Annotated in this window: 126 protein-coding genes and 1 riboswitch (2 of these 127 cut by a window edge); of the genes, 110 read left to right on the top strand and 16 right to left on the bottom strand. The window is 35.9% G+C overall.

Going from position 1 to position 115,343, the window contains the following annotated elements; translation table 11 throughout:
* From NYQ66_RS17300 to fabI, 11 genes are all read left to right on the top strand, one after another.
* On the top strand, positions 1–1,891 hold the 3' portion of the coding sequence (locus NYQ66_RS17300) for a sigma 54-interacting transcriptional regulator (protein WP_259871279.1). 161 nt of this gene lie to the left of the window's left edge; 1,891 of the gene's 2,052 nt are visible here — the last part of the coding sequence; the start codon falls outside the window, past its left edge; the stop codon is at positions 1,889–1,891.
* A 141-nt stretch (positions 1,892–2,032) separates the two neighbouring features.
* Positions 2,033–3,130 (top strand): branched-chain amino acid dehydrogenase, encoded by a 1,098-nt coding sequence (bcd, locus tag NYQ66_RS17295; protein WP_259871277.1) that lies wholly within the window; start codon positions 2,033–2,035, stop codon positions 3,128–3,130.
* A 23-nt stretch (positions 3,131–3,153) separates the two neighbouring features.
* Complete coding sequence (buk, locus tag NYQ66_RS17290) at positions 3,154–4,239, top strand: butyrate kinase (protein ID WP_259871276.1); 1,086 nt, start codon at positions 3,154–3,156, stop codon at positions 4,237–4,239.
* Positions 4,240–4,251: 12 nt separating this feature from the next.
* On the top strand, positions 4,252–5,679 hold the full coding sequence (gene lpdA, locus NYQ66_RS17285; protein WP_259871275.1) for a dihydrolipoyl dehydrogenase: 1,428 nt from the start codon (positions 4,252–4,254) through the stop codon (positions 5,677–5,679).
* Positions 5,672–6,691: a thiamine pyrophosphate-dependent dehydrogenase E1 component subunit alpha gene (locus tag NYQ66_RS17280; RefSeq protein ID WP_259871274.1), complete on the top strand. Its 1,020-nt coding sequence runs from the start codon at positions 5,672–5,674 to the stop codon at positions 6,689–6,691. The genes lpdA and NYQ66_RS17280 overlap by 8 nt, the downstream gene beginning before the upstream one ends.
* A 12-nt stretch (positions 6,692–6,703) precedes the next feature.
* Positions 6,704–7,687, top strand: coding sequence for an alpha-ketoacid dehydrogenase subunit beta (locus NYQ66_RS17275; RefSeq protein ID WP_259871273.1), 984 nt, complete (start codon positions 6,704–6,706; stop codon positions 7,685–7,687).
* Between the two features lie 23 nt (positions 7,688–7,710).
* Positions 7,711–9,000, top strand: a complete 1,290-nt coding sequence (locus NYQ66_RS17270; protein ID WP_259871272.1) for a dihydrolipoamide acetyltransferase family protein — start codon at positions 7,711–7,713, stop codon at positions 8,998–9,000.
* Between the two features lie 244 nt (positions 9,001–9,244).
* Positions 9,245–9,961 carry a YebC/PmpR family DNA-binding transcriptional regulator gene (locus NYQ66_RS17265; protein WP_259871270.1) on the top strand — a complete coding sequence of 239 codons (717 nt, stop codon included), beginning with the start codon at positions 9,245–9,247 and terminating at the stop codon, positions 9,959–9,961.
* Positions 9,962–10,125: 164 nt separating this feature from the next.
* Entirely contained in the window at positions 10,126–10,617 is a 492-nt protein-coding gene (locus tag NYQ66_RS17260) for a YajQ family cyclic di-GMP-binding protein (RefSeq protein WP_259871269.1), read from the top strand.
* A 277-nt stretch (positions 10,618–10,894) separates the two neighbouring features.
* A complete protein-coding gene (locus NYQ66_RS17255) occupies positions 10,895–13,783 on the top strand; it encodes a glycosyl hydrolase 115 family protein (protein WP_259871267.1) in 2,889 nt (962 codons plus the stop codon).
* A 243-nt stretch (positions 13,784–14,026) separates the two neighbouring features.
* Positions 14,027–14,806: an enoyl-ACP reductase FabI gene (gene fabI / locus NYQ66_RS17250; RefSeq protein ID WP_272479896.1), complete on the top strand. Its 780-nt coding sequence runs from the start codon at positions 14,027–14,029 to the stop codon at positions 14,804–14,806.
* An 82-nt stretch (positions 14,807–14,888) separates the two neighbouring features.
* Here the strand turns inward: fabI and NYQ66_RS17245 are convergent, their stop codons facing one another.
* From NYQ66_RS17245 to NYQ66_RS17230, 4 genes are all read right to left on the bottom strand, one after another.
* Complete coding sequence (locus tag NYQ66_RS17245; protein ID WP_272479895.1) at positions 14,889–15,089, bottom strand: YjcZ family sporulation protein; 201 nt, start codon at positions 15,087–15,089, stop codon at positions 14,889–14,891.
* A gap of 111 nt (positions 15,090–15,200) precedes the next feature.
* Complete coding sequence (locus NYQ66_RS17240) at positions 15,201–15,761, bottom strand: TetR/AcrR family transcriptional regulator (protein ID WP_259871266.1); 561 nt, start codon at positions 15,759–15,761, stop codon at positions 15,201–15,203.
* 24 nt (positions 15,762–15,785) lie between these two features.
* Positions 15,786–16,490 carry an MBL fold metallo-hydrolase gene (locus tag NYQ66_RS17235; RefSeq protein ID WP_259871264.1) on the bottom strand — a complete coding sequence of 235 codons (705 nt, stop codon included), beginning with the start codon at positions 16,488–16,490 and terminating at the stop codon, positions 15,786–15,788.
* Between the two features lie 143 nt (positions 16,491–16,633).
* Positions 16,634–17,596, bottom strand: coding sequence for a D-2-hydroxyacid dehydrogenase (locus NYQ66_RS17230; RefSeq protein ID WP_259871262.1), 963 nt, complete (start codon positions 17,594–17,596; stop codon positions 16,634–16,636).
* Positions 17,597–18,207: 611 nt separating this feature from the next.
* Here NYQ66_RS17230 and NYQ66_RS17225 point away from each other — a divergent pair.
* The 5 genes from NYQ66_RS17225 (at position 18,208) to NYQ66_RS17205 (ending at position 21,970) form a co-directional block, all read left to right on the top strand.
* Positions 18,208–18,819: an SAM-dependent methyltransferase gene (locus tag NYQ66_RS17225; RefSeq protein ID WP_259871260.1), complete on the top strand. Its 612-nt coding sequence runs from the start codon at positions 18,208–18,210 to the stop codon at positions 18,817–18,819.
* 27 nt (positions 18,820–18,846) lie between these two features.
* The gene (locus tag NYQ66_RS17220; RefSeq protein ID WP_259871258.1) at positions 18,847–19,464 is read left to right on the top strand and encodes a transporter; all 618 of its coding nucleotides are present in this window, start codon (positions 18,847–18,849) and stop codon (positions 19,462–19,464) included.
* A 153-nt stretch (positions 19,465–19,617) separates the two neighbouring features.
* Positions 19,618–20,049 (top strand): hypothetical protein, encoded by a 432-nt coding sequence (locus NYQ66_RS17215; protein WP_259871256.1) that lies wholly within the window; start codon positions 19,618–19,620, stop codon positions 20,047–20,049.
* 132 nt (positions 20,050–20,181) lie between these two features.
* Positions 20,182–20,643, top strand: a complete 462-nt coding sequence (locus tag NYQ66_RS17210) for a YwnF family protein (protein WP_259871254.1) — start codon at positions 20,182–20,184, stop codon at positions 20,641–20,643.
* A 154-nt stretch (positions 20,644–20,797) separates the two neighbouring features.
* Positions 20,798–21,970, top strand: a complete 1,173-nt coding sequence (locus NYQ66_RS17205; RefSeq protein ID WP_259871252.1) for a TraB/GumN family protein — start codon at positions 20,798–20,800, stop codon at positions 21,968–21,970.
* A 79-nt stretch (positions 21,971–22,049) separates the two neighbouring features.
* On the opposite strand, the gene NYQ66_RS17200 is transcribed toward NYQ66_RS17205, so the two are convergent.
* The gene (locus NYQ66_RS17200) at positions 22,050–22,937 is read right to left on the bottom strand and encodes a polysaccharide deacetylase family protein (RefSeq protein ID WP_259871251.1); all 888 of its coding nucleotides are present in this window, start codon (positions 22,935–22,937) and stop codon (positions 22,050–22,052) included.
* A 195-nt stretch (positions 22,938–23,132) separates the two neighbouring features.
* Between NYQ66_RS17200 and NYQ66_RS17195 the strand changes: the two genes are divergently transcribed.
* The 6 genes from NYQ66_RS17195 to NYQ66_RS17170 all read left to right on the top strand — a co-directional run bounded on the left by NYQ66_RS17195 (position 23,133) and on the right by NYQ66_RS17170 (position 28,888).
* Positions 23,133–23,363 carry an excisionase family DNA-binding protein gene (locus NYQ66_RS17195; RefSeq protein WP_259871250.1) on the top strand — a complete coding sequence of 77 codons (231 nt, stop codon included), beginning with the start codon at positions 23,133–23,135 and terminating at the stop codon, positions 23,361–23,363.
* A 27-nt stretch (positions 23,364–23,390) separates the two neighbouring features.
* On the top strand, positions 23,391–24,290 hold the full coding sequence (locus tag NYQ66_RS17190) for an RluA family pseudouridine synthase (protein WP_259871249.1): 900 nt from the start codon (positions 23,391–23,393) through the stop codon (positions 24,288–24,290).
* A 159-nt stretch (positions 24,291–24,449) separates the two neighbouring features.
* Positions 24,450–24,743, top strand: coding sequence for a hypothetical protein (locus tag NYQ66_RS17185; RefSeq protein WP_259871247.1), 294 nt, complete (start codon positions 24,450–24,452; stop codon positions 24,741–24,743).
* A 260-nt stretch (positions 24,744–25,003) separates the two neighbouring features.
* Positions 25,004–25,999: a BMP family ABC transporter substrate-binding protein gene (locus NYQ66_RS17180; protein ID WP_259871245.1), complete on the top strand. Its 996-nt coding sequence runs from the start codon at positions 25,004–25,006 to the stop codon at positions 25,997–25,999.
* A gap of 18 nt (positions 26,000–26,017) precedes the next feature.
* Complete coding sequence (locus tag NYQ66_RS17175) at positions 26,018–27,805, top strand: ATP-binding protein (protein ID WP_259871244.1); 1,788 nt, start codon at positions 26,018–26,020, stop codon at positions 27,803–27,805.
* 228 nt (positions 27,806–28,033) lie between these two features.
* Positions 28,034–28,888: an SAM hydrolase/SAM-dependent halogenase family protein gene (locus NYQ66_RS17170; RefSeq protein WP_259871242.1), complete on the top strand. Its 855-nt coding sequence runs from the start codon at positions 28,034–28,036 to the stop codon at positions 28,886–28,888.
* 63 nt (positions 28,889–28,951) lie between these two features.
* Here the strand turns inward: NYQ66_RS17170 and NYQ66_RS17165 are convergent, their stop codons facing one another.
* The gene (locus NYQ66_RS17165) at positions 28,952–29,128 is read right to left on the bottom strand and encodes a hypothetical protein (protein ID WP_259871240.1); all 177 of its coding nucleotides are present in this window, start codon (positions 29,126–29,128) and stop codon (positions 28,952–28,954) included.
* Positions 29,129–29,260: 132 nt separating this feature from the next.
* Here NYQ66_RS17165 and NYQ66_RS17160 point away from each other — a divergent pair, with 132 nt between their 5' ends.
* The 6 genes from NYQ66_RS17160 (at position 29,261) to NYQ66_RS17135 (ending at position 31,979) form a co-directional block, all read left to right on the top strand.
* Positions 29,261–29,398, top strand: a complete 138-nt coding sequence (locus tag NYQ66_RS17160; RefSeq protein ID WP_259871531.1) for a hypothetical protein — start codon at positions 29,261–29,263, stop codon at positions 29,396–29,398.
* A 15-nt stretch (positions 29,399–29,413) separates the two neighbouring features.
* On the top strand, positions 29,414–29,596 hold the full coding sequence (locus NYQ66_RS17155) for a hypothetical protein (RefSeq protein WP_259871239.1): 183 nt from the start codon (positions 29,414–29,416) through the stop codon (positions 29,594–29,596).
* Positions 29,577–29,825, top strand: coding sequence for a hypothetical protein (locus NYQ66_RS17150; RefSeq protein WP_259871238.1), 249 nt, complete (start codon positions 29,577–29,579; stop codon positions 29,823–29,825). The genes NYQ66_RS17155 and NYQ66_RS17150 overlap by 20 nt, the downstream gene beginning before the upstream one ends.
* A gap of 107 nt (positions 29,826–29,932) precedes the next feature.
* Entirely contained in the window at positions 29,933–30,364 is a 432-nt protein-coding gene (locus NYQ66_RS17145; RefSeq protein WP_272479893.1) for a BrxA/BrxB family bacilliredoxin, read from the top strand.
* Between the two features lie 79 nt (positions 30,365–30,443).
* Positions 30,444–31,403 (top strand): aromatic acid exporter family protein, encoded by a 960-nt coding sequence (locus NYQ66_RS17140; RefSeq protein WP_259871237.1) that lies wholly within the window; start codon positions 30,444–30,446, stop codon positions 31,401–31,403.
* A 72-nt stretch (positions 31,404–31,475) separates the two neighbouring features.
* Positions 31,476–31,979 (top strand): L,D-transpeptidase, encoded by a 504-nt coding sequence (locus NYQ66_RS17135; RefSeq protein WP_259871236.1) that lies wholly within the window; start codon positions 31,476–31,478, stop codon positions 31,977–31,979.
* A gap of 56 nt (positions 31,980–32,035) precedes the next feature.
* On the opposite strand, the gene prli42 is transcribed toward NYQ66_RS17135, so the two are convergent.
* Positions 32,036–32,137: a stressosome-associated protein Prli42 gene (gene prli42 / locus NYQ66_RS17130; RefSeq protein ID WP_259871234.1), complete on the bottom strand. Its 102-nt coding sequence runs from the start codon at positions 32,135–32,137 to the stop codon at positions 32,036–32,038.
* Positions 32,138–32,278: 141 nt separating this feature from the next.
* On the opposite strand from prli42, the gene NYQ66_RS17125 reads away from it, so the two are divergent.
* From NYQ66_RS17125 to NYQ66_RS17100, 6 genes are all read left to right on the top strand, one after another.
* Positions 32,279–33,925 carry an acyl-CoA mutase large subunit family protein gene (locus NYQ66_RS17125; protein ID WP_259871233.1) on the top strand — a complete coding sequence of 549 codons (1,647 nt, stop codon included), beginning with the start codon at positions 32,279–32,281 and terminating at the stop codon, positions 33,923–33,925.
* A 1-nt stretch (position 33,926) separates the two neighbouring features.
* Positions 33,927–34,361: a cobalamin B12-binding domain-containing protein gene (locus tag NYQ66_RS17120; protein ID WP_259871231.1), complete on the top strand. Its 435-nt coding sequence runs from the start codon at positions 33,927–33,929 to the stop codon at positions 34,359–34,361.
* A gap of 40 nt (positions 34,362–34,401) precedes the next feature.
* Positions 34,402–35,520: a M20/M25/M40 family metallo-hydrolase gene (locus NYQ66_RS17115; protein WP_259871230.1), complete on the top strand. Its 1,119-nt coding sequence runs from the start codon at positions 34,402–34,404 to the stop codon at positions 35,518–35,520.
* A gap of 133 nt (positions 35,521–35,653) precedes the next feature.
* Positions 35,654–36,883: a DNA polymerase IV gene (locus tag NYQ66_RS17110; protein WP_259871229.1), complete on the top strand. Its 1,230-nt coding sequence runs from the start codon at positions 35,654–35,656 to the stop codon at positions 36,881–36,883.
* Positions 36,884–37,394: 511 nt separating this feature from the next.
* Positions 37,395–38,648 carry an aminopeptidase gene (locus tag NYQ66_RS17105; protein ID WP_259871228.1) on the top strand — a complete coding sequence of 418 codons (1,254 nt, stop codon included), beginning with the start codon at positions 37,395–37,397 and terminating at the stop codon, positions 38,646–38,648.
* 205 nt (positions 38,649–38,853) lie between these two features.
* Positions 38,854–39,345, top strand: a complete 492-nt coding sequence (locus NYQ66_RS17100) for a hypothetical protein (protein WP_259871227.1) — start codon at positions 38,854–38,856, stop codon at positions 39,343–39,345.
* 209 nt (positions 39,346–39,554) lie between these two features.
* On the opposite strand, the gene rnz is transcribed toward NYQ66_RS17100, so the two are convergent.
* Positions 39,555–40,493 carry a ribonuclease Z gene (rnz, locus tag NYQ66_RS17095; protein ID WP_259871226.1) on the bottom strand — a complete coding sequence of 313 codons (939 nt, stop codon included), beginning with the start codon at positions 40,491–40,493 and terminating at the stop codon, positions 39,555–39,557.
* 37 nt (positions 40,494–40,530) lie between these two features.
* On the bottom strand, positions 40,531–41,283 hold the full coding sequence (locus NYQ66_RS17090; RefSeq protein ID WP_259871225.1) for a glycerophosphodiester phosphodiesterase: 753 nt from the start codon (positions 41,281–41,283) through the stop codon (positions 40,531–40,533).
* Between the two features lie 293 nt (positions 41,284–41,576).
* Here NYQ66_RS17090 and NYQ66_RS17085 point away from each other — a divergent pair, with 293 nt between their 5' ends.
* From NYQ66_RS17085 to NYQ66_RS17075, 3 genes are all read left to right on the top strand, one after another.
* Complete coding sequence (locus tag NYQ66_RS17085) at positions 41,577–42,377, top strand: SDR family NAD(P)-dependent oxidoreductase (protein WP_259871224.1); 801 nt, start codon at positions 41,577–41,579, stop codon at positions 42,375–42,377.
* Between the two features lie 92 nt (positions 42,378–42,469).
* The gene (locus NYQ66_RS17080; RefSeq protein ID WP_259871223.1) at positions 42,470–42,802 is read left to right on the top strand and encodes an iron-sulfur cluster biosynthesis family protein; all 333 of its coding nucleotides are present in this window, start codon (positions 42,470–42,472) and stop codon (positions 42,800–42,802) included.
* Positions 42,799–43,032 (top strand): YqkE family protein, encoded by a 234-nt coding sequence (locus NYQ66_RS17075; RefSeq protein ID WP_259871221.1) that lies wholly within the window; start codon positions 42,799–42,801, stop codon positions 43,030–43,032. The genes NYQ66_RS17080 and NYQ66_RS17075 overlap by 4 nt, the downstream gene beginning before the upstream one ends.
* A gap of 636 nt (positions 43,033–43,668) precedes the next feature.
* On the opposite strand, the gene NYQ66_RS17070 is transcribed toward NYQ66_RS17075, so the two are convergent.
* Entirely contained in the window at positions 43,669–44,589 is a 921-nt protein-coding gene (locus NYQ66_RS17070) for an aldo/keto reductase (protein WP_259871220.1), read from the bottom strand.
* 126 nt (positions 44,590–44,715) lie between these two features.
* Between NYQ66_RS17070 and NYQ66_RS17065 the strand changes: the two genes are divergently transcribed.
* The 35 genes from NYQ66_RS17065 (at position 44,716) to NYQ66_RS16895 (ending at position 75,968) form a co-directional block, all read left to right on the top strand.
* Positions 44,716–45,261, top strand: a complete 546-nt coding sequence (locus NYQ66_RS17065; RefSeq protein ID WP_259871219.1) for an NUDIX hydrolase — start codon at positions 44,716–44,718, stop codon at positions 45,259–45,261.
* 1 nt (position 45,262) lies between these two features.
* Complete coding sequence (locus tag NYQ66_RS17060; protein WP_259871217.1) at positions 45,263–46,441, top strand: endonuclease Q family protein; 1,179 nt, start codon at positions 45,263–45,265, stop codon at positions 46,439–46,441.
* An 88-nt stretch (positions 46,442–46,529) separates the two neighbouring features.
* On the top strand, positions 46,530–47,168 hold the full coding sequence (gene spoIIM, locus NYQ66_RS17055; RefSeq protein ID WP_259871216.1) for a stage II sporulation protein M: 639 nt from the start codon (positions 46,530–46,532) through the stop codon (positions 47,166–47,168).
* Between the two features lie 123 nt (positions 47,169–47,291).
* Positions 47,292–47,750, top strand: coding sequence for a ferric iron uptake transcriptional regulator (gene fur / locus NYQ66_RS17050; protein WP_259871215.1), 459 nt, complete (start codon positions 47,292–47,294; stop codon positions 47,748–47,750).
* A gap of 183 nt (positions 47,751–47,933) precedes the next feature.
* Entirely contained in the window at positions 47,934–48,152 is a 219-nt protein-coding gene (locus tag NYQ66_RS17045) for a YqzK family protein (RefSeq protein WP_259871213.1), read from the top strand.
* A gap of 5 nt (positions 48,153–48,157) precedes the next feature.
* Positions 48,158–49,045, top strand: coding sequence for a site-specific tyrosine recombinase XerD (xerD, locus tag NYQ66_RS17040; protein WP_407652112.1), 888 nt, complete (start codon positions 48,158–48,160; stop codon positions 49,043–49,045).
* A 156-nt stretch (positions 49,046–49,201) separates the two neighbouring features.
* Positions 49,202–50,377, top strand: coding sequence for a phosphopentomutase (gene deoB / locus NYQ66_RS17035; protein WP_259871210.1), 1,176 nt, complete (start codon positions 49,202–49,204; stop codon positions 50,375–50,377).
* An 11-nt stretch (positions 50,378–50,388) separates the two neighbouring features.
* Positions 50,389–51,210, top strand: coding sequence for a purine-nucleoside phosphorylase (locus tag NYQ66_RS17030; protein ID WP_259871209.1), 822 nt, complete (start codon positions 50,389–50,391; stop codon positions 51,208–51,210).
* A 34-nt stretch (positions 51,211–51,244) separates the two neighbouring features.
* Positions 51,245–52,546 carry a pyrimidine-nucleoside phosphorylase gene (locus NYQ66_RS17025; RefSeq protein ID WP_259871207.1) on the top strand — a complete coding sequence of 434 codons (1,302 nt, stop codon included), beginning with the start codon at positions 51,245–51,247 and terminating at the stop codon, positions 52,544–52,546.
* 167 nt (positions 52,547–52,713) lie between these two features.
* Entirely contained in the window at positions 52,714–53,898 is a 1,185-nt protein-coding gene (locus NYQ66_RS17020; RefSeq protein WP_259871205.1) for a D-alanyl-D-alanine carboxypeptidase family protein, read from the top strand.
* A 105-nt stretch (positions 53,899–54,003) separates the two neighbouring features.
* Complete coding sequence (spoIIAA, locus tag NYQ66_RS17015; RefSeq protein WP_259871203.1) at positions 54,004–54,357, top strand: anti-sigma F factor antagonist; 354 nt, start codon at positions 54,004–54,006, stop codon at positions 54,355–54,357.
* A complete protein-coding gene (gene spoIIAB, locus NYQ66_RS17010) occupies positions 54,354–54,794 on the top strand; it encodes an anti-sigma F factor (RefSeq protein ID WP_259871201.1) in 441 nt (146 codons plus the stop codon). Before spoIIAA ends, spoIIAB begins: the two co-directional genes overlap by 4 nt.
* A 10-nt stretch (positions 54,795–54,804) precedes the next feature.
* Positions 54,805–55,560, top strand: coding sequence for an RNA polymerase sporulation sigma factor SigF (gene sigF, locus NYQ66_RS17005; protein WP_259871199.1), 756 nt, complete (start codon positions 54,805–54,807; stop codon positions 55,558–55,560).
* Positions 55,561–56,305: 745 nt separating this feature from the next.
* A complete protein-coding gene (locus NYQ66_RS17000; protein WP_259871197.1) occupies positions 56,306–56,929 on the top strand; it encodes a stage V sporulation protein AA in 624 nt (207 codons plus the stop codon).
* Positions 56,910–57,326, top strand: coding sequence for a stage V sporulation protein AB (locus NYQ66_RS16995; RefSeq protein WP_259871195.1), 417 nt, complete (start codon positions 56,910–56,912; stop codon positions 57,324–57,326). Before NYQ66_RS17000 ends, NYQ66_RS16995 begins: the two co-directional genes overlap by 20 nt.
* A gap of 45 nt (positions 57,327–57,371) precedes the next feature.
* On the top strand, positions 57,372–57,938 hold the full coding sequence (locus NYQ66_RS16990) for a stage V sporulation protein AE (RefSeq protein WP_259871193.1): 567 nt from the start codon (positions 57,372–57,374) through the stop codon (positions 57,936–57,938).
* Positions 57,935–59,404, top strand: coding sequence for a spore germination protein (locus NYQ66_RS16985; protein ID WP_259871192.1), 1,470 nt, complete (start codon positions 57,935–57,937; stop codon positions 59,402–59,404). Before NYQ66_RS16990 ends, NYQ66_RS16985 begins: the two co-directional genes overlap by 4 nt.
* A 185-nt stretch (positions 59,405–59,589) precedes the next feature.
* Positions 59,590–60,891 carry a diaminopimelate decarboxylase gene (gene lysA / locus NYQ66_RS16980; protein WP_259871190.1) on the top strand — a complete coding sequence of 434 codons (1,302 nt, stop codon included), beginning with the start codon at positions 59,590–59,592 and terminating at the stop codon, positions 60,889–60,891.
* 54 nt (positions 60,892–60,945) lie between these two features.
* On the top strand, positions 60,946–61,380 hold the full coding sequence (locus NYQ66_RS16975) for a peptidylprolyl isomerase (protein WP_259871189.1): 435 nt from the start codon (positions 60,946–60,948) through the stop codon (positions 61,378–61,380).
* 224 nt (positions 61,381–61,604) lie between these two features.
* Positions 61,605–62,048, top strand: a complete 444-nt coding sequence (locus tag NYQ66_RS16970) for a site-2 protease family protein (RefSeq protein WP_259871188.1) — start codon at positions 61,605–61,607, stop codon at positions 62,046–62,048.
* Positions 62,049–62,415: 367 nt separating this feature from the next.
* Positions 62,416–62,763 (top strand): GNAT family N-acetyltransferase, encoded by a 348-nt coding sequence (locus tag NYQ66_RS16965; protein WP_259871187.1) that lies wholly within the window; start codon positions 62,416–62,418, stop codon positions 62,761–62,763.
* Positions 62,764–63,039: 276 nt separating this feature from the next.
* Positions 63,040–63,786, top strand: coding sequence for a segregation/condensation protein A (locus tag NYQ66_RS16960; protein ID WP_259871186.1), 747 nt, complete (start codon positions 63,040–63,042; stop codon positions 63,784–63,786).
* On the top strand, positions 63,777–64,358 hold the full coding sequence (gene scpB / locus NYQ66_RS16955; protein ID WP_259871185.1) for an SMC-Scp complex subunit ScpB: 582 nt from the start codon (positions 63,777–63,779) through the stop codon (positions 64,356–64,358). The genes NYQ66_RS16960 and scpB overlap by 10 nt, the downstream gene beginning before the upstream one ends.
* Before the next feature lie 83 nt (positions 64,359–64,441).
* Positions 64,442–65,326, top strand: a complete 885-nt coding sequence (locus NYQ66_RS16950) for a superoxide dismutase (protein WP_259871184.1) — start codon at positions 64,442–64,444, stop codon at positions 65,324–65,326.
* 137 nt (positions 65,327–65,463) lie between these two features.
* Positions 65,464–66,576 (top strand): D-alanyl-D-alanine carboxypeptidase family protein, encoded by a 1,113-nt coding sequence (locus NYQ66_RS16945; protein WP_311202027.1) that lies wholly within the window; start codon positions 65,464–65,466, stop codon positions 66,574–66,576.
* Entirely contained in the window at positions 66,577–67,167 is a 591-nt protein-coding gene (locus tag NYQ66_RS16940; RefSeq protein ID WP_259871183.1) for a nucleoside recognition domain-containing protein, read from the top strand.
* Positions 67,164–67,697 (top strand): spore maturation protein, encoded by a 534-nt coding sequence (locus NYQ66_RS16935; protein WP_259871182.1) that lies wholly within the window; start codon positions 67,164–67,166, stop codon positions 67,695–67,697. Before NYQ66_RS16940 ends, NYQ66_RS16935 begins: the two co-directional genes overlap by 4 nt.
* 146 nt (positions 67,698–67,843) lie before the next feature.
* The gene (locus NYQ66_RS16930) at positions 67,844–68,572 is read left to right on the top strand and encodes a pseudouridine synthase (RefSeq protein ID WP_259871180.1); all 729 of its coding nucleotides are present in this window, start codon (positions 67,844–67,846) and stop codon (positions 68,570–68,572) included.
* Between the two features lie 68 nt (positions 68,573–68,640).
* Positions 68,641–69,213, top strand: a complete 573-nt coding sequence (gene resA / locus NYQ66_RS16925) for a thiol-disulfide oxidoreductase ResA (protein WP_259871178.1) — start codon at positions 68,641–68,643, stop codon at positions 69,211–69,213.
* Positions 69,214–69,243: 30 nt separating this feature from the next.
* A complete protein-coding gene (resB, locus tag NYQ66_RS16920; protein ID WP_272479892.1) occupies positions 69,244–70,884 on the top strand; it encodes a cytochrome c biogenesis protein ResB in 1,641 nt (546 codons plus the stop codon).
* 34 nt (positions 70,885–70,918) lie between these two features.
* On the top strand, positions 70,919–72,109 hold the full coding sequence (ccsB, locus tag NYQ66_RS16915) for a c-type cytochrome biogenesis protein CcsB (RefSeq protein ID WP_259871175.1): 1,191 nt from the start codon (positions 70,919–70,921) through the stop codon (positions 72,107–72,109).
* A 23-nt stretch (positions 72,110–72,132) separates the two neighbouring features.
* On the top strand, positions 72,133–72,849 hold the full coding sequence (locus NYQ66_RS16910; RefSeq protein WP_259871172.1) for a response regulator transcription factor: 717 nt from the start codon (positions 72,133–72,135) through the stop codon (positions 72,847–72,849).
* Positions 72,849–74,615, top strand: a complete 1,767-nt coding sequence (locus tag NYQ66_RS16905) for an ATP-binding protein (protein ID WP_259871170.1) — start codon at positions 72,849–72,851, stop codon at positions 74,613–74,615. The genes NYQ66_RS16910 and NYQ66_RS16905 overlap by 1 nt, the downstream gene beginning before the upstream one ends.
* A gap of 78 nt (positions 74,616–74,693) precedes the next feature.
* Positions 74,694–74,876: riboswitch (cobalamin riboswitch) on the top strand.
* A gap of 178 nt (positions 74,877–75,054) precedes the next feature.
* Positions 75,055–75,444 (top strand): DUF4430 domain-containing protein, encoded by a 390-nt coding sequence (locus tag NYQ66_RS16900; RefSeq protein WP_259871168.1) that lies wholly within the window; start codon positions 75,055–75,057, stop codon positions 75,442–75,444.
* Between the two features lie 5 nt (positions 75,445–75,449).
* Entirely contained in the window at positions 75,450–75,968 is a 519-nt protein-coding gene (locus NYQ66_RS16895) for an ECF transporter S component (protein ID WP_259871166.1), read from the top strand.
* A 173-nt stretch (positions 75,969–76,141) separates the two neighbouring features.
* Here NYQ66_RS16895 and NYQ66_RS16890 read toward each other — a convergent pair whose 3' ends face one another.
* On the bottom strand, positions 76,142–76,696 hold the full coding sequence (locus NYQ66_RS16890; protein WP_259871164.1) for a GNAT family N-acetyltransferase: 555 nt from the start codon (positions 76,694–76,696) through the stop codon (positions 76,142–76,144).
* A 784-nt stretch (positions 76,697–77,480) separates the two neighbouring features.
* Between NYQ66_RS16890 and sigX the strand changes: the two genes are divergently transcribed.
* From sigX to NYQ66_RS16875, 3 genes are all read left to right on the top strand, one after another.
* Positions 77,481–78,050 (top strand): RNA polymerase sigma factor SigX, encoded by a 570-nt coding sequence (sigX, locus tag NYQ66_RS16885; RefSeq protein WP_259871160.1) that lies wholly within the window; start codon positions 77,481–77,483, stop codon positions 78,048–78,050.
* A complete protein-coding gene (locus NYQ66_RS16880; protein WP_259871156.1) occupies positions 78,019–79,269 on the top strand; it encodes a hypothetical protein in 1,251 nt (416 codons plus the stop codon). Before sigX ends, NYQ66_RS16880 begins: the two co-directional genes overlap by 32 nt.
* Before the next feature lie 181 nt (positions 79,270–79,450).
* A complete protein-coding gene (locus NYQ66_RS16875; protein ID WP_259871154.1) occupies positions 79,451–79,918 on the top strand; it encodes a helix-turn-helix transcriptional regulator in 468 nt (155 codons plus the stop codon).
* Between the two features lie 18 nt (positions 79,919–79,936).
* Here NYQ66_RS16875 and NYQ66_RS16870 read toward each other — a convergent pair whose 3' ends face one another.
* A complete protein-coding gene (locus tag NYQ66_RS16870; RefSeq protein WP_259871152.1) occupies positions 79,937–80,185 on the bottom strand; it encodes a ferredoxin in 249 nt (82 codons plus the stop codon).
* A gap of 140 nt (positions 80,186–80,325) precedes the next feature.
* Between NYQ66_RS16870 and NYQ66_RS16865 the strand changes: the two genes are divergently transcribed.
* From NYQ66_RS16865 to NYQ66_RS16855, 3 genes are all read left to right on the top strand, one after another.
* Positions 80,326–81,384 carry a helix-turn-helix domain-containing protein gene (locus tag NYQ66_RS16865; protein WP_259871150.1) on the top strand — a complete coding sequence of 353 codons (1,059 nt, stop codon included), beginning with the start codon at positions 80,326–80,328 and terminating at the stop codon, positions 81,382–81,384.
* 1 nt (position 81,385) lies between these two features.
* Positions 81,386–82,933, top strand: a complete 1,548-nt coding sequence (locus tag NYQ66_RS16860; protein WP_259871148.1) for a RecQ family ATP-dependent DNA helicase — start codon at positions 81,386–81,388, stop codon at positions 82,931–82,933.
* A 164-nt stretch (positions 82,934–83,097) separates the two neighbouring features.
* On the top strand, positions 83,098–83,703 hold the full coding sequence (locus NYQ66_RS16855) for a LysM peptidoglycan-binding domain-containing protein (protein WP_259871146.1): 606 nt from the start codon (positions 83,098–83,100) through the stop codon (positions 83,701–83,703).
* 17 nt (positions 83,704–83,720) lie between these two features.
* On the opposite strand, the gene NYQ66_RS16850 is transcribed toward NYQ66_RS16855, so the two are convergent.
* The 3 genes from NYQ66_RS16850 to NYQ66_RS16840 are packed head-to-tail and all read right to left on the bottom strand — an operon-like array spanning position 83,721 to position 84,799.
* Positions 83,721–84,290 carry a manganese catalase family protein gene (locus NYQ66_RS16850; protein WP_259871143.1) on the bottom strand — a complete coding sequence of 190 codons (570 nt, stop codon included), beginning with the start codon at positions 84,288–84,290 and terminating at the stop codon, positions 83,721–83,723.
* Positions 84,291–84,305: 15 nt separating this feature from the next.
* Positions 84,306–84,575 carry a spore coat protein CotJB gene (locus NYQ66_RS16845; protein ID WP_259871140.1) on the bottom strand — a complete coding sequence of 90 codons (270 nt, stop codon included), beginning with the start codon at positions 84,573–84,575 and terminating at the stop codon, positions 84,306–84,308.
* Entirely contained in the window at positions 84,572–84,799 is a 228-nt protein-coding gene (locus NYQ66_RS16840) for a spore coat associated protein CotJA (RefSeq protein ID WP_259871139.1), read from the bottom strand. The genes NYQ66_RS16845 and NYQ66_RS16840 overlap by 4 nt, the downstream gene beginning before the upstream one ends.
* A gap of 177 nt (positions 84,800–84,976) precedes the next feature.
* Between NYQ66_RS16840 and NYQ66_RS16835 the strand changes: the two genes are divergently transcribed.
* The 4 genes from NYQ66_RS16835 (at position 84,977) to NYQ66_RS16820 (ending at position 89,371) form a co-directional block, all read left to right on the top strand.
* The gene (locus NYQ66_RS16835) at positions 84,977–85,609 is read left to right on the top strand and encodes a CBS domain-containing protein (protein WP_259871138.1); all 633 of its coding nucleotides are present in this window, start codon (positions 84,977–84,979) and stop codon (positions 85,607–85,609) included.
* Positions 85,610–86,059: 450 nt separating this feature from the next.
* Positions 86,060–86,638, top strand: a complete 579-nt coding sequence (locus tag NYQ66_RS16830) for a genetic competence negative regulator (protein ID WP_259871136.1) — start codon at positions 86,060–86,062, stop codon at positions 86,636–86,638.
* Between the two features lie 277 nt (positions 86,639–86,915).
* Entirely contained in the window at positions 86,916–88,196 is a 1,281-nt protein-coding gene (locus tag NYQ66_RS16825) for a Glu/Leu/Phe/Val family dehydrogenase (RefSeq protein ID WP_259871134.1), read from the top strand.
* Between the two features lie 200 nt (positions 88,197–88,396).
* Positions 88,397–89,371 carry a YpdA family putative bacillithiol disulfide reductase gene (locus NYQ66_RS16820; protein WP_259871133.1) on the top strand — a complete coding sequence of 325 codons (975 nt, stop codon included), beginning with the start codon at positions 88,397–88,399 and terminating at the stop codon, positions 89,369–89,371.
* Positions 89,372–89,426: 55 nt separating this feature from the next.
* Here NYQ66_RS16820 and NYQ66_RS16815 read toward each other — a convergent pair whose 3' ends face one another.
* Complete coding sequence (locus tag NYQ66_RS16815; RefSeq protein ID WP_259871132.1) at positions 89,427–90,398, bottom strand: asparaginase; 972 nt, start codon at positions 90,396–90,398, stop codon at positions 89,427–89,429.
* 85 nt (positions 90,399–90,483) lie between these two features.
* On the opposite strand from NYQ66_RS16815, the gene prsW reads away from it, so the two are divergent.
* The 28 genes from prsW to NYQ66_RS16680 all read left to right on the top strand — a co-directional run.
* Positions 90,484–91,179, top strand: coding sequence for a glutamic-type intramembrane protease PrsW (gene prsW, locus NYQ66_RS16810; RefSeq protein ID WP_259871131.1), 696 nt, complete (start codon positions 90,484–90,486; stop codon positions 91,177–91,179).
* Between the two features lie 251 nt (positions 91,180–91,430).
* Positions 91,431–92,321, top strand: coding sequence for a spore cortex-lytic enzyme (gene sleB, locus NYQ66_RS16805; RefSeq protein WP_259871130.1), 891 nt, complete (start codon positions 91,431–91,433; stop codon positions 92,319–92,321).
* 15 nt (positions 92,322–92,336) lie between these two features.
* A complete protein-coding gene (gene ypeB / locus NYQ66_RS16800) occupies positions 92,337–93,668 on the top strand; it encodes a germination protein YpeB (protein ID WP_259871129.1) in 1,332 nt (443 codons plus the stop codon).
* A gap of 145 nt (positions 93,669–93,813) precedes the next feature.
* Positions 93,814–94,473, top strand: a complete 660-nt coding sequence (locus NYQ66_RS16795) for a flagellar brake protein (RefSeq protein WP_259871125.1) — start codon at positions 93,814–93,816, stop codon at positions 94,471–94,473.
* A 55-nt stretch (positions 94,474–94,528) separates the two neighbouring features.
* Positions 94,529–94,723: a DUF5359 family protein gene (locus tag NYQ66_RS21585; protein WP_407652109.1), complete on the top strand. Its 195-nt coding sequence runs from the start codon at positions 94,529–94,531 to the stop codon at positions 94,721–94,723.
* Between the two features lie 49 nt (positions 94,724–94,772).
* Entirely contained in the window at positions 94,773–95,459 is a 687-nt protein-coding gene (cmk, locus tag NYQ66_RS16790; RefSeq protein ID WP_259871123.1) for a (d)CMP kinase, read from the top strand.
* Positions 95,456–96,037: a lysophospholipid acyltransferase family protein gene (locus NYQ66_RS16785; RefSeq protein WP_259871120.1), complete on the top strand. Its 582-nt coding sequence runs from the start codon at positions 95,456–95,458 to the stop codon at positions 96,035–96,037. The genes cmk and NYQ66_RS16785 overlap by 4 nt, the downstream gene beginning before the upstream one ends.
* A 97-nt stretch (positions 96,038–96,134) precedes the next feature.
* Positions 96,135–97,274 (top strand): 30S ribosomal protein S1, encoded by a 1,140-nt coding sequence (rpsA, locus tag NYQ66_RS16780; RefSeq protein ID WP_259871118.1) that lies wholly within the window; start codon positions 96,135–96,137, stop codon positions 97,272–97,274.
* A gap of 693 nt (positions 97,275–97,967) precedes the next feature.
* Positions 97,968–98,573 (top strand): YphA family membrane protein, encoded by a 606-nt coding sequence (locus NYQ66_RS16775; protein WP_259871117.1) that lies wholly within the window; start codon positions 97,968–97,970, stop codon positions 98,571–98,573.
* Positions 98,566–99,459, top strand: coding sequence for a YIEGIA family protein (locus tag NYQ66_RS16770; protein ID WP_259871115.1), 894 nt, complete (start codon positions 98,566–98,568; stop codon positions 99,457–99,459). The genes NYQ66_RS16775 and NYQ66_RS16770 overlap by 8 nt, the downstream gene beginning before the upstream one ends.
* Complete coding sequence (locus tag NYQ66_RS16765; protein WP_259871112.1) at positions 99,459–99,644, top strand: capping complex subunit for YIEGIA; 186 nt, start codon at positions 99,459–99,461, stop codon at positions 99,642–99,644. The genes NYQ66_RS16770 and NYQ66_RS16765 overlap by 1 nt, the downstream gene beginning before the upstream one ends.
* Before the next feature lie 205 nt (positions 99,645–99,849).
* Complete coding sequence (gene der / locus NYQ66_RS16760) at positions 99,850–101,160, top strand: ribosome biogenesis GTPase Der (protein WP_259871109.1); 1,311 nt, start codon at positions 99,850–99,852, stop codon at positions 101,158–101,160.
* A 22-nt stretch (positions 101,161–101,182) separates the two neighbouring features.
* Positions 101,183–102,223, top strand: coding sequence for an NAD(P)H-dependent glycerol-3-phosphate dehydrogenase (locus tag NYQ66_RS16755; RefSeq protein ID WP_259871106.1), 1,041 nt, complete (start codon positions 101,183–101,185; stop codon positions 102,221–102,223).
* A gap of 58 nt (positions 102,224–102,281) precedes the next feature.
* Positions 102,282–102,542 carry a stage VI sporulation protein F gene (locus tag NYQ66_RS16750; protein WP_259871103.1) on the top strand — a complete coding sequence of 87 codons (261 nt, stop codon included), beginning with the start codon at positions 102,282–102,284 and terminating at the stop codon, positions 102,540–102,542.
* 354 nt (positions 102,543–102,896) lie between these two features.
* Entirely contained in the window at positions 102,897–103,094 is a 198-nt protein-coding gene (locus NYQ66_RS16745; protein WP_259871098.1) for a DUF2768 domain-containing protein, read from the top strand.
* A gap of 10 nt (positions 103,095–103,104) precedes the next feature.
* Complete coding sequence (locus NYQ66_RS16740) at positions 103,105–103,824, top strand: hypothetical protein (RefSeq protein WP_259871096.1); 720 nt, start codon at positions 103,105–103,107, stop codon at positions 103,822–103,824.
* A gap of 230 nt (positions 103,825–104,054) precedes the next feature.
* The gene (spoIVA, locus tag NYQ66_RS16735) at positions 104,055–105,533 is read left to right on the top strand and encodes a stage IV sporulation protein A (protein WP_259871094.1); all 1,479 of its coding nucleotides are present in this window, start codon (positions 104,055–104,057) and stop codon (positions 105,531–105,533) included.
* A gap of 373 nt (positions 105,534–105,906) precedes the next feature.
* On the top strand, positions 105,907–106,179 hold the full coding sequence (locus NYQ66_RS16730; protein ID WP_259871092.1) for an HU family DNA-binding protein: 273 nt from the start codon (positions 105,907–105,909) through the stop codon (positions 106,177–106,179).
* Between the two features lie 336 nt (positions 106,180–106,515).
* Positions 106,516–107,319 carry a heptaprenyl diphosphate synthase component 1 gene (locus NYQ66_RS16725; protein ID WP_259871091.1) on the top strand — a complete coding sequence of 268 codons (804 nt, stop codon included), beginning with the start codon at positions 106,516–106,518 and terminating at the stop codon, positions 107,317–107,319.
* Positions 107,320–107,322: 3 nt separating this feature from the next.
* Entirely contained in the window at positions 107,323–108,033 is a 711-nt protein-coding gene (locus NYQ66_RS16720; protein ID WP_259871090.1) for a demethylmenaquinone methyltransferase, read from the top strand.
* A gap of 24 nt (positions 108,034–108,057) precedes the next feature.
* On the top strand, positions 108,058–109,032 hold the full coding sequence (gene hepT / locus NYQ66_RS16715; RefSeq protein WP_259871089.1) for a heptaprenyl diphosphate synthase component II: 975 nt from the start codon (positions 108,058–108,060) through the stop codon (positions 109,030–109,032).
* A 136-nt stretch (positions 109,033–109,168) separates the two neighbouring features.
* Complete coding sequence (gene ndk, locus NYQ66_RS16710; RefSeq protein WP_259871088.1) at positions 109,169–109,615, top strand: nucleoside-diphosphate kinase; 447 nt, start codon at positions 109,169–109,171, stop codon at positions 109,613–109,615.
* A gap of 171 nt (positions 109,616–109,786) precedes the next feature.
* Positions 109,787–110,560: a CheR family methyltransferase gene (locus tag NYQ66_RS16705; RefSeq protein ID WP_259871087.1), complete on the top strand. Its 774-nt coding sequence runs from the start codon at positions 109,787–109,789 to the stop codon at positions 110,558–110,560.
* A 582-nt stretch (positions 110,561–111,142) separates the two neighbouring features.
* On the top strand, positions 111,143–112,309 hold the full coding sequence (gene aroC, locus NYQ66_RS16700) for a chorismate synthase (protein ID WP_259871086.1): 1,167 nt from the start codon (positions 111,143–111,145) through the stop codon (positions 112,307–112,309).
* Positions 112,309–113,388, top strand: coding sequence for a 3-dehydroquinate synthase (gene aroB / locus NYQ66_RS16695; RefSeq protein ID WP_259871084.1), 1,080 nt, complete (start codon positions 112,309–112,311; stop codon positions 113,386–113,388). The genes aroC and aroB overlap by 1 nt, the downstream gene beginning before the upstream one ends.
* Positions 113,385–113,750, top strand: a complete 366-nt coding sequence (gene aroH, locus NYQ66_RS16690) for a chorismate mutase (protein ID WP_259871082.1) — start codon at positions 113,385–113,387, stop codon at positions 113,748–113,750. The genes aroB and aroH overlap by 4 nt, the downstream gene beginning before the upstream one ends.
* A 34-nt stretch (positions 113,751–113,784) precedes the next feature.
* Entirely contained in the window at positions 113,785–114,891 is a 1,107-nt protein-coding gene (hisC, locus tag NYQ66_RS16685) for a histidinol-phosphate transaminase (RefSeq protein ID WP_259871079.1), read from the top strand.
* On the top strand, positions 114,888–115,343 hold the beginning of the coding sequence (locus tag NYQ66_RS16680; protein ID WP_259871076.1) for a prephenate dehydrogenase. Its footprint extends 645 nt past the window's final position; the window shows 456 of its 1,101 coding nt (coding positions 1–456); its start codon is at positions 114,888–114,890; its stop codon lies off the right edge, out of view. The genes hisC and NYQ66_RS16680 overlap by 4 nt, the downstream gene beginning before the upstream one ends.

Here is a 115,343-nt window from a genome sequence, read left to right as displayed (position 1 = left end):
ATGGGGTGTATGGCTTAATCGGGACATACATATTATATTGGATACAACAGATGATCAATCTATAAATAAAGAGTTAAAAAAGTTAAAGCAGGAAAGTACTGTCTATTTATCTAAACAAGTAGTAAATGTAATCGTTGAAATGTTAGAAGATAAATCAAAGGAACAGTCTAAAAGTGATTGGAACTTGATATTGGATAGCCTACCTGAGGGAATGGTTGTTGTAGATGCTCACGAAACGGTTACATTTATGAATAAGAAAGCAGAACGCATGATCGGGATAGAAAAAAATAAAATGATCGAACAACCGATTCAGAAAACGATACAGCAAACAAGGTTACCTCAGGTGTTAAGAACAAGAAAGCAAGAGAGTAATCAAAAAATGACATTAGAGAATGGGAAAAAGACAATCACGACTACTATCCCAATCATTGATGGGGAACATAAATTAAAGGGAGCTTTATCAGTCATCAGAGAGCTTCATGATGTAGTTGAATTAGCAGATCAGGTTTCAGGGTTAAAGGAAGTAAAAAAAATATTGGATGCAATATTTTATTCGTCAGATGAAGCGATTAGTGTGGTAGATGAAAATGGTGTAGGAATTATGGTTAATCCTGCCTATACGCGTTTAACTGGTTTGAACTCAAAAGAGATTATCGGTAAGCCTGCATCTGTTGATATTTATGAAGGAACGAGTATGCATCTTCAAGTGTTAAAAACAAGAAGGCCAGTTAAAGGCGTAAAGATGAAGGTCGGTCCAATGAAAAAAGATGTCCTTGTAAATGTGGCGCCGATTATTGTAGATGGAAAGATTAAAGGAAGCGTTGCAATTCTACAAGATGTATCTCAAATCCAAGGTTTGACAGGTGACTTAAGACGTGCAAGGCAGATTATAAGAAATTTAGAAGGAAAATTTACCTTTGATGACATCATTGGTACATCTAATGAGATGAAATTGGCCCTAGAACAAGCAAGGGTCGGTGCAAAAAACCCTTCAACAGTATTATTGCGTGGAGAATCGGGGGCTGGTAAGGAACTATTTGCATACGCCATTCATAACGAAAGTGATCGAAGACATAATAAATTTATACATGTTAATTGTGTAACTGCAGATGAAAAAATACTGGAGCGAGAACTATTTGGTTATGAAAATGAGGATCCCTCCATCGACTATTTTTACGAAACAGGATATTTTGAGAAAGCAAACAAAGGTAGTATTTTCTTAGACGAAATAGGCCTGCTATCTATAGAAATGCAAGCCAAACTCCTTCACGTATTAAAACAAGATGAAATAACAAGGGTTGGCGGGTTGAAGCCAGTTCGTATCGATATTCGAATAATAACTGCTACCAGTATAAACCTTGAAAAAGCTATTATGAATGGGGAATTTTTAGAAGAATTGTATTATCGTTTAAATCGTTTACCTATATTTATTCCGCCATTAAGGGAGAGATTTATCGATCTAGAAGAGCTAGTTCAAGACATTACCTTAAACACAAATGAGAAATACGGTAGGATCGTTCAAACAATCGATAAAGATGTATATGACTTTTTAAAACAATACCATTGGCCTGGTAATGTTAGAGAACTAGAAAATGTAATTGCTCGTGCAATGATTGGTATGAATAAAGAAGAGAAAAGAATGCAACGTAAACATATTTCACCTTTCATTAACGATACTAATCAACCAAGTTTTCCTAAACAATTCAAAAATATATGGAATGGCCAGACATTACAGCAATCAATTGATATACATGAAGAAAAAGTAATTAGAGAAGCACTCGAAACACATGGTTATAATAAGACAAAAACTGCACAAGCCCTAGGAGTCTCTATTCGAAATCTATATTATAAAATGGACAAGTATAATATTGCAAAAGGTAGTGTGCAATAATTTGCATAGGTGTAACCGTGGTTGCATACCTATAACAATATATAGGGCGACAGGATACGAGATTATTAGAAGAACAACGTAATAAATGGAGAAGTTGTAAAACCAAATAGATGAACAACAAAGACGCAGGAGGCAATAATGATGGAGATTTTTCACTATATGGAAACATATGATTACGAGCAATTAGTATTTTGTCAAGATAAACATTCTGGGTTGAAGGCAATCATAGCGATCCATGATACTACACTAGGTCCGGCTCTCGGTGGCACGCGTATGTGGACCTATCAGTCAGAAGAAGAAGCTATTGAAGATGCATTGCGCTTAGCTAAAGGAATGACATATAAAAATGCAGCAGCAGGTTTAAACCTTGGTGGAGGGAAAACAGTTATTATTGGTGACCCTAAAAAAGATAAGAATGAGTCGATGTTTCGTGCGTTCGGTCGCTACATCCAGGGGTTAAACGGTAGATATATCACTGCTGAAGATGTTGGTACCACTGTAAATGACATGGATATTATCCACGAAGAGACAGATTATGTTACAGGTATTTCACCTGAGTTTGGTTCATCAGGAAATCCATCACCAGTAACCGCTTATGGTGTGTACAAAGGAATCAAAGCGGCGGCTAAGGAAATGTTTGGTAATGATTTATTAGAAGGGAAGACAATTGCCGTTCAAGGTGTAGGAAGTGTTGCATACACGCTTTGCGAATATCTGCATCAAGAAGGTGCGCATTTAATAGTTACTGACATTAATAAAGACGCAGTAAATCGAGCGGTGGAAGCTTTTCGAGCGAAGGCCGTTGACCCAAATGACATCTATAGCGTCGACTGTGATATATATGCACCTTGTGCACTCGGGGCAACGTTGAATGATGATACCATTCCGCAGTTAAAAGCAAAAATAGTAGCAGGAGCTGCCAATAATCAATTAAAAGAAAAGAAACATGGTGATTTGCTTCATGAAAAAGGCATACTTTACGCACCTGATTTTGTCATCAATGCTGGTGGGGTCATTAATATAGCTGATGAATTGATAGGATACAACCAAGAACGTGCATTAAAACGTGTAGAAACGATTTATGACAATCTGTCTCGTGTATTTGAGATTGCTACGCGTGATAATATACCGACTTACGTTGCAGCTGATCGAATGGCAGAGGAACGTATTGAAAGTGTTAAACAATCAAGAAGCCAATTCTTGTTAAACAATAAACATATCTTATCCAATAGGATGTAAGTCAACTTGGAGGTGTTATTCGGTTGCAAAAGAAACATCGTATATTAGTAATCAATCCAGGGTCAGGGTCTACTAAAATTGGTGTATTTGATAATGAACACTGTATTCTTGAAAAAATAATTTGGCATCATTCCGAAGATCTTACACCATTTTCGAGAGTAATGGAACAAACGCAATATAGAAAGACAGTTATACTGCAAGAATTGGACCAACAAGGGATTAACCTATCAAATTTTGATGCTATATGTGGCCGAGGTGGTTTACTTCGCCCAATCGAAGGCGGCACATACCTTGTAAATGACTTCATGCTACAAGACTTAAAGATGGGTTTTAATGGAGAACATCCTTCCAATTTAGGTGGCATTCTAGCATACGAAATAGCATCTGATTTAAACATTCCATCTTACATCGTTGACCCTGTAGTGGTGGATGAATTACACGCCCTTGCTCGAATTTCAGGATTTCGTGATATACCTAGAAAAAGCATTTTTCATGCGTTAAATCATAAATCTGTTGCACGTCATGCAGCAAAAGAATTGGATAAAACTTATGAACAAGTCAATCTAATTGTTGCCCACTTGGGTGGCGGTATTACGGTTGGTGCACATAGACATGGAAAAGTAATTGATGTTAATAACGGACTTGATGGGGATGGACCATTTTCGCCAGAAAGAGCTGGAACTGTTCCGGCTGGTGATCTAATTATTCAATGTTTTTCCGGAAATAACTCCAGAGATGAAATGATACAAAAAATAGTTGGGCAAGGTGGACTAATGTCTCACCTAGGAACGAAAGATATGTCTGAGATCGAAAGAAGAATAGAACAAGGCGATCAAAATGCGCTTGTGATTTATCAAGCCATGGCATATCAAGTCTCTAAAGAGATTGGTGCAATGAGTACTGTGTTAGAAGGACAAGTAGATGGGATTGTTTTAACGGGAGAGATTACTTTAAGTAAAAAAATCATTGAAATGATTAGTGACCGAATAAATTGGATAGCCGATGTGTTTACTTATCCTGGTGAAAATGAATTATTAGCTTTGAACCTTGGCACATTACGGGTATTAAAAAATGAAGAAATGGCAAAAAACTATGCTGATTTTGGGTAAGGGGGAACTAAAGTGGCTCATGAATATGATCTTGTAATCGTTGGTGGTGGGACAGGTGGTTACGTTGCGGCTATACGAGCATCCCAATTGGGATTAAAAACCGCCATAGTAGAGAATGAGAAATTAGGAGGAACATGTTTACATAAAGGTTGTATTCCATCTAAGGCATTACTACGAAGTGCTGAAGTGTACAGACAATCGAAACAAGCAAGTGATTATGGTGTTGAAATAGAGAAAACTGTACTACATTTTAACAAAGTCCAAGAACGTAAAAACAAAATAGTCGAAAAGCTACATCAAGGTGTATTGGGACTAATTAAAAAAGGAAAGATTGATGTTTATCAAGGTTATGGCCGAATCCTAGGACCCTCTATTTTCTCACCAACTGCTGGTACAGTATCTGTTGAACTAGAAGATGGCAGTGAAAATGAAATGCTTATACCAAAGAATGTATTGATCGCAACAGGCTCAAAACCCCGTGTGTTTGATGGCTTAGATGTGGATGGTACATCTATTTTAACTTCCGATCATGCACTTGAATTAGAAGAGTTACCAAAATCAATGATCATTATTGGTGGAGGTGTTATTGGAGTAGAATGGGCATCTTTATTAGCAGATTTTGATGTAGAGGTTACACTTGTCGAGTATGCAGAGCGAATACTACCAACAGAGGACCAAGAAATCTCTAAAGAAATGACAAGGCATTTGAAGAAAAAAGGAATCACTATCCTTACGAGCGCAATGCTACAGATAGATTCTATTGATAAAATGTCTGATCATGTGGAAATTGATATTGAGAAGAATGGTGAAACAGTAACGCTAAAGGCGGAGAAAATGTTGCTTTCGGTTGGACGTATAGCGAATACGGAATCACTAGGATTGGATAATACAGAAATCATTATTAATAATCAGGGCTATATTGATGTAAACAATTATTATCAAACGAAAGAATCGCATATTTATGCTATTGGGGATGTTATTGGTGGACTTCAGTTAGCACATGTTGCATCTCGTGAAGGTGTAATAGCGGTGGAACATATGGCAGAACAAAAGCCTGAACCCCTAAATTACAACCAGATTCCATCAGCAATCTATTCTCATCCAGAGATTGCCAGTATTGGATTAACAGAGCAGCAAGCAAAGGAAAATGGCTTTTCTGTTAAGACTGGAAAAACTACCTTTAAAGCAATAGGAAAGGCATTGGTGTATGGGGAAGACGCAGGTTTTGTAAAGGTTATAGCCGATAAGGATACCAATGATCTGTTAGGCATTCATATGATTGGTCCACATGTAACAGATATGATTTCAGAAGCTGGTCTGGCAATGGTTCTGGATGCTACACCGTGGGAGATCACACAAACTATTCATCCGCACCCATCATTATCAGAAGCTATTGGAGAAGCTGCATTAGCAGTAGAGGGGAGGAAAATACATGGTTAAAGTGGATAGGAAGAAAAAGGTGATTGAACAAAGGCATGAACAACTAGGGTTAAACGATGAACAAGTGTTAGACATGTATCGAAATATGCTGTTGGCAAGAAGAATTGATGAAAGAATGTATCTATTAAATAGGGCAGGGAAAATTCCATTCGTGGTTTCCTGTCAAGGGCAAGAACCAGGTCAAGTTGGTGCAGCATTTGCGCTTGATAAGGAGAAAGACTACGCGCTTCCTTATTACCGTGATTTAGGAGTTGTACTGACATTTGGAATGACAACAAAGGATCTATTCTTACAGGCTTTTGCAAAAGCAGAGGATCCTAACTCAGGTGGCAGGCAAATGCCTGGTCATTTCGGACAAAAGAAGAACAGAATCGTTACAGGTTCATCTCCGGTTACAACGCAAGTTCCTCACGCAGTAGGCATTGCGCTTGGTGCAAAAATGGAGAAAAAAGATTTTGTTAGTTTTGTAACTTTCGGCGAGGGTTCATCTAACCAAGGAGATTTTCATGAAGGGGCAAATTTTGCCGCAGTCCACAAATTACCGGTTATTTTTATGGTGGAAAATAACCAATACGCCATTTCAGTCCCATTAAGCAAACAGGTTGCTTGTGAGAAAATATCTGATCGAGCAATTGGGTACGGTATGCCTGGTATAACAGTTGATGGAAATGACCCGCTAGCAGTGTATGAAGCTGTTAAAGATGCAGTGACAAATGCACGTAACGGTCACGGACCGACGTTAATTGAGGTGGTTTCCTATCGTTTACTAGCACATTCTAGTGATGATGATGACCGTAGCTATCGATCGAAAGAGGAAGTTGACGAAGCGAAAGAAAAAGATGGAATTATTACATTCGCAACGTATTTAAGGGAGACAAATGTCTTAACAGAAGAGATAGAAGTGAAATTAAATGATGAGATTAAATCATTAATAGATGATGCTACAGATTATGCAGAAAAAGCGCCATATGCCGATGCAAAATCCATTTATAAACATGTGTATGCAGAGTAGGGAGGGGAAAACATGCCAGTTAAATCATATATTCAAGCCATCACGTTAGCATTACGTGAAGAAATGGAACGTGATGAAAAAGTTTTTGTATTAGGGGAAGATGTTGGTGTCCGTGGAGGAGTATTTCGTGCAACAGAAGGACTGTATGAACAATTTGGATCAGAAAGAGTATTGGATACACCTCTTGCAGAGTCAGCAATAGCAGGTGTAGGTATTGGTGCAGCGATGTACGGAATGAGGCCTATTGCGGAGATGCAGTTTGCTGATTTCATTATGCCTGCAGTCAACCAAATTATCTCTGAGGCTGCAAAGATTAGATACAGATCAAATAATGATTGGAGCTGTCCCATTACTATTCGTGCACCTTATGGTGGGGGTGTTCACGGTGCCTTATACCATTCTCAATCGATTGAATCCGTGTTCGCTAACCAACCCGGATTGAAAATCGTCATGCCGTCTACACCTTATGATGTAAAGGGACTTCTAAAGTCTGCGATCAGAGATGAAGACCCGGTGTTGTTTTTGGAGCATAAGCGTGCTTACCGCTTAATAAAAGGGGAAGTACCCGATGAGGATTATACTTTGCCAATCGGTAAAGCGGACGTTAAGCGTGAAGGTTCAGATATTACCGTTATTACATATGGATTATGTGTGCATTTTGCACTTCAAGCAGCAGATAAATTGGAGGCAGAAGGTATTGATGCACATATTCTAGATTTGCGTACGGTATATCCCCTAGACAAGGAAGCAATTATCGAAGCCGCATCTAAAACAGGCAAAGTTCTGTTAATTACAGAAGATAATCTAGAAGGAAGTATTATTGGAGAAGTAGCCGCAATTATAAGTGAACATTGTCTGTTTGACTTAGATGCGCCTATCAAACGACTTGCTGGGCCAGATGTACCATCAATGCCATACGCGCCTCCACTGGAAAAAGAATTTATGGTGAATCCAGATAAAGTAGAAAAAGCAATGAGAGATCTAGCTGAATTTTAAGAGGTGAAAAGGAGGGACAACCCTTGGCTTTAAATAAAATTACAATGCCACAATTAGGTGAGAGTGTAACAGAAGGAACAATTAGTAATTGGCTTGTGGCAGAGGGAGATCACGTCAATAAATATGATCCTATTGCAGAAGTGTTAACAGATAAAGTGAATGCAGAAGTACCATCATCTTTTTCAGGCATTATAAAGACGCTTTCTGCTAAAGAAGGAGAAACACTCGAAGTCGGCGCATTAATGTGTTATATCGAAACGGAACAAAGTGACACCCCAGAGCAAACATCTTCTACGTCTATTACTGAAAATCAGTCCATTGACAATATGGAAGAAGAGGATAATTCGATGAAAACTAGATATTCTCCAGCAGTTTTAAAGTTAGCACAAGAAAATACAATTGACTTAACACAAGTGAATGGGACAGGTCGTGGTGGAAGAATAACGCGCAAAGATATAGAAAAGGTAATAAGCAATGGTGGCACAACAAAGGTTGAACAAGTTGATCCTACTCCGGACACCAACCTAATAAATGCAATTGAAGAAGAGAAAACGAATAAAGAATTGGCCTATCATCCTCCTGCACCAGAACCACAAATAGTGCAAACCGAAACCGGTGACAAAGAAATTCCTGTTACTGGACTTAGAAGAACGATTGCTAATAATATGGTTCGCTCAACAACAGAAATTCCGCATGCATGGATGATGATTGAAGTTGATGTTACAAACCTTGTTAAATATCGTAATTCGGAGAAAACACGTTTTAAAGAGAATGAGGGATATAATCTTTCTTATTTTGCGTTCTTTTTAAATGCAGTCGCAAAGGCATTAAAGAAGTTTCCGCAATTAAATAGTTCTTGGGCAGGTAATAAAATTATTCAACGTAAAGATATTAACTTATCCATTGCGGTAGCTAGAGATGATGAACTTTTTGTTCCAGTAATTAAAAATGTAGATGAAAAGAGCATTAAAGGGATTGCAAAAGAGATCGATGTCCTTGCTAAAAAGGCAAGAAACGGAAACCTTACAACACAAGATATGCAGGGTGGGACATTTACTGTGAACAATACAGGCTCATTTGGGTCCGTGCAGTCCATGGGTGTCATCAACTATCCGCAGGCTGCGATTCTACAGGTTGAGTCAATTGTTAAACGTCCAGTCATCATTAATGATATGTTTGCGGCAAGGGATATGGTTAATCTATGTTTATCACTCGACCACCGTGTTCTAGATGGCGTAATCTGTGGACAGTTTATGTCTCATATAAAAGGCATCTTAGAAAATATTTCGAGTGATACAACGCCAATTTATTAAATCTGGGGGTAACCCCCGGATTTTTTTGTTTCACTTTGAAATTAAATAATCATGAATAATTGTTCTAAATGTCAACTAGGCAACTGAATGACTAGCTTATTAGAATTAGATTTCACAATGTCTTCTATAATTATCACTACTAATTTTTAAAATTACGGTATAATAGAAGGTGGTTTTATAGAAGTAGCAGTATCAGAACCGAAAAAAATATTAGAATTTTGATGGAAAGAGAGAGTGGGACTACATGGGTCGTAAATGGAACAATATTAAAGAAAAGAAAGCTGCAAAAGATAAAAACACGAGTCGTATTTATGCGAAATTCGGACGTGAAATTTACGTTGCTGCGAAACAAGGGGAACCAGATCCAGAATTAAATACAACATTAAAGTTTGTATTAGAACGAGCAAAAACATATAGTGTTCCAAAATCTATCATAGATCGTGCTATCGAAAAAGCAAAAGGTGGAACAGAAGAAAACTATGACGAGCTTCGTTATGAAGGCTTTGGTCCAAATGGATCGATGATTATCGTTGATACATTAACGAATAACGTTAATCGTACAGCCGCAGAAGTCCGTGCTGCTTTTAATAAAAATGGTGGGAATATGGGTGTTAACGGCTCAGTAGCTTACATGTTTGATAGTACTGCAGTTATTGGATTTGAAGGAAAAACCGAAGATGAAGTGTTAGAATTTCTAATGGAAGCGGACCTCGATGCACGAGATATCGTGGAAGAAGACAATTCTATCATTATTTATGCGGAACCGGATCAATTCCATGCGATTCAAGAAGCCTGTAGAGAAGCAGGAGTGACTGATTTCACCGTAGCCGAACTTACGATGCTTGCACAAACGGATGTTAACCTTGATTCAGAAACAGAGGAACAATTTGATAAGCTAATCGATGCACTAGAAGATTTGGAAGACGTGCAGCAAGTGTATCATAATGTAGAAATGAGCTAAATTAAAAATGTGTCAGTAATTGGCAAACATATATGATCATATATGTTTGCCAATTTGATTAGGTGAAGAGTTTTAGTTTACTGACCTTATAGGTCATTTAGTTGAAGCGGTAAACAGATTTCAACTATAATATTTACATATTGAATAAAATGGAGGAATAGTTGATGGCAAAAGATAGTTCGTTTGATATTGTGTCTGAAGTTAATCTATCAGAGGTAACAAATGCTGTAACAATGGCGATGAAGGAAATTAAAACGCGATATGATTTTAAGGGTAGCAAAAGTAATATTACAGTAGAAGACGGAGAACTTGTTTTAATTTCTGATGATGAGTTTAAATTAGACCAACTAAAGGATGTTTTAATTGGTAAGTTAATTAAACGTGATGTATCATCAAAAAGTTTGGATTATGGAAAGATTGAAAATGCTTTTGGTGGCACTGTTCGTCAACGTGCGAAGCTAGTTCAGGGAATTGATAAAGACCAAGCGAAGAAAATTAATAAGATTATCAAAGATTCAGGTCTGAAAGTGAAAAGTCAAATCCAAGACGATCAGGTTCGTGTGAGTGGGAAGAACCGAGACGATTTGCAACAAGTCATCGCAGCGATAAAAGCGGCAGACTTACCAATTGATGTACAATTTATTAATTATCGTTAACATGTAATGAAAAAACGTTCATTTTACTTGTATAACTATAGAAGATACTTAGTAAAATGAACATATTTTGTTATAAGGGTTGTTTTATCACTTCTATCCATTATAATGAAAGCGGTTTTATTTTAGGGGAAGAACACTACATGTTTTCAACTGACTATTCCAACAAAAGTAGAAAAACTGCAAATTTAAAATCGCACAGAAAAAACTAGTGCTAATGTATGTAGCCTCTAATGAAGTTCAGATAGAGTTGGAAAGTATAAAGTAGAAAGGGATTTTTATGGAATTTATTATTAATCAAGAGATATTAGGACAGGGGTCATTATTTTATCAGGAAGAAGATGCGTTTAGTGGTGTGAATAAGATTGCTAAAAAGGTTATGCACGATGTGGAGTTAGTTTTTGGTGATGCGCCACAAGCAACGATGGACAGAACGAAGCTAGGGAAGACTGCAGTGTTGTATGGAACAGTCGGTCATAGCCCAATGCTTCAGGAGCTTGAAGAGAAAAAACTAGTAGATTTATCTGAAGTTACAGGTAAGAGAGAAGTTTTTCTATTTAAAGTGGTAGACCGACCATTTGAAGGTGTTGAAAAAGCACTTGTAATCGCGGGAAGTGATAAACGTGGTACAATCTATGGTTTATTTCATCTATCAGAGCTTATGGGTGTTTCTCCACTAGTAGATTGGGCTGATGTAAAACCAAAACGTAAAGCTTCTCTATCTCTAAGTGGAGACTTAACATATGTATCGAAAGAGCCATCTGTTCGCTATCGTGGTTTCTTCATCAATGATGAATGGCCAGCCTTTGGTAACTGGACGATGAAGCGATTTGGTGGCTTTAATGCAGAAATGTATGAGCATATTTTTGAGCTATTGCTAAGAATGAAAGGAAATTACATGTGGCCCGCAATGTGGTCAGCACGATTTTTTGATGAGGGGCCTGGCTTAGCCAATGCTGAATTGGCAGATGAATATGGCGTGGTAATGGGGGCATCTCACCATGAGCCTGCTTTGCGTTATGGAGAGGAATACAAATACCTACGTGGTAAAGATTCTAAGTATGGAGATGCTTGGAATTTCGTTTCGAATAGAGAAGGAATTACAAAGTTCTGGGAAGACGGTTTAAAGCGTGGTGGTAAATTTGAGAACGTCATCACAGTTGGTATGCGTGGTGAACAAGATACATCCATTATGGGGAAAGAATCTACCTTAGCTGATAACATTGAATATCTACGAGATGTGATCCAGACACAAAACAAGTTAATCGAGGAAAATGTAAACCCTAACCTTTCAGAAGTTCCTAGAATGCTAGCGCTTTACAAAGAGGTGGAACCATTCTTTTATGGGGACGAAAATACACCAGGGTTAATGAATTCGGAAGAGCTTGAAGATGTCATTTTGATGTTATGTGATGATAACCATGGTAACTTACGTACATTACCTACAGAAGAAATGCGTAGTCATTCAGGTGGTTATGGTATGTATTATCATTTTGATTACCATGGTGGACCAGTATCGTACGAATGGATTAACAGTTCTTACCTTCCAAAAGTTTGGGAGCAGATGACGATGGCTTACGATTTTGGTGTTCGTGATCTATGGATTGTAAATGTTGGTGATGTTGCTACACAGGAGTTCCCATTATCTTACTTTATGGATTTGGCTTACGACTTTGATAAATGGGGTACAAATGCGATTAATTCAACTGAACTCTATACGAGACAATGGATGGAAAGACAGTTTGATGGTGTATTCACTGAGGAAGATAAAGAGAAAGTATTTGAATTACTCACAGGTTACACAAAGATTGCACATAAACGCAGACCTGAGGCAATGCATGCAAATGTGTACCATCCGGTAAATTATAAGGAAACGGATCATACATTAGAGCAAATTGATTACCTATTAAATATTGCAGAAGAATTATATGAAAAAGTTGATAAAGAGGATTTTTCCACTTATTTCTCACTCGTTTATTATCCTGCAGTAGGAAACCTTAACTTACAGAAAATGTGGTTACTTACGACAAAAAATCATTATGATGCGAAATTGCGTAAAATGGAAGCAAACAAATTGTCAGAGCAGATTAAAGGTTGCTTCAAGAAGGACCGTGAACTGGTAGAACAGTTTCATACTATAGATGATGGTAAATGGTTTGGAATGGGGCTTTCTGAGCATATCGGATTTATTCATTGGAATGAAGAAGAAGCGCAGTATCCGATACTGATGAATGTTCTACCTGCGAATAAACCAAGAATGGTAGTCACGATAGATGGCACAGAACGGTTTTGCGAGGGTCCTGAATGGCATGACAATAAACTTTATCTAAATGACTTCTTACAACCAGATATTGAAGAAGCATCTTTTACTATCTCTAGTGTAAGTGATTTAGATGCAGAGTATGAAATTACCTGTGAAACTAAATGGTTAACTTGTTCGAAGACTAGCGGAAGCCTTGATGGTAAGGAAAAAACAAAAGAAGATATTGATGTGAAGATTGATCGAAGTGCAATGAATGGTGAGACTGAAGGACGTATTGTTGTCAAAATGTCAATCGGAACTTGTGAAATCATTGTAAATGCAACGAATGAGGATTTTAGTGAATATCCTAAGATGACCTTTGTTGATACAAATGGTTACATTTCTATTGAGGCTGAACATTTTTCTCAGCGTAAAGATACAACAAATCAGCAGGGTGATATAAATAGATTTAAAGTACTTGAAGGATATGGAAAAACACGATCTGCAGTTAAGGCATTTCCTACAACATCGTATTATACTGCCGGTGATGACGCACCTTATCTGGAATATCAATTCGTAGTACAGGAAGCTGGGAACTATGAGTTAGAATTCTATATGCAACCTTCCAATCCAGTAGCGAAGGATAATACCATTTACTGTGGAATCCAAGTCAATACGGATGACATTAATATTGAAAATGTACTTCCTGAAGGATACCGTGTAGGTGGCGATGATTGGGCAGAAGGTGTACTGGATAACATCCACAAGCACGTTAGTAAGATTAATTGTAAAGAAGGATTAAATACCTTAAGAATCCATGCAGTGAGCCCAGGTTTTGTATTAGAAAAGCTAGTCATCTATCCTGATGGAAAGAAACCTGCAAATAGCTATCTTGGACCGACGGAAACCTATTTTGTAGGGAAATAGGTTAAAAGAAATAGATTAACAATAAAATAATTAATGAAAGTAAGTCCCACTTATCAACTTAGAAAGTGGGACTTACTATTTAGATGATTTATTATCCTAGGAAGGTATTGCTACACGTAAGGTAGAGAAGGATTTGACTATCTTTGTAAAATAAGTTAAATTACATGAAAGTTAATGAAGATTAACAAAGTGGAGTACGTTTATTTAAATCTTAGGAAAAGATGTTAAAAGATGGAGGAAATTATGGAAGATATTTTAAAAGTAAAAGATAAAGTTTTTGTCATTATGGGAGTAGCAAATGAAAGAAGTCTTGCATGGGGAGTTGCGCAATCACTTTACAAAGCAGGTGCACGATTAATATTTACATATCGAAAAGAACGTTCTTTAAGTAAATTAAACAAGTTGTTAGAGGACCATGGTTACCAAGCTGAACTTGTAGTGCAGTGTGATGTCAATGATGATGAGAGCATTAAACATGCATTTAATGAAATTAAAGAAAATGCCGGAACAATAAATGGAGTGGTTCATTCTATTGCTTTCGCGCATGGAGAGGATTTGAAAGGGGATTTTGTTGAGACAACAAGAGAAGGTTATGCTTTTGCACAAGATTCTAGTGCTTACTCTTTAATTGCAGTTACAAGAGAGGCTAGAGCATGTATGGTAGATGGTGGGTCTATTGTAACCATGAGCGCACTGGGTGCAGAGCGTGCACTTGATGGTTATAAGGTAATGGGTGTAGCAAAAGCTGCTCTAGAATCAGCTGTCAGGTATTTGGCTTTAGACTTAGGCGACGTGAACATAAGGGTAAATGCTATTTCAGCGGGTCCGATCCGAACCCTAGCGGCCAAGGGTATTCCATCATTTAATCAAATGTTACACGACATTGAGAAGAAGGCTCCATTAAAAAGAAATGTAACGCAAGAAGAGGTCGGGGATATGACATTATCATTGTTAAGTCCTATTTCTCGAGGGGTAACAGGGGAAGTCATACATGTGGATTCAGGTTACCATATTGTAGGCTAATCTGTATATGTAGAAATAAACAATGAAGAGGAAACCCTATAATCGGGTTTCCTCTTTCTATTTAAAAGAGATAAATTGTATATTAGTTATAAAAAGATGCACCTACAATGATTAGCAAGATAAATAGAACAACGATTAGCGCGAAACCACCACCGGCACCATATCCAGTAGCACCATAACCAGCACCAGCACCGTAGCCATAACCAGCACCAGCACCGTAGCCATAACCAGCGCCATTAGCAGGATAACCATTACCATAACCATATCCTCCGAAGAAACTCACTTAAACAACACCCCCTTAATTTCTTTCTACTTTACTTTATGAGAGTGAACTTAATTCGTTCAGGACAAATGACTAATGTATCTAATATTAGGCTTTTAGCGCTATTCATTTTTATCGTTTCATACCTTTCAAATATGTTGTCATTATATAATCGAAACTATGGTTAAGTTTAATTGGAATACCAAACCCATTTGCTTTTTCTAGGGAGGAGAATCCGTGAAGAAGGCTTCTTAATCCTCTAACAACGTGTAACTCTTCTTCTTTTGTGAAATTGTAATGTTTGATTGTTTGAACTGCAAGTTGCACAATTTTATTGGCTGCTTCATAAATCTCTTTGTCTTGAGCATTCGGTGCAGCAAGCGTAGATTCATATAACCCAGGATGATTTCTCGCAAAATTTAAATAACCCTTGCTAAGTGCAATTACTCTCTCGTCACCACTAATACCTTCCATATTAGCCTTCATGCTACTATAAAGCTGTTGTATACCTACTAGTGCCATTTCTGTTTTCAACGCGGATAGACTACTTATGTGGTTATAAAGAGACGGGGGCTTAATATTCAATTTCTTTGCAATTGTTGCCATAGTGACTTTTTCTATACCTTCGTCATCTGCAATATTAATTGCTGCTTCTAATACTTTTTGTTTAGATAGACCAATTCTAGGTGACATGATTTAGTAAACCTCCTCGGTGTGTTATTGAGTTAATTTATGTTCTGCACGCAATATTGCTTGCTCCATTAATGTTTCTGGTTCTAGTATAACAGGCCCGTGTCCTACAAATAATTTGGTAGGATTATATGCCAATAGCTTTTGGGCGCTTTCAATCGCTTTTTCTTTATTCCATGTTGCTAAAGCAGGGAAGGGGAAACTCCATTGTAAGTCACCAGATACTGCTAATGCTCCTTTTGTTTGGAAGGCATCACCTGCAATAACACAGTTATTTCGTACATCTAAAAAAGACATTGAACCTGGTGTATGTCCTGGAGTTGCTATAGCAAGTAACGATCCGATTTGATCTCCATCTTTGACCCATACATCCGCTTTCGTTTTGACATTTTTGGGTACCCCTCCACGAATTGGTGTTTCAGGTTCGGAAGGAAATAAGGAACGATCACCAGCTAACAGGTGAGAATCACGTTCAGAAATGTAGACAGTTAGTTCTGGGAGATGTTCTTTTAGTTTGTCTAAGGAGCCTACATGATCTTCATGGCCATGTGTTAATAAAATTTTTGTAATGGGCTTCCCAAGTAATTTAGCTACTTTTTGTATTCGTTTTGCGCTGAAGGGTAAAGCTGCATCAATTAGGGTTAACTCATGTTCTTCTTCAACCAAATAACAATTTACAGGAAAAAAATGTTCAAAAAAACTCACCTTTGTTACTGTTTTATAAGCACTCAATTATCGATCACCTCATTATAATTTATAAAACTAACACCATTAGTTTAACAATAACTAATGGTATTAGTTTTGGCAAGTGCTATTTTTACTTTAATCCTTAAAATGCCAAAAAAAAGCCGGGATTAATTCACCCGACCAATTCCTTAATATCCTCTTTTATAATCAACTAAGTTTACTGATGGCGTATGACCATTCAAATATTGTAATAAATTCGGTATTAAGATATCATCAACAACTCTTTGATGATAGTATTCTGTTGAACCCGCCGTGTGAGGAGTTATGATAACATTATCCATATTCCAGAGAGGACTCTCATATGGCAATGGTTCTTGTTCAAACACATCACAGCCGGCACCAGCGATTTGCTTTTCTTGTAGTGCCTTTATAAGAGCAGGCTCATCAACTAATTGTCCGCGGCCAATATTAATAAAAAAGCTAGAATCTTTCATCTTATTAAACGCTTCTTCACCAAAAATGTGGTACGTTTGGTCAGTTAACGGTAAAGTAACTACCACATAATCACATTTTGGTAATAAATCATGCAGTTCATCCATGGTTGCTATTTCATCAAAATAACTAGCAGGTTTTTTAGCGTTTCTTATACCAATAACATGCATCCCAAATGCTTTAGCGATCTTGGCAGTTTCTGTTCCGATTGCACCTACGCCAAGAATGCCAATTGTTTTATTATGTAGTTCTAGTTTTAAACTTTCGTGCTTCCATACTCGCTCTGACATGTTTTGAACATATGCATGGATTTTTCTTGTGAGTGAAAGCATCATTGCAAAAATTGTTTCGGATATCGGAAAGGCATGCACACCATTTGCGCTTGTTAACAAGATATCATGCTTAGCAAAACTGTCAATTGGATAGCTATCCACTCCAGCACTCCAACTTTGAATCCACTTAAGCTTAGTACCATTCTGTAAGCATGACTCGGCAATTTGTTTATTCCAACCAGCGATGACCTCTGCATCTTGGATATGCTTCTCCCAAACAGTACTATCTTTTCCTGTGTAAACATTCCAATCAGGAATTATATTTTTGATCTTACTAATTAGCTCTTGATCCAGTTCTTCCGCTATGATCATACTCCGTCTTTCCATCCAAATCACCTCTGCACTTTAGTATAGTTATATTTTAACACGTCTGTTTACCTAATGTTTCCTCTTAAGCATTTAAAATAGAGAAAAAGTATATAGCTTTGAAGATTTACCAGGAATACTTATACCTTTGAGATGAGAGTCAGGATGGTTGTTATTGCAGATTAATATATAAACTACGCAGTAACTTCCTTACGGTATTTATGGGATGAGTGCTAGAACGACGCTGCGGAAAAACACTCGCTTTCCGTGGGGAACGCTTCAGCCTCCTCACTCGCAAAGAACGCTCACTGCGGGTCTTCAGACTGTTCCTTTCCCACAGGAGTCTCGTGTTTTTCCTCCGCTATGTTTGGCTTTCTATTATCGTGAGAAGTAAGTTGGTTATGAGTTGCGATGTTAATGTACTGAATACAATGGCAAAGAAATGCTTAACTCTTTCTAAAAAAGCACAAGTTCAAATTTTACTAAAAGCAGTTACTCGAGGAGCGGGTGGGTTAGATATGTCGGATTTTATATCAAATATGAAGAAAAACTAGAGGAAAAGAGCGGCTTAAAGGGATAAATGGTATGATTACTATGTAACACATTCTTTAATGTTATGAAAAGGTGAAATTATGTTAGAACGAAACTATGACAAATACCTCCATATAGAAACCAGTAAATATAGTGAAACGTTTGATCATTCAAATGTTCATTATCATCGGTATGAACCAACTCCGTACAGTGCATTACAAGTATTATTTGAGCATCATAAAATAGTAAGCAGTGATCGGATCGTTGATTTTGGCTGTGGAAAAGGGCGTTTGATTTTTTTTATTCATTATTTCTATCAGGCAACTGTTATCGGAATTGAGATGAATCAATCGTTCTACGAATCCGCTAGGAATAATTCTCTGAGCTATATCCGTCAAAATCAACTAGTAAAGCATGATAATATACATTTGTATCATTGTTTAGCGGAGGGCTATCAAATAAACGAAAATGATAACAAATTTTATTTTTTTAATCCATTTACAGTTCAAATCTTCATGCGTATTATTAATAATATTCTTAGGTCTGTAGAAAAAAATCCTAGAGAGATTGAACTGATTATTTATTATGGGTCTGATGATTATGTTTATTTTTTAAATTATCAAACTACATTCTCACTAAAGCAAGAGATAGCTGTACCAATATTAGTTGATTCTAATCCGTATGAACGTTTTTTAGTTTATCGACTAGGATAATAGTAAGTGTAATGAAGGGGTCATAATATGCAAAAGATAGCGAAAAGCGTATATGAGGCAATTATGATACTGTTAGTAATGGTTACAATTATTACACTTTGGACAGATCACAATTACAATTCGACCATTAATTGGGTTGTTTGGGCATTCTTCTTCCTTGATTTTGTCGTACGATTGGTGAAGTCAAAGCATAGGTGGGAGTTTGTTAAAAAGAATCCGTTTTTAGTTATTGCCATTATACCTTTTGATCAATTTTTCCAGATAGCTAGAATTGTTCGTGTGTTCTATTTGTTTAGATTAAAGACGATAACAAAATACTATGTAATGCCTTATATGAATAAACTATCGTATGTTTCAACAACTTTGATTGGTATTACTTTATTCTCTTTGTTATTAGTGGAAGCATCTATTCTGTTACATGTAGAAAGTGCAATTGATACTTATTATAGTGCTTTATATGTTGTATTTTCTCATTTATTATTTTTCGGTCACCAAATAATTGATATTCAAAACACAATCTCCATCTGGTTGTTAACTGTTACAACGATTGTAGGAATTGTTATGCAAGGTCTAGCGTTACAATGGCTGTTTTCGATTGGAGATAGATATGTAACGCGTATAAAGGAGCAAAATAAGTCAACGTGATTTCATATGATATTTTTCAATAAACCTTTTGATCTTATCTCAGATCAGAGGTTTTTTTGGTTCATTCTCAGGATAGAATAGAAGATAGCCTAAACAATCTCATAATACCCATCACATACAAACGAAGAATTTGCACATTAGAAAGGTGATCTTGTGAAACTGATTGATGAACTAATCCAAGCATTAATTGAACTTGTCCATGATTATAATGTTGGCTTGATCGATCAAATTGAACTCCAATTAAAGTTACAATATTTAATTTCTAGGATAGATAAAATCGAGATAAACTATAATGTGAAGCCTTTTAAGCAACTAGTAAACAGAAAACATACAATTACATTAGATCAATTACTTTACAAAGCAAAATATCGCGCTGTTCAATCGATATTAGTACTTAAAAATGTACGAACGAAAAATGCTTTATCCCATCAGTTATCTGTTCTCATTGGGAAAAACTTATATTTTGAATCACTTTATCGAACATTGGAGAGTTGTTATTACGCGTATATAAATATGAATCATTTAGATGAATTTTCTAAAGAAGTTGAACTATTTAAATATAAGGATGGCCGATCACTTCTCTGAAATAGTTCTGAATTTTTGATTTAACCCATTTAGAGGAGCTATAATAAATGTATAACTAAATGAACGTTGTAATTAATCATCAAGTTTGGATTATCAGTTTGATCAAATCATTTCGGAAGGGTGATACTTCTTATGAACGATTTCCATCAAGTTGTTAATAAATTGCCGAAGAGCGCACAAGTTGAATTAGAAAGTATCCAAAAGCTAATTGGTCCAATTATGAAGGTCCGAACGAGATATATCATGTTCTCTGTGCCAATGATTACTCTTTCTCTATTTCAATTATCAGTACTACTGTTTTATGGGGGCATGAACCAAGAATTGTTGTGGACTTCCGTTTTTTATGCTCTTCTAGCAGCAATAGGGTTTGCGTTGCTTAAGGAAGGGAAGCAGAAAAAACTAGAAATGCAGCAAATGACAAATGATTATATGATAGATCGAGTGAATAAAAGTCAGTTTGTTTCAGAACATAACAAAAAAGAATACGTCGAACTGATTCAACAACAACCGTTCCTAGCGATAAATAATTTCATTCGCTTTTTGACTGAAGAAGACAAAATAAGAAGAACTAGCGGTAATTGGTTTAAGAGATGAATTGAAATCAGCCTCCCCTTTAACTAAGAGGCTGATTTTTTTCAATATAAAAGAAACAATGTATGTTGCTGTAGTAAAAAAATGATATGATATGTTTAGTCTTATTTTTATGCTTGAAGAAAAATGAATGATACCAGTAAAAGGACGGTAGTATATGACGGAAGAGAACATTACCAGAATCGTAATTGGAGAGAAAGAATATATTTTAATAGGAACGGCACACATATCAAAACAGAGTGCTGAGCAAGTAAAACAAGTAATAGAAGCAGAAAAACCTGATTCTGTTTGTGTGGAATTGGATGAGCAGCGGTATCAATCGATAAAAGATGGTAGTCGTTGGAAGGAAATGGATATATTTAAGGTGATTAAAGAAAAAAAAGCATCGCTCTTATTAATGAACCTTGTCGTGTCTTCTTTTCAAAAAAGGATGGCAAAGCAATTAGACATTACCCCTGGACAAGAAATGATTCAAGGGATAGACTCTGCCAATGAGATTGGGGCGGAGTTGGTATTAGCTGATAGAAATATACAAATCACATTCTCAAGAATCTGGCACCAAGTAGGGTTTTCTGGGAAAGCGAAGCTAATGATGAGTGTTGTGTACAGTATTTTTAGTAATGAAAGTATAACAGAAGAAGAACTAGAAAAAATGAAAACGCAAGACATGTTAAGCTCTATGTTAAATGAGTTAACAGAATCATTCCCTAAATTAAAGGGGCCATTAATAGACGAACGTGATCAATACTTAGCACAGAAAATTAAGCATGCTCCAGGAGAAAAAGTTGTTGCTGTCTTAGGTGCAGCCCATGTTCCTGGAATTAAAGAAGAAATCCATAAAGAACAGGATTTAGGTAAATTAACAAGGATTCCTCCGAAGTCTAAAGCACCAAAGATAATCGCTTGGGCTATCCCTATCCTTATTTTATCTATTATTGCTTATACATTTTATACAAATCCATCCAGTGGCATTCAACAAGCACTTAGTTGGTTACTTTGGAATGGTACCTTATCAGCGATTGGAACAGCAATTGCATTGGGACATCCTCTAGCGATTCTAACTGCCTTTATTGCTGCACCAATTACTTCTTTAAATCCGCTACTTGCAGCAGGATGGTTCGCTGGAATTGTTCAAGCGTTTATACGTCGCCCAAACGTTGGCGATTTCGAGACAATCTCTGAAGATGTAACGAGCGTAAAAGGTTTTTGGAATAATAAGGTCACAAGGATTTTACTTGTCGTTGTCTTAGCTAATCTAGGTAGTTCCCTAGGGACATTTATTGGCGGAGCAGATGTCATTCGTTTATTTATAGATAATATTTTCGGGTAACACTTCCCTCAAGAAATGGAAGCTGAGGAAGTGGCTGAGCCTTTAGCTTAAAAAGAGCAATCATTTGATTGCTCTTTTCCTATTCTATGATCGGATATTCTTCAAGTTTAACAAAATGGAATCCTTTCTTTTGCAATAATGGAACTGCCATTTTTACACCTTCAGCGGTTCCGGAGTCTGGTTGATTCATATGCATAATAGCGATTGATCCAGGTTGTGCTTGTAATAAGGATTGTTTTACTTGATTAGCAGAATAGGTTGCACCTGCATCACCATTAATATCAAAATTAACTACTTCCATACCAAGTGATTGAAGTAGACTAACAGAAACCTCATCATAATGTGCAGTTCCTGACCGGAAATATCTGGATTTAATCCCTGTCAATTGATAGATGGTTTGGTAGTTTTCCATTACCTCTGCTATCACTTCCTGAGGCGAACTTGTTCCATTTATTCCATAGGCTTGTTGTCCATTCACGCTAAGTGGTTTATGGTGTGTACCATGATTTTCAATCTGAAATTGATCGTTCGAAGCTATTTGTATAAATTCATCTTTGTTATGATCAATCCAACGTTTGTTAAAAAATAAAGTGGCAGAAATATCATGTGCAATTAAGAAATCAATGAGATCCTGATCGATACCGTTACCTGTTTCGGAACCACACGCGTCAAAGGTTAAGGCAATTACTCTGTCATCTGTATCAAGTCGTTGCTTGACCCCATCAACAGATAATCCCCATTGTTTTGGGGGCTTCACGTATTCCTTTGTAATTTTTCCTGCATGAAATAGCAGTTGTTGGTAAGTTATTGCTTGGACAAATTTCATATGTTGGTCTATCGATTTTTCATGAGGAGCGTGCGTTGCATGAGTCACGTATGTTGCGGAAAAAGCTTGCTTTTCTTTAGGGAGCATCATCGAAATTAAAATAAAACAGATCACCAAGATTAATCCAATTAGTTTCTTCAAAATGAACATCCTTTTATTTTCTTTTTAGGTATATTATAAAGGAAAAGAGATTGATAGCATACTAGCTTTAAAGTTGTTATTTGTGATTAGCTTATTCTAATTAAAAATATAGCCATGCATAGTAATTGACCAAATATAACGTATAATGTGTATGATAAGACAAGTAATCTTAAAAGATAAAGGAATGAACGATGAATGTATCTAACCGTAAAAGAAACAGCTGAATATCTAGATATGGATGAACAGTACATACAAAAGTTAATTTTGACTAAACGAATACGGGCATTGTTTGATGGAGAACAATATCTTATAAACAAAGAACAGTTCAATACACATAAAGAGCAAGTGGAGAAATATCGAGAGTTAATTCAACAAATTTTAAATGAACCAATTCCTGAAGATATAGATGTAAAGGATGAAGATTGAACATTGAACATAGATAGGAGACTGAACATGAAAAAAAAGTTCACCAATACAAAGCAACCAACAAATACACTGGAATATAGCGTGCAAAACGAGTCAGAACTACTCCCCTTCTTACTAGAGGTACTTTCGAGTAAAAGCCGAAATAAAGTGAAGTCTATGTTAACGAGAGGACAAGTTTCAGTTGAAGATAAAACCATCACAGCCCACAATTACAAACTTTTACCCGGATTTACCGTTTCCATTCAAAAAAATAAGGCTGCCAAAATAACAGATTTTACAGGACTCACCATTCTCTATGAGGATCAAGATGTAATTGTTATTGACAAGCAAGCAGGGTTACTGACCGTTGCAACTGATAAAGAAAAAGAAATGACAGCATACAGACAACTGATGGATTATGTTCGTCAAAAACAGCCGAAAAATAGAATATTTATTGTCCATCGTCTTGACCGTGATACTTCAGGGGTCATGATGTTTGCCAAGAATGAAAAAGTAAAACAATTATTGCAAAATGCATGGAAAGAAAAAGTGAAAGACCGTATTTATATAGCTTTAGTGGAAGGAGCAATCACAAAGCAGGAGGGAACGATTAACTCTTGGTTGAAACAAAGTAAAACACTAAAGATGCTTTCAAGTAATAAACCAAATGGGGGACAACAAGCTGTAACACGTTATAAAGTGCTGCAATCCAATAAAAGTCGAACACTACTTGAAGTCCAATTAGAGACTGGTCGAAAGAATCAGATTCGTGTACACATGGAATCAATCGGTCATCCAATTGTAGGTGATAAGAAATACGGAGCAAAGGAAAATGATATCGGTAGACTTGGACTTCATGCCAAAGTATTATCATTTGAACACCCAACAACTGGAAAGACATTACAATTTGAATCAAAAGTACCCAAAGCATTTCTAAAGCCTTTTTAATAAAGGCTTTTTTGTTATCCTCACAGTTGATACATACTACGCATTAACTATCCTATCCGCTCCACAAGTGCAATTGATTCCTTTCCAAACAAAAAAGACTAGGAGAGATCTCGTCGCAGGAACCATTGTCGTTCATGTAAGAAGAGCAAAAAGTGGCAAATGTACTGCTTTAACAAGGAGATTGAAAATAGTAGGATTTCAACAGAAGATATAGATATAAATGAAAATGCTCTACGATTATTTGATCATAAAGATTGGAAGCTGATATATACATATGTGCACCGTTTTTTACATGTTTCAGGGATGGAGCGAAACAAACTAACAAATCAAGTTGCATCTCTTTTACTTTCTAAGTTGGATATAAATGTTCAACAATTGAATACTAGACAAGAGGAAGACCTGCTACTATCTTTATACCTGAATCTTAAAGAGGAGTGGGACTTTGAACTATAAGTCATTTTTCACAAAGCAAAAAGCCCTAATACTGTGCTGTTTTGCTTTTTTTTTTGCATGGATGGAAGTTTAACAAAGATAGTAATCATTTCAAAATTTTGCGTATTGCTACAATCTAATCTTTTACATATTAATGCAATATGAATCCTTCGTATTGCGATACAATGTCGAAAATAGTAGAATTTTGATGTTTTTTATATAATTTTAATAGATTTTTAGGTATAATCGTAGAAGGAAATTTATTGTAAAGGAGAATTAGAATGCAGCAATCTAAACAACTGAGAACAATCTTACTATTTGCAACGATTGTTGTTTCATTTTTGATTGTGTTGATCGCTTTAAAATCACAAGAGATAATGAATACATTTAATATAGGTGCTCAAGAAAAAGATAAAGTTGTCGTTTTAACATCAGATGTGGTAAACGACCAAAGTTGGGGCGGTTTAGCGTACAAAGGTAAAATAATGATGGAAGAACAATTTCCTATTAATGTTCAATTTACGAGCGACCTCGACACGGATGAAAAAATGGAACAGGCCTTAGAGAAAGTCTTAAAAAACGAACCAGATGTGATTATTGGACATGGTCGTGAGTTTTCCCCTCTCTTTACAAAATTTTCACCAAACTATGCAGATACCCAGTTTGTAACAATTCATGGTGATGCTGTTCATGATAATCAATCAGTCTATACATTTGATCAGAATGAAATCGAATATATTGCTGGTATCATGGCTGCTTTAAAGACAAACTCGAATAAGGTAGGGTTAATTGATGTAGATGAAGCTAGAAGTAAAAATCAAGGGTTTGAAAAAGGATTACTATATTATAATTCGAAAATTGAATTCTACTATGAATATGTTGGAAGTAGAGATGATGGTATCAAGGCTACGCAGATTCTGAAAGATATGATTGATGATGGTGTAGATGTTATCTATTCTAAAGGTAATGCTTATAACCAAGCTGTTATCAATTATGCAAAAGAAAGAGATGTTTACGTTATAGGTTATTTAGAAGATCAATCTTATATGGCAGAAAATATCGTTCTTACCAGTGTTTTAAATGATGTACCACAGGCTTATATAGCAATCCTGCAAGATTACTATAGTACGTCTGGGATCCCTTCTGGAAAAGTCATGTTACATGAAGAAGATGGTGTATACAAATTGGCTCCATATGGACCGATGTTTACCGAAGACGAATTAATTTATATAGAATCAGAGATTGATCGTGTGAATAGAGAAAGATTATCATTTTAGATTAAAGGAGAACTTGTTATGAAGTACACATTACAAAAGTTATCGTTTCGCAACAAGATCTTAACAATTCTCCTATTCATTACGGTATTATTTAGTATTTTTGCACTAATTCTCGTTCACTCCATAGGAAAAGTGAGTGATGTAACATCGGAAATAAAAGATGACAACATTCCTGAAATCGTGTGGTTAACCTATTGGGAAAAAGAATTAGATATAAAAGAATACATGGTAACTAGTTACATGCGAAATGATTTTCAGAATGGATTTATGGAAGTTTACGAAAAGAATGAATTAGAGAGTAATAAAGAAATGGTAGAAAAGTATGGAGAAGTTCCTGAATCGGTAGAAAGGTTCGAAAGAGATATTAACCTATTAGACTTTACTATATTAGGTAAGGTTCAAGGCATGCTGAAATTTGATAACATTGCAACAACTAAAAAAGTTATTGATGAAGAATATATTCCAAAACTTCAATCTTTAAGAGAAGATATAATTGATAGTAAACAATTCGAATACGTTCTTTTAGAAGAAAATACGAATAGATTTCCTCAAATCATTGAACAATCTTTATGGTACCTTTTCATTTTATTAATAGGTGCAATTATTTTATCGATAGTCACTTCATATCGAATCAGTTCGAGTTTAACGAAACCACTTGATCAGATGGTTAATAAGGTAAATACAATAGCAAATGGTCACTATGGGTTAACTTTGAAACAAACCAAGCAAATAGAACTACAACATTTAACTAAATCTATTAATACGATGTCAGTGAGTTTAGAAGAGTCCTTTAATAAAATATGGACCGATAAACTAAAAACAGAACAAATTCTTAATTCTTTACCGGTCGGAATTATAACATTTGAAGCCAATAATGAGTACTACGTAAATAGTTCAGCTAGAAACTTACTTCAACTTAATACTCCAGACTTTGATTTAGATCAGGTTGGAACTGAAAAAGAAAATAAAGAATTTTGGAATATACTAAAAGACGGTGTGATTTGTCATAATAAAAAAATTGATTATGTTAGGAATGGAACGGTTTATCACTTCATGGTTTCTCAAACGAAAATGAATAACCTTGAAAATGTGAAAATCGGACAAATTTTCTATTTTATAGATATAACAGAATTGGAAATAATAACAAAGCGAATGCATCAATCGGAGAAATTAGCATTAGTTGGAGAAATGGCAGCTGTTTCAGCTCACGAAATTCGTAATCCTTTATCTGTTATTTATGGGTTTATTTCATTAATGAATAAATCGTTACTAGATGAAGATAGAAACAAGTTTCATATCCCATTACTGATGAAGGAAATTGAACGATTGAACGCTATTGTGGAAGAAATGCTGTTGATGGCAAAGCCAAGTCCTCCTGATATAAGTAGTGTAGAAGTAAGCAGGGTTATAGATGAAATTTTACCTTTGATAAATAATTCATCACGAATTAGATTTGAAGTGAAGGTTGACTCAGCTTCCGTTTTAGCGGACGCCAAGCAGATGAAACAGGTGTTGCTTAACTTATTACGTAACAGTGTTGATGCGATAAAAGATGAAGGTGAAATTTCGGTTACTTCTATCATCAAAGGTGATCGATACCAATTATATATAAAAGATAACGGTAAAGGTATACCAGATTATATCCAAGCTAAAATGTTTGAGCCATTCTCAAGCTCCAAGAATAATGGGACAGGTTTAGGTCTTAATATTGTGCAAAGAATTATGGAAGCCCATAACGGTTCAATTGAGTTGGTAACAACATCGAGCGAAGGTACAGAATTTTTAATCGAGCTTCCATTGGAGTAATAGGTAATAGTTACCCCTTAGTTCATATCCTATTTATTAAGGGTATGAACTTTTTTATGAGTAAAAGGCAATGCAGGGATTTAAGTTTATCCAATCGAAATAATACTAATAATATTCTGTGAAATAAATATATTAATGGATGAATGTTGGTGGTCTTGCATACAATTATTACTTACAGAGGAAAACGTTTTGAAAGTAAGAGAAGTTCATGAAGAAGGGAGTTTATGGATGACTAACGCATTAGTTTTGCAATCAGACTTTGGAGTGAGTGATGGTGCTGTGAATGCAATGAAAGGTGTTGCTTACTCCGTTGAAAACACAATTTCAATATTTGATTTAACACATGATATACCTGTTTTTAATGTGTGGGAGGCGTCCTATCGACTAATTCAGACAGTCAATTATTGGCCTAAAGAAACAGTATTTGTATCTGTTGTGGACCCGGGTGTAGGTACGGATCGGGAGAGTGTTGTTGTTAAGACGTTATCTGATCAATATATTGTAACGCCAAATAATGGAACATTAACACATATTGCGAAAGAAATTGGGATAAAAGAGATACGTGAAATTGATGAAGAAGTAAATCGATTACCTCATTCAGGTGCTTCGCATACGTTCCACGGACGGGATATATACGCATACACTGGCGCTAGACTTGTGGCTGGTGTTATAGAATTTAAACAAGTAGGACCAAACTTGCCTATTAGTTCTATAAAAATGTTACCTATTATACAAGCCGGTGTGCAGGACGATACATTAATCGGTATGGTTGATATCTTGGATATTCGATTCGGAAACCTTTGGACTAACCTGAGTCGCAAAGATCTTGAGGGGATGGATATTCGTTATGGTGATATGCTATCCATCGTAATCAAAAGAGAGAACAAAGTCGTTTACGAGGGTACGATGCTATATGGGCGATCATTCGCAGATAGTAACGTTGGCCATCCGCTTGTGTATGTTAATTCGCTAGATAATCTGGGTGTAGCGTTAAATCAGGAATCATTTGCAAATAAATATCGAATAGAATCTGGTGTGGATTGGAAAATTATAATAAAAAAAGTGAATACAAACATGAAGTAGGCGTTATTTTAGATATAAAGTAGTTCATTTAAGGCAGTAACGATCAATAAAGCATTTCAAGCTTTATTGATCGCTCGTATTCCAAGTTTTGCCCTCCACGTTATGTTCGACAATTTCTTTCTCGAATTCCGTTAGACTGTGATTCGCTTCTGATTCTTTTAAATTAATCTCCTCATCCATTACCTGATTCAATTCATCTATAGTATGCGTTAATTCATTATTTTTCTTTTTAACATTCATGACTTGACCCCTCCTGTTTTTCCTATTCTTTACTGTTATTTTTTAAATATGAGTAAGTTAACGTAACATTTTTTACCTTGTCTATAGAAGATTTTTCTTCACAAACTATAAACAAGAAAGGAGATGGAATACGTGCGTAAAAGAAAAGGACAGAAACACGCAGCACTAACGAATAATAAAACTCCAAAAGAAAGCATACCAGATACTGACATTCTTTTTAATCGTAGTAATCATAATAGACCTAAGGATGGCCCAGGTTCTAAAGGATAATCGGAGGGTTAGCTAATGAATAAGGATTCCTATTTTTTAAATAAGAAAAAGGCGTCTAACGGTGATGTGCTCCGTATTGAACATCAGATTACTTATCCTGGACAAGAGGAATTTAATCTGCGAAATGTTTCATTTTCACTAGGAGAAAATAAGTATTTTACAACAAATATGGAGGAAAATGATTCAAATGAAGCGTGAACACAGAAAAAAGTCTAATAAGAAAAAACAACACGCTTTTTCAGAAGAATTATCAGATGGTGGAGAAAGAAATAACCAAATAAAAAGAAATCAAAATCAAATTGTGGTGGACTTTAAAAGCAGTTGGAACAACAACTGCTTTTTTACATTACATAAAAAAGAAGGTAGCGCAAAACGTGTCGATAAACATACTGGTCGCGCGATTTTTGCGGTTGCCCGGGAAATATAAAAAATAAATCGCAATCATTGTTCAAAATTGAAAGTACTTGATAAAATTGGTACTATGGGTTTAGAAGGAAATCAAGCGCATGGATACTTAAAATAGGAGTGATTAGAATGGATTTTAATCTTTTTATGAATGACGTAGTAAATAGTGCACGTAAAGATATTCAAGAGGCTGGTTATAAAGAATTGACGACACCTGAAGAAGTGGATCAAGCATTCGCTGAAAAAGGAACAACACTTGTAATGATTAATTCAACATGTGGATGTGCAGGAGGAGTAGCTCGTCCTGCAGCTGCCAATGCAATTCATTTTGATAAAAGACCAGATCATTTAGTCACCGTCTTTGCTGGACAAGACAGAGAAGCGACAGAGAGAGCGAGAGGGTATTTCGAAGGTTATCCACCATCTTCTCCTTCTTTCGCATTATTAAAAGATGGAAAAATCGTGACAATGGTAGAACGCCATGATATTGAAGGATTTGGACCAGTGGATGTAGTAAATCGATTGCAAAATATATTTAATGAACATTGTGCAGAAGTTTAAAAGAAATGATCCCTTGTTTTCACTATGTAGCAAGGGATTTTTTTATATAAAATTTTCGCGTGATAAGGAGTAGTCATAAGTGAGAATTGGTTACAGAACGATAAAAACGGCTATTGGAACACCACTGGCAATTTGGTTAGCTGAATTATTACAGTTAGATCATTCTGTTTCAGCGGGAATCATAACACTGTTATGCATTCAACCCACACGAAAGCGTTCGTTTCAGAGTTCATGGCATCGGTTTGGCGCTTGTTTATTAGCGATGTTATTCTCTACAATTATCTTTGAACTCATAGGTTATCAACCGTTATCGATTGGTATATTACTTTTATTATTTATCCCAACTACCGTAAAGCTTCATTTATCACCAGGCATTGTCACGAGTTCCGTTATTTTGCTTCATTTCTACACTGCAGAGCAGGTGACACTGCATTTATTCATAAATGAGTTATTAATCATTACGATTGGGATTGGAATTGCATTACTACTAAATCTATATATGCCTAGTCTTGAAACGAACCTAAAACAAATGCAAGAACAAGTAGAAAAAAACTTCAGCATCATACTTAGAGAAATTGCTATTTACTTGCGCGAAGGCAAACAAACCTGGACAGGTAAAGAAATAACAGAAACCGAGAACCTGTTAGATAAAGCGGAAAGAACGGTGGTACGTGATTTGGAGAATCATTTATTGCGAGATCGGCACCCTTTTTATGATTACTTTATCATGAGAAAAAAGCAATTTGATTTGCTTAAACGAATGCTACCATTGGTGAGTCAAATGTCAGGCTTATATGAGCAGTCCTACAAAATGGCAAATCTGTTTGAGGAATTAGCAGATGCAATTCATCCAGGAAACACTGCGATTATTCATCTTAAAACTGTCCGATCGTTAAAACAAGCATTTGAGGAAGACGACTTGCCGAAAACAAGGCAAGAATTTGAGACACGTGCTAATTTATTTCGACTATTACATGAAATAGAGCAATATTTAATATTAAAAAAGAATAGTACCCCTCGATACAAATTGAGGGTTTAATTTGCAGAAAACTAAATGAAAATAGCTCTTTCTGGAGAAGCTAATTAAAAAGCTTAATTTGGAGGAGTTTTAATGAAATTTATTTCGATTATGATCGTGCTATTTCTTTCTCCATTATGGCCATTAGGCGAAAATCCAGCTCCCAATGCACCTTTTTTAATTGTAAAAAAGCAAACAAATCAGATAGCATATGTGGATGACCGTGAAATTCAAAACGTGTATCGTGTAGCCACTGGTGCAACCAATGAACTGACCCCTAATGGTCTTCATACCATTACCGTAAAAGCGAAGGAACCGTATTATCGCAAGAAAAATATCCCTGGTGGTTCGCCAGACAATCCTTTAGGTTCGCGGTGGATTGGATTCGATGCAGAAGATACGGATGGTAGAATATATGGTGTCCATGGAACAAACAAACCAGAGTCAATTGGCGCTAATGTTTCAGCAGGATGTATCCGAATGATGAATGAGAACGTAGAAGTTTTATTTGATCGAATACCAATAGGCACAAAAATTCTTATCACAGAGTCTGAAGAGGATTTTACAACTATAGCAAAGCAATATAATGCGATGTAATAAAAAAGACTGTATATTATGTTAGATAATATACAGTCTTTTGTTTGTTTTTAATGTTAGAGAAAAGCAGCTAAACCAGCAGTAAAAGTTGATAATATCATTGCAATAATCATTATATAAACGATAACTTTAATTCTTTTTTGACGTTTTGTTGCCATCTGATAATCCTCCTTCAGTAAAGCACTTTACTACTTGTATTTTACCTAAAAAAGTTGAAATGGACAAGTCAAATAAAAAAATTCTAAGATATGGCACGTGTGAATAGAATAAGATAAAGAGGATAGTAAGGAGGAATTATTTTGAATGAGATAGAGAATAAACGTCATCAAATAGATTATTCGGGCGGAGACGAATTTCAAAAAAAACCTTACTTTACACCTTCAAATATCCCAATAAGAAACTGTTATCACCCTAACATAAAGGATCAAGCATTTTATAAAAAAATAGGTTTTCCAGGGAGTTATCCATACACAAGAGGGATTTACGATTCTATGTATCGAAGTAAATTATGGTCCATTAGACAATATGCAGGATTTGGCTCCGCTAGTCAAACAAATGAAAGATTTCAGTACTTGCTAAGTGAAGGTCAAGATGCTCTATCTGTAGCATTTGATTTACCTACCCAACTTGGACTAGATTCAGACCATCCATTAGCAAAAGGTGAAGTTGGAAAAGTAGGGGTATCGATTGACTCCCTTTACGACATGGAACTTTTATTTAAAGACATCCCGCTTGATCAGATGCGTACATCAATGACGATAAATGCTCCTGCAATTATCTTATATTGTATGTATATAGCGATCGCTGAAAAGCGGAAAACACCACTCCAATCTATAGCAGGTACGATTCAAAATGACATTTTAAAAGAGTATATTGCCCGTGGCACCTATATTTATCCCCCGAAAGACTCCACTCGTCTAACCATTGATTTAATCATTTATGCACAAAAACATACACCAAAAATACATCCAATTAGTATTTCTGGCTACCATATTCGAGAGGCAGGAGCAAACGCTGTCCAGGAATTAGCATATACCTTTGCGAATGCAATCACCTATTTGGACGAAGCGATAAAGCATGGAGTATCCATTGATAGCATTGCACCGAGGGTATCTTTTTTCTTTAGTTCTGATACTAATTTCTTTGAAGAGATTGCTAAGTTTAGAGCTGCGAGAAGAATTTGGGCAAATCTGGTAAAAGAACGCTATGTTCCGAATGATCCGAAAAGTTGCCAGTTACGTTTTCACACGCAGACAGCAGGATCAACATTAACGGAACAAGAGCCTGAAAACAATATAATTAGAGTGACGTTGCAAGCATTAGCTGCAGTTCTAGGTGGTACCCAAAGTCTCCACACGAATGCATTGGATGAAGCGGAGGCTTTACCAAATGAAACTACAGCTAGAATTGCTTTAAGGACACAACAAATCATTGCATTTGAATCTGGGGTTAGTGATACCACTGACCCATTAGGTGGATCGTATTTTATAGAAGATCTAACAGACGAAATGGAAGAGCTTGTAACAAGTAAAGTAAGCGAAATACTTGAAATGGGTGGCGCCATACGTGCAGTAGAAAATGGATATTACCAACGCGAAATCCAACAAGCTGCATATCAAACACACAAAAAAATGGAAGCGCGTGAAAAAATAGTAGTAGGTGCTAATAAATCTAACCAAAAAAACGCTTCTCTTTTTTCCACTATTTCTTATGGGAAACAAAATGAACAACAGGATAACTATCAGATAGATACATTATATGCTATTAAAAAAAGAAGAAATGAGATAAAAGTTTTGAAAAGTCTGAGAGAATTAAGAGAGGCTGCTACTGAAGAAATAAATGTAGTCCCCTATGTACTACAAGCGGTTAAATCCTATTGTACTGTTGGTGAAATTAGTGATGTATTTCGAGAAGTTTTTGGAGAATATACAGGAGAGCTTGAATAAAATGTCTTCCATTCGTATTTTGATTGGTAAAGTTGGCTTAGATGGACATAATCGTGGCGCGCTAGTACTTGCAGAGGCTTTAAGAGAGAATGAGATGGAAGTAATATATTCAGGCTTACGTCAAACTCCTGAGCAAATAGTGAAAAAAGCAATAGCGCATAACGTTCATATTATTGGCCTATCGAGTATGGCAGGTGCTCATCGGCACATATTTCCTCAAGTGTTAGAAGAACTTAAAATGCGTGGAATAACAAATGTACCTGTGATTGGTGGCGGTATTATTCCAGCGTGTGATCTTTCTTTTTTATTCGATCAAGGAGTATCAAGAATCTTTACTCGCTCTGATTCGATAGACGAGATTGTGAAAGGGATTCAATCCATTGTAATTACGTGTCAAAAGGACAGAAAGATTGACAGGAAGGAAACGATTCGCTAACGTACTAATTAATTGCGAAATAATTGGAGGTAGCATTACCATGGTAAATAAAGATAGACTAGTGGATGAATTTATCGAGTTAGTAAAAATTGACTCGGAAACAACAGAAGAAGCTGCGATTGCTAAGGTACTTAAAAAGAAATTTTCAGACTTAGGACTTGAAGTAGTAGAAGATGATAGTATGTCTAAGACTGGTCATGGAGCAGGGAACTTAGTATGTACGTTAAAAGGGGCATCATCAGATAAAGACACCATATACTTTACCTCTCATATGGATACAGTCGTACCTGGGAAGAATATTAAGCCGACGATTAAAGACGGTTATATTGTTACGGATGGAACCACTATTCTTGGAGCAGATGATAAAGCAGGATTGGCGGCTATGCTTGAAGCCATTCGCATTTTAAAAGAGCAAGATATTGCACATGGAGATGTTCAATTTATTATTACTGCTGGTGAAGAGTCAGGTTTAGTTGGAGCTAAAGAGCTTGATATGAGCCTTGTCAAAGCAAAATTTGGCTATGCCGTTGATAGTGATGGCCAAGTGGGAGACATTATCGTAGCAGCTCCTACACAAGCTAAAATAAATGCTTTAATAAAAGGAAAAACGGCACATGCGGGAGTTGCACCTGAAAAGGGTATATCAGCCATTACACTTGCTGCAAAATCAATTGCAAAGATGCCGCTTGGAAGAATTGATGAGGAAACCACAGCGAACATTGGCCGATTTGAAGGCGGATCAAAAACGAATATTGTATGTGATCATGTAGAGATTTTAGCGGAAGCAAGGTCACTTGTAACGGAAAAAATGGAAGCGCAAGTGGAGAAAATGAAAAAAGCTTTTGAAGAAACTGCTGCACAAATGGGTGGAAGTGTTGATGTGGATGTTAAAATTATGTACCCAGGATATAAAAGGGAAGCAGGTGACCATGTCGTAGAAATCGCCAGAAAAGCAGCATCAACAATAGGGAGAGAAAGTACACTACGACAAAGTGGTGGTGGAAGTGATGCGAACGTTATTTCTGGACACGGTATCCCAACAGTTAATTTAGCGGTAGGTTATGAGGATATTCATACTACGAATGAACGTATGCCTGTTTCAGAACTTGTGAAAATCACAGAATTAATTACGGCTATCATAAAAGAAGTAGCAAAATAGTAGTCAGAGCCAATCTATTGATAGATTGGTTCTTTTTTATCAAATCTAATAAATCTGTGATGTAATTAGATGTATGATATAATAAGCCCGAATAATAACCATTATATCAAGGGTTGACTGCGAGTGATGATAAATGGCTTACCGAATAATATTTCATGTTGATATGAATAGTTTTTATGCTTCCGTGGAAGCTGCATACAATCCCAATCTGAAAGGGAAACCTATAGCAATCGCTGGTAACCCGGAAGAAAGAAAAGGGATTATCGTAACAAGTAGCTATGAAGCAAGGGCAAAAGGGGTAAAAACCACAATGCCTCTTTGGGAAGCAAGAAAACTTTGTCCTGACTTAATTGTGATGAGACCAAATTTTAACCGATATCGGATTGCATCAAAAGAAATGTTCAAGATATTATCCGAGGTTACACCTTATGTACAACCTGTATCTATTGATGAAGGGTACATGGATATAACTGACTGTGAGCAAAAAGGTTCACCCATTGCAATTGCTCAAGCACTGCAACAAAAAATAGCCACACAGCTTGATCTACCATGTAGCATAGGGATCGCTCCGAATAAATTTTTAGCTAAAATGGCATCCGATATGAAAAAGCCAATGGGAATTACCGTTCTAAGAAAACGAGATCTTCCTGTAAAGCTATGGCCATTACCGATTGAAGAGATGTATGGTATTGGTAAGAAAACAGCCGAGAAGCTTAATCAAATTGAGATCTTTACCATAAAAGATTTGGCGCATGCTGATCCACCTACATTAAAAAGGTTGTTAGGTATTAATGGTGAGCGTCTACAAAACCGTGCAAATGGAATAGATCCAAGTCCCGTTGATCCTGAAGCCGTTCATGATTTTAAAAGTATCGGGAGCTCTGAAACATTACCCCAAGACACTACAGATGAAAATGAAATTCGTAAGTTATTTCGGCATCTAGCTAGGAATGTGGCTAGACGTTTAAAAAGGAAACAAGCAGTAGGAAGAAATATTCAAATTATGATCCGATTTCACAATAGAAAAACAATAACGAGAAGTATGAAATTGCCCGAATTCATCGAGGACGAAGAAGAAATATTTGGTGCGGGTTATGCATTATTTGAACAACACTGGAATGGTGACCCAGTGAGATTACTAGGTATTACTATCCAAGACATTGCGGAGAAGAAGGAGATTGCGCAGCAATTAGATTTGTTTACGTATGAAGTGGATGCAAGTAAGGAAAAGCTTTATAAAGCAATTGACCAACTAACCGACAAGTTTGGGAAAAATCCTTTTATTAAGTTAAATAACCCGATCGATGATGATGAGCCTCGAACAAGCTTCCAGAAGGATTTTTTGGATGATTACAGGGATTAATTCCTTTCTATATACTAGAGAAGAAAAAGAAAACGCTCAACTTTTACAAATAACGAGTTCGGTTGAGAGGGAGAAAATTGTAATTAGTAGTACGAAAATAATTAATTTGCTAATTGAGTTAATTAACAAATTAAATATCAAGGAGATTAGCAGACCCACCATAGGTCTGTTTTTTCTTATTTCTCTGATAAATCCTTACCATATAGTGATACAATTAACTGAGAATGTAAAGGACCGATCTTAAACTAGCTAATAGTTTGTATATGTTTTTCAAAAAACATATACAAGATCTAGGTACAACCAGCCTACAAGTTTCTACAAGTAGGGGGCGAACGGTTTAGTTGATAGTATCAATGTCCCACAAGCAGTTACTTTCTACATGACCATGAAAAAAAGTAATACAGATTAGCAATCGGCTAACCTTAATACGAACGGGAAGGCTTGTTAAGTAGGTCAGGGTTCCGTAGTGAAATTATACAATTATACAAGAACATCACAGGAGAGATAATAAATGATTAAACAAATATATGAATTTATAAGTGAAGCACAGTTGAAAAAGTATGCAGAACTTGCTGTACAAGCTGGTGTAAATCTGCAAAAAAATCAATTATTGATTATTCATAGTGATATACAAAATGCTACGTTTGCACGTCTAATTCAAACTGTAGCCTACGAGGCAGGAGCTTCAAATGTATTTATAGATTGGACAGATGAACAGTCTACCAAAGAATTCTACTTAAATGCAGCAGATCGTGTCATCGATCATTTTCCTGATTGGCAGGCTGCCCGTTTTAAGGAGTGGGAGGATGCAGGTGCTGCTTACATCCATATTATTTCTGAAAACTTAGATGTCTTTAAGGATGTTTCTACAGACAGGATAAGTCGTTTCCAAAAAGCTTCTCGTACCAAATTGAGGGATCATTATGCGAAAATTAGATCCCACGAGGTACGCTGGTGTCTTCTAGTTGTCCCGTACGTTGGATGGGCAACTAAAGTATTTCCCAACCTCAGTAAAGAAGAAGCATTAGAATCATTATGGGAATTAATTTTAAAAGGATCTCGGGCAGATGGAAAAAATCCTATAAAAGATTGGGAGAGTCACAATAGAGCCTTCGAATCTCGAAAAAAAATCCTAAACGAGAGCCAATTTGAAGCCCTGCATTTTACAAATAGCCGTGGAACTGATTTATTAATTGGTCTACCTAAAAATCATCGCTATATCGGTGGGGGTGTCATAGATGAAAATGGAATACCTTTCTTTCCGAACATTCCTACGGAAGAAATATTTACTGCTCCCCATAAAAATAAGGTGAATGGCAAATTGGTAGGTACTAAACCTCTTATCTATGGGGGAAGTGTCATCGATGAATTTTATCTAATTTTTAAAGATGGACGGATTACCGACTATTATGCAGCAAAGGGACAAGAAGTGTTACAAAATCTCATGGAAACAGACGAAGGTTCACATTATCTAGGTGAAATCGCCTTGGTCTCTAATAAATCGCCTCTTGCTCAGGCAGATACTCTTTTTTACAATACCTTGTTTGATGAAAATACGGCCTGTCATATCGGAATCGGAAATGCATCTCCCTCCAATATTCAAAATGGCATGGACCAATCTGAGGAAGAGTTAAGGGCATCGGGTCTGAATACTTCACTTTTGTTAGTCAATGTGACCTTTGGTACCGAAGATATGAAAGTAGTGGGCATTAAAGAAGGTGAAACTGAAGTCGTGCTATTGAAGGATGGGGAATTCCAATTCTAAACGTCCTTAAAAACATAGAAAACTGATTTCTGGTGGATTATCCTTAGTGCTAGGTATAGTGAAAACAAACTGGGAGCATTCCTGTAACAAATAGAGATTATGGATTATGTTTGGATGTTATATTGAGTGTAATACTTTGTTTTAAATATTTGGCATAGTTTTCTATCCATTATAAGAGTATTGAAATTGATGGGCGGGTGTAAGAGTGAAAAAAATAGTTTTCATTACTTGCTTTCTGTTTATAATCACAAGTGTACTGAGCTTTATAATTCCTAATAAGGCCTATGCATGTAGCTGCATTGATGACTCCGTCGAAGAAAACTATCAAGATTCGAGCGTAGTTTTTACTGGTACACTCGTTAGTAAAGATACAGAGGGTGGAAATAAGTTTCAAGTAGATAAGGTCTGGAAAGGTGAACTACAAGATGGCTATGTGTATAGCGGTTTCTTTGGTATGTGCGGCACTGAGTTTGAAAAGGGAAGCAAATATTTAGTTTATACCTATAATCATGATGGAACGGAGGAAACAAGTCTATGTAGTGACAATAAACTTATTTCTGAGGCAAGTGCAGATATTAACAAGCTAGATCAATTAATTGAGACTGATAAAGGATCTTTCTTTCCGTATGTATTGGTGTTGATATTAACAATAACAATCATAATAGTAATATGGAGGATTAAATGGAGCAGGTCATAATAAGTGGCTATTTTGTACGAACCACATCCATCGATTCCCGACTCTACAGCTAATAGATAATTTTTAATTTATATTATACGATGCAAGAGTATAACATGAGGATTGTCAAAATGCGTTCCTTATTTAGTGGCTCTGTTAAATTATTACAATAAAAAATGGAGGAGCGAATTAGCATATTAATTCACACCTCCAAATTCCCATCTAAACTTTTATTTTTGTGAAGATTTTTTTGATAGAATCTCAAATTCATAAAAATCATGGGCAATCGTTGTTTGAGGAAAGATTGTTTGCGCTTCTTCTTTTAGATTACCTATTTGATCTTTTTGATATCTAGATGAAATATGCGTCAAGATTAGATGGTCCACATTACTTGATGAAGCTAAGGTTGCTGCCTGTTTTGTTGTTGAATGGAAATAATCATGCGCTAATTGGGCTTGACTACCTTCAAAAGTAGCTTCATGTACTAATACATCTGTATCACGAATAAATGACTGGTGATCTGGGTCATATCGTGTATCTCCAAAAATACACAGTTTCCTGCCAGGTTTGTCAGGACCAATAAAGTCTGCGCGGTAAATTATTTCACCATTGGAAAGCGTAACTTTTTCATTTTCTTTTATTTCTCTATAAATTGGTCCTGGCGTAATACCCGCATCTTTTAACTTGTCAGGTATTAATTCACCTAGAATATCTTTCTCAACCACCTTATACCCAAAGCTAGGTACACCATGCTTTAGTTGCAGTGCAAAGACTTGAAAGGACTCGTCTTCAAAAACCAGTCCATCAAAAACCTCTTGATAATTTAGAGGATAAGCGAGCTTTGTTCCACTTACTCGTAAGCTAGTCTCCACATATTCTTCTATCCCTTTTGGTCCATAGATTGTAAGGGGCGTTTCACCACTTTGGAATGAACGGCTACTTAAAAATCCTGGTAACCCGTATATATGGTCTCCGTGTAAATGAGAAATAAATATTTTATCGATTTTTCGCGGGCGAATATTCGTATGTAAGATTTGATGCTGTGTTGCTTCTCCACAATCAAATAACCAAATACTACCTAATTCTTGTAGTAATTCGAGTGCAATAGAAGATACATTTCTTTCTTTTGACGGAACTCCAGCACCTGTTCCTAAAAAATATAGCTTCATGCTAATCCTCCTAGCGTGTTGGAAACCAGCTTCATAACTATTTATCTTTTACTTGTTTTTTTTTATACTGCTCCAACGTTTTTTTGGCAACGTGCGGAACATCAGTAAATATGGCATCTACACCAAGTTTGTAACATCGCATGATTAAAGAAGGTCGGTTTACAGTATAAACAGCAACATATAAATCTTCCTTATGCGCTTTTTCTACTAAAGGTTTACTTAAGATACGGTTTCTAATATGTAAACCAGTTGCTCCTTTAGCTTTTGCGAAGGGAATTAAATCTTTAATTTTTTGTGATGTTAGGTATGCTTTCGATATAGTAGGATCTATCTTTTCCACCTTTTTTATACTTTTTGAATTAAAACTTGAGATGACAGTCCGATCTAATACATTATAAGATGCAAGTAAATCATAGACAATTTTTTCCATATCCTTGTAATCTATAACATTGTTTTTTAATTCAATATTTATTTTAAGAGGTTTATCTTTTACCCATTCTAAAAATGACTCAAGTGAAGGTACACGAGTCTGAGCATAGCGGTCAGATAACCAAGAACCAGCGTCTAACTTTTGTAATTCTTTAAATGTATAGTCTTGAACAAATCCAATTCCGTTTGTTGTCCGTCTTACATTTTCATCGTGGATCAGTACAGGTACCTGATCTTTAGTCAATTGAACATCTGTTTCGATACCGTCTGCCCCCATGTGATATGCAAGTTCAAACGCAGGCAATGTATTCTCAGGCGCTAGTTTACTAGCTCCTCTATGAGCATATACAATTGTTTCCAAAAGTCTCACCTCGTTAAGCTTATTCTTAATGATTGTGGTACATTTTATAAAAAATGTCAATTTGAAAGTAAAGTCATATCTTGTAGAATATAATTTATCTGGTAATGTAGCGTGCAACATCTTATGCATGCTCTGTTAAACAATGAATCTCATTTATATCGTTGTTATGTTCGTTCGTTTCCTTTGAAAACCTATTGACTACATAGGATAGTTAGCTGATTCAGGATAGAATATTAATGGGTTATTCTCAAAGGGTATAGTAATATGTAAATAAGAAATTCTGACAAACAAGGATGAGGAAATTGTCGAACATTCAATCAAAAAATATTATTATTACAGGTGCGTCATCAGGAATTGGTCATATGATGGCGATTCAAGTTGCTAAGCAAGGTGGAAATCCTATACTCGTAGCAAGAACAGAAGCGCGCTTAAAAAAATTACAAGAACAACTAGTAGATACATATGATGTGGACTGTCGATTTTATGTTGTAGATTTATTAGATCTACAAGCTTGGAATAACTGTTTACATAAGATAGTAGAAGACGTGCAGCAAATTGATGCCATAATCAATAATGCGGGTTTTGGAATATTTGATTATATAGAAAAATCAGACTGGAATAAGATTGAATCTATGGTTCAATTAAATATCCTTGCATTAATTCGGGCTGTGCACCAGTTGTTACCACATTTTATAGAACGTAAGCAGGGCCATATTATTAATATAGGATCACAAGCAGGTAAGATAGCGACACCTAAATCTGCTGTCTATAGTGCAACGAAGCATGCAGTAATTGGTTTTACAAATGCACTACGCCTAGAAGTTGAAGAGAAGGGGATTTTTGTTACTTCTGTAAATTTAGGGCCGGTTCGTACCAATTTCTTTGAATTAGCAGATCCTTCAGGTACCTATCAACATTCAGTTGATCGTTTTATGTTAGATCCAGAGACCGTCGCTAAAAAAGTAGTTGGTATTCTATTTACAAATAAAAGGGAAATTAACATGCCTCGCTGGATGAGTGCAGGAAGTAAAATGTATCAGTTATTTCCAAGTCTAATGGAGCGATTATTAAAGAACCAGTTTAATCGGAAGTAAATAGTAGCATGGATATAAGCAGATGATAAGCACGTCTATGGAATCTAGAACATTATCTATTTATAATGGAGATATTGGAGGGGAAAGCTTTTATGAAATTAACAATTACAAATAAAGCACTTGAGAAGGTTCGTGAAATAAGTGATGTAAAAGATAAATATATTTGGTTGTATTATGACACAGATGATTGTGGATGTGGTGTAAACGGACTGCCAACTATAAGATTAACAGAAACAACAGGTGAAGCGTTTGAATCTGTTGAGAACCAAGAATTTCATGTTATCGTTCATAAACAACAAGCGGTTTTTTTTGCAGAAAACATAACATTAGATTATGTAGGTAATACTTTTCGATTAACTAGCCCGGAAGGTATCTTAAACCCAATTATTCCTGTTCAAGATTTAATAAAGGGTGTTGAAGTATGAGTAAACGGAAGAAAGTCAAAGACGAAAATAGTAATGCATTAAGAGACAGGTTAGACTTAAATTTAGTATCACAGTTAACGGAGAAAAAAGAAAAATTAAAGAAGCAAATCGAAGAAGATCAGGAAAGAGAACGAAAACAAAAAATAGAAGAACGGAAGCAAAAGGAAGCCAATAAAAGCTTTGAAGAATTGCTTGCTGAGAGTGAGTTGGATTGGAAAAAGTATAAGTAAAAGTGTTTCTTTTAGTACACTGTATCTATATACTACGCAGCAACTTCCTTACAGTCTTTTTGGGATGAGTGCCAATATGCCGCTTCGTCAGAATGCGTCGCTTTCCGCGGGCACGGCCTCAGCTAACTCAGTCGCAAAGTGCGCTCCTGAGTGGATCTTCGGCTTGCGCTGTTCCCGCAGGAGTCTCCGCATTCTGCCTACGCTAATTTAGGCTTCCTATTTAATAATTAATTAACGATGTCGTTTAGCAAACTGTTGTGTAAGTGTACAAATCTCCGCTAGATTTATGGTCAGAATTTATATTTTATTAATAGGTATTTTTACATCAAGTTTTTATATTGCATTGATTAAGACGCAGTTACTAGCGTAACAAGTGCAATTGGTGACACTCCTGCAGGAACAGCACGGGCTGAAGATCCACTCAGAAGTGTACTTCTTCTGAGTTAGCTGAAGCCGTGCCTGCAAGAGGAATCTGAACTTAGAAAAAGCCGGGGCTTGGGATTTTTCGTGATTCCTCCTCGGAAAGGGAGCCGATTGCACTTGTGGAGCGGGTAGGATAGTTACTGCACAGTATGGATCAATTGCGAATGAAATGATAGGGATAATAAAAAGCGGCTTTAGCCGCTTTTTTGTTTCTTATCGGTGTTTGTCATACTGATTAGCTTTTGTTAAAGCTTGTAATTCCCCATAGTCATCTGCAGACAATTCCTTTTCGTTCATCGCCTGCATATTTTCTTGGAGTTGCGTAACAGAACTTGCCCCAACTACAGCGCTTGAAACTGCCTCATGGTGAAGGATATATTGTAATGCTAGAGAGTTTATCGATTGGTTCTTGTCCTTTGCTTTATTTGAAAGGCCTTCAGCAATATGCTTTAATTCGCTATAAGTATAATCTAAATAACCATCCTTACCTTTTTCTTCTACTTTATTAATTGCTTGCTTACTTAACATCCCTTTTGCAACTGGACCTCTGGCAACAACGCTAATTTGATTCTCTGCAAGTAGATCCAATATTTCTTCTTCGGGTCTCCTGTCTAACAAGCTATATTGCATCATTACACTAACAATAGATGAGCGATAGATATATTCTCTGATTACATTTGGCCTTATGGAAGAAATCCCATAGTACCTTATAATACCATCCTGTTTTAGTTCTTCGAAGGCCTCGATTGTTTCATCAATTGGGTCCTTTATTGTTCCACCATGTAGCTGGTAAAGATCGATATAATCCGTGTTCAACCGTCTTAAACTTTCTTTTACCTGATTTTTGATATATGACTTTGATGGATCCCAGAACCAGCTACCATCATCTTTTAAATGGTTACCAACTTTTGTAGCAAGTACCACCTTATCCCGTCTTCCTTTCAATGCGCCTCCTACAATCGATTCATTAACCCCTTGATCGTAGAGGTCTGCCGTATCTAAATAATTGATACCAGCATCTAGTGCTTGATCTATAATTTTTTTCGCTTTTTGTTCGTCGGTTCCTAATGACATACAACCTAGTGCTACCTCAGAAACATATAAATCCGAATATCCTAATCTATTCTTTTTCATATAATCCGTCCTTTCTATACGTTCTATTCTTATTGTAGAAATATTGAATGCTAAACACAACTAATGTGAATGCTAAATTATGTTAATATATGCTTAATATGATTTTAATAAGGGAGAGTTTCGTTGATGGATAAATTTGAAGAAAAAACGACAAAGACTACAGAGATATTTGACGGAAAAATTATTAAGCTGCAAGTAGATGATGTTACGTTACCAGATGGTAAAACGTCGAAAAGAGAAATTGTTAAACACCCTGGTGCAGTAGCAGTAATTGCTTTAACAAGTGAAAATAAAGTTGTGATGGTTGAGCAATATCGTAAACCATTGGAAAAAAGCCTTGTTGAGATTCCTGCAGGAAAACTAGAGCCTGGAGAAAAACCGGAGATAACGGCAATAAGAGAGTTAGAAGAGGAAACTGGTTATACAACTAATAATTTAGCATTTGTTACTTCCTTCTACACTTCGCCAGGTTTTGCTGATGAGATTTTATATCTTTATTTTACAGATAATTTAATACCGTTAGTAGAAGAAAAAGATTTGGACGAAGATGAATTTGTTGAACTTATGGAAGTTACAATAGAAGAAGCCGAAACGATGATTAATGAGCAAAAAATCCATGATGCAAAAACGGCTTATGCGATACAATACCTAAGATTACGAGGACTGAGATAGTTTGCAATTAAAAACATTTTATGCAGATTTACATATTCATATTGGTAGAGATATAGAGAATAAACCTGTAAAAATCACAGGTTCGAGAACATTAACATTAACGAACATATTAATAGAAGCTAGTAGAAATAAGGGTATTGATATGGTTGGAATTATCGATTGTCATGTTCCTTCCGTTCAAAGAGAAATGGAAGGGTTAATTGATCAGGGGAAGGCTTTTGAATTAGAGGATGGAGGCATTCAGTTTGAACAGGTCACGCTTATCTTAGGCGTGGAAATTGAAGTTTATGATCAGTCCTGTCTTGGTCCGATTCATGTTCTCTGTTTCTTGCCTAACTTGACCAGTATGAAACAATTCTCTAATTGGTTGTCATCTAGAATGACGAACATTAATTTAAGTTCGCAGCGGTATTATGGTACTGCCAAAGAGCTACAATATAAAGTGAAGGAATTAGCAGGATTGTTTATTCCAGCACATGTATTCACTCCTTTTAAAAGCCTATATGGGAAGGGAGTGTACCAGTCGTTAACAGAGGTTCTTGATCCTGATTTAATAGACGCAGTTGAATTAGGATTAAGTGCAGATACAAGTATGGCAGATGATATTGGTGAGCTACATCGGTACACATTTCTAACAAATTCTGATGCACATTCGTTAGCAAAAATAGCAAGAGAATACCAGCAAATAAAGATGAAAGCTGCTTCTTTTAAGGAACTTGAATTAGCTTTACATGGTATAGACAATAGAGAAATTGTTGTAAATTACGGCATGAACCCGTTATTGGGGAAGTATCACCAAACGGTTTGTAAAGATTGTATTCAACCTGTAAATGAGGTAGGGGCTTGTGCCAGCTGTGGATCATCTAAAGTTATTAAAGGGGTGGCTGATCGAATTAAAGAAATTAATCAAAGACAAAAACAACATTATAAAAAGAGAATGAGACCATCTTATATTTACCAAGTGCCACTCGAGTATATTCCTAAGTTAGGACCAAAAGCATTACAGAAACTACTAGATCATTTTGGAACAGAGATGCAGGTTATTCACCACGCAAGTTATTCCGATTTAAGGAAAGTTATACAGCCGTCTATTGCTGAAGCTATTATTCAATTAAGAGAGGGAATTCTTCCTGTAACCGCGGGTGGTGGAGGGAAGTACGGCAAAGTTGAAAAGCGGTGATAGATTTTAATTTAATGGTCTATTTTTAATGAGTTCCTCATAGATTTTACTACATGCAATAGTTTTAGTAGAAGAACGGAGGATACTCATGTATAAAAATAATCAACTTACTACCGACCATCTGAGAAATAATGCACCTATTTATTTTTTTATGATCGTATTATTTTTAATTGGTATAATATTTGGAGCGGTAATCGTAAATAGTATGAATGTTGTACAGAAACTAGATTTATTTTTTTACGTTGACCGATTTTTTGGACAATTATTAGAAGGTCCGATTGTAGATAAAAAAGAAATGGTAAGTAGTACGTTTTTTTATCACTTTAACTATCTGTTATTATTATTTGTGTTAGGATTGTCGATCATTGGTCTACCGATTATTTGGATTCTGTTGTTCTTAAAGGGAGTAGTGGTAGGATTTTCAGTTGGGTTTTTTGTGAATCAAATGGGTTGGCAGGGATTATTATTAGCAGCTGCGTCTATAGCACCTCAGAATTTATTAATCATACCTGTATATGTAGTCGCGGGTAGCTTAGCAATGATTTTCTCATTAAGCTTGCTAAGAAAACTATTTTCTAGAAGAATGCAGCAACCAATTCTTCAACCATTTGGAAGATACATCTCCCTTTATATATTGTTAATTGTACTTGTAGGTATTGCCTCTATAATAGAAACGTTTATATCAAATGAAACGATGCAGCTAGTAATTCAATGGATATACACTTAATAACTAAAATTAAATAATAGTCATTATAATCTAATAAAATTTATTTTATTTAGTTTGTAATGATTGTAATTGACACTCGTTTCATGTCTGCATATAATTGAGCATATGAGGGAGGTTTCAGACATGGAACATCGAATTGAGCGGATAAAAAAGCTACTACATGCACAAAGCTATAAGCTTACTCCTCAACGAGAAGCGACGGTTCGCGTATTATTAGAGCGAGAAGAAGATCACTTAAGTGCTGAGGATGTTTACCTCCTCGTTAAAGAGAAGGCTCCTGAAATTGGTTTGGCAACTGTTTATCGAACGTTAGAATTGCTATCGGAATTGAAAATAGTCGACAAAATTAATTTTGGCGATGGTGTATCGCGTTATGATCTTCGAAAAGAAGGCGCAGCACATTTTCACCACCATTTGGTTTGTACGGAATGCGGATCGGTTGAAGAAATTGTAGATGATCTACTTGAAGATGTTGAAAAGATTGTTGAGAATGATTGGGGATTCCAAGTGAAAGACCACCGGTTGACGTTTCATGGTGTTTGTAGAAAATGCCAGGAAAGTACCACGGAAGCTACTATTTAAATAGATCTTGAGCCTTTTCTTTTAGAAAGGCTTTTTCGTTTTTTAGAAATGAAACTTTATTTTTTTCAAAAGAAATTTTAAAATTCTAGACGTATAATTACGATGGTTTTTGGCATATCTTTGTAATAGTAGATGATAGTTAACGCTCTTCATTATTCTATTTTTTAAGGAGATATGCTGATTATGAAACCATTCCTTTCCATGATAAAGGATACGTTAAAAATTTTCGTTATATTTACAGCTTGTACATTACTTTTCTATTTCGGCTTGCGAGCTATGCATTCAGAATACGAAGAGTTTCACCGTTATGACCCACCAGAAGGCAAGGCTGTTAAAGTGTTTAACAATAGTGGACAATCAGTAATTGATCGTTTATCTATATTTTTTCGATTAGGGGAGTAGTAATGATGGACCATAGCTTAGATGACTTCTTTCATTACCTAACTGTAGAAAGAGGATTATCGGTTAATACATTGCAATCATACAAACGTGATTTAAATCATTATAAACAATTCTTACAGGATCAAATACACCTTCAAAGATGGGAAAATGTAATTAGAAATCATATTATGCAATATATACGTTTTTTATCTGATCAAGGTAAGTCCGCATCTACCATAGCTAGAACTCTATCTTCCATTAGACTATTTCATCAGTTTTTGGTTCGAGAGTATCAATTACAACAGGATCCTAGCTTACATATTGAAACACCAAAAAAACAAAGAAAATTACCAAAAGTTTTATCGTCACAAGAAGTGGATGCATTATTAATGATTTCAGAAAAAGATAAATTAGCATTACGAAATAAAGCCATGCTAGAATTACTTTATGCTACAGGCTTACGTGTATCAGAATTAATTTCTTTAAAAGTAAGTGATCTACATTTAACTATGGGATTCGTACGCTGTTTAGGGAAAGGCTCCAAGGAACGCATTGTCCCTTTAGGTGACTTAGCTAAGGAATCATTAGAGGAATACTTATCACAGGGTAGAGATCAGTTAGTTAAAGAAAAGACTATACATGAATTATTTGTAAATCATTACGGGAACCCTTTAACGCGTCAAGGGTTTTGGAAGATATTAAAATCTATTGCAAGTGAATCTGGTATTACCAAAGAGATTACTCCCCATATTTTGCGACATTCATTTGCTACACATTTGCTAGAAAATGGAGCAGATTTGCGATCGGTTCAGGAAATGTTAGGACATGCAGATATCTCAACAACACAAATTTATACACAAGTTTCAAAAGCTAGATTAAAAGATATTTATAAAAACTATCATCCAAGAGCATAGAGGCTCTATAGATGTTTGGTTCATTATGTGAATTACTTCTCATTTCATCCACAAGTGCAACTCATAAAAAAATACAGAACAATATTTGATTTTTTTATAGGAAAGGCATAAGAATAGTTTGGAAAGGGAAAGTAAAGGTAAAGGGAGGTTATGATATTGGACAAATTCAAACGAATTTTCTTAGTTGTATTAGATTCTGTGGGTATTGGTGAGGCACCTGATGCTTCTGCGTATAACGATGAAGGTGCAGATACACTAGGCCATATTGCTACACACATGAATGGATTACATATGCCAACATTAGGGAGTTTGGGCTTAAGTAATATAAGGGAAATACAAGGTGTTGAGGTTGCAGACAAAGCTTTGGCTCACTACACAAAAATGCAAGAGGCGTCAAATGGGAAAGATACAATGACTGGTCATTGGGAGATTATGGGTTTATATATTGATACTCCTTTTCGTACATTTACCGAATTTCCTGATGAACTAATCCGTGAATTGGAACAACGTAGTGGTCGGAAAGTAATTGGGAACAAACCTGCGTCCGGAACAGAAATAATAAAAGAGCTTGGACAAGAACATATGGAAACAGGTAATTTGATTGTGTACACTTCTGCGGATTCAGTTTTACAAATTGCAGCACATGAAGATGTTATTCCGATAGAAGAACAATATAGAATTTGTGAGATTGCTCGAGAATTAACCTTGGATGAAAGATATATGATAGGCAGAGTGATTGCTCGACCGTTTATTGGGAAACCAGGTGCATTCGAACGTACTTCTAATCGTCATGATTATGCTTTAAAACCATTTGGGCGGACTGTGATGAATGAGTTAAAAGATGGTAGCTATGATGTCGTAGCTTTAGGGAAAATTGCAGACATTTTTGACGGAGAAGGTGTAACCAAATCAATCCGAACAACAGATAATGAAGATGGAATGGAAAAATTCATTCAGTCAATCGATGATGATTTTACAGGGTTAAACTTTTTGAATCTAGTTGATTTTGATGCAAAATATGGTCACCGTAGAGACCCACAAGGGTATGGAGAGGCATTGGAATCTTTTGATCGTCGTCTACCTGAGGCGTTAAATAAATTAAGAGAAGATGACTTATTAATTATTACTGCGGACCATGGTAATGATCCAGTTCATCATGGGACAGATCATACCCGTGAATATGTACCGTTACTTGTACATCATAAATCAATTGTGGAAGGTAAAGAAATACCGATCCGTAAAACCTTCGCAGATATTGGAGCAACCATTGCAGATAACTTTAAGGTTACCATGCCAGAACATGGAACTAGCTTTTTAGATGATATTAAATAGGGGGTACGAATATGAACTATAACCAAGTACAAGAAGCAGCAACTTTTATTGAAAAACAATTAGACAATAAACCGTCAGTTGGTCTCATTCTAGGTTCAGGCTTAGGTGTTCTAGCTGAAGAAATTCAAAATCCTACAACTATTCCTTATGATGCAATCCCTCACTTTCCTGTTTCTACAGTAGAGGGGCATAAAGGACAATTAGTGTTAGGTGAATTAGAAGGAAAACAAGTAATAGCAATGCAAGGCCGTTTTCATTTTTATGAAGGTTATGCAATGGAACAAGTAACCTTTCCGGTCCGCGTCATGAAACAACTTGGTGTTGAACATTTATTTGTTACAAATGCTGCTGGTGGGATTAATGAGCGATTCCAAGCAGGTGATTTAATGCTTATAACTGATCATATAAATAATATGGGTACTAACCCATTGATTGGGCCGAATGAAGAGAACATCGGAGCTCGTTTCCCTGATATGTCTGAGGCATATAATAAAGGATTAATTAACCATGCAAAACAATGTGCTAATGAACTTGCATTGAAAGTGCAAGAGGGTGTGTACGTTGGAAACACTGGCCCTTCCTACGAAACTGGTGCAGAGGTAAGAATGTTACGGACACTTGGTGGAGATGCGGTCGGTATGTCTACGGTGCCAGAAGTTATTATTGCAAACCATGCTGGTTTAAAAGTGTTAGGTATCTCTTGTATTTCGAATATGGCAGCGGGTATTTTAGATCAGCCACTTTCTCATGATGAAGTAATGGAAACTACTGAAAAAGTACGTGAAGACTTTTTGCGCTTTGTAAAGAAAATCATTCAAACACTTCCACAGTAAATGAAGTTAACTTGAGTAGAATAGGGTGATCATAGTGAGAATGGTTGATGTGATAACAAAAAAAAGAAATGGACACGCGTTAACGAAAGAAGAAATATACCATTTTGTTGAAGGTTATACCAAGGGTTCGATTCCAGATTATCAAGCATCTGCGTTATTAATGGCAATTTTTTATCAAGGAATGACGGAACAGGAAACGGCGACACTTACACAGGCGATGGTTGATTCTGGTGAAACGATTGATTTATCTTCGATTACAGGACATAAGGTAGACAAGCATTCGACGGGAGGAGTAGGGGATAAAACAACATTTATCGTTGGTCCACTTGTTGCTTCTGTGGGAGTCCCTGTCGCGAAGATGTCAGGAAGAGGATTAGGACACACAGGTGGTACCTTGGATAAACTAGAATCGATTAAAGGATTTCATATTGAGATGTCTGAACAACAATTCGTTAATCAAGTAAACAACGTTAAGCTAGCGGTTGCTGGTCAGACAGGTAATCTTGCACCTGCAGACAAGAAGTTATATGCGCTTCGTGATGTAACAGCTACTGTGGATTCGATTCCCTTGATCGCAGGTTCAATTATGAGTAAGAAACTGGCTTCCGGTGCGGACAGTATTGTTCTAGATGTGAAAACTGGTTCAGGTGCTTTTATGAAAACTCTGGAAGAATCTGAATCTCTCGCAAAAGAAATGGTGAACATAGGCAAGAATTTAGGGCGAAATACGGTGGCCATTATAAGTGATATGAATCAACCTTTAGGTTTTGAAGTGGGAAATGCCAATGAGGTAAAAGAAGCAGTCGAGGTACTCCGAGGTGAAAAGATTAGTGATTTAAGAAGCTTATCTTTGGAATTAGCTGCACATATGACTGTTTTGGCCGAAGTAATGACAGATTATGATCAAGCATACCGTGCGCTTGAAGAAAATTTAGATAATGGCAAGGCATTTGAGGTTTTTCGTTCTTTTGTTGTTGCGCAAGGTGGCGATGTCGAAATGATTGACCATCTAGACTTATTACCATCTGCTAAATACCAAGTGGAAGTAAAAGCAGAAACAGACGGTTATGTCTCCGCAATTGATGCCGAGTCAATTGGAATAGCTGCAATGTATTTAGGGGCTGGTAGAGCAACAAAAGATGATGCCATTAACCATGGTGTTGGGATAACATTAAAGAAGAAGATTGGTGATCCTGTAAAAGTTGGAGAAACTATTGTAGTTCTTCATAGCGATGAGGATTCACCAACTGACTCTATAAATAGGGTAAAGCAAGCATATTCATTTACAAAAGAAAACGTGGATCCAAAGACATTGATTTATAAAGTAATTAAATAACGATAGGTAAATAACCTGAATTCTGTTCAGGTTATTTTTTATGTTCATGGAAATTATAAGATCAGAATGAACCATCTTTGTCATGTAATAAGGAAATTCATCTTTTTAGTTATAAAAACTTCTTTTTATGGAAAATATATGAATACTATTGAATTGGAGGTAAAGACATGAAAAAGTTTATCATTCTGTTAATTATACTATTAACTTCCATTACATCTATTAATGTGGTTCCAGCAAATGCTGAGGAGAGTAATGATAATAATCAACAAGACTTAAATTTGGCAGAGAATTCCAAATCAGCTCTATTATTGGAACGTGATACAGGAAAAATTTTATATGAAAAAAATGCACATGAACAACTTCCACCAGCAAGTATGACAAAAATTATGACTTTAATTTTAATCATGGAAGCATTAGATGATGAGAAAGTAAAGCTTGATGAAATGGTTCGTGTCAGTGAATATGCAGCTTCAATGGGTGGATCACAGATCTTTCTAGAAGCGGGAGAAGAAATGAAAGTAAATGACTTGCTAAAAGGGATTGCAGTTGCATCAGGTAACGATGCAAGTGTTGCGATGGCTGAAAGAATTGCTGGTAGTGAGGAAGCATTTGTCACGATGATGAATCAAAAAGCGAAAGAACTAGGATTGGAAAATACCAAATTCCAAAATACTACGGGGCTTCCTGCTGATAATCATTTTAGTACGGCTTATGACTTAGCTATGATGGCAAAAGAACTGTTAAAACATGAAGAGATAACCAATTATACGAGTATTTATGAAGATTACTTACGAAAAGGAACAGAAGACGAATTCTGGCTCGTTAACACGAATAAACTAGTAAAATTTTACGACGGTGTGGATGGCTTGAAAACAGGCTATACGTCACAAGCAAAATACTGCTTAACCGCAACTGCCAAGAAAGGTAATATGCGTACTGTTGCAGTAGTGCTAGGTGCAGACACAAGCAAGAATAGAAATAGTGATGTTACACAAATGCTTGATTATGCATTTTCACAGTATGATTCAAAACAACTATTTGAAAGTAAACAATCGGTTTCTAAGCTCCAGATGATTAAGGCTGCTAAAAATGAAATAGATGTAGTCACTGGTGAATCAGTATCAGTTGTTTTTGAAAAAGGCGACAAATTAGATGGGATAGAAACCAATGTGAAAATGAATTCGGATATCAATCTCCCGTTATCTAAAGGTGACCAAGTAGGAACGTTAGAAGTAAAAAAAGATGGAAAAGTATTATCAGTAACTCCTTTAATCGTAAATGAAGATGTTGAAAAAGCTGGTTTTTGGCATTTGTTTAAACGTTCCATGGACAAAATGGTGAAAAAAGGATAATAACAGAACCTTTCTTCGAAATACCACTTGTTTTGTCGACAGGCAGGATTTTGGAGAGGAAATAAAGAAAAAGATTCACTACAGAAATTTAAGGAGGAATCAGTAGTGAGTCTTTCTGTTCATTTAACTACTAAAGAAAATGTATTATTAGTTAGGCTTGAAGGAGAATTAGATCACCATGAAGCTGAAAAGCTGAAGAAAGAATGGCAAAAAGCAATGAAACAAGAAAATCTTCAACACGTCATTTTAAACTTAGAGCAGCTTTCGTTTATGGATAGTTCTGGATTAGGTGTAATCCTAGGTAGGTATAAAGAAATTAAGCAAACGGGAGGGGAGATGGTGGTTTGTTCCATATCACCTGCGGTAAAACGTCTATTTGATATGTCTGGTTTGTTTAAGATTATTCGTTTAGAAGAAAGTGAAGCTTTTGCCCTTCAAAGTTTGGGGGTGGCGTCTTGAGAAACGCAATGAATTTAGAATTTTCAAGTGTTAGTGCGAATGAATCGTTTGCACGAGTTACTGTTGCTGCATTTGTTTCTCAGTTAGATCCAACAATGGATGAATTAACAGAAATAAAAACAGTAGTTTCTGAAGCTGTTACGAACGCTATTATTCACGGATATAACAACGATGAAAACGAGAAGATTTATATTGAATGTACGCTTGATGAAGATGTTGTAGAACTAATTATTCGTGATAATGGTATTGGAATTGATGATATAGATGAAGCAATCCAGCCTTTATACACATCTAAGCCAGAGTTAGAAAGGTCAGGTATGGGTTTTACCATCATGGAAAATTTTATGGACAAAGTAGAAGTGATCTCAAATCCCGGTCAAGGTACAATTGTGAAATTAATAAAACACTTTACAAAGAGTAAAACCTTATGCAATTAAGGGGATGCCTATGGAAATAGAACTGAAAAAAACCAAAAAAGAGGAACAACTGACAGATGAGGAAGTGAAAAATTATATTCTTCTAAGTCAACAAGGTGATCAGAGTTCACGTGATCTTTTAGTTGAGCGTAATGTACGCTTAGTTTGGTCAGTAGTTCAACGATTTATTAATCGTGGATATGATCCAGATGATTTGTTTCAGATCGGGTGTATCGGATTATTAAAGTCCATAGATAAGTTTGATTTATCTTACGATGTGCGTTTTTCCACCTATGCAGTCCCCATGATCATTGGTGAGATACAACGTTTTATTCGTGATGATGGTAGCGTGAAAGTCAGTAGATCATTAAAAGAAATAGGGAATAAAATTCGGAGGAAAAAGGACGAGCTAACTAAAGATATGGGTAGAGCACCCACCGTAAATGAGTTAGCTCAAGCATTAGAATTATCTCCTGAAGAAGTTGTACATGCACAAGAAGCATCTAAACTTCCACATTCAATCCATGAAACAGTATATGAAAATGATGGAGACCCTATTACTTTACTAGATCAAATTGCTGATCAGGATACAAAATGGTTTGATAAAATTGCGTTGCAAGAGGCGATAAGAGATTTGGAAGAAAGAGAGCGGTTGATTGTATATCTAAGATATTATAAAGACAAAACACAATCAGAAGTTGCTGAGAGGTTAGGTATATCTCAGGTACAAGTCTCTCGATTGGAGAAGAAAATACTAGAGTTTATCAAAGAACAAATAGGTATATAAAAAAGAGTGGGTAACGGGTTTCGTTACCTTTCGCAAAACTTTGTATTGTATGCCTTTATGTAAATGAAAACGAATTCCAAATTGCGCTGTATTTTGCAGCGCTTTTTGTATGCAAAAAATAACGCAGCGAATAACCTTGTTCAACATTGCGCTCGTTTCTTTAATAAACCATTCCTTATGATTCATGTCCCAATACAGATAAATAAGGGCGTAATCGGACCAATTAGTCAATCAGCAACATGGACATATATAATAAGAGGAGAAATTACCATTAAATTGGAAATTTAACTAAAATGTTAATATAGAGGGAAATTCTCCCTATATCACTTGATAAACATGATATATTGCTTACTCTTCTATGTTTAGAGGGAAAACCTCCCCTTATTTATCCCTTATTAAGCTATATTCTGTAGTTTAATCGCAAAATTCCCCCTTATTTTAATGAGGAGAAAACTTCCTATGCTTCAATAATCAATTTTCAATAATCTATCTGAGTGAGTTTAGGAATAATGGTTCACAAACTAAACTCTACATTTATTTCACTATAAATTACATAGTCTCTTACAAATTTATGTAAATAAGTTGACTGTTAATATCCACTCAGAAAATCATTTTGGTGCCTATCGCGGACATTATGAAATACTTCTACCCGTCTTCATATAAGAATGTTCTTTGGAGTTAATGCATGTTTCTGCCTTTTCTGTTTCATACTAAAAGAGTATTTCCGGAAAAGGAGGACAAAAGCATGGGAGGAATTATTTACTTACGTCTTAAAAAAGAATTTGAGGTAAAACCAAACACAACAATTCGGTTAAATGATATTGGTTATATTTCCGGCAACAATTCAGTAAACCAACTTATTGAGGAGTCTGTTATTTACCAAGTTTCAAAAGAAGACCGAACGGTTTCTGTCATCGATGGATTTACTGTCATTGACCAGTTGGTGAGAAGGTTTTCCGATATCGAAATTCAATTAGTAGGACCTAGTCAAACTATTGTTCGAATAAAAAAACCATTGAAGTCCCCTTCCATCTTCTTTGTCTGTTTAATTTGGTTGCTTTTATTTATTGGGTCATCCATGGCAATCATGAATTTTCACTATGATGTAAGTATGCAAGAAGTGCAACAGAGGCTTCATTTTTTATTGACAGGAAGACAAGCTGAATATCCTTTATGGATGCAGGTACCCTACTCGATTGGATTAGGTGTTGGAATGATCCTGTTCTTTAACCATTTGTTCAAAAAGAGATTTAATGAAGAACCCAGCCCATTAGAAATTGAGATGTTCAAGTATCAACAAGACCTAGATAGTTATGTATCAAAATATGAGAACAACATAAGTAAAAACAATGATAAATCATCTAATTGAAATCGTAATAGGGTTTTCTTCTGGTCTTGTTGTAGGTACGGGCTTTGTTGCTTTTCTTACAGTTTTAGGTATTATTCCTAGACTGGTTCAATTAAGTAAGACTGATACATTAGTTAAACCTTTTGAAGCAGGTGTTATACTCGGAGCGTTGTTTGGAACGTATCTTTCATTCACCGGCTTTGCTTTTCATGTTTCAACATTGTTTGTCCTCATTTGGGGGACTTTCCACGGTGTCTTTATTGGTATGCTAGCTGCAGCATTGACCGAAGTATTAAATGTTTTTCCGTTATTGGCGAAGAGAGTTGGCTTAGAAAGCCATATACTTTGGTTTTTAATGGCTATTGTATTTGGAAAAATATTTGGATCACTTTTTCAATGGTTAGTCTTCGTCAAATAGTTGATGATGTTCTGCAGTGTTTATTGGCTGAAAGGATCGATTTGAATGAATAATTCTAAAAAAGTTATTGTAGTAACAGATGGGGATGAATATGCTCGAAAAACACTAGATTATTTGGCAAAAGAACTAGGAGGAACTTGTTTATCCTATTTATCAGATAATCCAACACAAGCATCTTCTGAAGAAATTCAGAAAGCTATTTATCGAGCGAAAGAAGAACCGGTATATGTACTTCTTGATGACGCTGGAATACTTGGTGTCGGTGCAGGGGAGAAAATATTGCTTGATTTAGCTAATGACCCTGATATAGAAGTGATTGGTGCGATTGCAGTAGCTGCGCACACCAAGAATACAGAATGGTCTAGATTTACCTTTGCAATTGATTTAAATGGTGAACTGATTCCGTATGGGGTCGATAAGCAAGGAGTAAGATTGCCGGAGTTAGGAAGAATAAATGGTGATACTGTATATTCCTTGGATCAAATCGATATACCCATTGTCATTGCCATTGGTGATATAGGAAAAATGCAAGGCAAAGATGACGTTAAGAAGGGGTCACCTATAACACGCCAAGCGTTGGAAATAATAATGGAAAGAGGTGGACTAATATGAAGAATAAAAAAAATCAGAGCCCCATCTCACCTAAGATAAAAATAAATGAAAACTATATGAAAGAAAAAATCGGAGTAGGTACTTCGTTTGATGTTGGATTTCGAGATGTTACTATACTTAAAAAAACTGCCCACCTGTATTATTTAACGGGGTTATGCGATTCATCTATTATTGTTGAATTACTAAAGAAGCTTGTTGAAATTAATGATAATGAAAGTAATCTTAGGAAAGTAGCTGAGATTGTTGAAAATAGGTTAGTGCATCAACAAGTAACTAGAGTGAAAACGATGGATGAGGCCGTGGATCAACTGCTTTCTGGCCTTATTGTGTTATTTATTGATGGTGAAGATGAAGCATTTGTTGTAGATGTACGAAGTTATCCAGGAAGAAGCCCTCAAGAGCCTGATACAGAGAAGGTTGTTCGTGGTGCCAGAGATGGCTATACGGAAAATATAATCCAAAATACCGCATTAACTAGAAGAAGAGTAAGAGATGAACGGTTACGTCACGAAATTGTCCAGGTCGGAGAAAGGTCTAAGACGGATATTTGTATCTCGTATATCAAAGATATTGCCGATGAAGGATTGGTAAAGAAAATAAAAGATGAGATTAACAAGATTGACATTGATGGACTTTCCATGGCAGATAAAACAATAGAAGAATATTTAGTTAAACAAGGTTTTAACCCATTCCCGCTTGTACGTTATACGGAGAGACCAGATGTATCCGCGAATCACTTGTTTGAGGGCCATGTCTTAATTATGGTCGATACATCTCCTAGTATGATCATTACACCCACCACCTATTTTCATCATGTACAACATGCGGAAGAATACCGTCAAGCCCCCGTAATTGGGACTTTTATTCGTTGGGTCAGATTTCTTGGGATCTTTGCATCCGTATTTTTATTACCCTTTTGGTTGTTACTAGTTTTAGAACCATCTCTGTTGCCTAAAGATTTAACTTTTATTGGGCCAAACGAGACGGGGAATATACCAATTGTTATTCAAATAATTATGGCAGATATAGGAATAGAATTTTTACGAATGGCAGCGATTCATACGCCAACACCTTTATCTACAGCTATGGGTCTCATTGCAGCAGTCTTAATAGGGCAAATTGCAATTGATGTAGGATTGTTTAGTGCAGAAGTTATTTTATATGTAGCAATAAGTGCGATTGGTTCATTCGCGACACCTAGTTATGAACTCAGTGTAGCAAATAAAATAAGTCGAATATTATTGTTAATAATCACCTCTATTTTTGGTGTTCCTGGATTTGTCATAGGTAGCACACTGTATATTTTACTTTTAGCAATGACAAGGTCATTAAATACACCATATTTGTGGCCATTTATTCCTTTCAACATAAAAGCGATTGTTCATATATTGATTCGAGTATCTGTTCCTATGACCAAAAATCGTCCTAGTATTGTACATCCAAAAAATAATTATAAACAACCATGAATAATTTAAAGTTGAACAGAAGATGTGAATATGTTAAATTTATTTTATCTTTACACTAATTAACATGTAATGGAATAAACTTCTGGGAACTATAGATTTATAAATCCCTTCATTCACCTATGAATCGTTGCATTCTAGGTGGAAAGGGATTTTCGTTTGTATATATATTTGGAGGTGTAATAAAGATGAATCATCACCCATATGAAATAAATAATAATGGTCATTTAGAAATAAATGGAATAGATAGTACGCTATTAGCAAAAAAATACGGTACACCTCTATTTGTATATAATGTGGATGCGATTAGGCAAAATGCTCGTGCATTTGTAAACACTTTTGAAAAGTTTGGTGTGAAGGCTCAAGTGGCATATGCTAGTAAGGCTTTTTCGTCTATTGCTATGCTCCAGGTAGCAAAGCAAGAGAAATTAAGTCTTGATGTTGTCTCACAAGGGGAACTTTATACTGCTTTAAAGGCTGGATTTCCTGTAGAAAAGATTCATCTTCATGGTAATAATAAAAACTATGAAGAACTAGAAATGGCTATAAAACATAACATTGGTTGTATAGTTGTAGATAATTTCTATGAAATTGAGTTACTAAAAGATGTTCTAGCAAACTTTGACACTGAAATGGACGTACTTATTCGTGTAACTCCTGGTATAGAAGCGCATACACATGATTATATCTTAACAGGAAATGAAGATTCGAAGTTTGGTTTTGACTTATCAAATGGACAAGCAGAACTGGCCATAAAACAACTAACTGAAATGGATAAAATCCAAGTAAAAGGATTACATTGCCATATTGGGTCTCAAATTTTTGAAACAGATGGTTTTGTTATGGCAATTCAACGTTTATTTGATACAATTAGAAACTGGAACACCAAATTTAATTACACACCAAAAGTTCTTAATCTTGGTGGGGGGTTTGGCATTCGTTATACGAAAGAAGATGATCCATTACCATTAGAAGGTTATGTAGAAGCACTAGTAAATGAAATCCAAAAACAAGTGGATATTAGTGACATGAATTACCCGGAAATCTGGATCGAACCAGGACGAGCTATTGTGGGGAATACTGGTGTTACACTGTACACAATTGGGTCAAAAAAAGATATTCCTGGAGTCAGAAAGTATATTTCGGTGGATGGTGGCATGACGGATAATATTCGACCTGCATTGTATCAAGCAAAATATGATGCTGTCATTGCTAATAAAGCAAAACAACCTTTATCAGAAACTGTTTCTGTTGCCGGTAAATGCTGTGAATCTGGCGATATGTTAATATGGGATATAGAATTGCCTGAAGTTGAACATGGAGATTTTTTAGCTGTATTTAGTACTGGTGCTTATGGTTATTCAATGTCTAATCACTATAATCGCTTCCCTAAAGCTGCAGTGGTATTTGTGGAAGAAGGTAAGGATAAGCTAGTCATTCAAAGAGAATCCTATGAGGACTTAACCAGAAATGATTTATCTTATGAATAGTAATTCAACTGGTGAGAATAACAAGAGTAAGTAATATTTGAGGAGGAAAATGATATGAAACAAGCAACAATGGAGTATGAAAATGGAGAAAAAATACTTATTGAGCTATATGAAGATGCCGCTCCAAATACAGTGGCTAACTTTGAAAAACTTGCGAACAGTGGTTTTTACGATGGAGTTACATTTCACCGAGTAATCCCTGGATTTGTAGCACAAGGTGGAGATCCAACTGGAACTGGCGCTGGCGGCCCTGGATACAGCATTAAATGCGAAACGGAAGGTAATCCGCATAAACATGTTGCTGGTTCACTTTCAATGGCTCATGCTGGTAAAGATACAGGTGGTAGTCAATTCTTTATCGTTCATGAACCGCAGCCACATCTAGATGGTGTTCACACTGTATTCGGTCAAGTGACAGAGGGAATGGATACCGTCTTACGTATTAAGCAAGGTGATGAGATGAAATCGGTGAAAGTGGAAGAAAAGTAGGAGTACTTCTTTATTTTACTGTTGTACGGTTTGTTATTCAAAGAGGGTGTTGGCCTGAGCCGACACCCTTTCTTATTTATACGTTATTAATTTTTTGCTAGGAAGTCTCTTGACGTGGTGAAAAATAGGATGTGCCAAGTGTAAGAAACGTGACCTTGGTTCATCCCTTTAGCGACTAGAACATTCACTAAATTTTCTTTTGGAGTGATGAAGAGGTGCTAGTGATGGATTGGATTAATATACTATTTTTTCTACTTGTTATAGCACCTTTGTGCGTCCTAATTCATGAGTGTGGACATGCATTAGGAGGATTAATAGTAAAAGCAGATCAAGTTAGGCTTGAATTTGGAATAGGGTGGAAGATAAAAGAATTCGCTTGGAAGAAGGTGCAAGTTGTACTATATACCTTTCTTTTTATTGGAGGTCTAGCTCAAAGTACGAGAAATATCCCTTTCACGCGTATGGAAGTAGCCATTATTTCGGTGTCAGGACCACTGCTAAATACTATAATTGCTTTCTTGGTAATATGTTTAGAGACAACTAGTGTATTAGGTCAATTGTTTATGTTTTTTAATTTGTGGTTAGCTTTTATCAATGTGATTCCTTTTAAATGGAAACAAAAAAAATCAGATGGTTACATCATCATGCAGCAACTTCTAAAAAAATAATACATAAAAGAAAGAAATGACAATCACTAAGATTCATAGTATATTTTATGTTAAATGAGCAATAATTGGAAATAGTGTTATAGAACTCATTGTTAGATAATTAAAAAAGGATGGTATAACGTTGAGTCAAAAGAAGAAGAATTGGATTTTATTTATTATTTTGCTTGGTATAGGTTTTATTTGGGGTATTATTTATTGGTTCTTAATCGTATTATAAAATTTTGAAGAAATATTTGACAAAACAAAGAAAATGAGTCATAAATAGGGTATAATTCACCTTTTCTAAGGTGATCTATTGAAAATTAAGTAGAAATTTTGTTTTATGCTCTTACAATAGTCAGCTATTTTTCTTTAATGAGGGGTTCTTATGTTAATTCGTTATAAAAAAACATTTGAAAAAATTGCTATGGGATTGTTATCGTTTATGCCTGAAGAAAGGGAAGTCAAAAAGTTACAACAAACAATTAAAGATTATGAAACAAATGACAATTGGCATCTTCATTTATGGAAAGAAGAAGATATCTTAGGTGCAATTGGCGTACGAGTGACAGAAGATGACAAAATCTTAGTACAACATATTTCAGTTAATCCTTCTCATAGAAATATGGGGATAGGTAAGAAAATGGTTCAAGAAATAAAAGTATTGTACAGTGATCATTACGACATAATTGCATCCGAACTAACACAAAACTTTCTAGCAAAATGTGATAACTAATAAGTTTCAGCTCTATTTTAGAGCTGTTTTTTTGTTTTTTAGTCATGTTGTGATCCATGTGCAAACACCACGAAAATTCTCTATTAGGAAATTATCCTCGCATATGAATTTATAACTACATTGGATATATAACAACAAATCATTAGAATATAATCATTTTTAGACGTTTTTCTTGTCGAATTTCCCTTTCTATATCACCCTACCTTTGCTATATTAAGTATGAAAGGTCTAGAACAATCACATGAACCTTGTCTTTAAATTGGAGGAAATACGCAAATGTATGAAACATATCAAGTAAAACTAGATGCATTTGAGGGGCCATTGGACCTTTTGTTACATCTCATAAATCAGTATGAAATTGATATATATGATATACCTGTTTCTCAGATTACAGAGCAATATATGGTTTATATTCATACGATGCAACAGTTAGAACTTAATGTTGCTAGTGAATATTTGGTTATGGCTGCTACACTATTAGCGATCAAGAGTCAACTATTATTACCAAATCAAGAAATAGAGTCTGAAAATGATGCCTATGAGGAAGATCCTAGAGAAGACTTGATGAGGCGTTTAATAGAATATCGTAAATACAAGGAAGTTGCGCACCAATTAAAAGAAAAAGAACTAGATGCGAATATGATATACACCAGACCACCTAAAACTTTTGAAAAATTATCAAATCAGCAACCAGTAGAAAGGGGTAATATCTCAATCTATGACATGATTGCTGCAATGAATAAGGTCTTCGACAGAAAAAAGTGGAATAAACCTTTAGAAACGCGTGTGCAACGAGCAGAAATACCAATTAAACAAAGAATGGATGAAGTGCTTGAGCAAATGAAGGGAATAAAACATGGAATTCCATTTGATCAACTTTTTCCTTATCACTCTCGCTCTCATATTGTTGTTACGTTTATAGCTATTCTAGAACTGATGAAGACAAAGAAAATATATTGTACACAAGAAAAACACTTCGATGAATTGTTGGTTTTCAATATGGAGGGTGAACAGTGGAACTAAGAGAACTTAAGGCTGTTACAGAAGGATTACTTTTTGTTTCAGGCGATGAAGGAATTAGTAAAAAACAGTTAGTGCGATTGCTTGAAATGGATGCAAAAACAGTAGATCATATTATGGAAGAGTTAAAATATGATTATGAAAATGTGGAAAGAGGTATTACGATTATCCAATCCAAAGACCTCTACCATTTAACTACAAAACCAGAACATACGTCTTACTACCAAAAGTTGATGGAGTCACCACAGTCTTCTCGATTATCTCAAGCTGCATTGGAAACATTGGCTATTATTGCTTACCAACAACCAATTACACGGGCAGAGATTGAAGAAATACGTGGAGTAAATAGTGATCGACCAGTTCAGACATTGTTAGCAAGAGCATTAGTGGAAGAAGCAGGTCGAAAAGAAGGTGTAGGTAGGCCGATTATGTTTGGTACATCTAAAGATTTCCTAACATATTTTGGGTTAAAATCGATTGAAGAACTGCCTCCTTTACCGGAAGGGATCTCAGAAGAAGATGTAGAGAATGAAGCGGACTTATTCTTTGAACGATTTAAAGATTTAGAGGAATAAGAATCCCAATTTTTATCGAAAATTATCTCCAATATATTCACCCATAATTTACTTTTCCATAAAATAGTTTTTGAGGTGATTATATGCAGGATAATAAAAAAAACTATTTAATGTCCTTGTTGTCTTGGGCTGATGAATTAGAACAAAAAGTAAGCCAAATCGATGTGGACGAGTCAGAGCTTAAGGAATGGCATAACCAAATCAATCATTGGAAAACAATTATTAACGAAAAGTTAGATCAGGCCGATTCCATATCAGATGACACTATCTATGACATTCAAGATAGAAGTCAGAATTTAGTAGATATGTTGGAAGAAACGATTGCTAACCCGAGAAATAAAAAAGACAGATTGCCGCCTGGAGAGCATCAGTTACCACCTCTCCCATATGCGTATAATGCTTTAGAACCATATATTGCAGAAGAGATTATGAGGTTGCATCACAAAGAGCACCACCAATCATACGTAGATGGTTTGAATAAGGCAGAGAAAGAATTGTATGGTAAGAAGGTTGACCCTAACCTCTTAAAACATTGGATGAGAGAACAAGCTTTCCATGGTTCTGGACATTACCTTCATACTATTTTTTGGGGCAATATGTCACCAAAAGGTGGGGGAACTCCAGGGCAAGTTTTACTTAGTCAAATAAGAAAAGACTTTGGCTCGTTTAAGAACTTTCAACTCCTTTTCACGAAAGCCGCTGAATCAGTAGAAGGTGTAGGTTGGGCGATATTAGTTTGGCAACCTCGTGCTGGCAGATTAGGGATTCAAACCGTTGAAAAGCACCAAATGTTTAGCTTATGGGATAGTATCCCTTTGCTTGTATTAGATGTCTGGGAACATGCTTATTATCTTCAATACCAAAATAATAGATCTAATTATATTGATAATTGGTGGAATGTGGTTCATTGGCCTGATGTGTCAGAGAGATTTCAACAAGCCAATAAACTTGTTTGGCCATTATATTAAACAGTGTTTATAAGACCTTTATCCTTTTTGGATAAAGGTTTTTTGGTTCGCTTTTTTAAATTTTAACCTGATTAATCATAAGCCCGTCCTTCTTGCATAATATTGTAGAGACATAGGTAAGGTTGGGAGGAACCAAAGTGAAGCAATTGTTTATCGTTATAAGCTGTATCAGTTTAATTTTCCTTTTTTCACCTACATACACCAATGCAAAACCTGGTGTTTCTGCAAATAATGCTGTTTTAATGGAACAGTCTTCAGGTCGAGTCTTATATGAGAAGCAGTCAAATGATCCACACTTAATTGCAAGTATTACAAAGATTATGACAGCAATTATAGCAATAGAATCAGGAAAAATGGAGGACGCCGTAACAGCGAGTCGAAGGTCGGTCTACACCGAGGGCTCTTCTCTTTACTTAGAAGAAGGGGAAAAAATGAAATTAAAAGACCTAGTCTATGGTTTAATGTTGAGGTCTGGAAATGACTCTGCTGTGGCTATCGCTGAGCATGTAGGTGGAAGTGTTGAAGGGTTTACACACCTAATGAACGAAAAAGCTGTTTGGTTAGGTATGACAAATTCTCATTTTGATAATCCACATGGCTTAGATTCTGACAAGCATTACTCAACTGCATACGACATGGCCCTGCTAACTAGATATGCAATGGAGAACGAGACTTTTAGAGAGATAACTGGATCAAAATCACACAAAGCGGAGACTAGAAAATATGCATGGGGAAATAAGAATAAATTATTAACTAGGTATTATAAGTATTCAACAGGTGGAAAAACAGGGTACACGAAAGCAGCAGGACGGACGCTTGTGTCTACAGCAAAAAAAGACGGAATGGAATTAATCGTCGTAACATTAAATGCTTCCGATGATTGGAAAGACCACATGCGTTTATTTGACTGGGGTTTTGAAAACTATGATCTAACTACACTGCAAGAAAAGGGTAAACAAACTTTTAATATAACGGAGAGTGACGAACAAAAAGAAGGATTTTTTAGAAATGAAGTTACATTTCCGTTAACTTCTGATGAAGAAGAGAGCATCAATACGGCAACATATTTTGAAAAACTAAATGCAGAATGGAGCCCTGTTATTGGTAAGAAGGTATTCAGGCTAAATGGTGAGCCTATTGCGGAAACTTCTATTTATAGAAGTGATGACTCAGACCCAGAGGAAAAAGAGGAAAAAGGTTTACTAGATGAACTTATAGAAACATTTCATCGTATTATTGGAGTAATATAGATGGTTAATTATATATGGGCAGGAATGGCCATCATTGGTATTATTTATGCGATGTTCAATGGGACAATGGATAAGGTAAGTGAGGCCTTGTTTGAGAGTGCAAACGAAGCCGTAACATTATCTATTGGACTAATTAGTGTTTTAGTGTTTTGGTTAGGTTTAATGCGTGTTGCGGAGAAAGCAGGAATCTTAAGCGTGTTAACACGAATTTGTAAGCCTTTTGTCACGAAATTGTTTCCCGAAATACCAAAAGATCATCCAGCAATGGGGTACATCTTATCAAATTTTACGGCTAATATTTTTGGACTTGGAAATGCGGCAACACCTATGGGGATTAAAGCAATGGAAGAAATGAAAAAAATAAGTGGGTCTGATAAAGCCAGTCGGTCCATGATAACTTTTTTGGTAATTAATACGTCAAGCCTGACACTGATACCAACTACTGTTATTGCAATTCGGATGCAATATGATTCTGTAGCACCAACTGAAATTGTTGCAACTACGATTATGGCAACAGTCGTAACGTCTATTGCTGCCATAACTGTTGATCGATTATTTTATTTAAGAAGGGTGCGAAAAAATAAAAAATGAGTATGTTGACAACTATAAGCACATGGATCATTCCTTGTATGATTTTGTTGGTCTTAGTTATTGCAACCTTGAAGAAGCTACCGACATACGAAATTTTTGTAGAAGGAGGAAAAGAAGGAGTCAAAATGGCTTTTTCCCTTCTTCCTTTTTTATTAGGTATGATCGTGTCGATAGCAATTCTAAGGAGTTCAGGAGCCATGGAAGCTTTTATTTCTTTTATATCACCAGTGCTAACGAAACTAGGGGTACCTTCTGAAATTGTTCCGTTAGCAGCAATACGGCCAATTTCAGGAACAGCAGCACTTGGAATGACAACAGAATTAATTAAAACCTACGGTCCAGATTCATTTATTGGTAGGTTAGCTTCAACAATGCAAGGCAGTACGGATACGACTTTGTATATTATTACGGTTTATTTTGGAGCTGTAGGAATTAGAAGAATGGGAGATGCTTTAAAAGTTGGACTCATAGCAGATTTTATTGGTATAATAGCCTCAATCGTCATTGTAACGATTGTATTTGCAAGTTAAGCGTTAACGTCGTGTTAACGCTCTTGTTTTGTTTGCATTTGTTTAACGTGTAGTTAATATAGTTGCTTCTACTAATAACTTGTTGCGCATTCGGCTATAAATATATGGAGAAGTATAAATTAAAAAATAGGGATTATGGTGATAAAATGGAACGTTTACAAAAGGTAATAGCTCAAAGTGGAGTTACTTCAAGAAGAAAAGCAGAAAAATTAATTGAGGACGGAAAAGTAAAAGTAAATGGCGAGATTGTTCGTACGTTAGGAACGAAGGTTTCTAAAGAAGATATGATAGAAGTAAACGGTATTCCGTTAGAAAAAGAACAGCCTGTATATTTTCTTCTCTATAAACCTCGAGGGGTCATCTCAAGCGTGAAGGATGAAAAGAATAGAAAAGTGGTTTTAGATTTAATTCCTGAAATCAAAGAACGTGTATTCCCAGTTGGTCGTTTGGATTATGACACAAGCGGTTTAATTCTATTAACAAATGATGGTGAGTTTGCAAACCTACTCATGCATCCTCAACATGAGATCGATAAAGTATATGTGGCAAAAGTAAAAGGTATTCCAAAAAAAGAAGATTTGACTCAACTAAAAAAAGGGATTGTAGTTGATGGTGATAAACTAAAGGCAAAGCATGTAAAAATATTGTCTACCGATACAAAAAAGAATACAGCTATTATCGAGTTGGTTTTGCATCAAGGTAAGAATAGACAGATACGAAGAATGATGGATGCAATCCAATTTCCTGTAGACAAGTTAAAACGAGAAATGTACGGCTTTTTGACTTTAAAAGGCTTAAGTGCTGGTGAATGTCGTGAACTTACACCACATGAAGTGAAACAATTAAGAGAAGAAGCGACCAAAATTGTCAAATAATGTTCAAATAATATTCATAATTACACCTTGATTTTAGTGATACAATGGGCAAGGGGAGTGTGAGAACAGTGAGTAAAGTCGAGCAAGCTAGACAGAAGAAAAGCAAAAAGAAAATGAAACGTTTTTTCTTTCGCTCCATCATCTTAATTGTATTATTAGCTGCTTTAGTTTTTGCCCTTGTATCTAATCTTACAAAAGATAAAGCTGCAATAGGAGTCGGGGATGAAGCACCTAGCTTTCAATTAAAGCAGATTAACAATGATGGACAACCTTTACATTTAGATGAACTTAAAGGTAAGGGGATAATGTTGAATTTTTGGGCTACCTTTTGTAAGCCCTGTGAGCAAGAGATGCCTTATATGGAATCTTTATATCCTAAATACAAAGAACAAGGTGTAGAGATTGTGGCCGTAAGCGTAGATTTTACTGAATTAGTAATCGAGCAGTTTGTGGAAAGGCATAACTTAACTTTTCCTATCCTACATGATAATACAGAGCAGGTAAGGGATTTGTATAATGTAGGGCCATTGCCAACGACCTACTTTATTAATGCTGAAGGGGAAGTCGTTGAGTTAGTTTCTGGTCAGTTAACCTTAGAGGACCTAGAAGGTTATCTACAACAAATTGTACCAAAAGAGTGAGAGGACGAAGGATTATAGCGAGGGGTTATTATGAAAAAAATTACTTGTGAAGCATGTCAACATCTAAATCCTGAGGGGACAGTTTTATGTGAGTCATGTGGAAAACCATTAGAAGAGGACCAATATATCGACGGGAATAACAAGACAAAACTCTTAAACATGCGTTATGAGGGGAGTTCACGTCGCTCACAAACATATAACAAATCAATCGTTGACCAAATATGGAACTTTTTTTCTTCCGTAAAGGTTGGCGTGACGTTAATTGTAATTACATTAATTGCATCTGCAGCGGGAACGATTTTCCCACAACGCATGTATATACCGCCAACCGCATCTCCGGCTACATATTACGAAGATACGTATGGTATACTTGGTCAGATATACTATCAATTAGGGTTTCATGAATTATATAGCTCTTGGTGGTATATGATTCTCATTGCATTGATTGGTATATCAATTATTATTGCTAGTATTGATCGTGTCGTTCCTTTGTATCGTGCCTTGAAACATCAAAAACCAGTAAGACACAAATCTTTTATTAGTCGCCAAAGGCTGCATAGTAAGACGGAAGATGTTTCTAAAGAGGACAAAGAGCTTTTAATAAAAGGACTTAAAAAACAACGATATAAAGTAACAGAAGACAATGGGCATGTGTTAGCAGAAAAAGGGCGATTTTCTAGATGGGGCCCATATGTCAATCATTGCGGTTTAATTATTTTCTTGCTGGGTGCTTTACTTCGCTTTGTCCCATTTATGTATATTGACGATTTTGTTTGGGTAAGAGAAGGAGAAACCAAGGTTATTCCAGAGACACATAGTAAATATTATATTGAAAATAAAGAGTTTATTATGGAGACCTATGGAGATAGTGAAGAAGATGCTAGGTTTGAACAAGCACTTGCGGATAAGGGTCCTGTAGCTAAAAACTTTCAAACGAATGCGGTTATCTACGAAAATAGTGAAACAACAATTGGTGCAGAACCAAAACTGGAAAAAGTCTTAGAAGATAGTATCCGTGTGAATCATCCTTTAAAATTAGAAGGCATTTCTTTATATCAAACAAGTTATCAGTTAAATGAATTTAAATCTATGTCTTTTATTATTCATGAAACAGATGATCAAGAGGAAGAAGAACTTGCTAGTTTTACAGTTGATCTTGCAGATCCAGCTCGAGAATATAATTTAGACAATGGATTTAGAGTTACGATTGATCAGTATTTTGCGGATTATTATTTAGATAACGGTATTCCAAGGTCTCAATCGGATCATCCTAAAAACCCAGCATTTGTCTTTTCAGTTTATCCACCAAACAGTGACGATCCGGAGGTAAGCTTTGCTGGAATTGGTAGAAATGTAGATGCAACGGGTCAAAATGAATACAAAGTTGGATTACAAAACTTTGAAATCAGAGATGTAACAGGATTAACAGTAAGACGTGATTATACCCTGCCTATTCTCATTATAGGTGGTATTATTTTTATGATTGGTGTTGTACAAGGGATGTACTGGCAACATAGAAGGGTATGGATCCATCCTACAGAAAATGGTGTTTGGTTAGCAGGTCACACGAACAAGAACTATTTTGGACTTAAAAAGGATATTGAAAAAGCAATTGACGGCACGACGATCCAAATGGTTGTGGATCAAGCAGAAGAGAATAAAAAGGAATAATATAGAGTTCAGGTCATGACTAAGGAGGACCATCATGGGGGATTTAATTACAATAAGTAGCAACTTTTTATATGTTGCTTTTATCTTATATTTAATTGCTACACTGTTTTTTGGGGGTTCAATACGAGGTAAAAAGCAACAAGAAAAGGTTACAATGTCAAGCAAAATTGCTATCGTATTAACGATAGCAGGTTTTCTAGCGCAACTAGGTTATTTTATAACAAGGTGGATTGCAAGTGGACATGCACCTGTTAGTAATTTATTTGAATTTACCACGTTTTTTGGTATGATGATCGTTTTTGCGTTCATTATTTTATACTTCATCTATAAATTAAATATATTAGGAGTATTTACTTTACCGGTAGCTCTCTTGATTATTGCCTATGCAAGTATGTTTCCAAGAGAGATCTCACCGCTAGTACCATCATTAAAAAGTCACTGGTTATATATCCATGTAACCACTGTGTCATTAGGTGAAGCAATTCTCGCAGTAAGTTTTGCGGCTGGTTTAATATACTTAATCAAAGTGGTTGACCAAACAAAGAAGAGTAAAAAAACTACGTTGCTAGAGATCATTCTTTATTCTTTGTTTGCAACGCTAGGCTTTGTCATTATTACATCTGTCTTCAGTGCGGTGAACTACAATGCAACATTTGAGTTTCCATTTGAAGGTGAGATATCAGAAGTAGATTATCACCTGCCTCCAATTGCCGGCCCAAATGATGGAGAGCTCCTTACTACCGAACGAATGGATTCACTATTTGAAGCGCCTGGTTGGATGCAGGGTGTTAATGCAGCAAGAAAATTTAATACACTAATATGGTCACTCTTAACTGGCTATGGTTTATATATGATTGCAAGACTTATTTTGAGAAAAAGGGTTGCTGCTGCAATTCAACCATTGTTAAAAAATACTAACGCTGATCTAGTAGACGAAGTTTCTTATCGTGCAGTTGCATTTGGGTTTCCTATTTTCACTTTAGGTGGATTAGTATTTGCTATGATATGGGCGCAGGAAGCATGGAATCGATACTGGGGTTGGGACCCTAAAGAGGTTTGGGCGCTAATCACATGGTTCTTCTATGCAGCATTTCTCCATTTGAGACTTTCACAAGGCTGGCATGGTGAAAAGTCAGCTTGGCTAGCAGTAATTGGGTTTGCTATAATAATGTTTAACTTGATCGCTGTAAACCTTATTATAGCTGGATTGCATTCGTATGCATAAATATACGTAAGGGGGTAATTGGGATGGAAAACGGTGCAAGAGTATTAGTTGTAGATGATGAAGACAGAATTAGACGATTAATTCGAATGTATTTAGAAAGAGAAGAGTACGTAGTGGATGAAGCAGAAGATGGATCCAAAGGTGTAGAGTTAGCACTAGAGAATGATTATGATGTAATACTTTTAGATATTATGATGCCTGTAAAAGACGGGATTGAAGCTTGTAAAGAAATTAGAGAACAAAAGACGACACCGATCATCATGCTTACAGCAAAAGGGGAGGAAGCAAATCGGATCCAAGGTTTTGAAGTAGGTACAGACGATTATATCGTAAAGCCGTTTAGTCCGAGAGAAGTTGTTCTTAGGGTGAAGGCTTTAATTAGGAGATCTTCTGCTACTAATTTCCTAAAAACGGATAGCACAACGAAAGATATGTTAGAATTTCCGCACCTGGTTATAGATAATGATGCACATCGGGTTTTAGCAGATGGTATAGAAGTAGGGCTAACACCAAAAGAATATGAACTTCTTTATTTTCTGGCGAAAGCACCAGACAAGGTTTATGACCGAGAACAATTGTTAAAAGAAGTCTGGAAATATGAGTTCTTTGGTGACTTGCGTACAGTAGATACACATGTAAAGCGGTTAAGAGAGAAATTAAACAAGGTATCTAAAGATGCAGCGAAAATGATTGTAACGGTTTGGGGTGTCGGCTACAAATTTGAAGTAGCTAGTGAGTAATGTTCTGGAGAAGTGTAGTAGGTAAATTATGGTTTACTTTCTTACTGTTGGTTTCAGTTGTACTCGCTATCTTATCTTTTTTACTACTTGAATTTTTTCAGAGCTTCCACATTTTAGAAGCGGAAGAAGACCTATTACAAACAGCGACAAAGGTTACTGAAATGATTGAGCAGTACGATGACCGAGCGTTAATAGTAGAGACATCAGAAAGATTGAAAGATCCAACAAGTAGAGTTGCTATATTTTTCGATGAGAATGACTACTGGCTTTCTGGAGTTACAGACGAGCAACTTCCGGAAATATCGGCTGACTGGCTATTAAATGAAGCTGATTTACAAGTTGTGATTGAGGAAAATACCGAGTTTAAAAAGTTAAAAAATTTACCAAATGGTAATGAAGTTATGATTGTAGGAAAGCACCTAGGTGAGCATAACGGGGCTGTTTATGTTTATCAATCTTTAACAACTGTTAAAGAGACAACAAGGCAAACCACGCAAATTATCCTATTAGGTGCAGGAATTGCAATTGTTTTAACTACTATATTTGCATTTTTCTTATCTACAAGAATTACTTCTCCTCTAATAAAAATGAGGGAAGGTGCATTTGAGTTAGCGAAAGGCGAATTCAATACGAAGGTTCCGATTTTGACACATGATGAAATCGGAGAGCTTGCAATGGCATTTAATCGTATGGGGCGCCAATTAAAATTCCATATAAATGCACTTAGACAGGAAAAAGAGCAGCTATATAGCATCCTAAGCTCCATGGCTGATGGGGTAATCACACTTAACCGTAAAGCAGAGATTATTGTTTCTAACCCCCCAGCTGAAAAGTACTTACAAGATTGGTACTATGAAAACAATGTTAATCCGTTAACGGACAAAAAAATCCTCCCAGGAGAGTTAAAGGATTTGTTGGCGGATGTCATTGCATCGGAAAAAGAGATCAGTAAAGAATCTTTTATCCAGGGACGAAATTGGGTACTAATCATGTCCCCTTTATATGACCAGACATATGTAAGAGGCGTTGTTGTTGTTATTAGAGATATGACGGAAGAACGTCGTTTAGACAAGCTAAGAGAAGACTTTATTGCTAATGTATCACATGAACTTAGAACACCAATATCAATGCTTCAAGGTTATAGTGAAGCAATTGTGGATGATATTGCAGAAAGTAAAGAAGAAAAAAATGAGCTAGCTAAAATTATTCACGATGAATCGTTAAGAATTGGTCGACTCGTAAATGAATTGCTAGATTTAGCTAGAATGAAGGCTGGTCATATCCACTTAAGTAAAGAGGATGTTCAGCTAAATCTTTACCTAGAGCGCGTGGTCAAGAAATTTCAAGGTATGGCATCGGACAAAAAGATTACTTTAGAGCTTGATATGAGTGTTAAAGAAGAACGTATTTCTATTGATCCGGATCGCATTGAGCAAGTATTGACAAATTTAATCGATAATGCCATAAACCATACGAATGAAAATGGTAAAGTAACGATAAAAGTGGATTCATTAACAGAGTCAATACAAATTGCGATTATTGATAATGGATCGGGAATTTCACAAGAAGATTTACCATTTGTGTTTGAAAGGTTTTATAAAGCAGACAAATCAAGAAAACGCAAAGGTCGTAAAGGAACAGGATTAGGCCTAGAGATTGCGAAAAATATCGTAGAAGCTCACAAAGGGTCTATTGATGTCCAAAGTAAGCTAAATGAAGGAACTACCTTCACATTTAAATTACCTAAAAATGGCGAAAATAAATAAATGGTGTTGAATGTTCTTGTTTCTTATGAAACAATGCTTCTATTTTGAAAAGTTCTGTGATAAAATTACAATTAGCAATTGAATAGTGCGAATTTTGGTGAAATTTGTTATAAAAAAGGGAATCTGGTGAAAGTCCAGAGCTGTCCTCGCAACTGTAAGTGCGTACGAAAAGAGTAAATCCACTGTATAACTATTATATGGGAAGGGCTCTGAGTAGGTTGAGGCACAAGTCAGTAGACCTGCCAAAATTTATATGTTTCAAAGCTTCGGGGATTGAGCGTTTGAGGTGGTCAGTGTTAGATTTAACGCAATATGTCTATTTGTGTGCGTTTTTAACCAAACTGTCTTAAAACTTATCCGTTTAGGGTAAGTTTTTTTAGTTACAATGATTATTTATTCGTTCATGAACCTAATTATTACAAAATGGAGGGTTCTAGCTATGAAAAAGTTTTATGCAAGTTTGTTATCTTTATTTTTAATGCTTGGTATTTTAATGGGATGTGCAGAGGAAGATAACGCTAATCCAGAAACAGAGAGTGATAGTGCGGTCTCGATAACTATTTCACAGGATAATGGAGCAGAAGTTATTGCTGAAGAAGAGATTGTTATTGAAGAAGGTGCTATTCTAATGGATGTACTTGAAGAAAATTTTGAAGTGGAAAAAAGTGATCAAGGATTCATCACTTCCATAGAAGGAATAGCTCAAGATGATGAAAATGGTAAGTATTGGATGTACGATGTCAATGGTGAAGAAGCTACTGTAGGTGCGAATGATTATGAATTAAATCCAGATGACAAAGTTGTTTTTGACCTACATGGTATGGAATGAGTTAAGTGAACACGTATAAATTAACGTTAATAGCTGTTTTAGCTGCGCTGGCAGTTGTGGGGAGATTTGCCTTTCAACATATACCTAATGTTCAACCCGTCACGACACTTATTATCATTTGCGGTTTCTTTTTAGGACCAGTAGCAGCAATGATCTTAGCAGTATTGACAACATATTTATCTAATCTTTTTTTAGGTATGGGCATCTGGACTATTTGGCAAATTGTTGCCTGGGCATTGATCGGTTTAGGGAGCGGTTTAATTGGCTTATGGAAGATAAAACGTCCGTTATACGTACTAGTAGGCTTTGCTGTTTTTAGCGGATATTTCTATGGGCTCATTGTTTCCTTGTCCAATTACATAATAACAGGTAAATATTTTGCCTATTACTTGGCAGGATTACCTTTTGACACGTATCATGCAGTAGGGAATGGCTTGTTTATGGTGATTTTATATCCAGCGTTGTCTGTGATATTCAAAAGGTATAATAAGCGATATGTTCACACAAAAATACCAACACAATAGTAAGTAGTTCCGATAGCGAGGAGAAAATCTTAAATACCAGGCTAAATAGATGAACTAAACGCACGATGTTTAGCACTGAAAATAGCAGTACAAATAGTAAGAAAAAACGCTTGGGTATTTTTAACCAAGCGTTTTTTCTTGTTGAACTAGCTCTCCAATAGTTTAACATCGAACTAATGCTTCCTATTCCATTCTTCAGATAACAGTCCATAAATAACGTGGTCAACATAATGGTCATATAGCCATTCTGCTTGTCTTATTTCACCTTCTTTTGTGAATCCGAATCGTTCAGGTAGTGCCCTACTTTTTTTGTTTTCAACTGCGACATTAACCTCAATTCGATTTAACTCAAGTTCCTTAAAACCATAATCTATTACTGCTTTAAATGCCTTTGACATTATACCTTTTCCTTGGAATTTTTCACCCAACCAATAACCAATAACACCAATTCGGTTAGCTTTATTTAAGTCATTAAACCCAATTGTACCAGCAATTTCACCTCTATAAATGATAGCAAATGACTTTGGGTATCCACCATTTTCTACAATTCCCTTAACTCTAGCCTTTATGTTATTAGCAGAATCTTCAACACTCTCTATATAATCAAGCCAACCCAACCACTCTTTTAAATATGGTTTTGAATCAATTGTTAAATTGTAAAATTCTACTGTATCATCTTCATTAAATAACCTTAAAGAAACTTCTTCATCAATTTTGTATGTAAGCAAACCTTTCTCCCCCTCGTTGTCATCCCTATATTTTCACTTTTTCTTTTTTCACTAATGGGATGCTTAAGCACGTTCTTTCACAAACTCTATATTTATTTTAACAGAAATAACAAATATCCTCTTGTTTTTTAAAAATCAGCATCAAAATTAACATGCAAATTCATATAGGAAAAAGCACATTGACAACGGCTATTGACACTATGCTATTTGGAGGTGCGGACTTGATCCATAATGTGCAGTAACTATGTCGCTATTGATTTTGGCAGCTAAGAAATCCCTTATTCACCTAAATTCTTAGGCTTTATGATTTTAACAGCTACATAAATTCATTATTTACCTTAATTTCATTGAAATCGTAGGCGTTTAGCTAAAATAACGGATCTCATAGCCGCTCAGAAATCGAAGTGATCTTAGCGGTTATGAGATCCGTTATTTTGCTTAAAAGCCCAGACTTTATTATTTTAACGGCTACCAGAGCCCTTATTCGCCCTGATTTCAATGATTTCGTTGGCATTTTGCTAAAATAGCTTACTGTATAGCCGCTCAAATGAAAAAATATCACCAAAAAGGTAAATAAGGGCCCTCACAGCCGCTTGAATTGCATTCCTAAACTATCTCTTTGTAATAATGTCGCAGTATATGCATTCTATGCAATAACAAATGTATTCTATCATTAAAAATCTTTATTTGTTCTATTTTTGTTCGAATGAATAATTTATAATAGCAATAGTGAAACTTTTCTATACATATAAACGACAAATCATATGAACGGGGGGTCTAGGGAATGAAGACCGCTTTCGAGGACATTTATGACCAATACCATAAAGATTTATTCCAATTCATTTTTTATATGGTCAAAGATAAACAACAGACAGAAGATATAATCCAAGAGGTATATATAAAAGTATTAAAATCTTATGATACTTTTAAAGGAGAGAGCAGTGAGAAAACCTGGTTGTTTTCCATAGCTAGGCATGTAACGATTGATTTCTTTCGCAAACAAAAACGTAAGCGAAATCGAATTATTGATTTGTTTGATTGGAGTGAAAAAGGGTTTTTAATTAAAGATGAGCATGACTTGCCTGAAGAAGTTGCCGTTTTAAATGATGAAATGCAACAAGTATATCGTTGTTTGGATAAATGTACCATGGATCAGAAAAGCGTCATCATACTAAGATACATTCAATCATTTTCCATTGAAGAGACAGCCGATACACTTGGTTGGAGTATTAGTAAAGTGAAGACAACACAACATAGGGCGATTAAAACCTTAAAAGATTTATTAGACACAGGAACAACAGGAAGAGGGGAGGGGACTGAGGTTGAGTCACAACAAAGAAGAGGAAAAGCTTAAGACTTTACTAAATAGTATGCCGAGGATTGAGGATGAACAAAGTAAAGATGAATTGTATGCAAAGATCTCCTCAAGAGTTGAACAAAAAGAAAGACCTTCCATTAAAAGACGTAGATTTTCATGGGTGTTCCCTTCCTTAGGAACTATAGGTGTTATTACCTTATTTGTGTTGATATTCCAAAATTCACCAATTAATTTCAATGGAAATTATGAGTCTCTAGAAGAATCTTCAGGTTATGATATGGCGAGTGACGAAGATAGAGAAAGTACGGAAGAGGATAGAGAAGGTACAGACGGGGATACAGCGGAAAATAAAATAAATAGTTTTGGTGAAGAAAGCGAACCAGAAATGGATGCAATAGAAGAATCTGCAGAAGGTGAAATATCCATGGCTGATGTTGCACCAAATAGTCACATTGTTACTGCTACTCGTCCTAATACTACAATGGTACAATTAGCAGTGACCGAAACAAATATTCAAAACGTAATTCCGATTACGTTAATAGATGGAGATGGAAACAGGGACGTTAATGAATATTATAACGAATTAGAGAGCTTTATTGATCTAAGTGAGTTAGGAGTAAAGTCCATCATACCAGAGGGCCTTACCTTTGATATTGATGAATCGGAAAACCAAGTTACAATGCATGTGTCGGAGGATTTTAAATTTCCGGATGGATCATCATATCCGAATATATTTGTTAATGCTCTTTCAATCATGTTCCAACCTTTCGAAATTGACGCTGTCTCGATTGGATCTACAGATAATTCCGAATCATTATTTGGACCGATCGTTCCAAATGATGATCAAATTCAATTGAACGACTTTGCCAATAATGGGTATAAGCTTTACCAGAGTTCAGAAAAGCTATCTGAACTACTTGTACCAATTCAAGGAGATTTTGCTTCGTTGGAGGAAGCGATGATAGAAATGCAAACAAGTGAGCCGGAATTTAATCTAAAAGCAACGGTTCCAACAGATATATCCTTTACGGTTGAAGAAAATGATAATACTGTAATTGTAACGATGGATGAGTCGGAAATATTTGGTGATCCCCAACAAACGATTAATATGGTAGAGGCTATATTAATGACTGCTAAAAGTTTTGGTTTTGTTGAAGTTCAGTTTCAATTACCTATACTGACTGCCGGACCGTATCTATTTGACAACCCAATTCCAATTCCAGTTGGAGTGAATCCAATCGAATTGAATAACTAACAAGTATAATAATGTACCTCCACCTAGCTATAAGGTGGAGGTTGTTTTATCTCCACTACTTTGTGAGAAAAAGAAAATGACATTGATAGTGGGAATAAATGAACTGATCATGTTAAAATAAATGAGATATCTTATGTACTATTTGCAAGTGAATGTTAAAACTAAATGGGGAATGGTCACTATGAATAAACAAAATGTAATAGATACGATTTCCTCGAAGCTAAAATTAATTCGAGTTGAAAGAGGATATACACAAGATCGAATGGCGACTGTGTTAGGGATTTCCAAAAAGACACTAGTGCAAATTGAAAAGGGACGTGCAGCTGCAAATTGGTCGACTGTTGTTACTGTCTGTGCTCTTTTTAGAAATAGTGATGTAGTCATTCATCTGTTAGGTGGCGATGTGTTAGAAGTGATCGAAACGATTGCACATGACTTTGTTGAAGAGCCGAAAGACAGGACAATGGGTGGAAAAATATGGTGGAAGAAAATAGAAGAAGAGGCTGGCTATACATTGCAACAAAATGTAATCAGTCAACATTTTCGCATTATTGATGAACAAAAAAACCGCATGTATAGCTGCCTGGATAAAGAAGAAGCAGAATTAAAGCTAAAAGAAATAACGAGCGTACTTAGAAATTCTAGTTAATGCGAACACCATTTGTTATTAGTCAAACTTTGTCGGTTCACCGTGAAAACTTTGATTTGATACCTTTACGGAACCTGTTGGGCATCCCTCAAATGCATCTAACATATCTTCTTCTAAAATAGAGGGTATTTTAGTTGTTCCTTCGTTATTGTCTAGTAATACATACGCTATTCCCTCATCGTCATAATCATATATATCAGGTGCAGAGGCACCACAAGCGCCGCAAGCAATACATGTTTCTTTGTCTATGATGGTGTATTTTGCCATAGTTACCCTCCTCAAAAGGGATTAAAATATTGTTTCAATAAATAAATGATACATACCTATTTTAAGGTTGGGGATTTAACTTTTCAATTGTAAAGTCTGGAAAGATAAGTTACGACACAAATTGGAAGAGGGGATAGATCGTGTTTTCACTAATTATACTTGATTGTTTAATGAAGCTGAGAAAAGAACGAACGATTTCAGCAATCTATCATTTATTAACTGGTAAAAGGTCATCCCAAACCTTGCAAGACGCACATATGTATCAACTAACGGGTTATTTTGGTTTAATAAAATCATTGCAAAGAAAAGAATTTAATAAATGTATGGAAAGAATGGTCAAAAATGGGTTGATTTCTATTGACAATGATGGTGTTGGTTTCCCTACCAAAAAGGGAGAAGACTACTTAATTACGAATAATCAGAGCAATATTCTTGAAGAATTTAAAGGGATGGAATATGAAAAATTCGCAGAATTATTTTCACTTAGACTACTTCTTTTAATTCAAACAATAACGAATAAGAAGGCGGAAAGTACAGGATTCATTGCTTTAACCGATGATAAACAAGCGCAACTTTGGGTGAAACAGCTTTACAGAAAGTATCGGCATGAGTTAGATCAATTAGTCACAGGTATCTATCATGATTTACATGCATTTTTGAGTAAGCTCACAGATCAACAAGCTAGTTTATTTGTAGAAAGGCTTACTGGATACGAAAAGATTGGTCTTAGTAAGTTGCAATTAGCTAATAAGTATAAAATGAATATATTAGATATAGAGGTGTGGTTAGTCTACATTTATCATAAAATATTAACGGAATCGATCCATGAAAAGGACAAGTATCCTTATTTAACACTAGCGTTAGAGGGCATCATGGATCAGACCTTTGTTACAAACTCAGCTACAGTAACATATAATATGTTGCAGAATGGATTCACAATAGATGCTATTGCAAGAAGTAGAAGGCTAAAGCTAAATACAATTGAAGATCATATAGTAGAAATAGCATACATGGATCCTTATTTTACTATTGGTAATTTTGTAGGGGAAGCAGAACAAAAAGAGATGTTAAAAGCAATCGAATTGCTTCAAACGAATCGTTTAAAATTAATAAAAACAAAATTAAACGATAAATTTAGCTATTTTCAGATTAGACTCGTTTTAGCAAAACATCGCCTAGAAGACAAAGGGAGTATGTAGTGTGAACAAAACACTTGAATATTACTTAGAAAAATATACGGGACACAACGAATTTAGGACAGGCCAAAAGGAAATTATTACAGATGTATTGGAAGGGAAAAGTTGTTTAGGAATCCTACCAACAGGCTCTGGTAAATCTTTATGCTACCAATTACCCGCAAGAGTCCTTAACGGTCTAGTAGTTGTAGTCTCACCGTTGATTTCATTAATGATTGACCAAGTGAAGCAACTAAAAGCAGAAGGATTTCGGGAGGCAGTTGCACTGAATAGTTTTTTAGATTATACAGAAAAACAACAAGTGTATCATAACCTAGATCAATATAAACTAGTATATGTTTCACCGGAAATGCTTCAAAACCCTTACTTTTTGCAACGTTTACGTAAACAATCTATTTCATTATTTGTGGTTGATGAAGCGCATTGTATATCACAATGGGGGCATGAGTTTAGACCAGATTATTTAAAGCTAGATACTGTTATTCAAGATATAGGTAATCCACCTGTTTTAGCTTTAAGTGCAACAGCAACACCTGATGTGCAAAAAGATATCATTAAGCAACTAAATTGTGAACAGATGGTTAAACATATCCATCCAATGGATAGGGATAACATAGCTTTTGTTGTGAAGACTGTCGAAAGTGATAAATACAAACTCGATTATATAGCTGCATTACTACATTCATACCAAGTTCCAACGATGATCTATTTCTCAAGTAGAAAATGGACAGAACAGGCTGCAGAAATTTTGCGTACCCATGTACCTAACCTTCGAATTGCTTTCTATCATGGTGGGATGGAGCAAACCGATCGCATCCTAATTCAACAGCAGTTTATGAATGACCAGTTGGATGTTATTTGTTGTACAAGTGCTTTTGGGATGGGGATTAATAAAAAGAATGTGCGACTAGTTGTCCATTATCATTTGCCTACACAAGTGGAATCGTTTATTCAAGAGGTTGGTAGAGCGGGAAGAGATGGGGAAGCAAGTGTGAACCTTTTACTTTCAAATGAAAATGATCAATTGCTTCCAAAGCAATTGATTGAGACAGAGTTGCCTACCCATGGTCAAATAACAATGCTTATGGACTACCTTAGGCATCTTGTTGAGTCAAAAGAACTAACCATAGATGAATCCCTCGTCTCCACGCAGTTTCAATTCAATGAAACACAATGGAGATTTTTAAAGTATCAACTTGAGGTTCATGGTATGATAAAAGAAGATCGTCTGGTCCAGATTTCTTCTAGTGATCGTAAAGCAATTGTCAATGATATTCATCTGTTAGTGGATAAGCGCAAAAAATTGAAACTAGCTAAATTAACTGACTTAATTAACTGGATACATGATAAAGGTTGCAGAAGAGAAAGGTTGTTTCTTCCGTTTCAAGAGCAAGTGCGACCAGCAAAATTTCAATGCTGTGATCACTGCGGATTTTCTTTTGAAGAATGGAATCCAACGATAACGAACAAAAGAATAACATCTGATAATTGGGAAGATATGTTACAGTCTTTATTTTTCCAAGGTGAGCATCATGAGAAACAGACAAGCTGAACTAGTGAAACAAACGACTTAAAGTGCGAGTGTAACCTTCTCAACTTCTATTACTTACCCAATCTTTATTGCTTCGTTTATTTGTGTTCCGTTCGTATCAGAATGGTTGAACGATTACTGTTTGGTAGCATTAATACGATATACACATAAAGGGGAGAAACAAGTTGGTAGACAATAGATTTAGAGACCAGGCATCTGAATTACGTCATAAGATGGATGAGATTAACAACGCAGACCATCTCAAAATAGAGCAAGAGGGATTAAATACCAATCGTGAAGATTTAAATGTCCTAAATCTCCCTCCAAGAAGTCAGGTACATGCAAATAAAAAAACAAAAACCAAGTGGAAGTTAAGTTTTCCTTTAGTAAGACTTCTGGTAGTTTTATTTATTCTAATCGTTGGACTAATGTTAACTTTTAATTTTTGGGGGAAGGAATTTTTAACTACTAATGTGATCCATCCGAAAAACAATTCAAACAGTGCTGGTGAATTGGTGACAATTATATCTGGAAAAAATGCGGAACAAAAAGATTTACAAGAAGAAAGCGGGAAACAACAATTAATATCAACGACTCCATTGGAACCAGAAGATGCTGAAGCGTATGAAGTCAAAGTTGGAGATACGTTGGAGTCTATATCAATCGAATTTTACGGTAATAAGGAGAGTAAGTCGATCATTATAGAAAAGAACAGACTAATCAATGAAGAATTAGAAGTAGGGCAAGTTCTTGTGTTACCAAACAAAGAAGAAAAAGAGGGGGTAGAGTAGATCTACCTCCACTAAAATTAAAAAAATATCTTTTTGTCCCTTTCTTCAATAAGGATTTGCGCTGCTTCTCTAAACCTTTGTGAATGAACAATTTCTCTTTCTCTTAAGAATTTTAAGCTATCGTTTAGTTCTGGATCATCGGATACGTTAATAATCCATTGGTAAGTTGCTCTAGCTTTTTCTTCAGCAGCAATGTCTTCATATATATCTGCAATAGGATCCCCTTTTGCTTGGATATATTCTGCAGTCCATGGATTACCAGCAGAATTATGGTAAAATAATGCACTATCATGGTTTACATAGTGGGGTGCTAAACCCGCTTGTTCTAATTGTTCAGGTGTAGCATCTTTCGTGAGTTTATAGATCATTGTAGCGATCATTTCTAGGTGTGCGAATTCTTCTGTGCCAATATCATTCAGTAAACCAACAACCTTACCAGGAATGGTATATCGTTGATTTAGATAACGTAGGGCAGCTGATAGTTCCCCATCCGCCCCACCATATTGCTCTATCAGATATTTCGCCAATCTAGGGTTGCACTCTCTTACTTTAACTGGATATTGAAGTTTCTTTTCGTAGTACCACAAATTTAATCCCTCCTATTACACTTGCCAAGGCCATGGTGTATCGTCCCAATTCCAAGGGTAACTAGAATAACTTCTACCAAAATGCATGAGCGGGCCAAATTTCTTCTCAAATTCTTTCTTTAACTTTTTGCTTTCGTACGTAAAATGGTTATACTGTTGAATGGCATCATAATCTTTTGGATGCGTATCTAAATAAAGATTGAGTTCTACTAAGACGAAATCAATCGCTTGAATTTGTTCTAAGAGCTCATAATATTCAGGTGGCATAGTCTTGGTATGACTCATGATTCATCACCCCTCAAAGAATATTTCTTATAATTATCATATAGTGCCGGCCAAAGTGTACCCTTATACAATGCCTCTTTGGCAGTATTGTATTGTGGGAGGTTAGGGGGTTGAAATCCAAGGTATAGGTTAGGTGGAGTAGAATAACTTTTTTTAATAATTGGCTTACAAGGATCTAAAGGACTGATGTAAGGATAATAATATTTTGTATAAGTGTGCTCCAAGTATAGACCTCCTTTCCATATGTTACGTCAATTGATTGTATGATTATCGTGCTTGTCTCATTCCAACTAAAGAAATGGGCATTAATATAAAAGGATGTTGTATTAGCAGGAAAACAAAAAGAAGTGTAGAATTTTAACTATATTAAACTTTTGCTATGATAGGAGACGTGAAACAACATGTTTGTAAGAAGCACAATGAAACCAGGTTATCAATGTCATGTAGCATCACCAACTGATACACTTAAAGCCATCCTTAGTAAAATGGATACAGAAGATATTCAGGCGATGCCAGTGGTGGAGAATAGCTATTTTAAGGGAATGATCTCTAAGCAAAAGGTCTTTCAAGCGTACTTTTATAATCAGAAGGAACAGGATGAATTCCTACTGAACACAAAAGTGGAAGAAATAATTTCTAATGAGAACCTGTTTATTGGTGAGGATGAAGTCTTTGAAAAAACATTTACAAGTTTTGTTGATTATCCTATATTAGCTGTTGTAGATGATCGAAGGAAATTTTTGGGAATCGTGGCAAGAACTGATGTTTTAGAGCAATTTGAAAGTGCTTTTGGAATGAAGAAAAAAGGATTGCGGATTGCATTCACATCCGAAGAGTCATCCGGAAGATTTTCTAGATTGGCAGATATTCTAGGTCATTTTCATGCAAACATTATTTCTATAGCTACGTTTGATGAGACAGACAAGTTGGCTAGAAGAATTGTGTTGAAAATAGATCAAGGTGTGAATGTGGATAAGCTAAAAAGGAAATTAGAGAAGTCAGGCTTTAGGGTGCTAGATATAAAAGAAGTATAATTTCATAAGACATCTGTAAAGATTAATTTATGGGTGTCTTTTTACCTTTGTCTTACATACTTTTTTTCTATTCATAATATATCTATTATTAGGTAGCTATTCTCACTATCGTTTATAGGTGTTCTCTTTAAAGTATTAATGAGATTCTTTTAGAAATAAATCTGTAAAAAAGTCATATAATAAATCATTAAGTTTTGCTCTTATGTGGAATGCACCCATACTGAATGTAGTCAGTTCCATTTCTGATCAAGAAACATATAATGTTAGAAAACTTGTTTATCTTGATTATTGGGTAGGGACAATCGCATCGTTCCAAATTAATAATGCTCCAATGAAACGTTTCATCCTTATAAAGGACAGCTTTACGCCTTTTCTTTTCTATCTTTCACTTATTAATGTTATTCATTTGATAGAAAGGGTTGTATCAGGCATCTAGAAGGAGGTAGTTACATGAGGTTAGAAAGACTTTCATTAAATCAATTCAAGATTTTTTTGACGTTTGATGATTTAATTGAGCGTGGTTTAACAAAAGATGATCTATGGCATGATTTGCCAAGAGTTCATGCATTATTTCATGACATGATGTACGAGGCTAGTGATGAGTTAGGCATTGAATTAGAAGGCATGTTACTCGTACAAGTTCATCTATTACAAGCGCAGGGAATGTTTGTAATTGTTACGCAAAGTGGAAATCATCATTTAGAATATGATGATTATGTTGAAATGAAAGTAACATTAGATGAAAGTCGAGAACTAATCTTCTACTTTCAAGACTTTGAACATATCATCCAAGTATGTAGCCATCTAAATGAAATTGGAATGAATGGTGGAACCGTTTATCATATGGACGGTAGGTATTATATGCGACTTCATGACTATGATGTGCAAGGTTATAACAGAGAACATATTATAGCTATTCTGTCTGAGTTTTCCAATCCAAGTATTGTAACCTCCTATCGATTAGATGAGTATGGCAAAAAGATCTTTAACAATGAGGCTATTGAAGAAGTGAATAGACTATTTAAATAATTAGTAAAAAGTTGATTATTGGTTGACTCGAGATGAGTCAGCCTTTATTAACGTTAAATATTGAAATAAAATAAGGTTAATTAGGAGCATATAAATGTACACATGATTAAACTAAATATATTGCATAATCATATGTAACGTGTATACTATTGTGTGAAAATATATGATTCAACATAAACATATGTGACACTAACCAATAAATAATCTTAATGATAATCTTAAATGATACATACTTAATTAGGATATCGAAAGTTTTACTATACTAGGAGGTAGGTTCATGGTAGCCGATAAAGCATCTGATTCTCCAAATGAAAAAAATGATAAGTTGGACGTACTAAAGTCGACACAAACAGTCGTTCAACACGCACTGGATAGATTGGGTTACCCTGAAGAAGTGTTTGAATTATTAAAAGAGCCCATACGTATGATGACTGTGAGAATTCCAGTTAGAATGGATGATGATTCTATAAAGATATTTACAGGGTATCGAGCGCAACATAACGATGCCGTAGGTCCAACGAAAGGTGGTGTCCGTTTTCATCCGAATGTTAGTGAAAAGGAAGTAAAAGCATTATCGATCTGGATGAGTTTAAAGGCAGGTATTATGGATTTACCATATGGTGGTGGTAAAGGTGGAATCGTTTGTGATCCTAGAGAGATGTCTTTCCGAGAACTGGAAGGTTTGAGTAGAGGCTATGTACGTGCGATAAGCCAAATTGTTGGTCCAACAAAGGATATTCCAGCACCAGATGTATTTACAAATCCACAGATAATGGCTTGGATGATGGATGAATATAGTAGAATAGATGAATTTAATAACCCTGGGTTTATAACTGGAAAACCTATTGTTCTAGGTGGATCACATGGACGGGAGTCTGCAACGGCAAAAGGCGTAACCATTTGTATTGATGAGGCTGTCAAGAAAAAGGGGATCCAAGTAAAAGGGGCACGAGTAGTTATCCAAGGTTTTGGGAATGCTGGTAGCTTTTTAGCAAAATTCCTACACGATGCGGGTGCAAAAGTAGTTGGTATATCGGATGCATACGGTGGTCTATATGATCCCGAAGGACTAGATATCGATTATTTGTTAGATAGAAGGGATAGCTTTGGAACAGTTACAAAACTATTTAATGATAGAATTTCGAATGATGAGTTATTAGAATTAGAGTGTGACATTCTTGTACCTGCAGCAGTTGAGAATCAAATAACCGAAGAAAATGCACACAAAATAAATGCTTCCATAATTATTGAAGCAGCTAATGGTCCGACTACACTTGAAGCCACGAAAATATTGTCTGATAGAGGCATACTACTAGTTCCAGATGTGCTTGCATCTGCAGGTGGTGTAACTGTGTCGTACTTTGAATGGGTACAAAACAATCAGGGTTACTATTGGTCTGAAGAGGAAATTGAAGAAAAATTGCATAAAGTAATGGTAAAAGCTTTTAACTCTGTTTACAACACTGCTCAAATTCGAAAAGTTGATATGCGATTAGCTGCATATATGGTAGGGGTTCGAAAAATGGCCGAGGCAGCACGTTTCCGTGGCTGGGTATAAAAATGTATGAAGCACTTGTTACTTTAACATGGTAATAAGTGTTTTTTATTCGTTATGTTAAGCTATTACTTGGGAAGAAATCACAATTTGGTTTTCAGCTTAAGTTTGAAAGTAGATAAGGTAAATAATTGGATTATCTGCCTTCCCTTTATTATAGTATTACATATGATGTTTAGATGTTGTTGTTAGGAGGTAAGGTCGTGAAGAAAGAACATACCATTATAGTTGGTGCGGGTCCTTGTGGGCTATCGACCGCTATTGAATTGAAAAAGAGAGGAATAAATCCGCTTATTATTGAAAAAGGGAACGTCGTCAACTCTATATATAATTACCCAACGCATCAGACTTTTTTTAGTTCAAGTGAGCGGCTTGAGATAGGCGAGGTGCCTTTTATTACAGAGAAAAAGAAACCTGTTAGAAACCAGGCGCTGGCCTACTACAGAACAGTAGCTGAACGAAAACAACTTCGGATTAATAGCTTTGAACGCGTTTTATCTGTGAAAAAAGAAGAACGTAACTTTACAATAGAAACTATTAATAAAGAAGGAGTATCTTTGGAGTATAAAGCTACTAATGTTGTCATTGCTACCGGTTACTATGATCAACCAAACTATATGGGAATAAAAGGAGAAGAGCTTGAGAAAGTAAGTCATTACTTTAAAGAAGCACACCCTTTTTTTGACAAGGATGTAGTAATCATTGGTGGGAAAAACTCTGCTGTTGATGCCGCTCTAGAGTTGCACAAAGTAGGTGCTCGAATTACTGTGTTGTATAGAGGAGCAAATTATTCATCGAGTGTTAAGCCCTGGATTCTTCCTGAGTTTGAAGCTTTAGCGCGAAAAGAACTAATTAATATGGAGTTTAATGCTAATGTAACTAAAATAACGGATACAGAAGTATTTTATGAAGTGAGTGGGACAGAGAAACGAATCAAAAACGATTTCGTCTTTGCGATGACCGGTTACCAACCAGACCAACAGTTTTTGACTGAAGTGGGTATTGATATTGATATAGAGACAGGCAGACCTGTTTTTGATGAAAGTACAATGGAGACGAATATAGAGGGTATTTTTATTGCAGGCGTTATCGCTGCCGGCTATAATAACAATGAGATTTTCATTGAGAATGGCAGGTTTCATGGGGAGATAATTGCTGAAAAAATAATGAATAAATAAAAGAACCTTGTTACCTGTGTTGGTAACAAGGTTCTTTTTTTACTGGCTATAATCATTAATCATCAAAAAATTCACTTATTTCAGTAATATCCGAAGTTATCTCTAAAGCAAAAAGCAGTTTCAAACGTGCTTTTTGCCCTGTTAATCCGCTTGCGAAAATCACGCCCATTTCTTTTAAGTGCATGCCTCCACCTTCATATCCATACGTTGGTTGCACAATACCTTTGAAACACCTCGACACAAGGATAACAGGTTTGTTCGCTTTTAAAAAATTTTTTAGCGCTGGGATCGTTTCTTTAGGAACATTTCCTTGTCCTAAGCCCTCAATAACTAATCCATCTATACCGGACTTTAAAAAAGCCTCAATCAGACTATCGTCCATGCCAGCATATGCTTTAACCATTGCCACCTTTTTTGAGAGTGTTGAAATTGGATAAGACTCGACCTTAGGGAATTTTTGGTAAAAGTACACGGATTGTTTTGTAAGCATTCCAATTGGACCGAATTGTGGACTCTGGAATGTGGCCACGTTACTTGTGGATGTCTTTGTAACATATTTAGCTGTATGAATCTCATCGTTCATTACAACCAGTACACCTTTATCAAATGCCTGTTCACTAGTGGCAACTCGTATAGCACTGATCATATTGTAAGGCCCATCAGATCCAAGTTCATTACTAGAACGCATAGCTCCTGTAACAACAACCGGTTTTTTAGTATCCAAATACAAGTCTAAAAAATAGGCTGTTTCTTCTAAGGTGTCTGTTCCATGGGTAATGATAGCACCATCATAATCATCCTGTGCAAGGTAATTATTTATTTCTTTGGCTATCTTCAACATATGATCTGGTGTTATATGTGGAGAAGGAAGATTAAATAAAATTTGTTCCTCAACAGTTGCAATCTCATTAATCATATGCGTCATATGTGTCAATGGATTACTAGTCGATGTCGATACTGTTCCTGTTGATTTGTCTTCTTTCATGGCAATTGTTCCACCAGTATGGATTACTACAATTCTTTTCATTTAAACACCAACTTTAATTCAAGTATTTTCTTTATCTACACTTCATGATACGATGAAAGTAATTTTAATGAAAGAGGGTGTCGCAATGTTTGCCATCCTGTCCGCAGGAATTGCACCGACACTTGCATTAATGTCATTTTTTTATTTGAAAGATAAGTTTAATTCAGAACCTATTACCGCAGTTATAAAGACTTTTTTTTATGGAGCCTTATTAGTGTTTCCTATTATGTTTATCCAATATGCTTTTATGGAAGAAGGCGTTGGACAGACAGCCTTAATACGATCATTTATCCTGACGGGTTTATTAGAAGAGTTTTTTAAGTGGTTTATATTTTTATATACTGTGTACAAGTACACTGAATTTGATTCTTTCTACGATGGGATTACGTATGGTGTCTCTATAAGTCTTGGATTTGCAGCAGTTGAAAATATATTATATTTATTTGCCCATGGGATTGAATATGCTTTTAGTAGGGCGCTATTCCCAGTTTCCTCTCATGCGCTTTTTGGAGTAATTATGGGTTATTATTTAGGGAAAGCAAGATTTAATGAATCCAAGTCCAAACGTACGTTGTTTTTGGCGTTAGTCATCCCTGTTGTTTTACATGGAACCTATGATTTTATTCTAGAAGCTTATACAAGCAACTGGATGTATATCTTGATCCCATTCATGATTTTATTATGGGCTTTAGGACTTCGGAAAGTGAAAAAAGCAAATCAATACCGTTCTAATGATGTAGTTGTCTACTTAGACACAAAAAAGCAAAGTGAAATTCAATAAATTTGTACAAATATTAAACCATTACCTTTCTAAAGGTAATGGTTTTTTCATAGCCTCATTAGCTAACTGCTTTACGCGCAACAAATCCTTTATCGTTCGTCCTTAAAGATTCCAACTACAATTGTTATACCTATTGAATTAGGATACTTTTTTTACATTGAAATTACTAGGAATGTATAAAAATGAAAATGAGTCAAAAAATAGTAGCAGATACATCAATGATTAATCATAGCTTTAGGAGGATAATGCTTATGAACATCAAGAAAACAATAATTCTCTTTATGTTGGCATTTGTCACAGTAATCGGAATTACTTCTACACAACATACAAAGCAAGTGGAAGCATTTAGCTCACAAATTATTCAACATGGTGCTGTTGGAGAAGATGTGATTGAGCTCCAGGCAAGGTTACAGTATTTAGGGTTTTATAATGGAAAAATAGATGGTGTTTTTGGTTGGGGAACTTACTGGGCACTGAGGAATTTTCAATATGAATTCGGATTGGATATTGATGGACTTGCTGGTTCTTCAACAAAACAGAAGCTAGAAAAAGCGAGTCAATATGACAAGCAATTTGTAAGAGAGCAAATAAATGCAGGGAACGATTTTACTTACTACGGAGGTACTCCGAAAGAAAATCAAGTAAAGCAACCTCAAAATCAAAACCAGACAAATCAAGCAAATCAAGGTACGAATGCAAACAATCAAAATCAAGGTACGAATGCAAATAATCAAGAACAAGCAGATCAGCCCACACAACCAACTGCTGTTAATGTGCCAAATGGGTTTTCCCAGAATGACATACAATTAATGGCTAATGCTGTATATGGTGAGGCTCGTGGTGAACCATACGAAGGACAAGTCGCCGTCGCTGCAGTTATTCTAAATCGAGTAGAAAGTCCAACTTTTCCTAATACGGTCTCTGGTGTTATTTTTGAACCGAGAGCATTTACTGCAGTTGCAGATGGACAAATATGGTTGACACCAAATGACAGGGCAAGAAAAGCAGTACTAGATGCTATTAATGGTTGGGACCCTACTGGTGAAGCTATCTATTACTTTAATCCTGATACAGCAACTTCTAGCTGGATTTGGGGTCGACCACAAATTAAACGAATCGGTAAACACGTATTCTGTATGTAGGAAGGTGGATGAAAAATGGTTAGATGGATATTAATAGCTGTATTAGCTGTTGGTGTAACTGCAACTGGCATATGGGGTTATCAAGAGCATCAAGAAAAAAATGCGATATTAGTTCAAGCTGAAAATAGTTATCAACGTTCTTTTCATGATCTAACTTACCACATGGATTTACTCCATGATAAAATTGGTACTACACTAGCAATGAATACAAAGGAACAGTTATCCCCACAATTAGTAGAAGTATGGAGATTAACGTCGGAGGCTCATTCGGATGTAGGTCAATTACCTTTAGCGTTGCTTCCCTTTAATAAAACGGAGGAGTTTTTGTCTAAGATCGGTGAATTTAGTTATAAAGTAGCGGTAAGGGACTTAGAAAATGAGCCATTATCTGATGAAGAAGTAGAAACATTACAATCATTATATGAAACTTCTGCAGACATTGAAAAAGAACTAAGAAATGTGCAACACATGGTACTCGAAGAGAATCTTCGTTGGATGGATGTTCAACTTGCCTTAGCTACAAATGATCAACAAGCGGATAACACAATTATTGATGGATTTGAGACCGTGGAAAAAACAGTTAGTAGCTATTCGGAAGGTAACTTTGGTCCAAGTCTTACCGGTACATCAAAAGAAAACCATGAATATCAATTCATAAACGGAAATGAGATTAGTGAAGAAGAAGCTAGAGAAAAAGCAAAAGAAATTTTTAGAATAAATAATGATACAGATTTAACCGTAGCAGAATCTGGAGAAGGGGCAAACGTTGCTGTTTATAGCATGTCTTATGATAATGAAGATAAACATGGGTATATGGATATCTCGCAAAAAGGTGGTCATCCCATTTCGTTAATCGTAAATCGCGAAGTTGGAGAGCAAAAAATAAGCTTATATGAAGGTATGGAGACAGCTGCTACTTATTTAGATGAGGAAGGTTTTGAAAATCTCGAAGCATTCCAGAGCAGTCAATATGATCACGTAGGCGTTTATAATTTCATTTACAAACAAGATGATGTAAGGATATATCCTGATTCTATTCAAGTGAAGGTAGCTTTAGATAATGGTGATATCTTAGGTCTTTCAACAAGAGACTATTTTAGAAATCACCAAGAAAGGGATCTAGTGGCACCAGAACTATCCCTAGATGAAGCGCGAGACAAGGTTAATCCTAACGTTGAAATACAGGAAGAACATGTATCGGTAATCGACAATAATTTGGGTGAAGAAGTTTTGACATATGAATTCTTAGGTACTCTAGGAAATGATTCCTACCGTATTTTTATTGATGCAAATACGGGTGTTGAAGTAAAAGTAGAAAAATTAGATCCAGCTGAAGCAAGATTATAAACAATAAAAGGGAAAGGTATTTTACCTTTCCCTTTTATTGTTTTTTTGAGATAATAGTCATATTGAGTGGATGTTAGGTGGTAATAGAATTTGAATAGAAAGACTAGAAAATCTAGAATCTAAAAACCGGGGAGAGGCAAGATCATTGATCAAGATAGGCATACCAATAACATTAGAGTACAGAGTGGAAGATAAAATAGAGAGATACCGATGTAAAGTTGTTGAATTAGAAGGAAGCACTTTGTATATTGATTATCCAATTAATGAAGAAACCGGAAGAACAGGAATTTTTTCAAAAGGTACTACATTTAATGTGAATTATGTTGGAACAGATAACTCTGTCTATCGTTTTGAAACGGAAGTCAAAGGAAAAAAGAATGCTAATATCCCAATGTTATTATTGCATTATCCAGAAGATAACATAGTAAGAATACAAAGAAGGGAATATGTTCGTATCATGACAGCTATTGATGTTTCTGTGCACGATACAGAAGGAACAATTGCTCCCTTTACAACAATAACTTTTGATATAAGTGGTGGAGGCTTATCAATCTTACTTCCGGATGACCAACACACATTTAAACCAAATCAAATAGTAGCAGTTTGGCTTGTACTACCTACGGAATCAGGACCTTTCTCCTATGTTCATTCCTCTGCGGAAGTAATACGAGTAAACCATCGTGAACAAGGAAAAAAAAGTTTACTATCTCTAAAGTTTAAACAGATCAGGGATAAGGACCGACAAGACATTATTCGTTATTGTTTTGAAAATCAATTAAAAGAAAGAAGAAGAGGATTAACTTGAATGCTGCATAAAGCGCAACGATAACAGTTATAATAATTACCAAAAAGGTGATTTTATGCGGCGAATAGAAAGATGGATCATAACGTTAGTTCTAGTTCATGCCTTTATGTTATTAGCAACACAGATAGTTATAAGTAATACAGACGTTCCTATATATATAGATTCAATACATAAGTATATAGGGGTATTTAAAAGTCAAGACTACAATAAATCAATAGACCAACTTTTGAAAAGTGTGTTATCCTTTTGAAGTATATATTTAATTGATAGTTTTTTACAGAGAGGAAGAAAAATGCAAAATGGTAACAAAAAATATTGCTATTGCCATTGATGGACCAGCAGCTGCAGGAAAGAGCACTGTTGCAAAGAAAGTCGCAAAAAAATTAGGTTACGTATACATAGATACAGGTGCCATGTACCGATCACTAACTTACAAAGCGCTAAAAAATGAGATAGATTTAGAAAATGAAGACCAACTTAGTCAAGTCCTAAACAAGTCTACTATTCACCTTGAGCAATCGGAAGAAGAACAAAAAGTGTATTTGGATGGACAAGATGTAACGGAAGAGATAAGAACAGATGCAGTTACCAATAACGTTTCTATTGTTGCTAAACATTCAATTATTCGCAAAGAGATGGTTAAAAGACAACAGGAGCTTGCTAAACAACGTAAAGTAGTAATGGATGGTAGAGATATTGGAACACATGTTATACCAGATGCCGAGGTTAAGATCTTCTTAATTGCCTCTGTAGAGGAAAGAGCAGTGAGAAGACACAGGGAAAACCTTGAAAAGGGGTATCCATCTGAATTAGAGAAATTAAAACAAGAAATAGAGAAAAGAGATCAACTAGATTCTGAGCGTGAGGCTTCTCCTTTAATTAAAGCTACAGATGCTTTTGAAATAGATACAACATCATTATCTATTGATGATGTTGTAAACCGTATTTTGCAGGTAGTATCCAAAGTGAGGGAGACGGAGAAATGAGTCTATATAGATTTGCTAGAAGTGTTGTAGGAGCAATCTTAAAGCCACTATATAGAATAGAAATCGTTGGAAAGGAAAATGTGCCTAAAACTGGAGCCGTAATTATCTGTTCCAATCATATTTCTAATTTAGACCCACCAGTTGTTGGTATTACCTGTCCAAGAGATATTTATTTTATGGCTAAAGAAGAATTGTTCCAAAATAAAATGCTAGGCGGATTGCTTTTACGAATTAATGCATTTCCGATCAAACGTGGGATGAAGGATCGTAATGCCTTGAGACAAGGTTTAGCAGTACTACAAGAAGGAAATACATTAGGTTTATTCCCGGAAGGAACGAGAAGTAAGACTGGTGAAGTAGGGGAAGGTTTAGCAGGTGCGGGTTTTTTTGCACTTCGTTCTGAAGCAGAAATTGTTCCTTGTGCCATCATTGGTCCTTATCAGAAGTTGAAGTCTTTAAAAGTAGTGTACGGTAAGCCAATAAAGATGGATGATTTGAGAGAGAATAAAGCTTCTGCTAAAGAAGTTACGGAATTAATTATGTCAGAAATAAGAGAATTAATTGAAAAAAGCAAATAATAGAAACTATTGCTTGACAAAAGGATTCAAATGTTAGAAGTTAGAAAAAAGGACAAATTAGGAATAAGTTGGTTGGAAATCGAAGGAGGTCTCTTTTATGGATGAAATGAACAACGAACTATCAGAATTTAAAGAATTAAGAGTCGGAGATAAGGTGCAAGGAAAAGTAGTAAAAGTGGAAGAGAAACAAGTTCTTGTTGATATCGGATATAAAGTAGATGGAATCATCCCTATTAGCGAGATATCAAGCTTGCACATAGAAAAAACCTCTGATGCAGTTAGTGAAGGAGATGAGTTAACACTAAGTGTTAAGAAGGTAGAAGATGATGAAGTAATATTGTCCAAGCGTGCTATTGATGCAGATCTGGCTTGGGAAGAATTACAACAGAAATTTGAAAGTGGAGAAATTTTCGAAGCTGAAGTAAAAGATGTTGTAAAGGGTGGACTAGTTGTAGACGTAGGCTTACGTGGATTTATACCAGCATCCCTAGTGGAAACACATTACGTAGAAGATTTTGAACCATATAAAGGACAAAAACTTAGTTTGAAAGTTGTAGAAATAGAAAAAGACCAAAATCGTGTTATTCTTTCTCACCGAGCTGTTGTTGAAGCCGATGAAGCAAATAAGAAACAAGAAGTATTCCAGTCGATTCAAGAAGGACAAATTGTAGAAGGTAAAGTTCAGCGTATTACTAACTTTGGTGTGTTTGTTGATATTGGAGGTATTGATGGACTAGTTCATATCTCACAACTTTCGCATGAACATGTAGAAAAAGCATCTGATGTTGTTTCAGAAGGCGAGCAAATAAAAGTGAAGGTCTTATCTGTTGATCGTGATAATGAACGAATTTCTCTTTCATTAAAAGAGACACAACCAGGACCTTGGGAAAACATTGAAGAGCGTGTACAAGTTGGTGCTATTCTAGATGGGACTGTAAAACGACTAGTTAATTTCGGTGCATTTGTAGAAGTGTTACCGGGTGTAGAAGGTTTAGTTCATATTTCTCAAATTTCCACTGAACACATTGGTACACCACAAGAGGTATTAAGTGTTGGTCAACAAGTGCAAGTGAAAGTACTGGATGTAAACGAGCGTGAAAAACGTATTTCTTTAAGTATGAAAGAAATTGAAATGGATCAAAATCAAGAAGAACTTAAACAATACGAAAGAGAAGAAGAGCATTCAGGTTTCCAATTGGGCGATATGATTGGTGATAAACTAAATAAATACAAATAATTACGACTAATCCGAGACCTTGAAGCGATATTTTCGCCTCAAGGTCTTTTTTTGTCTAAGCTAATTTTCAACCGTATTTATTACACAGTATGCATATACTGCGCAGCAATTTCCTTACGGTATCTAAGGGATGAGTGCTAGATCGCCGCTGCGGAAAAATAATCGCTTTCCTAGGAGGAATCACGAAAAAGCCTTAACCCATGGCTTTTTCTAAGTTCAGATTCCTTTTGTGGGGAACGCTTCAGCTTCCCTCGCTCGCAAAGAGCGCTCACTGCGGGATCTTCAGACAGTTCCTTTCCCACAGGAGTCTCGTATTTTTCCTCCGCTATGAACAGTTTTCTTTTTAAATATAAGTTCTTACTCTCAATACAATTAGAATACTGCAACTAGCGTAGTCAGAATTCGGAGACTCCTGCGGGAACAGCGCGAGGCGAAGATCCACTCAGTAACGCTCTTTGCTAATGAGTTAGCTGAGGCCGTGCCCGCAAGAGGAATCTGAACTTAGAAAAATCCGGGTTCTGGGATTTTTCGTGATTCCTCCTCGGAAAGCGACGTATTCTGACGAAGCGGAGTATTAGCACTCATCTAACAAAGACCTTAAGGAAATATGGTTGGAACACTTTCTATTATTGATTGTTTGCAATGTTTAGATTGGATCATTTTTACCTATAATGCATAAAGGTAGGTGGTCAAATGGATGGTTTAATTTTTTTATGGGTAAGTTGGTTAATTTGGATAATGATTACCTTTTTTATGGGGAAGGATAACAAAAGAACACAATTAGCATGTTGGATTCTACTCATCATTATTTCTGCAGGAATTACTTTTACTGTTTCATCCATTACATTCAGTGCTACAGTAAGTGTCTTATACATTGGTGCGTTGTTCGTATTGGCTAAGAGTAAAGATTGGTTATTGCAAACGATGAAGTGTGTGTGTCTTGTTTTTGGTTACGCTGGTTTATTGTTTTGGGAACAAATCAGCCCTATATGGTTGTTTGCCCCCCGGTTATTAATAATCACGGTTCTTGGTTTTATCATATTACAGTTCTTATCAGCATCATTCTTTGAGAGATGTATGATCTGGTGTTTAGGAGTTACAACGGGTGAAATAATCCATGGTTTAATCTTAAATAGTTATGGTCTTAGAGAATCGATCGGTGACCTAGCTTTTATGGATGTACTATTCATCGAGATATCATTTTTAATCATTGCTCAGTTCCTAAAAGAGTTAAGACTGAGAATAGAAATTTTAACACAAATGATTGAAAAGCAGAAGAAGAGGTGGACACATGAATGAATATACATATCCGATCTTATTTGGTGTTATAGTTGGTACATTAGCAAGATTACTTATGCTTCGAACCGATTACAGACAATATCCAACATATCTACACGGGAAAGTTATTCATTTAGCATTAGGTTTTATTGCGGCTGGATTAGGAGCAGTTGCTGTACCTGCCATAATGGAAAAGGAATTTACAGCTATTACTTTTCTGACAATAGCTGCATCACAATTTCGTGAAGTACGTAATATGGAACGTAACACACTTGCAGAACTGGATGAATATGAATTAGTACCTAGAGGTAAAACCTATATCGAAGGGATTGCTATAGCCTTTGAAAGTAGAAATTACTTAGTGATTTTTACTTCTTTAGTTACTACAGGGTGTTACTTGGTGTGGAATATTTATGTTGCTGCAGGAGCAGTTTTAATTTGCTATCTCATAATAAGGAAATTTATGAGTGGTTCAACATTAAAGGAAATTGTGGAAATCACGTATAAAGATATTCACTTTGAGGGTGCCGGACTTTATGTGGATAATATCTATATTATGAATATAGGGTTACCTGAGAGGCAAGAAGAAATCAAAAAGTATGGCATGGGATTTATCTTAACGCCTAAAAACTTTAATGTGCGCTCTTCCATTGCTAATTTAGGTCAAAGACAGGCAATTCTCCACGATGTGTCTATATCATTAGGTGTGTTTCGAGATTCCGGAACGCCTGCATTAGTTCCACTTATCAAACGTGATTTAGATGATGGGAGAATTGGTGTATTTATTCTTCCTCAAGACAACGATGTGGAAAGGGCAAAAAGGGTTATTGGTGCTGTACCAGTATTAGAAAATGCAATTCGAATGCCGTCAGAAGCTAAGGCAAATCGAAAGGGAAGGGATCAGTAATGAACATAGAGAAAGCGGTATTATCTGTAATCACAACAAATAAAGAACAGATAGCAGGCGGTGCACCTATTTTTATTTGTGATACAAAAGAAGATATGGACAAAGTAGCTGCAAATCTTGAAGCAATATTAGATGGAATTAGTCATGCTTTAAGTGATGAAATGTATATTATAGTAAAACATTAAGATAGACAAGGCGACCTTCAGAAGAAGTCGCCTTGTTCGTGTTGTAAATGAAAATGAAAATTTTGTTGTTTAAAATTCCCTATTTTGCTAAAATATATTAGTTAAAGGTAAACATTTTATAATAATTTGGCGATGGTACACGTGAATTGTGATTTAAAAGTGTATCAAGTACCAAAAGTAAAAGAGAAGAAAGGATGTACCTTTCATGAGAAAATCAGTAGTCGCAATAGTTGGACGACCTAATGTAGGAAAATCAACTATTTTTAATCGTTTAGTTGGTGAGCGAATTTCAATCGTTGAGGATATACCTGGAGTAACACGAGATCGTATTTATTCCCAAGCAGAATGGCTTACCACGTCATTTAATCTTATTGATACCGGTGGGATTGAGCTAGGGGATGAACCACTCCTTGTGCAAATGAGAGAACAAGCTGAAGTGGCGATCCAAGAGGCTGATGTTATTATCTTCATGGTTAATGGTAGAGAAGGCATTACCGCTGCAGATGAAGAAGTTTCTAAACTCTTATATAAGTCAAATAAGCCAGTAGTATTAGGGGTGAATAAGGTTGATAACCCTGAAATGCGAGATCAGGTCTATGAATTTTATTCTTTAGGTTTTGGAGAACCATACCCAATCTCGGGAACGCATGGGCTTGGTCTTGGCGATTTATTGGACGCAGTAGTCAAGCATTTTCCTGAAATCAATCAAGAAGAACCAGATGAGGAAACGATATACTTTAGTCTAATCGGGAGACCAAACGTTGGTAAATCTTCGCTTGTAAACGCAATGTTGAACCAAGAACGCGTAATTGTGAGTAACATCGCTGGTACAACAAGAGATGCAATTGATACACCTTTTACAAAAGATGGGCAAGATTATGTCATTATTGATACAGCTGGCATGCGAAAACGTGGGAAGATATATGAGTCTACAGAAAAATACAGTATTCTTAGAGCTTTAAAAGCAATAGAAAGATCAGATGTCGTATTAACATTGATTGATGCAGAAACAGGTATCATCGAACAGGATAAAAAAATTGCTGGATATGCGCATGAAGCAGGGAAAGCTGTTGTCATTGTTGTGAACAAGTGGGACACTGTTGACTCGCATGAAAAAGCAATGAAAGAGTTTGAAGATAAGATTAGAGCACATTTTCAATTCCTTGATTATGCTCCAATTGTATTTTTATCTGCGAAAACTAGAAAACGTACGCACACTTTATTACCACAAGTATTAGAAGCGAGTGAAAATCACGCGAAAAGAGTAGAAACAAATGTATTGAATGATGTCATTATGGACGCTCTTGCTATGAACCCAACCCCTACAATTAAGGGCCAACGACTGAAAATATTGTATGCTTCTCAAGTAGCGGTGAAACCACCAACGTTTGTTGTGTTTGTTAATGATCCAGAACTGTTACACTTTTCCTATGAGCGCTTTTTAGAGAACCGAATTCGAGAAGCTTTTGGGTTTGAGGGTACGCCGATAAAAATATTTGCAAGAAGGAGAAAGTAGAAAAACAAGAGGAGGGAGTTTAATGGAGAAAATTGCAGTACTTGGTGCTGGAAGTTGGGGAACTGCTTTAGCTATGGTCTTAATAGATAATGGGCATGAAGTTAGACTATGGACACATAATCAAAACCATGCGGAACAAATCAATCAAACACATAGTAATGAAGAATACTTACCAGGTATTCATCTTCCTGCATCATTAACTGCTTATCATGACTTATCTAAGGCAGTAGAAGGTGTAAATGCAATTGTGTTTGTTGTACCGACAAAGGCAATAAGAGAGGTCTGTCAGAAGCTAAACGGAGTATTACAAGATAAGGTAACAATCATCCACGGAACAAAAGGAATTGAACCAGATACACTAAAACGTGTCTCCGAGATGATAGAGGAAGAGCTGAGAGGGGACTTATATCATGACGTCGTTGTTTTATCCGGCCCTAGTCATGCAGAAGAAGTAAGCCAAAAGCACCCGACTACTATTACGGCTTCCTCAAATAGTATAGATGAAGCGGAGAAAGCCCAAGACCTTTTTATTAATGAAAATTTTAGAGTCTACACAAGTCCTGACATGGTTGGAGTGGAACTTGGTGGGGCCTTGAAGAATATTATTGCATTAGGTGCTGGTATATCAGATGGTTTAGGTTATGGAGACAATGCTAAGGCTGCACTCATGACGAGAGGTTTAGCGGAGATTGCGCGCTTAGGTGCATCTATGGGAGCGAATCCACTGACCTTTATTGGCTTATCTGGTGTAGGGGATTTAATTGTAACTTGTACAAGTGTGCATAGCAGAAACTGGAGAGCCGGCAATTTACTTGGTAAAGGCAATGACTTAGATGAGGTACTGGAACAAATGGGTATGGTAGTGGAAGGGGTTAGAACAACGAGAGCCGCCTACCAATTTGCTGAAAATAAAAATATAGATATGCCAATTACGACAGGATTATATCGAATTTTGTTTGAAGGTGCCAAACCAAAGGATGTTGTAGATCAATTAATGACAAGAATGAGACGTCACGAAATGGAAGATTTATCAACTATTTTATCAAATCGTTATTCTAGTTAACACACGAATAATTCCTTGCATATACTATTCTGAATGAATAAGGCAAGGAGGAGTTCACGTGAGCGATTTTAATAACAAAATGTTCGACCAAATCCAAAAAAATTCAAATATTAAGCCTGAAGAAGTTCTAAAGGTGGCAAATTCTGTACAGAATGCAGATTTTTCTGATGAAAAGACGGTTAGACAGCTAGTAAAACAGTTAGCAAAAATGGCTGATAAACCTATTTCAAAAGAAAAAGAAGATAAAATTGTAAAGACGATAACAAGTAAAAACATGCCAAAAGACATGAACACGTTAAGCCAACTTTTCAAAAAATAGAAAAACTTGGGCATATGAGGATACAAAGTGGAAATGAATAGCATAGAATAGAATCGCACAAGCATTCATTTTAGAGTTGCTCTGGGTATTATTTAGTCATACCGAGGCAGGAATTGCCCCTTCTGCCTCGGTTTTTATTATGGAGAAATAATTTTTCCTTGATTGCAACGAACCATTATTCATATTATATACAATCTGTATAAGTGATTGTGAGTATATACTTATTTATAACAGAAAATACAATTAATAATGAAAATGGATAGTAATTTTTGTAAGACAAGCTTAAAACATTCTGTTGTGGTATAATATTTTGGGCAAAAGAGACAAGTTTAATCAATAAAAGGGGTGATTTATTTGTCACAATCTATGTTAAATATGTATATTTCATTTGCCGGAATGATTTTTTTATTTATTGCGATTGGACTTATTCTGTTAAGTAGATATAAATTAAAAGGGATGATTGCAGGAGTGACTGCCATGTTTGCGTACATCTTTTTAATTGCTGGTGGCCTAATCATTTTTTACATCGTTTTTAGCGGACCAACATCTTAGGGGGAGTACCATGAGGATTATAGGACAAGTGATTGCACTAAGCATTATATTGCTTATTTTAAGCGGTTGTTTATATCCGGATAATAAACTATCAAAAAATCAAGTACCGAATGAGGTACAATTAAATATGGTTCAAACGGCAATTGATCACTATGTGGAAAGACATCAAGGCTTAGTTCCAATTCGAACAAAGACTAGTGATACACCAATATTTCAAAAATACATTATTGACTTCAAAGTGTTGAAACAGGAAGGTTTGGTGGAAACGACGCCTGCAAGTGCTTTTGAAAATGGTGGAGTATATCAATATGTCTTAGTAACACCTGAAGAAAATCCAACTGTAAAAGTAATAGATTTGAGAATAACAGATGAAATAAGGAGTGTTCAACATAGATTAAATACATACCGTAGTGAGAACATATACCCTCCATTTGGCGAAGAAATAGAGAAAGGGGTATATAGCATTAACTACAAGGCACTCGGGCTTGATTCACCTCCTTATGTGCAAAGTCCATATTCACAAAAGAATTTGCCAATCGTTTTGGACACAAATGGGGATCTTTTCATTGATTACCGTGCCGATTTATACGATGCTTTACAGTCATTTGACCATGACTACACAAATGGTGATGATATAAGATATCTACTTGTCGATCACTATCCATTTGCTCCTGCTTATTCTTTGCCTTATACGATAAAGGATGGAGAACCAGTGTTTGTACTTGAATAATCTTTAAAAAATGAGGAATACAATAACCCTTGACGCATATAATGTGCCAAGGGTTATTTTGATGGGCAAAATTTTGTGGGGCTTCTCATCTTAGAAACCGTGAATATGGGTAATTATATTTTTTATAAATTCCATATAAACAAGTCATAATTTGATAGGACAACGTCATAGACTTTAAATGTCAACGATTCGTAATAGTTCTATGGCGAAGTAGATCGGGAGGGGATCATTTGGAAAGAGTAGATATTTTTAAAGATATCTCAAAGCGGACGAATGGAGATATTTACTTAGGTGTTGTAGGTGCAGTGCGTACGGGTAAATCTACATTTATCAAGAGATTTATGGAACAAGTTGTATTACCTAACATTTCGGATGAGGGAGACAGAGCAAGAGCACAAGACGAACTACCTCAAAGTGCTGCTGGTAAAACAATTATGACTACCGAACCAAAATTCGTACCTAATCAAGCGGTTGCAGTACGGGTAGACGAAGGATTAGAAGTCAACGTTCGATTAGTAGATTGTGTTGGCTATACGGTAAAAGGTGCACAAGGTTTTGAAGATGAGAATGGCCCTAGAATGATTAATACACCATGGTATGAAGAACCAATCCCATTTCATGATGCAGCGGAAATTGGAACAAGAAAGGTTATTCAAGAGCATTCAACCATGGGTGTTGTAGTAACAACAGACGGTAGTATTGCAGATATTCCTAGAGAAGATTATGAAGAATCGGAAGAAAGAGTCGTAGATGAGTTAAAAGAAGTTGGAAAACCGTTTATTATGGTCGTTAACTCTGTACAGCCATACCATCAAGACACAGAGGCACTAAGGCAGGAGTTGGCAGAAAAATACGATATACCAGTTTTGGCAATGAGTGTAGAAAGTATGACAGACCATGATGTATATAACGTGCTCAGAGAGGCGCTGTATGAGTTTCCTGTTCTTGAAGTCAATGTTAACCTTCCGAGTTGGGTAATGGTACTTAATGAAGACCACTGGCTGAGAGAAAGCTATCAAGTTGCTATTCAAGAAACGGTCAAAGATATTAAAAGGTTACGAGATGTTGACAGAGTAGTTGGGAACTTTGACGAGTACGACTATATTGACCGCGCTCAACTCGCGGGTATGGAAATGGGAGAAGGTGTTGCAGAAATTGATCTGCAAGCTCCGGATTACTTATATGACCAAGTATTAAAAGAAATTGTAGGCGAGGAAATCAGAGGGAAAGACCACTTGTTAGAATTAATGCAAGACTTCGCAAATGCGAAAAGGGAATACGACCAAGTAGCGGATGCGCTTCAGATGGTGAAACAAACAGGCTATGGTGTAGCAGCGCCTTCACTAAGTGATATGGCGTTAGATGAGCCAGAAATAATCCGTCAAGGTTCTAGATTTGGAGTTAGATTAAAAGCAGTTGCACCTTCTATCCATATGATTAAAGTAGAAGTTGAATCTGAATTTGCTCCAATAATTGGCACGGAAAAGCAAAGTGAAGAACTTGTTCGATACCTTATGCAGGACTTTGAAGAGGACCCACTGAGTATTTGGCAATCTGATATATTCGGTAGATCCTTAAGCTCCATTGTGAGAGAAGGTATTCAGGCAAAACTGTCCCTAATGCCGGAAAATGCTCGATATAAACTAAAAGAAACACTAGAGCGAATCATAAATGAAGGCTCTGGTGGTTTGATAGCAATTATCTTATAACGGCTTGTTTTACAGGCCGTTTTTTTTGTGCGTAAAAATATAAATTTAGCAATTCGACAAAATTATAAAACCAAAAAACACAAAAAAACATGGTCATCCCTTATATACCAAGAGATGAAACCACTTGCATAACAAATCTATCTATGATACGATGCATTTGAATTTAGCAGAGTCTTTCGTTGGAAAAATAATAAAAAATTGATAAGAAATGTTATTTTTTGTTGAATTTCCGCGAAAACTCGGTTAATATAAGCCTAGTCATTATTTATATAATGATGTCAGGTATAAAATCTTGAAAATTGGTGAACAAATGGTATTATAGCCATTGTTGTTCGAAAAGAACCATACAAGACTTTGGGAGGAGGTGAATGTCATGAATAAGACTGATCTAATTAACGCGGTTGCAGAAAAAAGCGAGCTTTCTAAAAAGGATGCTACTAAAGCTGTAGACGCAGTATTTGAATCTATCATGGATTCACTTAAAGATGGAGATAAAGTACAATTAATTGGTTTTGGAAACTTCGAGGTACGTGAGCGTGCTGCACGTAAAGGGCGTAACCCTCAAACAGGTGATGAAATCGAAATCCCTGCAAGTAAAGTTCCAGCTTTCAAACCAGGTAAAGCCCTTAAAGATAGTGTAAAATAAAACCATTTTTACATATGGGCAGGTAAAGGGTGCATCTTGCACCCTTTTTATTTTGAGCAAAATTCCTCTTTTTATTATAAATTTTCTATCTGGTTATGTTAGGATATAGATAGCAATGTTTATATGAGCAAATTCGAAAATAAATTCGTCACCTTATGTTAGAATTAAATAACATTTTAAAATATAAATATAGACACTCCCTAATGAACAAGCTATAACGTTGTAAAAGATAAAAAATGCAATTATTTACACAAGGGCGTTAACAAAAATCTTATGTTATACTAACTATAACTGAAGTCGATGGGGAATTTGTGGGAAGGGGCTTAGGTGACTAACATGAAATCATCTGATATCTTAACTGTAAAAGAAATAAAAATAGAACTAGAGAATCGATTAAAGCACTCTTACTTAGAGCGATTTATACAAAAGCCCGTGATCGACGAAGACAAATTGTTTATATTATTCTCCATAATTAAAAACACTTCATATTCTGATATTCAAAAACAAAATTATATAATTACAACAATGCTAGTTCAGATTGCCCTCGATACACATGATTTGGTAACAGAAAATAATGCAACAAATAATACAGACCTAGCTAGAAAAGAAAGACAACTAACCGTTCTTGCTGGTGACTACTATAGTGGGCTGTACTATTATTTATTGTCTAAAATTGAAGACATACCAATGATTCATACTTTAGCGACGGCGATTAAAGAAATAAATGAATTGAAAATGTCCATTTATTATAAAGAATTTGATTCTGTACATGAATTTATGGAACTATTAAAGAAGCTGGAGTCTTTGCTTATTTTAAGAGTGTCCGAGCACTTTGACCGTTCATCTGCAAATGAATTTGCGGGTAATTGGTTGTTAACAAGAAAGCTCATTCGAGAAAAGGACAGTTTTATTACCAAAGGCAATTCGCCAATTTTTAATCTATTAACAGATGGACCTGCACATAAGATTCAACATAAACAAATTGTAAATACGGTGGAAAATTATATACAGAATTACTTGGAACGTGCGGAGGAGACGATCAGTAATTTACCTTTTCACTTTCACTCCTTAAAAAAACATGTCAATGCTATTATCTATGATAACTTCGGAAGAAACGTAACAGTCATGGAAGAGGGTTAAGAAATGGAACATCAATCAAAAGAAGAACGAGTACATCATGTGTTTGAAAAGATTTATAATAGATATGATTTTATGAATTCCATCATTTCGTTTCAGATGCACAAAATGTGGCGTAAAGACGTAATGAAACGCATGCAAGTGAAAAAAGGTGATAAAGCACTGGATGTCTGCTGTGGGACAGGAGATTGGTCATTTGCATTAGCTAATGCTGTTGGACAAGAAGGGTCTGTCACTGGACTTGATTTCAGCCAGAACATGTTATCAGTAGGGCAGAATAAACTAGAGGAAATACAACTGAAACAGTTAGATTTTATTCATGGTAATGCGATGGAATTGCCATTTGAAGATAATAGCTTTGACTTTGTAACGATCGGGTTTGGATTAAGAAACGTACCAGATTATACGCAAGTCTTGCGTGAAATGAAAAGAGTTGTAAAGCCAGGTGGAAAAGTTGTTTGTTTAGAAACATCCCAGCCTACAATGTTTGGCTTTCGGCAGTTATATTACTTTTATTTTAGGTTTATTATGCCTTTATTTGGTAAGTTGTTTGCAAAAAGTTATAAAGAATACGTATGGCTTCATGAGTCTGCAAAAGATTTTCCAGGACAAAAGCAACTAAAACAAATGTTCGAATCGGTTGGTCTAAAAAATGTTAATGTGAAGGGGTATAGTGGTGGAGTCGCTGCCATGCATATGGGTGAAAAACCTTCATGAAAATAAATGACAAAGGTGAACTACATGAAATTAGCAATGACCTATGCTTATCTAAAGCAGGACTTAAATCAAATAGAAAAAGCTTTGGAACAAACAATTCAGGCTAACCATCCGGTTTTGCGTGAAGCTTCCACACAATTGTTACAAGCAGGAGGAAAAAGGCTTCGTCCTGTTTTTGTTTTGTTATCTAGTATGTTTGGTGAATACAACTTAGAACGAATCAAAACAGTTGCAGTCTCCTTAGAATTGATTCATATGGCCTCACTCGTTCATGATGATGTCATTGATGAATCAGAGCTAAGACGTGGTAAGCCAACAGTTAAGGCTAAGTGGGATAATAGAGTGGCAATGTACACGGGAGATTATATTTTTGCTAGGGCTTTGGAGATCTTGGCAGAGATTGATAACCCAAAGGCTCATAAAATATTATCAAACACGATGGTAGAATTAACAATTGGCGAAATGGAGCAAATAAAAGATAAATTTAACCTTGATCAAAACTTAAGAACTTATTTAAGAAGGATAAAAAGAAAAACTGCTTTGTTAATTTCATCAAGTTGTCAGTTAGGTGCAATTGCATCAAATGCCTCAATTGAATATGAAAAAAAGCTATATAGATATGGCTATTACATAGGTATGTCTTATCAAATCATTGATGATATCCTAGATTTCACTTCAACAGAAGCGCAACTAGGAAAACCTGCTGGTAGTGACTTGTTACAAGGTAATTTAACATTACCTGCACTTTTAGCCATTCAAAATGATCCATCATTCTATGATGAGTTGTCTAAACTTTTTAATAAAGGTGAGGACTTAACGCCGGGTGAAATAAAACCAGTAATCGATAAAATAAAGTCCTCAGATGTAATAGAAAAATCTTTTGAACTAAGCGAAACGTATCTTGCAAAAGCATACGAATCTATTAATGATCTCCCTGATATAAAAGCGAAGCAAACATTTAAAGATATAGCCACTTATATTGGAAAGCGAAAGACTTAAGGCTACAGTCATCTTAGATTATCACAAACAATCTTTTATGAGTTGGTTGGTACGTAATGAGAGATATTCAGCAATTGTTGCAATAAGCGTTGTTGGATTTTCTATATAATCAATACATAATCTAGAGGTGATGGAAATGGAAAAGACGTTTTTAATGGTAAAGCCTGATGCTGTACAGAGAGGATTAATTGGAAAAATAGTTGCGAGATTCGAGCAAAAAGGGTTTAAGCTAGTCGCAGCAAAGCTAATGACAATATCTGAAGAGTTAGCATCTAATCATTATGGTGAACATAAAGAAAAACCTTTTTTTTCAGATTTAGTTGGTTTCATTACTTCTGGACCGGTTTTCGCAATGGTATGGGAAGGTGAAAACGTTATTGCAACTGCAAGACAAATGATGGGGAAAACAAATCCTCAAGAGGCCCTTCCTGGTACGATACGAGGAGATTATGGCCTGATCGTTAGCAAGAATGTGATCCATGGTTCGGATTCTTTAGATAGTGCAGAACGAGAAATTTCGTTATTCTTTAATGAAGATGAATTACAGGAGTATTTAAAAGATAGTAATAAGTGGGTGTATTAATGTCTTTACCTCGTCAATTGACGAGGTTTTTATATTTGAATATGTCAGCTATACATAAAAGATTGGTAAATTTAGCTATTTACTTATGTGGTTTATTTGATTACGATAATATTATTATTTAGATACATAAAAGTTAATGTCAGTTCAATCATTCATGAAGGAGATCAAGAAATGAGCGACTACCAAGATTTTACTATATCGATAAAAAAGATGACCAGTATAGATTTATCTCTATATAAAGAGGTACAGATGAAAAGAAGATTAACTTCTTTGAGAGAAAAACGAGGGTACCAAGACTTCTCAAGCTATTTTAAAGCGATCTCAAAAGACAATCTATTAATGGATGAATTTCTAGATAAAGTTACGATTAATGTTTCAGAGTTTTACAGAAATGCAAGTAGATGGTCTGTTTTGGACACCAAGGTACTACCAGATTTACTGAAAAAAAATAAGAAGTTAAAGATATGGAGTGCCGCTTGCTCTACTGGTGAAGAGCCCTATACGATTGCAATGGTGCTTAATCAGCATGTTCCTTTATCTAATATTGAAATCCTAGCTACAGATATCGATGATAATGTTATTGATCGAGCTAAAAAAGGGGTTTATGGAGAAAGGTCATTACAAGAAGTGCCACAGGATATTAAGAAGAAGTATTTTACCCAAGAAGGATCATTATATAAGATTGATCCAAAAATTAAGAACTGTATTACATTTAAAAAGCATAACTTACTTGCAGATCCTTATCCAACAGGGTATGACTTGATTGTTTGTCGAAACGTTCTAATTTATTTTACAGAAGAAGCTAAGAAAGAGATTTATACGAATTTCAGTAAGTCCCTCAACCCTCAAGGTGTTTTATTTGTGGGCAGTACGGAACAAATATTTAATCCGGATCGATATAATTTTAGAGTGTTAGATACTTTTTTTTATCAGAAAGGCAATTAACTGTGAGGAAGAATCTTTGATTAGATTCTTCCTTTTTTTCGTAGTAAATATAAACTGCGTCATAACTATCACAGTCGCTACTGATTTTGGCGGCTAAGAGATCCGTTATTTGCCTAAAATTTTAGGATTTCTGATTTTAACGGCTACCTGATCCCTTATTCGTTCTGATTTCATTGAATTCGTAGGTGTTTAATTAAAATAGCGTACTGTATAGCCGCTCAGATTAAGAAATGGCCCATAACAGGTTTATAAGGTCTCTCAAAGCCGCTCAGATGAATAAATAGCCCGAAGGTAAATTACGGCCACCACAGCCGCAAATTGCATTCCTAAAATATTTCTTTACTATGCCGCACTATACGAAACATATTCACTACTCCATTCTTTAGAATGGAGTTCGGCATATTATGAAAATTAATGACAATACATTACAATAGAAGAAGATGTAGTCTGCTTATGTGGATTATTTTTAGAATTTTTCAAAAAAATACAACTTTGTGAGATTTTTTATCACCTTTCATGCACACAATTAGAGAAAGGTATGATATAGTAGTACAAAAATTAGTATAATTCGGGGGGAAACACATGCGCTATTTAACTGCAGGAGAATCACATGGTAAACAACTAACAACAATTATAGAAGGCTTACCTTCTTTAATGCCTCTTACAAAAGAGAATATTAATGAATCCTTATTAAGAAGACAAAAAGGCCACGGTCGTGGAAAACGTATGCAGATTGAAAAAGACTTAGTAGACATTGTTGGCGGTGTGAGACATGGTTATACACTTGGATCACCGATAGCAATGGTTGTATATAATGATGATTTTAAACACTGGGAAGATGTTATGGGAGAAGATCCAATTGATGATGACCAAAAGATTAGAAGAGTGGTATCGCGTCCTCGCCCTGGTCATGCTGATTTAAATGGTGCAATGAAGTATGGACACCGTGATATACGAAATATACTAGAGCGTTCATCTGCTCGTGAAACAGCTGCACGTGTTGCTGCAGGAGCTGTTGCTAAAACATTACTTGCTCACCTTGATATAAATATTGTTGGGTTCGTAAGAGAGATTGCAGGTATACAAGCTAAAGAATATCCAGAGATGAGCATGGATGATCGTGTGAAAATATCAGAAGAATCTCCTGTACGTTGCCTAGATGCTGAAGCAGGACAAAAAATGATGGATGCCATTGACAAAGCGAAGAAAGATGGAGACTCTATTGGTGGCGTTTGTGAAGTGTATATCGAAGGAATGCCAGCTGGTGTTGGTTCTTATGTACACTATGATAGAAAATTAGACGGAAGAATCGCTGGTGCGGTTAGCAGTATCAATGCTTTCAAAGGTGTTGAATTTGGAATTGGTTTTGAAGCAGCACGTAAAAATGGTAGTGAGGTTCATGATGAGATTGCTTGGGAAGAGGAAAAAGGTTATTACCGAAAAACGAATCGCCTGGGTGGTTTTGAAGGTGGAATGACAACGGGTATGCCTATCGTAGTTAAAGGTGTAATGAAGCCGATCCCAACGCTTTATAAACCATTACAAAGTGTAGATATTGAATCGAAAGAGCCATTTAATGCTAGTATTGAGCGCTCAGATTCTTGCGCGGTTCCGGCCGCTGCGGTGGTTATGGAGCATGTTGTAGCTTTTGAAGTAGCAAAAGCATTACTTGAACAGTTCCCACATGATCAATTCCCGAAACTAAAAAAAGCGATAGATCAGTACCGTGAGGAAATTAGGTGCTTTTAATGGAACAATTAACAATTAAGTCTAGTACCAACAAATATCCCATATTTGTTGGTACTAAATTACGTTTTAAAACGCAAGCTTTGATCGGAAAAGAATATAACAATATTATGATCATTACTGATAGTTCTGTGGAGTCATTATATTTACAGGACGTCGTCAACTCTTTTTCTGAAGATATAAAGATTAGTTATGCAGTGGTAGCAGCTGGGGAGTCGTCTAAAGACATATCCAATTATTATGACTTAATGACTGCTGCAATAAAAAACGGTCTTGATCGCCATTCATTAATTATAGCTCTTGGTGGTGGTATGGTTGGAGATTTAGCAGGATTTGTTGCTGCCACGTACATGCGAGGAATCGATTTTATTCAAATGCCTACAACGATACTCGCACATGATAGTAGTGTCGGTGGTAAAGTGGCTATTAATCACCCAGAAGGAAAAAATTTAATTGGAAACTTCTATCCACCGCAAGCAGTCATTTATGATGTCGAAACATTGCATTCTTTATCCGATAAAGAAATCCGCTCAGGGTATGCAGAGGTGATTAAACACGGATTGATCAGTGACCAACTTTTTTTCGATCAAGTTAGATCGTTTGACATTACTACAAAAATCAAGGATGAAGATTTGACTGAACATATCCTAAAAGGAATAGCCGTAAAGGCAAAGATTGTTGAACTGGATGAGAAAGAAAGTAATCAAAGAAAGTATTTAAATTTAGGACATACATTAGGCCATGCATTAGAATCAGAACTTGGTTATGGACAAATAACACATGGTGAGGCAGTAGCCATAGGAATGCTTTTTGCCTTGCAGGTAAGTGAGAATATATACAATAGCCCTTTACCTTACAAGGAGTTATACGAGTGGTTGGATCGAAATAAGTACCCGTTTCAGTTACCATCACTTTCAGTAGAGACATTACTTGGTCGTATGAAGAAAGATAAAAAGTCCAGGGATTTAACGGTACAAATGGTTCTGTTAAAGGGTGTGGGTCAACCGACCATTGAAACACTTGATGACGAACTATTATCGAAATATCTAGATGATTTTTTAAGGGAGTTGGGGAAATCTTGATTAGAGGAGTTCGTGGAGCGACAACAGTCGAGTCAAATGAAGCTGATGAAATAGTAGCTAACACAAAAATATTAATTGAAGAAATGGCAAATGCTAACGATATTCAAGCAGAAGATATTGCTTCTGTAATGATTTCCGTAACTTCAGATCTTAATGCAACTTTTCCTGCAAAGGCATTACGTTTAATTGAGGGATGGAAGTATGTACCTGTGATGTGTATGAAAGAAATTGAGGTGCCTGGAAGTCTTGCATTATGTATTCGTATTATGATGACTGTTAATACGTCGATTAGTCAAGTTAATATTCAACATGTATATCATCATAAGGCAACGCAACTACGTCCAGATTTAACGGATCAATAGAGTTGACTTGAAGTAGAAATGGAGTGAATCGATTATGAAGGGTAAAGATATTTTTAAAAATATGTCACCATATAAACCTGGCAAACAAATTGAAGAAGTGAAAAAGGAATACGGTTTGAATAAGATTGTGAAGTTGGCTTCCAATGAAAATCCATTTGGTTATTCAGATCAAGTAGAAGCGGCAATTCCTAAGCTTATTAACCACTTAGAAATTTATCCCGATGGCTATAGTACAGAATTAAGAGAAGTCCTAGCCAATAAGTTAGAAGTGGATGGCGATCAAATTGTATTCGGATGTGGTTCTGATGAAGTTGTCGATATCATATGCCGAACATATTTAGAGCCGGGTACAAATACGATTATGGCTACCCCTACATTTCCACAATATAAGCATAATGCATTGATTCAAGGAGCAGAAATAAGAGAGGTTCCTTTAGTAAATGGTTATCATGACCTTGAGGGAATGCTTGAGGAAGTCGATGAAGATACACGTGTTTTATGGCTTTGTTCTCCAAATAATCCAACGGGTTGTCTCATTGATCGTAAAAGTCTCGAACACGTTCTACAAGCATGTCCTTCACACGTAATGGTCGTTGTAGATGAAGCTTACTACGAGTATATAACAACAGATGAAGCGCCAGATACAATAGCATCTTTGAAGGACTACGCCAATTTAGTGGTACTACGAACATTTTCTAAAGCATATGGCTTAGCAGGCCTGCGAATTGGTTATGGTGTTGCAAGTAAAGAAATTATTACATTATTAAATATTACAAGAGGACCATTTAATACAACTACAATCGCGCAAGGCTCTGCTCTTATTGCATTAAAAGATGAACGTTTCTTGAAAGAGACGATCAGTAAGAATACAACGAACAAGCAAGCCTTTTTAAAACATTGTGATGCATTAGGGTTAGAGTATTATGATTCAGAAACGAACTTTGTATTTGTGAAATTGCCTGTAAGTGGTGATGAAATGTTCGAACACTTACTAAGTAATGGCTTCATTGTCCGCTCAGGAGAAGCGTTAGGTCATCCGAATGGCGTTAGAATCACCATTGGAAAATCGGAGGATATGGAAGAATTACAACAATTAATGCATGCATATTTAGCTCCATTGAAAGAGGAGAATAAACTGTGAAACAAACTGTTCTAATAGCGGGTCTCGGGTTAATTGGGGGCTCGCTAGCTATTAATATCCAACAAAATACTAATCATCATGTGATTGGCTATGATGTTAGTAAAAAAACATTAGAATTTAGTTTAATGAATGGCATTATTGATGAAGCAAGTAATGATTTTGAATCAGCAATTGTTCAAGCTGATTTTTGTATCTTAGCTGCTCCTGTTTCTAAGGCGGTTGAATTGGTAGAGAGAATCAAAGATATTACCTTTGAAAAGCCCATCATTATTACAGATGTTTCATCGGTAAAATCCTCCATTATGGAGGCTGCTAGATTGATTGATTCAGAGTATGTAACTTTTATAGGCGGCCATCCAATGGCAGGTTCACACAAAAAAGGTATCCATGCTGCAAAAGGACACTTATTCGAAAATGCTATTTATGTATTATCACCGCTTGCAAGTTGTTCA

Source organism: Aquibacillus koreensis, from assembly GCF_025154055.1.
GTDB lineage: Bacteria > Bacillota > Bacilli > Bacillales > Amphibacillaceae > Aquibacillus_C > Aquibacillus_C koreensis.
Note: the sequence above shows the minus strand (reverse complement) of the source record. Positions and strands in the feature narration are given on the sequence as shown.

Coding starts and splice junctions, on each gene's coding strand:
- bcd (WP_259871277.1), top strand. CDS start 2,033: ATGGAGATTTTTCACTATATGGAAACATATGATTACGAGCAATTAGTA.
- NYQ66_RS17280 (WP_259871274.1), top strand. CDS start 5,672: ATGGTTAAAGTGGATAGGAAGAAAAAGGTGATTGAACAAAGGCATGAA.
- NYQ66_RS17275 (WP_259871273.1), top strand. CDS start 6,704: ATGCCAGTTAAATCATATATTCAAGCCATCACGTTAGCATTACGTGAA.
- NYQ66_RS17265 (WP_259871270.1), top strand. CDS start 9,245: ATGGGTCGTAAATGGAACAATATTAAAGAAAAGAAAGCTGCAAAAGAT.
- NYQ66_RS17260 (WP_259871269.1), top strand. CDS start 10,126: ATGGCAAAAGATAGTTCGTTTGATATTGTGTCTGAAGTTAATCTATCA.
- NYQ66_RS17255 (WP_259871267.1), top strand. CDS start 10,895: ATGGAATTTATTATTAATCAAGAGATATTAGGACAGGGGTCATTATTT.
- fabI (WP_272479896.1), top strand. CDS start 14,027: ATGGAAGATATTTTAAAAGTAAAAGATAAAGTTTTTGTCATTATGGGA.
- NYQ66_RS17240 (WP_259871266.1), bottom strand. CDS start 15,761: ATGTCACCTAGAATTGGTCTATCTAAACAAAAAGTATTAGAAGCAGCA.
- NYQ66_RS17230 (WP_259871262.1), bottom strand. CDS start 17,596: ATGGAAAGACGGAGTATGATCATAGCGGAAGAACTGGATCAAGAGCTA.
- NYQ66_RS17225 (WP_259871260.1), top strand. CDS start 18,208: ATGTTAGAACGAAACTATGACAAATACCTCCATATAGAAACCAGTAAA.
- NYQ66_RS17220 (WP_259871258.1), top strand. CDS start 18,847: ATGCAAAAGATAGCGAAAAGCGTATATGAGGCAATTATGATACTGTTA.
- NYQ66_RS17210 (WP_259871254.1), top strand. CDS start 20,182: ATGAACGATTTCCATCAAGTTGTTAATAAATTGCCGAAGAGCGCACAA.
- NYQ66_RS17205 (WP_259871252.1), top strand. CDS start 20,798: ATGACGGAAGAGAACATTACCAGAATCGTAATTGGAGAGAAAGAATAT.
- NYQ66_RS17195 (WP_259871250.1), top strand. CDS start 23,133: ATGTATCTAACCGTAAAAGAAACAGCTGAATATCTAGATATGGATGAA.
- NYQ66_RS17190 (WP_259871249.1), top strand. CDS start 23,391: ATGAAAAAAAAGTTCACCAATACAAAGCAACCAACAAATACACTGGAA.
- NYQ66_RS17185 (WP_259871247.1), top strand. CDS start 24,450: ATGTACTGCTTTAACAAGGAGATTGAAAATAGTAGGATTTCAACAGAA.
- NYQ66_RS17180 (WP_259871245.1), top strand. CDS start 25,004: ATGCAGCAATCTAAACAACTGAGAACAATCTTACTATTTGCAACGATT.
- NYQ66_RS17175 (WP_259871244.1), top strand. CDS start 26,018: ATGAAGTACACATTACAAAAGTTATCGTTTCGCAACAAGATCTTAACA.
- NYQ66_RS17170 (WP_259871242.1), top strand. CDS start 28,034: ATGACTAACGCATTAGTTTTGCAATCAGACTTTGGAGTGAGTGATGGT.
- NYQ66_RS17165 (WP_259871240.1), bottom strand. CDS start 29,128: ATGAATGTTAAAAAGAAAAATAATGAATTAACGCATACTATAGATGAA.
- NYQ66_RS17155 (WP_259871239.1), top strand. CDS start 29,414: ATGAATAAGGATTCCTATTTTTTAAATAAGAAAAAGGCGTCTAACGGT.
- NYQ66_RS17150 (WP_259871238.1), top strand. CDS start 29,577: ATGATTCAAATGAAGCGTGAACACAGAAAAAAGTCTAATAAGAAAAAA.
- NYQ66_RS17145 (WP_272479893.1), top strand. CDS start 29,933: ATGGATTTTAATCTTTTTATGAATGACGTAGTAAATAGTGCACGTAAA.
- NYQ66_RS17135 (WP_259871236.1), top strand. CDS start 31,476: ATGAAATTTATTTCGATTATGATCGTGCTATTTCTTTCTCCATTATGG.
- prli42 (WP_259871234.1), bottom strand. CDS start 32,137: ATGGCAACAAAACGTCAAAAAAGAATTAAAGTTATCGTTTATATAATG.
- NYQ66_RS17120 (WP_259871231.1), top strand. CDS start 33,927: ATGTCTTCCATTCGTATTTTGATTGGTAAAGTTGGCTTAGATGGACAT.
- NYQ66_RS17115 (WP_259871230.1), top strand. CDS start 34,402: ATGGTAAATAAAGATAGACTAGTGGATGAATTTATCGAGTTAGTAAAA.
- NYQ66_RS17110 (WP_259871229.1), top strand. CDS start 35,654: ATGGCTTACCGAATAATATTTCATGTTGATATGAATAGTTTTTATGCT.
- NYQ66_RS17105 (WP_259871228.1), top strand. CDS start 37,395: ATGATTAAACAAATATATGAATTTATAAGTGAAGCACAGTTGAAAAAG.
- rnz (WP_259871226.1), bottom strand. CDS start 40,493: ATGAAGCTATATTTTTTAGGAACAGGTGCTGGAGTTCCGTCAAAAGAA.
- NYQ66_RS17085 (WP_259871224.1), top strand. CDS start 41,577: ATGAGGAAATTGTCGAACATTCAATCAAAAAATATTATTATTACAGGT.
- NYQ66_RS17080 (WP_259871223.1), top strand. CDS start 42,470: ATGAAATTAACAATTACAAATAAAGCACTTGAGAAGGTTCGTGAAATA.
- NYQ66_RS17075 (WP_259871221.1), top strand. CDS start 42,799: ATGAGTAAACGGAAGAAAGTCAAAGACGAAAATAGTAATGCATTAAGA.
- NYQ66_RS17070 (WP_259871220.1), bottom strand. CDS start 44,589: ATGAAAAAGAATAGATTAGGATATTCGGATTTATATGTTTCTGAGGTA.
- NYQ66_RS17065 (WP_259871219.1), top strand. CDS start 44,716: ATGGATAAATTTGAAGAAAAAACGACAAAGACTACAGAGATATTTGAC.
- spoIIM (WP_259871216.1), top strand. CDS start 46,530: ATGTATAAAAATAATCAACTTACTACCGACCATCTGAGAAATAATGCA.
- fur (WP_259871215.1), top strand. CDS start 47,292: ATGGAACATCGAATTGAGCGGATAAAAAAGCTACTACATGCACAAAGC.
- NYQ66_RS17045 (WP_259871213.1), top strand. CDS start 47,934: ATGAAACCATTCCTTTCCATGATAAAGGATACGTTAAAAATTTTCGTT.
- xerD (WP_407652112.1), top strand. CDS start 48,158: ATGGACCATAGCTTAGATGACTTCTTTCATTACCTAACTGTAGAAAGA.
- NYQ66_RS17030 (WP_259871209.1), top strand. CDS start 50,389: ATGAACTATAACCAAGTACAAGAAGCAGCAACTTTTATTGAAAAACAA.
- NYQ66_RS17020 (WP_259871205.1), top strand. CDS start 52,714: ATGAAAAAGTTTATCATTCTGTTAATTATACTATTAACTTCCATTACA.
- sigF (WP_259871199.1), top strand. CDS start 54,805: ATGGAAATAGAACTGAAAAAAACCAAAAAAGAGGAACAACTGACAGAT.
- NYQ66_RS17000 (WP_259871197.1), top strand. CDS start 56,306: ATGGGAGGAATTATTTACTTACGTCTTAAAAAAGAATTTGAGGTAAAA.
- NYQ66_RS16995 (WP_259871195.1), top strand. CDS start 56,910: ATGATAAATCATCTAATTGAAATCGTAATAGGGTTTTCTTCTGGTCTT.
- NYQ66_RS16990 (WP_259871193.1), top strand. CDS start 57,372: ATGAATAATTCTAAAAAAGTTATTGTAGTAACAGATGGGGATGAATAT.
- NYQ66_RS16985 (WP_259871192.1), top strand. CDS start 57,935: ATGAAGAATAAAAAAAATCAGAGCCCCATCTCACCTAAGATAAAAATA.
- lysA (WP_259871190.1), top strand. CDS start 59,590: ATGAATCATCACCCATATGAAATAAATAATAATGGTCATTTAGAAATA.
- NYQ66_RS16975 (WP_259871189.1), top strand. CDS start 60,946: ATGAAACAAGCAACAATGGAGTATGAAAATGGAGAAAAAATACTTATT.
- NYQ66_RS16970 (WP_259871188.1), top strand. CDS start 61,605: ATGGATTGGATTAATATACTATTTTTTCTACTTGTTATAGCACCTTTG.
- NYQ66_RS16965 (WP_259871187.1), top strand. CDS start 62,416: ATGTTAATTCGTTATAAAAAAACATTTGAAAAAATTGCTATGGGATTG.
- NYQ66_RS16960 (WP_259871186.1), top strand. CDS start 63,040: ATGTATGAAACATATCAAGTAAAACTAGATGCATTTGAGGGGCCATTG.
- NYQ66_RS16950 (WP_259871184.1), top strand. CDS start 64,442: ATGCAGGATAATAAAAAAAACTATTTAATGTCCTTGTTGTCTTGGGCT.
- NYQ66_RS16940 (WP_259871183.1), top strand. CDS start 66,577: ATGGTTAATTATATATGGGCAGGAATGGCCATCATTGGTATTATTTAT.
- NYQ66_RS16935 (WP_259871182.1), top strand. CDS start 67,164: ATGAGTATGTTGACAACTATAAGCACATGGATCATTCCTTGTATGATT.
- NYQ66_RS16930 (WP_259871180.1), top strand. CDS start 67,844: ATGGAACGTTTACAAAAGGTAATAGCTCAAAGTGGAGTTACTTCAAGA.
- resB (WP_272479892.1), top strand. CDS start 69,244: ATGAAAAAAATTACTTGTGAAGCATGTCAACATCTAAATCCTGAGGGG.
- ccsB (WP_259871175.1), top strand. CDS start 70,919: ATGGGGGATTTAATTACAATAAGTAGCAACTTTTTATATGTTGCTTTT.
- NYQ66_RS16910 (WP_259871172.1), top strand. CDS start 72,133: ATGGAAAACGGTGCAAGAGTATTAGTTGTAGATGATGAAGACAGAATT.
- NYQ66_RS16905 (WP_259871170.1), top strand. CDS start 72,849: ATGTTCTGGAGAAGTGTAGTAGGTAAATTATGGTTTACTTTCTTACTG.
- NYQ66_RS16900 (WP_259871168.1), top strand. CDS start 75,055: ATGAAAAAGTTTTATGCAAGTTTGTTATCTTTATTTTTAATGCTTGGT.
- sigX (WP_259871160.1), top strand. CDS start 77,481: ATGAAGACCGCTTTCGAGGACATTTATGACCAATACCATAAAGATTTA.
- NYQ66_RS16875 (WP_259871154.1), top strand. CDS start 79,451: ATGAATAAACAAAATGTAATAGATACGATTTCCTCGAAGCTAAAATTA.
- NYQ66_RS16870 (WP_259871152.1), bottom strand. CDS start 80,185: ATGGCAAAATACACCATCATAGACAAAGAAACATGTATTGCTTGCGGC.
- NYQ66_RS16845 (WP_259871140.1), bottom strand. CDS start 84,575: ATGAGTCATACCAAGACTATGCCACCTGAATATTATGAGCTCTTAGAA.
- NYQ66_RS16835 (WP_259871138.1), top strand. CDS start 84,977: ATGTTTGTAAGAAGCACAATGAAACCAGGTTATCAATGTCATGTAGCA.
- NYQ66_RS16830 (WP_259871136.1), top strand. CDS start 86,060: ATGAGGTTAGAAAGACTTTCATTAAATCAATTCAAGATTTTTTTGACG.
- NYQ66_RS16825 (WP_259871134.1), top strand. CDS start 86,916: ATGGTAGCCGATAAAGCATCTGATTCTCCAAATGAAAAAAATGATAAG.
- NYQ66_RS16815 (WP_259871132.1), bottom strand. CDS start 90,398: ATGAAAAGAATTGTAGTAATCCATACTGGTGGAACAATTGCCATGAAA.
- prsW (WP_259871131.1), top strand. CDS start 90,484: ATGTTTGCCATCCTGTCCGCAGGAATTGCACCGACACTTGCATTAATG.
- sleB (WP_259871130.1), top strand. CDS start 91,431: ATGAACATCAAGAAAACAATAATTCTCTTTATGTTGGCATTTGTCACA.
- ypeB (WP_259871129.1), top strand. CDS start 92,337: ATGGTTAGATGGATATTAATAGCTGTATTAGCTGTTGGTGTAACTGCA.
- NYQ66_RS21585 (WP_407652109.1), top strand. CDS start 94,529: ATGCGGCGAATAGAAAGATGGATCATAACGTTAGTTCTAGTTCATGCC.
- cmk (WP_259871123.1), top strand. CDS start 94,773: ATGGTAACAAAAAATATTGCTATTGCCATTGATGGACCAGCAGCTGCA.
- NYQ66_RS16785 (WP_259871120.1), top strand. CDS start 95,456: ATGAGTCTATATAGATTTGCTAGAAGTGTTGTAGGAGCAATCTTAAAG.
- rpsA (WP_259871118.1), top strand. CDS start 96,135: ATGGATGAAATGAACAACGAACTATCAGAATTTAAAGAATTAAGAGTC.
- NYQ66_RS16775 (WP_259871117.1), top strand. CDS start 97,968: ATGGATGGTTTAATTTTTTTATGGGTAAGTTGGTTAATTTGGATAATG.
- NYQ66_RS16770 (WP_259871115.1), top strand. CDS start 98,566: ATGAATGAATATACATATCCGATCTTATTTGGTGTTATAGTTGGTACA.
- NYQ66_RS16765 (WP_259871112.1), top strand. CDS start 99,459: ATGAACATAGAGAAAGCGGTATTATCTGTAATCACAACAAATAAAGAA.
- der (WP_259871109.1), top strand. CDS start 99,850: ATGAGAAAATCAGTAGTCGCAATAGTTGGACGACCTAATGTAGGAAAA.
- NYQ66_RS16755 (WP_259871106.1), top strand. CDS start 101,183: ATGGAGAAAATTGCAGTACTTGGTGCTGGAAGTTGGGGAACTGCTTTA.
- NYQ66_RS16740 (WP_259871096.1), top strand. CDS start 103,105: ATGAGGATTATAGGACAAGTGATTGCACTAAGCATTATATTGCTTATT.
- NYQ66_RS16730 (WP_259871092.1), top strand. CDS start 105,907: ATGAATAAGACTGATCTAATTAACGCGGTTGCAGAAAAAAGCGAGCTT.
- NYQ66_RS16725 (WP_259871091.1), top strand. CDS start 106,516: ATGAAATCATCTGATATCTTAACTGTAAAAGAAATAAAAATAGAACTA.
- NYQ66_RS16720 (WP_259871090.1), top strand. CDS start 107,323: ATGGAACATCAATCAAAAGAAGAACGAGTACATCATGTGTTTGAAAAG.
- hepT (WP_259871089.1), top strand. CDS start 108,058: ATGAAATTAGCAATGACCTATGCTTATCTAAAGCAGGACTTAAATCAA.
- ndk (WP_259871088.1), top strand. CDS start 109,169: ATGGAAAAGACGTTTTTAATGGTAAAGCCTGATGCTGTACAGAGAGGA.
- NYQ66_RS16705 (WP_259871087.1), top strand. CDS start 109,787: ATGAGCGACTACCAAGATTTTACTATATCGATAAAAAAGATGACCAGT.
- aroC (WP_259871086.1), top strand. CDS start 111,143: ATGCGCTATTTAACTGCAGGAGAATCACATGGTAAACAACTAACAACA.
- aroB (WP_259871084.1), top strand. CDS start 112,309: ATGGAACAATTAACAATTAAGTCTAGTACCAACAAATATCCCATATTT.
- hisC (WP_259871079.1), top strand. CDS start 113,785: ATGAAGGGTAAAGATATTTTTAAAAATATGTCACCATATAAACCTGGC.